The following is a 110,752-nucleotide window of genomic DNA, read 5'->3' as shown; positions in this document are numbered from 1 at the left end:
CCAGATGCCGCGCGATCTCGGCCGGGGTGGTGTCGTCGGGTGTCCCCGTCTCCCAGTCGTGAAAGGCTGTCGAGTAGCGCACGACCGCCCCGCTGGATGGCAGCTCGAGCAGCCCGCCCTCGGCAAAGAACACCAGACCGTCGCCCATCTCCTCGCCGATGAGGATCAGCCTGCGGCCCAGGCGATGCCTGAGGATGGCGACAAACACGATCGCCGCGGAAAAGGTGAACTTGTCGACCAGCACCGCCACGCGGCCGCGGCCGCTGTCACAGATGGCGTCGATCAGGGGCAGCGATCTGGAGAAGTTGCCGCCGGTGTTTCCGCGCAGGTCGAGCACGAGATTCCGGTCCGGGCAGCTCCGCAGATGCGCCGCGGCGCCAGCGATGGCGTCCGACAGCGCCCTTTCGCCGGGGTCGAAGAAACTGGGCAGGGCGAGTGACAGCCCGAGCCCCGGCCAATCCCCGACCGCTACGAAAGCCTCCGGTTTCCAGGCCGGGTCCGCCTTGCCATGCTCGTTTCTGGGATAGAGCAGCGAGGCCGGAACAATCCGTTCGTTCTCCAATGCCAGATCGGTTATTTGCCCGTTCGCGTCTTTCACGCGATACACGGTCCTGTCCGGGTCTGACGAAAACCCGAGGTGAGCCAAGGCATGGGGCCAGACGAGGAGAAGTGAGCCGATGACCCGTTTCCTCTGGCGCGTCCCCGCCAGGTACTTATCGGCGGCGGCGTCAATCCGGGCCAGGGGCGTGCCGTTGACGGCGATCAGCTCGCCTTTGGGCGCGGGTGTTGCCAGCGCCGAGGCCGTTACCTGCACCGTCGCCCCGATACTCACCAATCTCAACGGGAGGACCGAGATGGAATCGTTCGGGATCAGCCGTGTGTGGCCGTTGCCGGGAAGCGCGAGCAGGCGCATCGCGGAGAGCAGAAACGCGTCCTTCGAGCCCTCCAGCGCGGCGTGTCGCGCCTCTCGAAGGCAGCGGTCGATCATGGCCGGGTCGATCCGCCGGAAGCTGGGATCGATGGGCAGGATTCTTTCCAGAATTCGATCGAGGTCTTGGGTCAGGGACATGAGCCATGATGCGCAGGGAGGCGCGTCGAAGTCCAGATCGGGGGTCTTGTCCCGCGTCTGGTCTGGCGTCCGTCCGGCAAACCCCGTCGTGGCCTTCGGCCTCTGCCTGCTGTTCCTGCTGCCCGCGCCCGCCCGGGCCGAGCTGATCTGCCTGCTGGTCGCGGATGCGGAAACCGGCACGATCCTGCTGGAGGAGGGCGATTGCGACCGCCGTGTCACCCCTGCCTCGACCTTCAAGCTGGCGCTGGCGGTGATCGGCCATGACGCGGGCCTGCTGGAGGATGCCGAGCATCCGGTGATGATGTGGCAGCCGGGCGATCCCGATTGGGGGGGCGACAGCTGGCGCGGTGCCGTCTCGCCGCATGACTGGATGCGCGATTCCGTGGTCTGGTATTCCCAGCGGCTGACCCGGGCGCTGGGGGCGGAGCGCTTCGCCAATGCGGTGCGGGCGCTGGGCTATGGCAATGCCGATGTCACGGGCGATCCGGGGTTCGGCAACGGGCTGGAACGGTCCTGGATCGCCTCGTCCCTGACGATCAGCGGGCGGGAACAGGCCGAGTTCCTGCACCGGCTGCTGACCCGGACCCTGCCGGTGTCGCCCGCCTCCATGGCCTTTGCCGAAGGCCTCGCCACCGGGCACGAGGTCTCGGGCTGGCGTTTTCACGGCAAGACCGGCGGCGCCTATCCCCGCCGCACCGACCGCAGTTTCAACTATGCGCGGGGCTGGGGCTGGTACGCGGGCTGGGCGGAACGGGACGGACGGCGGGTGATCGTCGTGCGGCTGGCGCAGGATGAGGAACGCCACCCGGGTTCGCCCGGGCTGCGCAGCCGCGACCAGCTTTTCGCCGACTGGCCGGGGATCACCGCCCGGGCGGGGCTCTGACCCCGTAGGGTGCGTGCTCGCACGCACCATCCGGCCCCCTTCCCCCCGGTCGCGCCCGGGCCTAGGTTCGGTCCATGACCCGTCCCCTGCACCCCACCGCACTCGTCACCGGCGCCAATCGCGGCATCGGCCATGCCATCGCCGCCGGGCTCATCGCCCGCGGCTGCCGCGTCACCCTCGGCGCCCGTGACCCCGAAGAGGGTCAGCGCGCCGCCGCGGCGCTGGGCGCCCGCTTCGCCCGCATCGACCTGCAGGATCCCGAAAGCTATTTCGCGGCCGTCACCGCCGCGGGGGGCTTCGACATCCTGGTCAACAATGCCGGGATCCTCGGCCACCATTCCCTGCTGTCGCCTGACTCGGAGTTCGACACGGCGATGGAGGTGATGGTTCAGGCACCCCTGGACCTGATCCGCCTCAACGCGCCGCATTGGCGGGAAACCGGCTGGGGGCGGATCGTCAACCTGTCCTCGGGCTGGGGCGCGCATGCCGAGGGGCTGGAGGGCCCGGGCGCTTACGGCGTGGCCAAGGCGGCGCTGAACGCGCTGACCCGGGCGCTGCCCCGCGATCTGCCCGAGGGCGTCAAGATCAACGCCTGCTGCCCGGGCTGGGTGGCGACGGCGATGGGCGGGCCCGAGGCCCCGCTCAGCCCCGAGGAGGGCGCCGATACCCCGGTCTGGCTGGCGCTTCTGCCCGATGACGGGCCGACCGGCGGCTTTTTCCGCAGCCGCCAGCCGATCCCCTGGTGAGTCCCTGATCTCGCCGACACCGACCCGCGCCCCGGCGCGGGTTTTTTCTTGCCCGAAAGGGCTTTCCCGATACATTTCGCTTGCAAGGCTTAGTTATATTAGGCTAAGAAAAACTTAGGCAAGAAAATATCAAGCAAATGGCCGCCCAGCCCCCGCGCCCGAAACTGCCGCCGCTCACAGCGTTGCGCGCCTTCGAAGCCGCCGGGAGGCTGGGCGGTTTTACTCCTGCCGCCCGCGAGCTGGGGGTCACCCCTGCCGCTGTCACCGCCCATCTGAAAACCCTGGAACAATCGCTGGGCGCCGCTTTGTTCGAGCGTCATCCGCGGGGCGTCGCGCTGACCGATCTCGGCGCCCGGGTGCTGCCCGATTTCACCCGCGCCTTCCGCCAGCTGGATGCGGCCGTGCAGCGGCTGGAAGGCGAGGCCGCGCCGGGTCTGGTGCGGATCGCGACGACCGCCGATCTGGCGCAGCTCTGGCTCTCGCCCCGCCTGCCCCGGCTGCGCCGCGCGGGCTTTCAGGTGGTGCCGGTCCCGGTCGAGACTCCCGAGGCGGCGCGAGGGCTGGCCGATCTGGGTCTTTTCCTGCTGCCGGGCGCGGGACCAGAGGCGCCGCTGATCGCCGTTTCCGCCCCCGACGCCGCGCCCCCGCTCGCCAGGTTGGACCCGGTCCTGACCCTCAGACTGGCCGGACCCGCGGGTGACTGGACGCTCTGGGCCGAGGCGGCGGGCATTCCCGCCTTCCGCCCGCGCGGGCCGGTGCATGGCTCGGCGGCGCTGGCGCTGGAGGAGGCGGCGAATGGCGCCGGGCTGCTAGTCATCGCCCGCCCCCTGGCCGAGGCGGCGCTGGCACAGGGGCGGCTCAGCGATCCCTATGGCATCGCCGCGCCCAGTGGTCTGTCGCTGATGCTGTGGCCGCTCAGGGATCTGGCGCCGGACTCGGCCCCCGCGCAGGTGCTGGCGGCGCTGGGCTAGGCGATCAGCCGCGGCCAGAGCACCGCGTTGCGGCTGTGGAAGGCCTGGATATGGCCGATGGCGGCAAGGCCCGCGTCGCCCGGCCGGATCAGCCGATAGTCGATCTCGGCCCCCGGGTGCCAGGCCCGCATCCGCTCGACCGAGGCGGGCGGCAGCATCGTGTCATCTGACAACGCGATCATGGTCAGCGGGCCGGTGATCCCGGGCCGCCTGAGGCCGCCCAGCGACGGGTCGGCGGGCGGCCCGCCCCGGTCCAGCAGCCAGCGCCGCCATTGCCAGAAGACGCCCTTCGGCAGGTCCAGCCCCAGCCCCAGCCAGCGCGCGGGCAGATAGCCCAGCGCGGCGGTGCTCACCGGCCCCAGCAGATACCACAGCAGCGAGGCCCGGATGCGCATCGCGGGCGGGTGGTCGCTGATATGGCCATGCCCGGCGGCGACGGTGATGACCCGGGCCAGATCGCCGATGTCGTCCTGAAACCCCGCCGCGATGCCGCCCAGCGAATGACCGATCAGCCAGAGCGGCAGGCCCGGAAACCGCGCCCTGAGCGCCTCGCGCATTGTCACCGGGTCGTGCAGCACCCAATCCGTCATGCAGGCGGTCGAGCGGTAGGGCGCACCCGAGCCGCCGAAGTCCCGGTAATCCCAGGTCAGGACGGCGGCGTTGCGTTCCGCCGCCAGCCAGCGGGCGAAGGGCTGGTAGAAGCGCGCGGGCACCCCGGTCGCGCCGTTGATCGTGACCACCAGCGCGGGCTCGGGCGGCAGGGCCAGAAGCCCGCGCAACAAGGCCCCGGGCGGGCCCGGGGCGAAAGGTTCCTCACGGATCGCGGCCGGGCTCACCGCGCCCTGTCTCAGGAAAAGGCCGCGCCGAGCGCGATCTCGATCATCTCGCCGAACGAGCTTTGCCGGTCCGAGGCGGGCAGCGCCTCATGCGTGATCAGATGGTCCGAGATGGTCAGCACCGCCAGCCCCCGCACCCCGTGCCGGGCGCAGAGGTTGTAAAGCTCGGCCGCTTCCATCTCGACGCAGAGCACGCCGTGGCGCGCCATGATCTCGTTGAGGTCGGGGCGTTCGTCATAGAACACGTCCGAGGAATAGATATTGCCGACATGCGTGGCGATGCCCTTGGCCGTCGCCACCCGATGCGCCGCCGCCAACAGGCCGAAATCGGCCGAGGGGGCGAAGTTGATCTCGCGGAAGATCCCGCGCGAGGGGGTCGACAGCGTGGTCGCCGTCTGCGCCAGCACCACGTCGCGGATCTTGACCCGCTCCTGCATCGCCCCGGCCGAACCCACGCGGATCAGCGTCTGCGCGCCATAGTCGCGGATCAGCTCGTTGGCGTAGATCGAGATCGACGGCATCCCCATGCCCGAGCCATGGATCGTCACCGGATGGCCCTGCCAGGTGCCGGTATAGCCCAGCATGCCGCGCACCTCGTTCACCAGCCGCGGGTTCTCCAGGAACGTCTCGGCCGCCCAGCGCGCGCGATAGGGATCGCCCGGCAGCAGAACGGTCGGGGCGATGTCTCCGGCTTTGGCGCCGATATGCACGGTCATGGGCAACTCCTGTCCTTGATGAACGCCGACGCTAGCAGCAACGCCGGGCCGGCAAAAGCGTCCCGTCGCGTCGCGCGCCCGCCCTGACAGGAGGCGCTTTTCCTTTCCCGCCCCAGCCCCTAGGCTCGGGCCGACCAAGGAGGCACCATGCAGGTTTTCGACGGACATAACGATGTGCTCAGCCGCCTGTGGTGCGCGGGCGGCGACCCGGTGCAGCGATTCGCGCGGGACGAGGGGCATATCTCGGCCCCCGCCGCGAGGGCAGGGGGCTTCGCGGGCGGGCTTTTCGCGCTCTATTCGCCGCAGGCGCGCCGGGCCTTCGATTTCCGGGGCTTCCGGGGCGGCACCATGCCGCTGTCGAACCCCATGGAGCAGAACGCCGCGCTGCAATCGGTGATGGCCGAGGTCGGGATCGCCCGCCGCCTGCAGGCGGCGGGGCTGATCCGGCTCTGCACCGATGTGGCCGGGATCGAGGCGGCGATGGCAACGGGCGACATCGCCGCGGTCCTGCATCTGGAAGGTGCCGAATGCATCGACCCGGAACTGCTGGTGCTGGACGCGCTGCACGGGATGGGGTTGCGCTCGCTGGGCCCCGTCTGGTCGCGGCCGACGATCTGGGGCGAGGGCGTGCCCTTCGGCTATGACCGCGACGGCGACACCGGCCCGGGCCTGACCGCGGACGGCCGCCGCCTGATCGCCCGCTGCGCCGAGCTTGGGATCGTGGTCGACACCAGCCACCTGACGATGAAGGGCTTCTGGGAGATCGGCGACATGGGCCTGCCGCTGGTCGCCACCCATTCCAACGCCTGGGATCTCTGCCCCGCGACCCGCAACCTGACCGCGCCGCAGCTGCGCGCGATCGGCGCGACGGGCGGCATGGCGGGGCTCAACTACGCCACCGTGTTCCTGTCGCCCGAGGGCTGGAAGACCGGCCGCGCCCGGCTCGACGATTGCCTGCGCCAGCTGGAGGCGATGATCGAGGGGGCGGGCGAGGATCACGTGGGCCTCGGCTCGGATTTCGACGGCGCCCCCTTGCCCGAGGGGATGGCCAGCTGCGCCGACCTGCCCGCCCTGATCGCCGCGATGGAGCGCGCGGGCTTCGGCGCCGCGCTGATCGAGAAGCTCTGCCACGGCAACTGGCTGGCCTTCCTGCGCCGTGTCTGGGGCGCCTGACGCCCTCTTGCACCCATGGGGCGAAGCGGCTAAAGCAGGGGGGCCTCGGGCAACGGCGGGTTGGCGGAGAGGTTACGCAGCGGATTGCAAATCCGTGAAGACCGGTTCGATTCCGGTACCCGCCTCCAGGCTCTCCCTCTTTTCCTGTCCGATCCGTGCCTTACCCGCCACGCGCCCGCTGCAAGTCGGCCAGCAGGGCCTCGCCTGACCAGCGGTCGGGCGTGGTTGTGGCGTCTTCCACCAGTCGGCTCAGGCGGGCGTTGACCGGGGCCGTTCGGTTCAGGCGTGCGGCCAGCCTTGCCACCTCGCCGTTGAGGGCGTCCAGTTCCGGCGGGCGAGCTGACGCGAGGTCGTCGGCCATCGAGGACCGCGCCAGCGGGTCGATCTTCAGCATGTTGCCGGCGATCAGGCGGAACAGGGGATCGGGCAGGCGCAGCACCTTCGGCAGGAAGGCCGCAGGCAGGGGCGTCAGGCGGGCGAGCGGCTGCCCGGCCTCGGCGCAGAGCGCCAGCAATTCCTCCTGCGCCAGAGCCAGGCAGCGGCGGAAATCGCGGGTCGCCAGCTCCTCACGCAGCGGCAGACCGGACAGCGCATTGACCGCATTGTTGAGGTTCATCAAGAGCTTGGACCAGAGGACCGGCGCCATGTCCGCATGCAGGGTCAGGGGCAGCCCGGCCCGGGCGAACAGATCCAGCGGCAGGCGCGGATCCACACCCATATGCAACCCGCCCTGCGAGCCCTGATGGAAATGCCCCGGCCCCTGGTCGGCGACGTTGAAGCCGACCATGCCGGGCAGGACCGGGCGGCCCAGCCCCTCGGCCAGCACGGCGGCATTGCCAATGCCGTTCTGCAGGCTGACCACCAGCGCGCCCGGGGCCAGATGCGGGCCAAGCTCGCGGGCGACCGCGGCGCTGGCCCGCGACTTCACGCAGATGAGCACCAGACCCGCGCCCGCCGCGCCCTCCGACCCCTCGGCAAAGGGCAGGGGGAGGGTGGTGATCCGCGCGCCCGTGTAATCGGTCAGCGTGAGCCCGCCCGCCAGCGCCGCGCGGCTCCGGGCCCGGCCGATCAGCACCACATCGCCCCCCGCCGCCGCCAGTCGCCCGCCGACATAGGCCCCGATCAGCCCCGCCCCGTAGATCGCGATCCGCATTCCCGTGCTCCCACTGGAAGGGGCAGAGGTTTTCGCCTATATGCCCGCGCATGACACCCTCGGCCGAACCCCTCACCTTCCGCAAGATGCACGGAGCCGGAAACGACTTCGTGGTCATCGATTCGCGCGGCCGGTCCCGGGTGACGACACCGGCGCTGGCCAAGGGGCTGGGCGACCGGCACCGGGGCGTCGGCTTCGACCAGCTGGCCGAGCTGCACGACGATCCCGAGGCCGATTTCGCGCTGGACTTCTGGAACGCGGACGGCACGACCGCCGGCGCCTGCGGCAATGCCACGCGCTGCGTCGCCTGGCTGGTGATGCGCGAGACCGGGCGCGACCGGCTGACCCTCCGTACCGAGCGCGGGCTTCTGGAAGCGGTGCTGCGCAACGGCCGGGTCTGGGTCAACATGGGCGCACCGCTGACCGACTGGCGGGAGATCCCGCTGTCGGGGCCGCAGGACACGCTGCATCTGCCGCTGCCGGGCGATCCCGTGGGCGTCGGCATGGGCAACCCGCATTGCGTCTTCCTGACCCATGACGCCGAGGGCGTGGCGCTGGAGGAGCAGGGGCGCGCGGTCGAACATGACCCGCTGTTCCCCGAACGCACCAATGTCGAATTCATCAGCCTGCTGGGCAAGGATCACCTGCGCATGCGGGTCTGGGAACGCGGCGCGGGCGTGACGCTGGCCTGCGGCTCGGGCGCCTGCGCGGCGGCGGTGGCCGCGGCGCTCAGGGGGCTGACCGGGCGGCAGGTGGTGCTGGATCTGGACGGCGGGCGGCTCGAGGTCGATTGGCAGGACAACGGCGTCTGGCTGACCGGCCCGGTGGCCGAGGTCTTCACCGCCACAATCACCGCCGATTTCCTGGCCACGCTGTGAGCGCGCCCGTTTTCACCACGCTCGGCTGCCGCCTCAACGCCTATGAGACGGAGGCGATGAAGGATCTGGCGCAGCAGGCCGGGGTGGCGAATGCGCATGTGGTCAACACCTGCGCCGTGACGGCGGAAGCCGTGCGCAAGGCCCGGCAGGAGATCCGCCGCATCGCCCGTGAAAACCCGGGCGCCACGATCATCGTCACCGGCTGCGCCGCCCAGACCGAGCCCGAGACCTTCGCCGAGATGCCCGAAGTCACCCGCGTCATCGGCAATCACGAGAAGATGCAGGCCGAGACCTGGAAGGGCCTCGCCCCGGATCTGATCGGCGAGACCGAGCGGGTGCAGGTCGACGACATCCTGTCGGTGAAGGAAACCGCGGGTCATCTGATCGACGGTTTCGGCACCCGCGCGCGGGCCTATGTGCAGGTCCAGAACGGCTGCGACCACCGCTGCACCTTCTGCATCATCCCTTACGGGCGCGGCAATTCCCGCTCCGTCCCCGCCGGTGTGGTGGTCGAGCAGATCAAGCGGCTGGTCGGCGCCGGGTATAACGAGGTGGTGCTGACCGGGGTTGATCTGACCTCGTGGGGTGCCGACCTGCCGGCCGAGCCGAAGCTGGGCGATCTGGTGCGCCGGATCCTCAAGCTGGTGCCGGACCTGCCGCGGCTGCGCATCTCCTCCATCGATTCGGTCGAGGCTGATCCGGCGTTGATCGAGGCGATTGCCGCCGAACCCCGGCTGATGCCCCACCTGCATCTGAGCCTTCAGGCGGGCGACGACATGATCCTGAAACGGATGAAGCGCCGGCACCTGAGGGACGACGCGATCCGCTTCTGCGAGGACATGCGCAGGGCGCGCCCCGACCTGATCTACGGCGCCGACATCATCGCCGGTTTCCCGACCGAGACCGAGGAGATGTTCGCCAACACGCTGGCCATGGTGAAGGAATGCGGCCTGACCTGGCTGCATGTCTTCCCCTATTCCCCCCGCAAGGGCACCCCCGCCGCCCGCATGCCGCAGGTGGCGAAACCCCTGATCAAGGAACGCGCCGCAAGGCTGCGGTCCCTGGGCGAGGAACTGGCGGTGGCGCATCTGGCGGCGCAGATCGGCCGCCAGCATCAGGTGCTGATGGAAAACCCCCGCATGGGCCGGACCGAGCAATTCACCGAGGTGAATTTCCCGCAGGACCAGACCGTGGGCGCCATCGTTCCCGCCCGGATTTCCGGGCATGACGGGGCACAGCTGACCGCCGCCTGAGGGGCGGCCAGCGTCAGGCCTGGCTCAGATCTTGTCCCACTGCACGGCGAATTCGCCCAGCACTTCGGTCAGCTTCGCCTGATCGACGCCCTCACCGGTGCGGATCTTGGCCACCAGCCCGCGCTTCTTGTCCTCGATCACCTCGGCGACCGAGGCGTCGAGCTTGGCCTCGGCCAGCGTCTCGTCGAAGACCCGGGTGATGGCCATGCGGCGCAGGTCGGGCTTGAACACCTTGCCGACCGCGGTCTTCGGCAGCTCGGCCAGGATCTCCACATGTTTCGGCACGGCGGCGCGCTCGGGGATGCGGTTCGCGGCATGCTCGGCCAGTTCGCGCGGGGTGACGGTCTTGCCCGCCACCAGCTCGACATAGGCGCAGGGCAGTTCGCCCGCCTTGGCATCGGGCTGGCCGATGGCCCCGGCGAAGCCGACCGCCGGATGGCTGAGCAGCGCCTCCTCGATCATCGCCGGGTCGATGTTGTGCCCGCCGCGGATGATGAGGTCCTTGGCCCGGCCGGTGATCCACAGATAGCCGTCCGCATCGATCCGCCCCAGATCGCCGGTCCGCAACCATTTCCCGTCGGCGTAGAGGCCGTTGTTCTTGGCCGTCTCGGTATAGGTCGAACCGGGGATGACGCCGGGGTTCGAGATGCAGATCTCCCCCACCTCATCCGTCGCGCATTCCTTGGAGACGGTGCCATCGGCGCCGTGATGCAGGATGCGGCAGTTCGTGTAGGGGAAGGGGATCCCGACCGAACCCACCTTCTTCTGCCCGTCGACCGGGTTGCAGGACACGAGGCAGGTGGCCTCGGTCAGGCCGTATCCCTCGACGATGGCGACGCCGGTCGCTTCCTCGAAACGGCGATAAAGTTCTATCGGCAGCGGGGCCGAGCCGGAAAAACCGCTCTTCAAGGTGGAAATATTGGCATTGACCGGCCGCTGCATCAGCGCCGAAAGCGCGGTCGGCACGGTGATGATGAAGGTCACCTGCCAGCGCTCGACCAGCTTCCAGAAATTGTCGAAAACGCCGTCGCCGCGATAACCGGCCGGGGTCGGCATGACCATATGGGCGCCGGCCGTCACCACCGACATCAGGATCGGATAGGCGGCGAAGACGTGGAAAAGCGGCAGCGGGCAGAGCACGACGTCCTCTTCCGACATCAACAGACTCGCGCCCAGCCAGCCGTTGTAGATCACGCCCGAATGGCGGTGCTGCGCCACCTTGGGCAGACCCGTCGTGCCGCCGGTGTGGAAATAGGCGCAGACCGCATCGCCGGTGGCCTGCGGAAAGGTCAGCCGGTCGGCGGGCTGCTTCTGCATCTCGCGGTAGAAGCTGAGGACCCGGGCGTTGTGATGCACCGGGTTCTTCGGCCGCACCAGCGGCACGATCAGCTTCTTCACCCCGCTGAGGTAATGCAGCAGATCGACCTCCAGCACGGTCTTGACGTTGGGCGCGTGGCGCAGGGCCTCGGCCACTTTCTGGGCCACGTCGGATTTGGGAAAGGCGCGCAGGGTGACAACGATCTTGGCATTGGTCTCGCGCAGGATGCCCGCGATCTTCTCGGCCTCGAGCAGCGGGTTGATCGGGTTGACGATCCCCGCAGTCATCGCGCCCAGCAGCGTGACCGCGGTCTCGTTCACCGTCGGCAGGATATAGGCGATGGTCTCGCCCTCCTTGACGCCGAGACTGCGGAACAGGTTGGCGGCGCGCGTCACCTGGGCGTGGAACTCGTTCCAGGTCAGGGTCTCGGCCTTGGCGCCGTCTTCCGAGAACATCTGGAAGCTGATCGCCTTGCGCGTGCCATGGGCGCGGGCGGTGCGGGTCAGCTGGTCGTAGACGGTCGCCGGGACGTCACGCGCCTCCCAGGGCTGTTCAGCTTCGATGGCGTCGCGGTCCGCGGCGTTGGCGAATTGACGGGTCATTGGTGTCCTCCCTGCGCGTTTCGGCGCGATTTGTCGAGGAGTGTGACGCCTTTGCGGTTTCTATGCAATCGGGGGCAGAGGGGTGTCGTCGCGTCGCGCCCCGCGGCGGGAGGCACGCTCCCACCCGCCCACCCCGCGCGCCTCCCGCCGCGGAGAGGGCAGCGATTGTGGCAGCCCCGGGGGCCTTCTGCCCCCGGACCCCCGAGGATATTTAAGGAACGAAGATGGCGGATTAGCGCCTTCTTAACTCACATCTTCGTTCTTCAAATATCCTCGGGGGGTGAATTGGCCGCAGGCCAAGAGGGGGGCAGACGGCCCCCCTTCTTCGGCGCCGCGGAACGCGGCGCCGCTGGTCGCCCGAGGCGCCCGCGACAGCGGGCAACGAGGGCGAAACACCTCTCTGCCTGGTGCATCTCCGCCAGTGCATTCCCGGAGGCCGGACGTCCGGTCACTCCGGCACCACCTCGCCGTTGCTCAGGCGCTCGGTGCCGGTCAGGCCCAGCGGCAGGCTGTCGATATAGGCGTTGGGGGTGCGGCCGTCGTAGGGGATGCCGTCCAGCAGGGTGACCGGGTCGCGGTAGCCGTCGCTGCCGAAGGGGAAGTCCGTGGCCGCGGCGAGCCCCTCGTCGATCAGGCTTTGTGCGGCGTCGAGGTAGATGTCGGGCCGGTACACGCGCGCGGCGACCTCGTGGTACCAGGTGTCGTCGCGCTCTTCGGCGATCTGGCCCCAGCGACGCATCTGGGTCAGGTACCAGATGGCGTCCGAGTAATAGGGATAGGTCGCGTTGTACCGGAAGAAGACGTTGAAATCGGGCACTGCGCGCACATCGCCCGGCTCGTATTCGAAGGTCCCGGTCATCGAGGCGGATATGATCGCGGCATCGGCGCCGACATAGGCCGGGCGGCTGAGGATCTCGGCCGCTTCGGTGCGGTTGGCGTTGTCGTCGGCGTCCAGCCACATGGCGGCGCGGATCAGGGCGCGGACGATGGCGCGGGTGGTGTTGGGATAGGCTTCGACGAAATCGGCGCGCAGGGCGAAGACCTTTTCGGGATTGTTCGGCCAGATCTCGTAATCGGTGATGACCGCGACGCCGATGCCGCGTTGCACCGCCGCCTGGTTCCAGGGCTCGCCGACGCAATAGCCGTGGATCGCGCCTGCGGCCATTGTCGCGGGCATCTGCGGCGGCGGGGTGACCGAGAGGAACACATCGGCGCCGATCTGCCCGCTGGGATCCTCGGGCGCATAGAGGCCCGGGTGCAGCCCGCCCGCCGCCAGCCAGTAGCGCAGTTCGTAATTATGGGTCGAGAAGGGATAGACCATGCCCATCTCGAAGCGGCGGCCCTGGGCGCGGAATGCCTGCACCACCGGGGCCAGCGCCCGGGCGCTGATCGGGTGTTGCGGCCGGCCATCGGGCAGGGAGGGGACATGCGGGCGCATCCGTTCCCAGACCTCGGTCGAGACGGTGATGCCATTGCCGTTGAGGTCCATGGAAAAGGGCGTGACGATCGGCGCATCGCTGTCATAGCCGAGCGCCGCGGCGAGCGGCTGGCCGGCCAGCATCTGCGCGCCCTGCAGCGTGCCCGAGAGCACGCCGTCGCCCAGCACGCGCCAATTCGCTTGCGCCTCGAGCGTGACCTCCAGTCCTTCCTCGGCGAAATAGCCGCGTTCCAGCGCGATGGCGAGCGGGGCCATGTCGGTGAGTTTGATGAAGCCGAAGGTCAGCTCGGCCAGTTCGGGTTCCTGGGCAGCGGCCGGAGCGCTCAGCACCAGGGCGAGGAGGGCGGCGAATCGGCGGGGCATGGCGGGTCCTTTCCGGGCATCGGGCCAGGAGAGACTCGCGCGAAACGGTGGAGAAAGGAAAAACAGCCGCTGACGGGTCCTGCGGGAGGAGCTGACCTGTCAGCGGCTGTGCAAGGTTTCCCAAACGGCGGGAAGAGGTTCGTTCGAAGGTGTTCTCACCTCCACAAGCCCAGTGTCGCGCCTCGGGGCGGCGGCGGCAATCCCGGGCTTGCCGCAACTGCATCCTGATCGCTGCAATGCAGCGAGGGGCGGGGCGGATGCGCGATTTTCGGGCAATCGCAGAAAGGGCGATCAAGAAAGCAGCCCCCGGCAAAGAATGTCCGGGCTCCCCCGCGATTCGCCCCCGCGCCGGTCTGCCGTGGCCCGGTGCTTGCCAGGAACCGGCGCGGCTGGCATGCAGGGGTATGCCTGCAGATCCCCTCCCCACCCGTTTGCGCCTGCGTCTGCTCTTCGGCACCGATGCCATGCTGGGCCCGGGCAAGGCCGATCTTCTGCAGCAGATCCGCGAAACCGGCTCGATCTCGGCCGCCGGGCGGGCCATGGGCATGAGCTACAAGCGCGCCTGGTCGCTGGTCGAGGAGATGAACGCGGCCTTCCGCGAGCCTCTGGTCCAGTCGGCGCGGGGCGGGGCCAGCGGCGGCGGGGCGCAGCTGACGGCGATGGGCGAGGCGGTGCTGGTGGGGTATCGCCGGATCGAGGAGATCGCCGCCGAGGCCGCCGGGGCCGAGATCGCGGCACTGGCCGGTTTTCTACGCGATATGCCTGGCGGGAAATAACGCTTGCGGCGGCGGGCCCTGCTTGCGATATGTTTCGCCGAACATATTGCTTGAGGGAACCCCGATGATTCGCCACCTCTCCGTCCTGATTCTGGGCGCCGTTCTGGCCACGCCCGCCGTTGCCACCGATTTCAACGTCTTCGCGGCGGCCAGCCTGTCGGACGCGCTGGGCGAGGCGGCGCAGGTCTACGAGGGCGCGACTGGCGACCGCGCGGTGCTGGTCTTCGCCGGATCCTCGGCGCTGGCCCGGCAGATCCAGGCGGGGGCGCCGGCGGATCTGTTCATCTCGGCCTCGACCGACTGGATGGAGACACTGGCGGGTGAGGATCTGATCGACGGCGCGACGCGGGTCGACCTGCTGGGCAACAGTCTGGTGCTGGTCGCGCATGGTGCGGCCGCGCCTGTGGAGGGTACGCCCGACATCGCCGCGCTGCTGGGCGAGGGGCGGCTGGCCATGGCGCTGGTCGATGCGGTGCCGGCGGGCGTCTATGGCAAGGCGGCGCTCGGCTTCCTCGGCCAATGGGCGGCGGTCGAGCCGCAGGTGGCGCAGGCCGACAACGTGCGCGCGGCGCTGGCGTTGGTGGCCACGGGCGAGGCGCCCTATGGCATCGTCTATGCCACCGACGCCGCGGCCGAGGAGGGGGCGAGCGTGGTCTATACCTTCCCGGCCGAAAGCCATGCGCCGATCCTGTATCCCGCGGCGGTGACCGCCGCTGCGGCCGAGGCGCCGACCGCCGCCGCCTTCCTCGACTGGTTGCAAAGTGACGAGGCGCAGGCGATCTTCGCGCGGCATGGTTTCACCACCCCGTAAGAACGATCGGACCCTGACGGCATGGACTGGCTCGGCCCCGCGGAATGGCAGGCGATCATCCTGTCGCTGAAAGTCGCCTTCTGGGCCACGCTGGTCTCTCTGCCCTTCGGCATCGCCGTGGCGCATCTGCTGGCGCGGCGGGCCTTTCCCGGCAAGGCGCTGGTCAACGGGCTGGTGCATCTGCCGCTGATCCTGCCGCCGGTGGTCACGGGCTATCTGCTGCTTATCACCTTCGGCGTGCGGGGGCCGGTGGGGGGGCTGTTGCAGCCCCTTGGCATCGTCTTTGCCTTCCGCTGGACCGGGGCGGCACTGGCGGCGGCGGTGATGGGGTTCCCGCTGATGGTGCGGGCGATCCGCCTCTCGTTCGAGGCGGTCGATCCGAAGCTGGAAGAGGCCGCCTCAACCCTCGGCGCCTCGCGGGTCTGGGTCTTCTTGACGGTGACGCTGCCGCTGATCCTGCCCGGGGTGCTGGCGGGGGCGGTGCTGGCCTTCGCCAAGGCGCTGGGCGAGTTCGGGGCCACGATCACCTTCGTCTCCAACATCCCCGGCCAGACGCAGACCCTGGCCTCGGCCATCTACACCTTCCTGCAGGTGCCGGGGGGCGAGGGACCGGCCCTGCGGCTGGTGGCGGTCTCGGTCGTGCTGGCCATGGGGGCGCTGCTGGCCTCGGAACTGCTGGCGCGGCGGGTGCAGAAACGGGTGGGCGGGGCATGAGCGTTTCGGTCCGCGTGAGCCATCGGCAGGGGGATTTCCTGCTGGACGCCGCCTTCGAGGCGCCGCCGGGGATCACGGTCCTTTTCGGGCGCTCGGGCAGCGGCAAGACCACGCTGGTCAACGCCGTGGCCGGGCTGCTGCGGCCGCAGGCGGGGCGGATCGCGGTGGGCGATCAGGTGCTGTTCGACAGCGCGGCGGGGGTCTTCCTGCCGACCCATCGCCGCCGGCTGGGCTATGTGTTTCAGGAGGGGCGGCTCTTTCCGCACCTCTCCGTCCGCCAGAACCTGCTCTATGGCCGCTGGTTCGCGCCGAAGGGCGCGCGGCGCGAGGATCTGGGCCGGGTGGCCGAGATGCTGGGGATCGGCCCGCTGCTGGAGCGGCGGCCGGGGGATTTGTCGGGGGGGGAAAAGCAGCGCGTGGCCATCGGCCGGGCGCTGCTGGCCTCGCCGGGGCTGATCCTGGCGGATGAGCCGCTGGCGGCGCTGGACGAGGCGCGCAAGGCCGAAATCCTGCCCTATTTCGAGCGGCTCAGGGCCGAGGTGCCGATCCTCTATGTCAGCCATTCCGCCGCCGAGGTGGCGCGGCTTGCCACCACGGTCGTGGTGCTGGAGAAGGGGCGCGTGGTGCGGCAGGGCCCGGCGGCCGAGGTTCTGGCCGATCCCGCGGTGACGCCGGTCGGCGCCCGGGCGGCGGGCGCGATCCTTGAGGCGGTGGTGGTGCGCCACCACGCGGACGGGTTGAGCGAGTTGCAGGCCGGGGGGCATCCCCTTTTCCTGCCGCAGGTCGGGCAGGCCCCGGGCAGCCGCCTGCGGGTCCGCATCGCCGCGCATGACGTGATCCTGTCGCGGGGCCGGCCCGACGGCCTGTCGGCGCTGAACATCCTGCCGGGCGTGGTGCACGAGGTCCGGGGCGGCGAGGGGCCGGGCGCCATCGTCTCGGTCGATACCGGGGCGGGGCGGCTTCTGGCCCGGGTCACCCGCCGCTCGGCCGAGGCGCTGGGGCTGGGGCCGGGGGTCGCCTGCCATGCCGTCATCAAATCGGTGGCCGTCGCGCCCGAGGATGTCGGCGGGCGCTAGGCTGGGGCCGTCCCTCAGAAGAGTTGCGTAGCCACGAACAGCCCGCCCATCAGCACCGGCTGATGCAATAGATAGATCACCAGCGAATGCCGCCCGGCCCAGGCCAGCGCCCGGCCCAGCGGTCCGCCGTCACCACCCGGCCGCCGCCCGACCAGCGCCAGTTTCGCAAAGGCCATGCCCAGCAGGAAGGGCCCGAACCAGGGGAAGATCGGCTCCAGATCCATGCTGACCGGCTGCAGCTCGGCAAAGCCGATCCAGGCCAGCCAGCGGCTGTCGAAGGCCGGGAATTGCACCAGATAGGGCAGCGCCCAGACCAGCGCCCCCAGCACCGCCAGCGCCCGGACCGGCAGGCGCAGCGCCGGCAGGCCCAGCACCCGGCTGACGGCGATGACATGCAGGATGCCGAAAAAGACCCAGGCCTCGCCCAAAGCGAAATAGGTCACCACGCTGACCAGCACCGCCGCCGCCGCCACCTTGCCGGTATCGCGCCAGAAGGCCGGCCAGCGCATCCCGCCCCGTGCCGCCAGCACCAGGCTGACCCCCGCCAGAAAGACGAAACTGCCGGCCACCAGCCGGGCGAAGGTCCGCCAGGGCAGCGAAACGATGGTCCCCGGCTCGATCAGGCCGAAGAATTCCAGATCGAAGGTGAAATGGAACACCGCCATGCCGATCAGCGCCACGCCGCGGGCGATGTCGATCAGCGGCAGGCGGGAGGGGCGGGTCGGATCGGTCATGCAAAGCCTCGGCCGGAACGGACACCGAGAAGGCGCGGAGCGCGCGGCGAAGTCAACCCCGGGCCGGGGGCGGGGTCTCAGGGCCGCGGCTTAAGCGCGGCCTCCTGCGCCGCGAATTCCGCGCGGCCCTCGCCGCCGCCGCCGGTGAAGGCTGCCACCGTCACCGGCGCCGGAAGCTCGGGGAAATGATAGACCGCCGCCAAGCTGAACGGTCCGCCGCCGCTGTGGCCCAGAACCCGCCCGGCCGCTCCGAACCGGCCGCACATCAGCCCCAGCCCATAGCCGCATTCCGTCCACGGCCGGCCCGGCAGCGCGCCGCCCAGCGGGCGGGCGGCTATCATCTGGGTCCGTGACTCGGGCTTCAGGATCTTGCCCGTGAACAGCGCGTGCATCAGCCTCGCGGCATCCTCAGCGCTGCCGATCAGGCAGCCGTGATAGACCCAGCCCGGGTGATAGCGCTGCGTACCCGGGAAGGGCAGGTCGCGGAAATCCCGCCGCCCCGTCGCCAGCCGGAGGCTGCGCAGACCGAGGGGCGCGCAGATCTGCTCCTGCACCACCGCGTCCAGCGGCAGGCCCGCCGCCTCCTCGATCACGCGTCGGGCCAGCAGATAGCCGACGTTGGAATAGGCCCAGCCCTCGCCCGGCGCGAAAAGCCGCCCCTGCGCCAGCGCTGCCCGCAGCAGATCGTCCGCCGGCCAGGGCTCGTCATCGCGGGCGACGGAATCGCGATAGGCGGGCAGGGTGACGTAATCCGGCAGGCCCGCGGTATGGTCCAGCAGCTGGCGCAGGGTGGCGCCGATATCCGCCAGCGGCGCATCCAGATCGAGCCGTTGCGCCTCGGCCAGCCGCAGGGCGCAGAGGGCGATCACCGTCTTGGTGACGCTCCAATAGGGCACGAGCGGGGCATCGGGCGCGGGCTCTGGCCCGGGGATGCGGTGCAGGAAAAGGGGCGCGTCGGGCGTCATCGGGCGAGCCTACAACAATCCCGCGCGCCCGCCAGACGGATCGCTCACCCGCGCAGGCCCCGGCCCAGCCCGCGCCATCCGGCCAGCGTCACGATCATCACGCCCGCCGAGGCCACCCAGAAGGGCGCGGTCAGCGCCTGCTCGCGGTCGAGGACCAGCTCGGCCGCCCGCACCACCAGTCCCGACAGCAGCAGGCCCAGCGGCATCATCCCCCAGGCCAGCAGGCGGTAGAGGCTGTTGACCCGGCCCAGCAGCGCGTCGGGGATCATCCGCTGGCGGGTCGAGACCGAGACCGTGTTCCAGACCAGCCCGCAGAATTCGAAAAGCGCGAGGACCAGCGCCAGCGTCATGAGGTTGGGCGCCAGGGCGATGGCGGCGAAGGCGGGGACCGAGGCCAGCAGCGTCCATTGCGCCGCCGCACCCTTGCCGATCCGCCGCACGATCCGCTCGCCGCAAAGGCCGCCCAGGATGCCGCCGACCGCCCCCGCCGCCAGCACCAGCCCGTAGCCGGTCGAGGTGAGGCCCAGATTCTCCTGCACATGCAGGACCAGCGCGATCATCACCATCTGGAAGAACAGGTTCCAAAAGCCGGTCAGCCAGGCGAGGAGCCGCAGGAGGGGCGCGCCCTGCAGGAAGGCAAAGCCCTCGGCCAGTTCGCCGCGCCAGTCCCGGCGTTGCGCCCCCCGGGGGCGGAATTGTCCGGCGATGCTGGCCACGATCAGCCCGGCGAGCGCGTAGAAAAGCGCGTTGGCGGCGAAGGCCAGCGGCAGGAACAGCGCGATCAGGAAGGCGCCCAGCGGCGGGCCGACCAGCGCATTGCCGGTCAGCTCCAGGCTCCAGAGCCGCCCGTTGGCGGCCTCGAGCCGGTCATGGGGCACCAGCGCGGGCAGCATGGTCTGGGCGGCGTTGTCGCGAAACACCTCGGCCCCGCCGACCACCAGCGCGGCCAGAAGCAGCGTGATGAAGACCGGGATCGACGAGACCCCGCTCTCGGACGGCGGATCAAGCGGCAGGGCGAGCCAAAGCGCGACGGCGGCCGCGCCGAAGGCCAGCGCCCGTACCAGATCCATGGCGAGGATCAGGCGGCGGCGGTCGACCCGGTCGGTGACGATGCCCGCGGGCAGGGCCAGCAGGGCCCAGGGCAGGCGCAGCGCCACCGCCACCACGGCGACAAGCAGCGGGTCGCGGGTGATGAGCGAGGCGACCCAGGCCCAGGCGATGGTGGCAATCCCGTCGCCGAGATTGGCCAGCCCGCTGGCACCGATGAAGCGCAGGACCAGGGCGCCGCCTGGTCGGGCCTTGGGTGGCAAGCTGTTGTCGCGCATCGTGAGTCCGGCCCCCCGTTTTCCCGCAGGCTAATTCCTCAAGCATACTTGAGGTCAAGCACGATGTTTCGGGACGGGGCCGTCCGCCCGGAGGGAGCCGCGCAGGCAAAAGCCATCGCTTTCCCCCCAAAGGGGAGTGCGCTTCGTCGGTGATGGGGGGAAATGGCGGACCCGGAGCGATTCGAACGCCCGACCCCCAGATTCGTAGTCTGGTGCTCTATCCAGCTGAGCTACGGGTCCGCTGTGGGGCGTCATGTATCGCCCGCTGTCGGGCAGCGCAAGAGGGTTTCGGCGCTTTTCTGATCGGGCGGCAAAAGACTTTCCGCGGGCCCGGCGCAGGTGCCTGTCAGGCCCCGTGCGGCAGCCAGATGCGGAACTCGGTGCCTTCCTCATCGCTGCGCACCAGCTCCAGCTTGCCGCCATGGCCGCGGATCAGCTCGGCGGCGATGACCAGCCCCAGCCCGGTGCCGCCCTTGCGCGCGCCGCCCTGGAAGGCCGCGAAAAGATTGTCTTTCGCGCGCTGCGGCAGGCCCGGCCCGGTGTCGATGACCCGAATCGCCGTGCCGTCCTCCTTGTCGCGGGCCGTCACCTCGATCGAGCCCTGCTGGCCGGTCGCCTCGATCGCCTGGCGGGCATTGCGCACCAGATTGGTGATGACGCGGAACAGCTGCTCAGGATCGGCGCGCAGCATCATCGTGGCCGGCACGTCGATCAGGAATTCGACGGCGCAACTGGCCTCGCCCGCCGCCATCTTTTCGCCGTCGACCAGATCCTCGACCATCGGCCGCAGCGCGAATTGCGTGAGCCGCGGCGGCGGTTCCTCGGCCTTGCCGAAGGCCAGCGTGCTCTCGCACAGGCTGATGGCGCGCGAGAGCGCGTTCAGCAGTTTCGGCGCCGACCGCACCACGGCCGGGTCGGTCGAGCCCTCGATCCGGTCGGCCAGCAGCGAGGCGGTGGACAGGATGTTGCGCAGATCGTGGCTGATCCGGGCCACGGCGCCGCCCAGCTGCGCCAGCCGTTCCTTCTGCCTCAGCGCCGCGGTCAGATCCTCCTGCAGATGCTGCAGGGCCTCTTCGGCCGCGCGCAGTTCGGTCACCCGCGAATCGGGCTCGATGATCGAGCGCGCATCCTCGGGCGCCTTGGCATAGGTCGCCATCGAGGCGATGACCCGCTGGATCGGCGTCACGATCAGCGTCTGCACCGAGAGGAACAGCAGCGCCGCGGTGGCCAGCGTGATGACCAGCGACAGGAACAGGATCCGCAGCGCGTAATCCCTGAGCGTCTCGCGCAGGGGATCGGCGTTCATGGTGACCTCGATCAGCAGCCCCGCCTCCTGCACCGGGTCGCCGATCAGCCGGATCACGGTATTCTCGGGCGTGAACATCGCCGCCAGCCCGTCGCGCATCAACAGCCAGATCGAGCTTTCGCGCAGGTCATAGGTCGCCCGCACCGGCCCCGGCACCGGCGAGGACAGCACCAGTTCGCGCACCGCGTCGCGCCTCAGGACGACGTTGTAGACCCCGGCGGTGGCCAGCAATTCCTCGGCCAGCTTGTCCGAGATCTGCCCGTCCGAGGCCAGCAGCGCCAGCGAGGCGATCTGCGCCCGTTCGACGCGCGTCAGCAGATAGTCTTCGCGGAACCGGGCGACGTAGGGCACGAAGATCAGCACCTCGGCCAGAAGGACGAAGAGCAGGGTCAACAGCAGGAATCGGCCCGAGAGCGAACGAAAGAACATCAGTATCCCGCGTACCGGGCGGTCAGGGCACCCAACGCTGGACAGCCCGAACAACCCGCTTGATCAAGGCATTATCAAACAGCTTGGGGCTAAAATAGGTGCCAGCGGCGCGTTTGGAAAGTTCCGCCATGGTCGGATAGGGCAGAACCGTCGCGGCAAGGGCGTTCAGTTTCATCCGATTGGCCAGAATGAGCGACCAGAGGGCGATCTGTTCCCCGGCCCCGGTGCCGCAGATCGTGGCGCCGACCGGACGGGCGCCAACGCTCATGACCTTGAGGAAGCCCAGCGTCTCGGCCTCGGCCTGGGCGCGGTCGGCGGCGGCGAAATCGTGGCGCAGCACGGTCAGCCGGGCGCCGTATTGACCGCGCGCCTCGGCCTCGGTCAGGCCGACCTGGGCCAGTTCGGGGGCGGTATAGGTCACGCGGGGGATATGGTCGGTCCGCACCTTCGCCCTGAGGCCCAGGACGGCGGAGCGCACGACGAGCCCGGCATGATAGCCCGCCAGATGGGTGAACTGCCCGCGCCCGGCGGCGTCGCCGATGGCATAGACCCGCCGGTTCGAGCTGCGCAGCCCCTCGTCGGTGGCGATGCCCCGCGCGTCGTGGCGGATCCCGGCCGCGTCGAGGTTTAACCGCTCCAGCGCCGGGGCGCGCCCGGTGGCGACCAGCAGATGCGTGCCGACCAGGATCGTGCCGCCCGCGACCTCGATCTCGATGGCGCCCGCGCGGCCGCCGACGCGGCGGACCGTGACGCCCTCCAGGATCTCGACCCCCTCGGATTTCAGCCGGGCGATGACCAGCGCCGCCGCTTCGGGGTCTTCATGCCCCAGCGCCCGCGCGCCCTCGATCACCGTGACCATGGCGCCGAGGCGGCGGTGGGCCTGCGCCATCTCCAGCCCGATGGGGCCGCCGCCGATGATAAGCAGATGCCCGGGCGGCTTCTTCTGGGCGAAGATCGTCTCGTTGGTCAGGTAGGGCGTCTCGGCGAGGCCCGGGATCGGCGGAATCAGCGGGCGCGAGCCGGTGGCGATGACGAAGCGGCGGGCGCGGATGCGCTGGCCCCCGGCCTCGACCTCGTTCGGTCCGGTGAACCGTGCCCAGTCGCGGATCACCTGCACGCCGAACCCCTCGAACCGCTCCTGCGAATCGTGGGGGGCAATGGCGGCGATGACCCGCGCCACGTGGTCCTTGGCGGCGGAGAAATCCACCTCGGGCTGGTCGGCGGCGACGCCCGGGAAGGGGCGGCGATGCGCGGCGGCGGCCTTGGCGGCGGCCAGCAGCGCCTTCGAGGGCACGCAGCCGTAGTTCAGGCAATCGCCGCCCATCTCGTGGCCTTCGATCAGCACGGTGCGCGCGCCCATCTGCGCCGCGCCCGCTGCCACCGACAGCCCGCCCGAGCCCGCGCCGATCACGCAGATATCCGTCTCGATCATGCGCCACTCCTCCGGCGTATCAGAAGGGGCAGCAGCGACAGCGCCGCCAGCCCCAGGATCGGGCCCAGGATATAGGGCTGGAAGATGACAGTCAGGTCGGGCCTTTCGCCGCGGGCAAAGACCTCGCCCAGCCCGGCGCCGACCCAGGTGTAGACCAGCGCGCCGGGGATGATGCCCAGGAACGTGGTCCAGGTGAAGCGGGCGGCGCGGACGCCCAGGAAGGCGGGGATCAGATTGGCGACGAAGAAGGGCACGGCCGGGATCAGGCGCATGGACAGCAGGACCGGCACCTCATTGGCGCGGATCCCCTCGCTGAGCCGCCGCACCGCCCCGTCCGAGGCGTCGATCCGGGCGCGCAGGCTCTCGCCCAGCCCGGCGCGGACGGCGAGGAAGAGCGCGAGCGCGCCCAGCGTGGCGCCCGTCACGTTGTAAAGGACGCCGGGGAAGAGGCCGAACAGGAACCCGCCGGTCAGCGTCGCCCAGATCGCCCCGGGGATCGAGAAGGCGACGATCAGCGCATAGGCGGCAACGAAGAGGGCGGGCGTCAGCAGCGGATGGGCGTCGCGGTAAGCCAGCAGGGCCTCGCGGTGGCGGGCGAGCGCCTCGAAACTCAGCTGGTCACGCAGGAAGACGGCGCCGAGGATCGCGCCGGTCAGGACCAGAAGCAGGGGCAACCAGCGCCGCATCAGCCGAGCACGCTCAGCCGCAGCCGCCGCCAGCCATAGAGCGCCAGCGCCGCGGTGCCGAGCGCGGCGGCGACATAGGGCAGGCGCAGGGCCATGTCGCGGCCGAAGGGCTCTTCGGCCAGCGAAACGACCCAGCCGCCCGCCAGCGCGCCCACCGGCATCATCCCCCAGCCGAAGAAGCGGTAGAGGCTGTTCACCCGGCCCAGCAGCGCATCGGGAATGAGCCGCTGGCGATAGCTCACCGTCACCAGGTTCCAGACCACCCCCGCCCCCATGCCGACGAACAGCGCGATCCCGACCATGGCGGGCTGATCGCTGACGGCGATCACCAGCCAGGGCAGGGGGAAGAGGGCCAGCGCCAGCCGCACGCTGCGGTCCGGCCCGAGCCGCGCCACCAGCGCCGGACCCAAGAGGCCGCCGGTGACGGCCCCCGCAGCCTCGACCGTCAGCAGGATGCCGTAAGCGGCGGGGCCGAGGCCCAGCCGGTCCTGCGACACCAGAACCAGCACGGTCAGCGCCATCAGGGTGAAGGCGTTGAGGATCCCCAGCATGATCGCCAGCCGCAGCACCACCGGATGGGCCCGCATCCAGCGCCAGGCCTCGGCCGCCTCGGTCAGCGGGTGGCGGCGGGCGGGCCGGGCGCGGGGCGGCAGGGCGATGGCCCAGACGAACCAGGCGGCGAGGGCAAAGCCGATGGCTTCGGCGCCGAAGGGCACGGGCAGGGCCAGCGCGATCAGCAGGCCCGCCAGCGGCGGGCCGATGAAGGAGCCCGCGATATTCTCGACGCTCCAGATCTGGCCATTGGCGCGTTCCAGATCGGCGGGGGCGACGATGGACGGCAGCACGGTCTGCGCGGCGTTGTCGCGCACCACCTCGGCGCAGCCCAGGAGGAAGGCCAGGGCCGACAGCGAGAGAATCGCCGCCAGCTCGCCCCCCGGCGCCGTGCCGTCCTTCAGCCCGATGGCCAGCGCCACGGCCCCCACCGCCAGCAGCGCGCGGAAGGCGTCGGCCCTGAGCATCAATTGCCGCCGGTCGTGGCGGTCGGTCAGCACGCCCGCCGGGATCGCCAGCAGGAACCACGGCAGCCGCGTGGCAAAGGCCACCAGCGCGATCAGCAGCGGCTCGCGGGTGATGAGCGTCGCCAGCCAGGGAAAGGCCAGCGCGCCGATCCCGTCGCCGAGATTGGCCAGCGCGGCCGAGGACAGAAGCAGCCGGAATGGCCGGTTTCGAGCGATCAGGGTCATGGCCCCATGGGGCGGTGCCGCCGGGGGCGTGTCAAGCGCGCCTTTTTCTGCGAAAACCCGCTGCGGCTTTGTTGACTTGCGCGGCTGGCCCGGCTATTGCCCGGCCCTCGGAACATGACGCCCTCGAATCCCTTTCCCGGATTCGGGCATGACAGAAGGACCGTTGCGATGAAACGCACCTACCAGCCGTCGAACCTGGTTCGCAAGAAGCGCCACGGCTTCCGCTCGCGCATGGCGACCAAAAGCGGCCAGAAGATCCTGAACGCGCGCCGCGCCCGCGGCCGCAAGAAGCTGTCGGCCTGAGGCCTTCCGCTTCGGCACGGATATGACGCCGCCGGACGCGCCCCAAGGCAGCCCCGACACGGGGATGCAGGCGGCCCCGGCGGTTTCCTCATGCCTGATCGTCCTGAAGAAACGGGCCGAGTTCCTGCTCGCTGCCCGCGCCCGCCGCGCTCCCGTGGCGGGTTTCCTGTTGCAGGCGCGCGAGCGTGCCGCGACCGAGGCCGCGCAGGGCATCCGCGTGGGCTTCACCTGTTCCAAGAAGGTCGGCAACGCGGTGGCCCGCAACCGCGCCAAGCGGCGGCTGCGGGCGCTCGCGCGTGAGATCCTGCCCGAAATGGGCCGCCCCGGCTGGGATTATGTGCTGGTCGGCAAGCCCGAGGCGACCATCGGCCGTGACTTTGCGGATCTGCAGGCCGATCTCAGGCGGGCGATGGAGCGGGTCCACGGCTGAGACGCCAAGGATGCCTTGATCCGGGGGCGGTGCTGGGGCATGACCGACGGGTCACTCCTGAAAGACCGACGCATGAGCCGCATCTGCCACATCGACATCGACGATTCCGGCCTTCCCGCCCCCACGCCCGAGATGGAGCAGGAGCGCAAGGTGGCAGTCTTCGACCTGCTCGAGGATAATTCCTTCCTGCTGCCCGACCGCGACGACCGCCCGGTGCCCCCCGGCCCCTACCGGCTGGGTCTGGCGATCCGCGAGCGGCGGCTGGTGGTGGAGATCGCGCAGGAAGACGGCGCAAGGGTGGGCGAGCTGCATCTGGCGCTGGGTCCGTTCCGGCAGGTGGTGAAGGATTACGACCAGATCTGCGCCTCCTATTTCGACGCGGTGAAGCGCCTGCCGCCCAGCCAGATCGAAGCCATCGACATGGCCCGCCGCGGCATCCACAACGAGGGGGCGCGGGTCCTGCAGGAGCGGCTTGAGGGCAAGGCCGAGATCGACCTCGATACGGCGCGGCGCCTGTTCACCCTCATCAGCGTCCTGAACCGCGGGGCGTGATCTTGGGTTCAGGCTTTCCCAGTTCCGTCCTGTTCTGCTGCGATCATAACGCAGTCCGGTCGCCGATGGCCGAAGGCTTCATGAAACAGCTCTATGGCCAGCGCGCCTATGTGCAGTCGGCCGGGGTACACAACGACCTCGACATCGACGGTTTCGCCATCGCCGTCAGCGCCGAGAAGGGGGTGGAACTGTCGCGCCACCGCTCGCGCAGTTTCGAGGAAATGATGGATTGGGGGGACGACCTGTCCGGCTTCGACCTGATCGTCGCCCTCTCGCCCGCCAGTCAGCGCGCGGCGCTGGAACTCACCCGCTACGCCCATACCGATGTCGAATACTGGCCGATCATGGACCCGACCGGCCTGGGCGAAACCCGCGAGACCAAGCTGCAGGCTTACCGCCAGACCCGCGACCAGATCCTCAAGCGGATGCAGGAACGCTTCGGTCCGCCGGAGCGCTGAGAGCGGCCTGCGCCTCGGCGATGGCGGGGAAATTGGCCTCGATCCAGCTGGCCAGCGCCACCAGATGCACCGCCGCGCCCTCGCCCAGCGGCGTCAGCGAGTAATCGACCCGGGGCGGCACCTCGCCATAATCGCGCCGCAGGACGAAGCCGTCGCCCTCCAGCTGTTGCAGGGTCTGGGCCAGCATCCGCTCGCTGACCCCGCCGATGCGGCGCCGCAATTCCGAGAAACGATGCGTGCCGGTCGCCAGCGCCGCCATCACCAGCACGCCCCAGCGGCTGGTCAGGTGTTGCAAGACGGGACGCGACGGGCAGTCGGCCGCCATCACATCGGCCCGGGCATAGGCATCGAGCATTTCCTTGGCGCGGTCGGCCGTCGGGTCGAAAATCTCCATGTTCGGCTCCTCGGTATACTAACATTTATGTAGGTACTTACATTTCGTAAGTAAAGGTCTAGATGGGACATCACCAACCCGGAATGCCCTGAAAGGACCACCCCATGACCCAGACCATCGCCATCACCGGCGCCACCGGCCACCTCGGCCGTCTGGCCGTTGCCGCCCTGAAACGTCGCGCGCCCGGCGCCCATCTGGTTGCGCTGGTGCGCGATCCCGCCAAGGCCGCCGATCTGGGGGTCGAGGCGCGCGCCTTCGACTATGCCGCCCCCGCCACGCTGGAGGCGCCGCTCAAGGGCGTCGATGTGCTGGTCCTGATCTCCTCCAGCGATTTCAACGACCGCGCCGGCCAGCACCGCAACGTCATCGCCGCCGCCAAGGCCGCGGGGGTCGGGCGGGTGATCTATACCTCGATCCTGAAAGGCACCGACTCGCCGATGATCCTGGCCGAGGACCACAAGGCGACCGAGATCGCGCTCGCCGCCTCGGGCCTGCCGACGACGGTGCTCAGGAACGGCTGGTACACCGAGAATTACACCGGCAACCTGGCAGGGTCGCTGGCGGCGGGCGCCATCGTCGGCGTCAATGCCTCGGGCAAGGTCTCGCCCGCCACCCGCGCCGATTTCGCCGAGGCGATCGCCGTGGTGGCCAGCGAGGACGGGCATACCGGCACTGTCTATGAACTGGCTGGCGACGAGTCCTTCACCATGACCGACTTCGCCGCCGAGGTCTCGCGCCAGGCGGGCAAAGAGGTGCCCTATGCGCCGATGCCGCAGGCCGCCTATGCCGATCTGCTGAAAAGCTTCGGCCTGCCCGAGGGTTTCGCCCAGATCCTCGCCGACAGCGACGCGCGCTCGGCCGAGGGGGCGCTTCAGGACGACAGCCGCACGCTGTCGCGGCTGATCGGGCGCCCGACGACCCCGCTGTCGGTGGCGGTCGCCGCCGCGCTGGCCTGACACTCTCGGGGCGGGTCGCATCACGGCCCGCCCCTGACGTTTTTCGGTCTTCAATCTGCGCCCGGTGGCGTTATGTTTCCTGAAAAGAAACAGGAGACCAGTGTGAATCCAGCAGACACCGCCCGCGCCACGATCCAGACCTATTACGATTCCTTCAACCGGGGCGACATTCCCGGGATGCTGGACTGCCTGCACGCGGATTTCGCCCATCACGTCAACGAAGGCACGGCCCGTCTGGGCAAACAGGCTTTCGCCGAGTTCTGCGCCCATATGAGCGAGACCTACCGCGAGACCCTGACCGAGATGGTGGTCTATGGCTCGGAGGACGGCACGCGCGGCGCGGCCGAGTTCATCGTGAACGGCACGTACCTCAAGACCGATCCGGGCCTGCCCGAGGCGCATGGCCAGACCTATGTCCTGCCCGCGGGCGGGTTCTTCAGCCTCAAGGATGGCAAGATTACCCGCGTCACCACCTATTACAATCTGCAGGAATGGTTGCGGCAGGTCGGCGGATGAGGGTCGAGGCGCTTTCCGGCCCGGCGCTGGACGCGGCGCTGGACGGCGTGGCGCGGCTCCGCATCGCGGTGTTTCGCGACTGGCCCTATCTCTATGACGGCTCGCTGGACTACGAGCGCGAATACCTTGCGCCCTACCGCGACAACCCGCGGGCGGTGGTGGCGGGGGCCTTTGACGGCGAGGCGCTGGTCGGCGCCGCCACCGGCACGCCGATGGAAGACCACGCCGAGGATTTCGCCCAGGCCTTCGCCTCCTCGGGGCTGGCGCTGTCTGACATTTTCTATTGTGCCGAATCGGTGCTGCTGCCGGAATACCGCGGCCGGGGCGTCGGACATCGGTTCTTTGACATCCGCGAGGCGAAAGCGGCCACGTTGGGCCGTCGCCATGTCGCATTCTGCCGGGTCGAGCGGCCTGCGGATCACCCGGCGCATCCCGCCGGTTACCGTCCCTTGGACGGGTTCTGGCGGGCGCGGGGCTATGCGCCCCTGCCCGGCGCCATCGCCACCTTCCGCTGGAAGGATCTGGGCGATAGCCTCGAAACACCGAAACCCCTGCAATTCTGGATCCGTGAGCTGCCATGACCGACGCCCAGACCGAGGTCACCATCGCTGTCGCCGCCTATCCGCTGGACTGGTTTGACAGTTTCGCCGAATACGAGGCCAAGATCGCGGGCTGGGTCGGCAATGCCGCTGGGGCCCGGGCGGAACTGCTGGTCTTTCCCGAATACGGGGCGATGGAACTGGCCAGCCTCGGCGGGGCCGAGGTCGCGGCGGATCTGGAACGCGCGCTGCACGAGGTCGCCCGCCACCGCCCGGCCATGGACGCGCTGTTCTGCGCGCTGGCGGCGCGGCACGGGGTGCATATCCTCGGCCCCTCCGGCCCCGTCTTCACCGGTGAGCGGCCGGTGAACCGCGCCACGCTCTATGGGCCGGGCGGGGTGATTGGCCATCAGGACAAGCAGATCATGACCCGCTTCGAGCGCGAGGAATGGAACGTCGTGCCGGGGACGGAGGGGCTGACCGTCTTCGACACGGCCTTGGGCCGGATCGGCGTGGCGATCTGCTATGACAGCGAATTCCCCCTGCTGGCCCGCAAGCTGGCCGAGGAGGGGGTGGACATCCTGCTGGTCCCGTCCTGCACCGAAACGCGCGCGGGCTATTGGCGGGTCCGCATCGGCGCGCAGGCGAGGGCGTTGGAAAACCAGTGCGTCGCCGCGCATTCCTGCCTGGTCGGCAAGGCGCCCTGGTGCGCGGGCGTCGAGGAGAATACCGGCGCCTCGGCCCTCTATGGCCCGCCGGATCAGGGCTGGCCCGAGGACGGACTTTTGGTGATGAGCGGCATGGACGAGGCCTGCTGGATGATGGACCGCGTGTCGCGCGATCTGATCGCCTGGACGCGCGCCAATGGCGGGGTGCTCAATTTCCGGCACTGGGAAGAACAGGAGGCGCGGCTGGCCAAGGGAACCCTGCGGCGCGGTGCAAGTTAATCCTTGAAAACCCGCCCTTGAAGGCGCATATGGCTGGCGCCTGCTTCATGCGGGCGGATACCCATTTGGAGAGACCATGGCCAAGGAAGAACTGCTCGAATTTCCCGGCGTCGTGAAGGAACTCCTGCCGAACGCGACGTTCAAGGTCGAGCTGGACAACGGCCATGTGATCATCGCGCATACGGCAGGCAAGATGCGGAAGAACCGCATCCGTGTCCTCGCAGGCGACCGGGTTCAGGTCGAGATGACGCCCTACGATCTGACCAAGGGCCGGATCAACTATCGCTTCAAGTGATGAAGCTTGTTCTGGGTTCGGCCAGCCCCCGGCGGCTGGACCTGCTGGCGACCATCGGCATCGTCCCGGATGCCGTGCGCCCCGCCGATATCGACGAAACGCCCCGTCCCCGCGAATTGCCGCGCCCCTATTGCGCGCGCATGGCGGCTGAAAAGGCGGCGGCCGTTCAGGCCGCCGGGGATGAGATCGTGCTCTGCGCCGATACCACCGTGGCCCTGGGCCGCCGCATTCTGGGCAAGCCCGAAAGCGCGGCCGAGGCGGCGAAGTTCCTGACCGACATGGCCGGGCGGCGGCATACCGTGATTACCGCCGTGGCGGTGAAGCGCGGCGCGCAGGTCTGGGAGAGGGTGGTGGAAACCGCGGTGAAGATGAAGCGCCTGTCCGACGATGAGCTGAATTCCTACCTCGCCAGCGGCGAATGGCAGGGCAAGGCCGGCGGCTACGGCATTCAGGGCCGGGCCGGGGCCTTCATCCCGTGGATTCAGGGCTCGTTCAGCGCGGTTGTCGGCCTGCCGCTGGCCGAGACCGCCACGCTCCTCAACGCCGCGGGGTATCAGGCATGAAGGGCAGCGTGATCGCCCTAGGCCATATCGGCGCGCGCGAAGTTGCGGCGCTGATGGTGGACGGACAACTGACCGACCTCGCACTCGACGAGGACGGGATCGCCCCGGGCGCCATCCTGCGCGGCGTTGTCGGGCGGCCGGTCAAGGGGCTGGGCGGGGTCTTCGTCGATCTGCCCGATGGCCTGTCCGGCTTTTTGCGCGCGCCCAAGGGGCTGGCGCCGGGGCAGAAGATTCTGGTGCAGGTTGCCGGTGCCTCCGAGCCGGGCAAGGCCCTGCCGCTGACGCAACGCCTGCTCTTCAAGTCCCGCTATGCCATCGTCACGCCCGAGGCGCCGGGCCTCAACATCTCGCGCGCCATCCGGGACGAGGGGCTCCGGGCCGACCTCGCCGCGCTGGCCACCGAGGGGATGCAGGGCGCGGACGAGAGTCTGGGCCTGATCCTGCGCTCGGCCTGCGAGGCGGCTTCGGACGAGGAAATCACCACCGATATCGCCCAGATGCGGGTCCTGGCCGAAGCGGTTCTGGCGGACCTCACGGGCGGGCCGGAACTGTTGGTCGACGCGCCCGGGCCGCATGAACTGGCGTGGCGCGACTGGGGCGATGTCGATGAGGTCGATGACGGCCCCGACGCGCTGGAACATTCCGGCGCGCTCGATCAGATCGCCGCGCTGCTCACGCCCGAGGTGCGGCTGGAAGGCGGCGCCTCGATGCATATCCAGGCGACGCGGGCTTTCGTCGCGGTCGATGTGAACACCGGCGCCGATACCTCGCCCGCGGCGGGGCTGAAGGCCTCGATCGCCGCGGCGCGCGACCTGCCGCGGCAACTCAGGCTGCGCGGGCTTGGCGGGATGGTGATCGTCGATTTCGCCCCCTGTCCCAAGCGTGACCGGCATGTGCTGGAACAGGTGATCAGCAAGGCGTTGCGCGCGGACGCTGGCGAGGCCTCGGTCGCGGGCTGGACGCCCTTGGGCAATTTCGAACTGACGCGGCGCCGGGATCGTGCGCCCCTGCCGGACTGGCTGACATGAGCGGCAAATGCCCGCAATGCGGCAAGCCGATGGTCGAAGCCTACCGGCCCTTCTGCTCGAAACGCTGCGCCGATGTCGATCTGGCCCGCTGGTTCCGCGAGGATTACCGGATCCCCACCGCCGAACCGCCGGTCCCGGACGACGAGGAAGACTGAACCGCCGCGCCCCCGCAAGGGCGCGGCGTTTCCGGTCTCAGAGGCAGGCCTCGAACAGGGCGCGGGTATTTGCGGCATTCATCTCGATGGGGTTGCCGCCGCAGGAGGGGTCCTCCAGCGCCATCTCGGTCAGGGTGGCGAGGTCGGGGTTGGTCACGCCCAGCGCGGTCAGGGTCTCGGGGATCGAGAGGGTCTTGCGCAGGTCCATGACGGCGGCGCGGAACCCCTCGAACCCGCCCGCGATGCCGATATAGGCGGCGGCGCGGGTCAGGCGGTCCTCGATGGCCGGGCGGTTGAAATCCAGCACCATCGGCATGACCACGGCGTTCGTCGTGCCGTGGTGGGTGTTGTAGACCGCGCCGATCGGATGGCTCAGCGAATGGATGGCGCCGAGGCCCTTCTGGAAGGCGACGGCCCCCATGGCCGCGGCCGACATCATATGCGCGCGGGCCTCCAGATCGCCGGGATTGGCGTAGACCTTGGGCAGGTTCTCGAACACCAGCCGCATGCCTTCCAACGCGATGCCCTGCGACATCGGGTGGTAGAAGGGGCTGCAATAGGCCTCGAGGCAATGCGCGAGCGCATCCATGCCGGTGCCGGCCGTGATGAAACGCGGCATCCCCACGGTCAGCGCCGGATCGCAGATCGTCACCTTCGGCATCAGCGCCGGGTGGAAGATGATCTTCTTCTTGTGGGTCGTGGCGTTGGTCAGCACCCCCGCGCGGCCCACTTCCGAGCCGGTGCCGGCGGTCGTGGGCACGGCGATGATCGGTGCGATCTTCGACGCATCCGCGCGGGTCCACCAGTCGCCGATATCCTCCAGATCCCAGACGCTGAGCGTGGCCGGCTGCCCGGCCATCAGCGCGATCATCTTGCCCAGATCCAGGGCCGAGCCGCCGCCGAAGCAGATCACCCCGTCATGCCCGCCCGCCTTGTAGACGGCGATGCCCGCGGCCATGTTCGCCTCGGTCGGGTTGGCGTCGACCTCGGAGAAGAGGGCCTTGCCGAGCCCGCCCGCCTCCAGCACCGAAAGCGCCTCGGCGGTGATCGGCAGGGCGGCCAGCGCCTTGTCGGTGACCAGCAGCGGCGCCTTCATGCCGACCGCCTTGGCGTGATCGGCCAGTTCCTTGATGCGCCCCACGCCGAATTTCACGGCCGTAGGGTAGGACCAGTTCATGGTGGGGACGTTCATTTCGTGACCTTCTTCAGATGGTAGGATTTCGGCCGCGTGACCGATTGATAACCCAGCGCCGACAGCGCGGCGCCCCGGCCGGTATCCTTGCAGCCGGTCCAGCACAAGGCCGGGTCGAGATAGTCGCAGCGGTTCATGAACACGGTCCCCGTCTCGATCCGCGCGCCGATTGCGGCCGCGGCCTCGGTGTCGGCGGTCCAGATCGAGGCGGTGAGCCCGTAGTGGCAGTCGTTCATCAGGGCGATGGCTTCCTCGTCACCCGAGACCTTCATGATGCCGACCACCGGGCCGAAGCTTTCCTCGGTCATGACCCGCATGGAATGATCCACGTTGACCAGAATCTGCGGCGCCAGATAGGCGCCGCCGTCATCGGCCGGAAACAGCGCGGGGTCGATCAGGGGCGTGGCACCGGCGGCCACGGCCTCGGCCACCTGCTCGCGGACGATGCGGGCGAAACGGGCATGGGCCATCGGGCCGAGGGTGGTTTCCGGCTCGAACGGGTTGCCGAGTTTCAGGGCCTTCACCCAGGCCACGGATTTCTCGACGAAGGCGTCATAGAGCGATTCGTGGACATAGATCCGCTCGATCCCGCAGCAGCACTGACCGGCGTTGAACATGGCGCCGTCCATCAGGCTGTCCACCGCCGCGTCAAGGTCTGCATCGGCCCGGACATAGCCCGGGTCCTTGCCGCCCAGTTCCAGCCCGACGCCGGTGAAAGTGCCCGCCGCCGCCTTCTCGATGGCGACACCGCCGCCCACCGAGCCGGTGAAATTCACGAAGCCAAAGGCCCGGGCACCGATCAGCGCCTCGGTCGTGGCGTGGTCCAGCACGACGTTCTGGAAGACATCCGCGGGCACCCCCGCCTCGGCCATCGCCATCGCGATCCGCTCGCCCACCAGCAGGGTCTGCGAGGCGTGTTTCAGCATGACGCTGTTCCCGGCGATCAGCGCGGGAACAATCGTGTTCATCGCCGTCATGTAGGGATAGTTCCAGGGCGCGATGACCAGCACCACGCCCACCGCCTCCCGCGCGATATAGCGGCGGAAGGTGGTGCCATCCTCGACCATCGTCGGGGCCAGCGCCGTCTCGGCGATGCTGGCCATGTAGCGCGAACGTTCGTTCATGCCGCCGAATTCGCCGCCATAGCGGGTGGGGCGGCCCATCTGCCAGGCCAGTTCCTCGACCACCGGCGCTTTCATCGCGTTCAGCGCCTCGACCCCGGCCATCACCAGCGCGATGCGCTCGGCCAGCGGGCGCGCGGCCCAGGCCTTTTGCGCTACCTTGGCGCGGGCAGCGGCGGCCTGGGCCTCGGCCAAGGGCAGGGCGGGCCGCTCGGCATAGATCCGCCCGTCGACGGGCGAGAGGCATTTGATGGTGGTCATTCTGGCTCCTTGGTCAGCGCGGGGGCAGGGCGCTTCGGCCCGCCCCCGCCGGTGTTCGTCTAGGGATTGGTCCGCCGGATCGGCCCGCAGAGGCCCCGGGCCCGCTGCGCGCCGCAATCAATGCGGAAATTGGCGTCCAGGTCGCCCTGATCGACGGTGCGGAACCGCCCGTCGACCTGACCGGCGCAGCCGTTGTCGCCGTCGATCCCGTAGCGCACCAGCACATGCACCACGTCGAAGCGGTCGGTCGGGCAGCAGGCCTCGACCCGCACCCGGTCCAGAAGGCTGTTCTGGCCATGCGGCAGATGCGGATAGATGCCCACCCAGCGCGTCCAGTTCATGCGGTTGTTGCCCCCGACCGAGGCCAGGCAGGCCGCCGGGATGGCATGGCTGCGCCGCTCGTTCCACAGCGCCCCGATACAGGCCCTCAGCGCGCCATGGGCATTGACCCGGCACTGGTTCGGCCGCCCGTTCGAACAGGTGCCCGAGGCGTCCATCTCGATCAGCGGCTGGAGATTGTTGTAAATGTTCGGCCCCATGACGGCGATGCTGGCGCTGCACCCGCGCGAGATGGTGGCAGCGGCGGGGGCGGCAAGAAGCAGGGCAATCCCGGCCACGGCCAGGGCGGAAAAACGTCTTTTCATGTCAAACCTCATGGCAGGCCGCCACGGCCCGGACCGGACCGGGGCGGGTTTCAATGAGGCGAAGACTATCATTTTTCGCCGCTCCGGCCCAGACACGGGGCCGCGACCGCGCCTGCCCGGGACGCGCGGGGCGGCGCGCCGCGCGCCGCAGGGCGGGGGCGGGGCTGTCCGTTCAAGGGGGTGCCGGGGCTGCGCCATGCTGCATCGGGTCCCGGGGCTCAGGCCTGTTCCAGGCCCCGCTTCAGCTCCCAGTCGGTGACGACCCGGTCGGCCTCGGCGATTTCCCAGCGGGCGGCGTGAACGTAATGCTCGACCACCGCCGCGCCCAATGCGCCGCGCAGCCAGGACGAACCCTCGGCCAGATCTGCCGCCTCGCGCAGGGTCTTGGGGATCTCGCGCGCGCCTTCGGCCGCGTACATGTCGCCCTTCAGTTCCGGCTCCAGTGCCAGCTTCTGCTCGATCCCGTCCAGCCCCGCCGCGAGCAGCGCCGCGCAGGCGGTATAGGGGTTGAGGTCGGCGCCGCCGATCCGGCATTCGACCCGCACCGCCTTGGTCCCGGCGCCGCAGACCCGGAAGCCCGCGGTGCGGTTGTCGGCGGACCAGACCGCCTTGGTCGGCGCGAAGAGCCCGACGCAGAAGCGCTTGTAGCTGTTCACATAGGGCGCGAGGAACAGGGTGATCTCGCGCGCATGGGCCAGCTGACCGGCCAGAAAATGCTTCATCAGCGCGGACATGCCATTCTCGTCCGCCTTGTCGGCGAAGGCGGCGCTGCCATCCGTCCCCCACAGCGACTGGTGGACATGCGAGGACGAGCCCGCCTTGTCATGATGATACTTGGCCATGAAGGTCACGGACTTGCCCATCGCATGGGCGATCTCGCGCGTTGCCGCCTTGGTGATCGTGTGATGGTCGGCCGTGGTCAGGGCATCGGCATAGCGGATGTTGACCTCCGCCTGGCCCGCCTCGGCCTCGCCCTTGGTATTCTCGACCGGGATGCCCGCGCCATAAAGCCCGTTGCGCAGGGCCCGCATCAGGGGCTCTTCCTTGGTGGTCTGGAAGATGTGGTAATCCTCGTTATAGCCCGAGATCGGCACCAGATTCTGGAATCCCGTGTCGCGGAACTGCTCATAGCTGTTCTCGAAGACGAAGAATTCCAGCTCCGTCGCCATCATCGCGTCATAGCCCAGCGCCTTGGCCCGGGCGATCTGCCGCTTGAGGATCGCGCGCGGGCTGACGGCGATTTCCTCATGCGTGTGATGGTCGAGCAGATCGCAGAGCACCAGCGCCGTGCCCTCGAGCCAGGGCACCCGGCGCAGCGTCGCCAGATCGGGCTTCATCAGGTAATCGCCATAGCCCTGCGCCCAGCTCGCCGCCTCGTAACCCGGGACCGGGTTCATCGCCATGTCGACGGTCAGCAGGTAATTGCAGCAATGCGTCTCTTCCCAGCCGTGGCTGAGGAAATGCGCCGCATGAAAGCGCTTGCCCATCAGCCGCCCCTGCATGTCGACACCCGCCACCACCACGGTGTCGATCTCGCCCGCCTCGAAGGCCGCGCCCAGGGTCTCCAGCGTCAGATATCCGCTCATCTCGTCCTCACCGGGCGCACCCTGCGCCCCATCATCTTGTCTGAAATACGCACGGGGTTCCCCAAGGGGCCCGTGGGCCCCTTGGGCGAGGGGGCGCGGGGGGCGAGCAGCCCCCCGCACTTTTTCGTTTCATGGGGGGCGAGCAGCCCCCCGCGTCCCGGTCACGAATAGCGGTAGGGCCGCCCGGCGCGGTCCATGGCCGAATTGTAATCCTTGAAGATCTGCACGACCCGCGCCTTGGTCTCGCTTTCGGCGCCGATCTCGTCCCAGAAGGTCCGTGCCGCGGTCTCGACGGTGGCCCATTCGGCATCGGGGATCGCCGTCAGTTCCAGCTTGGTGCCTTCCGTCCGGTAGCGCGCCTCGCCCGCCCAGTACCAGTGCTGGCGGTAGTAATGCGACTGCTCGAAGCAGGTCGCGACCAGATTCTGCAGCTTCGGCGACAGCTCGTTCCAGCGGTCCATGTTCGAGAAGAAATGCCCGATCCAGGCGCCCGAGATGTTGTTGGTCAGGAAATGGCTGGTGACATCGGCCCAGCCGACCGTATAGGCCTCGGTCGCGCCGCACCAGGCCACGCCGTCGATCTCGCGCGTCTGCAGCGCGATCTCCACATCCTCCCACGGCACGGTGACCGGGACGACGCCGAACTGCGACAGGAAGCGCCCGGCGGTGGGGAAGGTGAAGACCCGCTTGCCCTGCAGATCGGCCAGCGAGGTGATCGGCGAGGAGGTGATGAAATGGCACGGATCCCACGACCCGGCCGAGATGTGCTTCACGCCCACGGCGGCATAGGCCTCGCCCCAGATCTCGTTCAGGCCCCAGTCGTTGAACAGCGCGGGCACATCCAGCGAATAGCGGCTGGCCAGCGGGAAATAGCCGCCGAACACCGTCACTTCGGTGGGCGAGGCCATGGAATCGTCATCCGATTGCACGCAGTCGATGGTCCCGCGCTGCAGGGCCTGGAACAATTCGCCCGTCGGTACGATCTGGTCGGCGTAATAGAGGTCGATCTGCATCTCGTCGCCGGCGATGGCGTTGAACATGTCGACCGCCGGTTTCACCACGAATTCGCCCAGCGCGGCGCCCGCATAGGTCTGCATCCGCCAGCGGATCGTCGATTGCGCGTGAACCGCCGGAGCCGCCAGGGCCGCTGCGCCGCCGAGGGCGCTGGTGGTCAGGAACTTCCGTCTCGTCGTCGTCATTTCCGTATCTCCTTCTGTTGGACTTGGGGCGGGCCTTCGGGCCTTCTGGGGTTCAGGGATTATACAGCGTCTGCGGCAGCCAGAGCGCGATCTGCGGGAAGATCATGATGAGCGCGAGGCCCAGAATCATCACCCCCACGAAAGGCACGATGGAGCGGTAGATATCGGCCAGCGACACGCTCGACGGTGCCATGGCGCGCATCAGGAACAGGTTATAGCCGAAGGGCGGCGTCATATAGGCGATCTGGCAGGTGATCGTGTAGAGGACACCATACCACACCAGATCGAATTCCAGCGCCCGGACGATCGGCACATAGAGCGGCGCCACGATCACCAGCATGGCGGTGTCGTCCAGGAACGTCCCCATCAGGATGAAGCTGAGCTGCATCAGGATCAGGATCTGCCAGCGGTTGAGGCCCAGATCGGTGATGAAGAACTCGCGGACGAATTCAACCGCGCGCAGCCCGTCGAAGATCGCCCCGAAGGCCAGCGCCGCCAGGATGATCCACAGGAACATGCAGCTGACCGAGAGGGTCTGCACCAGGCACGTCTCCCAGACCTGCCGCGTCATGCGCTTCTTGTAGACCGAGGCGGCGACGGCGGCGAGCGCACCGATGACCGAGCTTTCAACCAGCCGCGTATAGCCCAGGATGAAGGGCACCATCATCACCAGGAAGATGCCCAGCGGCAGGACGCCCGCCAGCAGCAGCCGGTATTTCTCGGATGTCGAGATCGCCGCGCGTTCCTCGGCCGACAGCACCGGGCCCAGCGCCGGGTTGATGCGGCAGCGCAGCCAGATATAGGCGATGAAGAGCGAGGCCATCAGCAGCCCCGGCAGGATCCCCGCCAGCCACAGCTGCGCCACCGGCTGCCGGGCGATCATCGCGTAAAGCACCATGACGACCGAGGGCGGGATCAGGATGCCCAGCGATGACCCGGCCTGAATGACCCCTGTGACCATCCGCTTGTCGTAGTTTCGTTTCAGGAGTTCCGGCAGCGCGATGGTCGAGCCGATGGCCATCCCCGCCACCGACAGCCCGTTCATCGCCGAAATCAGCACCATCAGCACGATGGTCCCGATGGCGAGGCCCCCGGGCACCGGCCCGAACCAGACGTGGAACATGCGGTAAAGGTCATCGGCCAGCCGCGATTCCGACAGCACATAGCCCATGAAGATGAACATCGGCAGCGTGATGAGCGGGAACCAGTTCATCAGCTTGAAGGCCTGCGAGAAGGCGATGTCATGCCCGCCCCGGTCGCCCCAGAGGAACAGCGCGGCCACCACGGCGACAAAGCCGATCACGCCGAACATGCGCTGTCCGGTCAGCATCAGCAGCAGAAGGCTGCCGAACATCAGCGCGGCGATCATCTCGGTGGGCATCAGATCTCCTCGCCTTTCAGGCGCGCGATGTCGCGGATGGTGAAGGCCAGGACCTGCAGGATCATCATCAGGATGCCCAGCACCATGATCGCCTTGACCGGCGCCATGTAGGGCCGCCAGGTGCCGCGGCGCCGTTCGCCGTATTCCAGCGCGTATTGCAGGCTCTCCCACCCGCCCCAGAGCAGGACGCAGAGGTAGAAGAGCAGCGAGCCCACGGTCAGGATGTCGACCAGCGCCCGCGTCTTGTCGGACCAGCGGGAATAGAGCAGGTCCATCCGCACGGCCGAGCCCAGTTGCAGCGCATAGGCGCCGCCGATCATGAAATAGCCCATCAGCAGGAACTGGGCCATCTCGTCGGTCCAGATCGGCGGGTTGCCGACGGCCCGGGCCAGCGCGCCGTAGAGCATGACGCCCATCAGGGCCAAGAGCGCATACATGGCGATCCGGCCGAAGAGCCAGTTGAACCTTTCGACCCAGCGGACATAGGTGACCAGGACGCGGGGCATCAGACGGCCCCCGTCGCGGTCAGCGCCGCGGCCAGCACCGGGGCCAGCCGGTCGGCCATGGCCTCCTGCGCCGGGGCGTCGGCGATCAGGTCGTTGCGGATCTCCAGCATGGTGTTCGGCAGCCTGAGCGGCACGGCATGCAGGCGGATCGTATGGGTCACGTCGCCCGCCGCCGAATAGGGCTCGTTCAGGCGGGTATCGAGGCCGCAGCCCTTGGCCGCCTCGATCACCGCATGGGTGAGGGTCTGGTCGTCGTCATGGATCACCCCGAATTCGACGGCGCGTTTCATGCCGAAATAGACCGGGGTGAAGGAATGGACAGCGATCAGCGCCGGGCGGCGGCCGCGGGCGACCAGACGCGCAATCTCGGTCGCGAGGGTGGCGTGGAAGGGCAGGCAGATCGCCTCGGTCCGGGCCAGCCGGTCGGCGGCGGTCAGGTCGCGGTTGCCGGGGACTTCGTGGACCTCGGACATCGGCGGCATGGCGGCGGGATGGTCAGGCGCGCGGTTGAGGTCATAGGCCAGCCGCGACAATGGCGCCGAGACCAGCACCGTGCCCCCCGTGACCGGTGCCAGCCGGGCCGCCAGCCCCCGCGCCAAACCCAGCGCGCCGATGTCCCAGGCCGCGTGCGAGACCTGCGCCTCGGCCGACAATCCCAGATCGCCGCCCAGCGCCGGCCAGTCCAGCGGCAGCACGTTCGAGGCATGGTCGCAGATCAGCACCAGCCCCGCCGGCCCCTCGCCCGGACCGGGCGCGCCCGCGGCATCCCAGTGCTCCACCAGCCCCTCGAAATGCGGCAGAAGGGCGTCGGCGGCACGCGCGGCGGAGAGGGGCATGGGCAGGGACTCCGGGTATCGGTGGGTGAAGCCTCGGCCATCGCGGGCAATTCTGTCAAGTTCTTTTCGGAAGGGAAATTTCTGTTACAAATCGCACAAACGGCGCTAGGCTGTTTTCTGAGCACCAGGCCGGGACCCCGATGAACGACACGCCAGCGGATACTCCAGAGGCGCGCCTGCGCGCCGCCATGCCGGACCTGACCCGGGCCGAACGGCAGCTGGCCGCCCATATGCTGGGCAATTACCCGGTGGCGGTGCTGGGCTCGGTCGCCTCGGTCGCGCGGGGGGCGGGGGTCAGCGGGCCGACGGTGGTGCGGCTGGTGCAGAAGCTGGGCTATTCCGGCTATCCCGAGTTTCAGGCCCAGCTGCGCGAGGAGGTGGGCGAAAAGCTGGCCTCCCCCATCGCCAAGCGCGAGAAATGGGCGGGGGCGGGCGCGCGCGACCATGTGCTCGACGCTTTCGCGGCCAAGGTGGTGGAGAATGTGACCGCCACGCTGGGCCAGATCGACCACGCAGGCTTCGATGCGGTGACAGCGCTGCTGGCGGATCGCGAGCGGCGGATCGCCATGCTGGGCGGGCGCCTGACGCATCCGGTGGCGGAATATTTCGCAACCACCCTGCGCGTGACGCGGGGCGAGGTGAGCCTCTGGTCCAACCTGCCCAATTCCTGGCCGCCCGCGCTGCTGGACATGCGGCCGGGCGATGTGCTGGTGGCCTTCGACATCCGCCGCTACGAGGCCTCGGTCCTGCATATCGTCGAGATGGCACGCGCGCAGGGGGCGGAGGTGGTGCTGATAACCGACCGCTGGGTCTCGCCCGCCGCGGCCCATGCCCAGCATATCCTGCCCTGCCATATCGAAGCGCCTTCTGCCTGGGATTCGATCACCGCGCTGGTCATGCTGGTCGAGGCGCTGCTCGCGGGCGTGCAGAACCGCAGTTGGGACGAGACGGCGGACCGGTTGCGGCGTATGGAAGCGCTTTATGCCCGGGCGCAGCTTTTCCGCCGGGCGCGATAGGGGCGCGCGATGCATCCGATCCTGATCCTCATCAACCTGGCGGCGGCGGTGATGCTGCTGCTCTATGCCGTGCGCATGGTCCGCACCGGGATCGAGCGCGCGCATGGCGCGGCCTTGCGCGACCGCTTGCAGGGCGCCTCGGGCAACCGGGTGACGGCGGCGCTGGGCGGGATGGTGCTGGCGATGCTGTTGCAGAGCGCGACGGCGGTGGGCGTGCTGGCGGCGGGTTTCGCCGCCTCGGGCATCGTCACCGTGGCGACGGGGCTGGCGGCGCTGCTGGGGGCGGATCTGGGCTCGGCGCTGGTGGTGCGGCTGCTGGCGCTCGACCTTTCCGAACTGGTGCCGATCCTGATCCTGACCGGCTGCGTGCTGTTCCTGAAGGTCGAGGCGCGGCGCGCCAAGCAATACGGCCGCATCGTGCTGGGCGTGGGCTTCGTGCTGCTGTCCTTGCAGATGATCGGCGCGGCGACCCTGCCGATGCGGGAATCGGCGGCGCTGCCGGTCATCATGGATTACCTCGGCCGCGACGCGCTCATGTCCTTCCTGGTGGCGGCGCTGCTGGCCTGGCTGGTGCATTCCTCGGTCGCCACGGTGCTGCTGCTGGCGGCGCTGGCGCAGGGCGGCGGGCTGCCGATGACCGCGGCGCTGCCGATGCTGCTGGGCGCCAATGTCGGCGGGGCGGTGATCGCCGTCTGGCTGACGCGGGGCATGGACCCGGTCTCGCGCCGCATCCCTCTGGGCAACCTGATCCTGCGCGGCGCGGCGGCGCTGGTCCTGCTGTGGCTGGGCTGGATGAGTGGCGCAGGCCTGCCCGCCTGGCTGGGCGAGGGGGCCTCGGTCCGCATCGTCAACGCGCATGTGGTCTTCAACGCGGTGATCGCCGTCTGCGCCCTGCCGCTGATCCGGCCCGCCCTCTGGCTGGCCGAACGGCTGGCGCCCGAGCAGCCGCAGCCGGTCATCGCCGGGCAGCGGCGCAAGACGGCGCTGGATCGGGCGACACTGGCCCTGCCGCAGCTGGCGCTGGCCTCGGCCAAGCGGGAACTGCTGCTGATGGGCGCCGCGCTGGAGGAAATGCTGCGCCCGGCGCCGCAGCTACTGGACGGGGCGCCGCCTGACCTGCTGGCCGCGACCAGCGCGCTGGACGAGGAGATGAACCGCCGCCACGCCGATGTGAAACTGTTCCTCGCCGCGCTGAACGAGGGGGGCCTCACCCCCGACGAGGCGCGGGAATCCCTGCATCTGACGGGGGTTGCGATCAACCTCGAATATGCGGGCGATATCGTCGCCAAATCGCTGCTGCCGGTGGCGCAGAAGAAGACGGCGAGCGGGCGCAGCTTCTCGGCCAAGGGGCGGGACGAACTCAGGGCGATGCATGCGCGGGTGCTGACCAACCTGCAACTGGCGATGAACGTGCTGATCTCGGGCGACCCGGACGCCGCCCGGCAATTGATGCGCGAGAAAGAGGTCATGCGGGCGCTGGAGAGGGACAGCCATCAGGCCCATCTGGGGCGGCTGAGCGCCGGCAATGCCGAAAGCCTCGCCACCAGCCATTGGCATCTGGAGGCGCTGAGGGCCTACAAGGAGATCAACTCGCTCTTGGTCTCGGTGGCGCTGCCCATTCTGGAGGAACGCGGCGAGGTGCTGCGCTCGCGTTTGGCGCCGGGTCAGTAGGCCTCAGTAGGGCACGAAGACCGCGACCAGCGCCGCCGCCAGCGCCAGCGCCGCGCCGAAGGGCACGCGGCCCAGCCGCCGGAGGCTGCGGCCCTTCACCAGCGCCCGGATCACCGCCAGCGACAGCGCCGCCAGCGCGGCCAGCAGCACCACCGTGGGCAGGCGCGGGATGCCCAGCGCGAGGCCCAGCGCGGCGGCCAGCAGCACGTCGCCCAGCCCCATGCCCGCCCGACCCGCGAACCGGGCATAGGCCGCGCGGATCAGCCAGAAGGCGCCGCCCCCCGCCGCCGCCCCGGCAAGGGCGATGGTCAGCCGGTCCCCGGGCAGGGGCCAGCCCAGCCCGTCGCCCGCCATCGCCATCCCGAAGCCCAGCGCCGCGTTGAGCGCCAACAGCGGCAAGGGCAGGCGGAACCAGCGCAGATCGGCCACGGCCAGCGCCAAGAGGCTCCACATCCAGCCCGCCATCAAGAGGCCCCGCCATGGATCCCAGGCCAGCGCCCCCGCCGCCACGCCCATCAGCATGCCGGTGATCTCGGCCTGCCACAGCACCGGCGGGATCGGCGCCCGACAATGGCGACAGCGCCCCCCGAGCAGCGGATAGGACAGCAGCGGCACCAGCTCGGCCGCGCCCAGCGCCGTGCCGCAGGACCGGCAACGCGACCGCGCGGCCACGAAGCCCTCGCCCCGCACCAGCCTCTCGGCCAGGAGCGCCGCGAACGAGCCCATCGCCGCGCCCAGAAGCCCGAGGAGGAGCGCAAGGGTCACAGCGCAGCCTCTGCGCCCGGTTGTGGGGGAGGGGAAGCGGCGCTAGGGTCGGAAACGAGCATCTCGAACGGATCTGGTTGAACGATGGCAGGCTACAGTAAAGCGGATTTCCCCGGGACGCGCGCGCAGAAAAAGCGCGCCCTGAGACGGGATGCGGGGCTCACGCTGATCGAACTCATGGTGGTGGTGGTGATCCTGGCCCTGCTGGCGGTGGTCATCGTGCCGCGGGTGATCGACCGGCCCGATCAGGCGCGCGCCGCCCGGGCGCAGGCCGATATCGCGGCGATCACCGCGGCGCTGAACCTCTACCGGCTGGATACCGGCAGCCTGCCGACCACGGATCAGGGGCTGGCAGCGCTGGCGACCCGGCCCACCGCCGCGCCGGTGCCGCAGAACTGGGCGCAGGGCGGCTATCTGGAACGGGTGCCGGACGATCCCTGGGGGCGGCCCTATCTCTATCTCTCGCCCGGCGTGCACGGGGATTTCGACATCGTGAGCTACGGGGCTGACGGGCGCAGCGGGGGCAGCGGCGCGGATGCCGATATCACCAGTTGGCAAGGGCGATAGCCGCCTCCCCGCGCGGGGCTTCACGCTGATCGAATTGCTGGTGGTGGTGGCGATCATCGCCATCCTGTCGCTGGGCGTCGGCCTCTCGGCCGGGGGTATTTTTGCGCGACCCGGGGCGGTGTCGGCGGCCGAGAGGCTGGTGCAGGCCGACCAGCGGGCGCGCGACCGGGCCCTGTTGGGCCGCGGGACGCTGGGCCTTGTTCCGGGCGACGGCGGCTGGGCCGTCGCGCGCCGCACCGGCACGGCATGGCAGGCCGAGGGTCCGGCGCTGACCCTCGGCGCCTCGCGTCTGACATGGGAGGTCGCCGGCCGCCCCTATCTGCCCGGCCTCAACGGCCCAAGGGAAGAGGTGCCGCCGGTCCAGATCGCCCCCGATGGCGGCAGCACGCCCTATGCGGTGACGATCCTCACCGGCAGCCAGCGGCGGATCTGCCGGGCCCCGGCCGGGGGGCCGCTGGCATGCGAGTGAGGGGCTTCACCCTGATCGAACTGGCGGTGGCGGTGGCGATCCTGGCCATCGGCTCGGTCGCGGCCTATCGCAGCCTCGATCAGGCGCAACGCGGCGTCGGTGGGCAGGTCGACCGGGCGCTGGCCGCCGAAGTGGCGCTGAACCGGGCGGCCGAACTCAGGCTTGGCGGCATGCAGGCCGGGCGCCGCCTGCCCGATCGGGTCACCCAGGGCCCTGTCGACTGGCGCGTCACGGTCGAGGAGGCGGCGACCGCCTCGGGGATGATCGAGGCGACGATCCTCGTGTCCGCGCCGGGCCGCCCCGGTGCGCGCTTCGTCACCATCGTCCCGCGAGAGCGGCGCTGATGCGGCGCGGCTTCACCCTGATCGAGCTGTTGGCAGCCATGGCGATCCTGGCCGTCGTCTCGATCATGGGCGTTCAGGCGCTGGGGGGCGTATTCCAGCAGCGTGCGGTCCTGAGCCGGGTCGATGACCGTTCGGCCGCGCTGATCCGCACGCTGTCAGCGTTGCGGCAGGATCTGGAGGCCGCGCTGCCCGTGGCCACGACCGGCACGCTCGGCGACACCGTGACCGCCGGGATCGAGGTCGAGCCGGGCCGGCTGCGCTGGCTGCGGGCCGGGCTGGCCGATCTGCCGGGCGATCCCGCGCGCGGCGCGGGCCGCGTCCTGTGGTCGGTCACCGAGGGGCGGCTCAGCCGTCAGGCGGCCCGGGCGCTGCCGGGCACCGGCGGCCCCGCCCGGGTGATGCTGGAGGGCGTGACCGCCCTGACCCTCGTGCCGCTGGGCCTGCCCGAGGGCGACGCGCCCGACCCGCGCCTGCTGGCGCCGGGCTATGAGGTGACGCTGGAAACGGCGGCCTGGGGGCGCCTCAGGCTGGTGGTGGCGCGATGAGCCGCAGCCGGGGCATGGCGCTGATCCAGGCATTGCTGATCGTCGCCGCCATTGCCGCGGTGGCCGCGGCTCTGCTGTTGCGGGCCGAGACGGCGCGCGCCCGGCTGGAATGGCGGTTCGCCGGGGACCAGGCGGCACTCTACCTCGATGCCGGGGTCGAGGAGGTGCGCCGCCTGCTGCCCGTGCGGGGCGAGGTCAACCGGCGTCAGGATTGGGCACGGCCGCGCGACGGCGTGCCGCTCGACCGTGGCAGCCTGTCCTGGCGGGTCTCCGACCTTCAGGGGCGGTTCAACCTGAACCTGCTGCGCGGCGATCCCGACCAGAGCTATCAGGCCGCGTTCCGGCGCCTTGCCGCGGCGCAGGGCCTGTCAGAGGCGGCGCAGACCCGGGTCCTGACCGAGATCGCCGCCGCCACCGAGGACCTGCTGCCCAGCGCGCCGCTGATGCTGGGGGCGCTGGCCGACGAGCCCGAGAGCTGGCAGGCACTGGCGCAGCTGATCGCCGCCTGGCCGGGCGGCGAGGCGATGAACGTCAACACCCTTCCGCCGCCGGTGCTGGCCGCGCTGCTGCCCGATCTGGGGGGCTCGAGCCTTGACCTGCTGGTCCGGCGGCTGGAGAGCGAGCCGGTCCCGAGCCCCGAGGTTCTGGCGGTCTGGCTGCGCCAGCGGCTGGGAGAGCCCGCCGCCACGGCATTGGAGGCGCTGCGCCTGGGCGCTGCGTCGCGGCGCTTCGTGCTGGAGGTCGAGGCGCGACTTGACACCTTGGTGCTGCGCCGGTCTGTTGTGGTGGACACGGGCGGGGCCGAGGGCCGCAGCGCCGTGATAATGTCTGTGCCAAGGCCTTGAGAATGCGTGACTCCGTCTCTGCCCGCCGACGCGCGCCCGCGCCTGCGACCTGGCGGATCGGCGACGGGTCGCCGCCCGCCGGTCCCTTCGTCGCGCTGGTCCCGGGGGCCGAGGCGCCGCTTATCGCGCTGAGCCTGCCCGCAGCGCTGAAAGGCGTCGCGCGCGAGGATGTGGCGCGGCGGCAAGCTCTGGACCGGATGGGGCCGGGACTGGACGTGCGCCCCGCGCGGCTGGACGGGGCCGAGGATTGGTTCCGCGTCGCCGTCGCCGAGAGGATGCAGGTGCTGCGCTGGCGCGGTGCGCTGGGCCCGGCGGCGGCGCGCTGCCGGGGGCTGGTGCCGGATTACCTGGCCCTGCCCACGGCACCCGGCCTCTGGGTGATCGAGGCGGATCGCGACGGGGTGGTGGCGCGGCTGGGACCGGCCGATGGCTTCGCCGCCGAACACGCGCTGGCGGTGCGGATGCTGACGCTTGCGCTGGCCGAGGCCCGGGCCGGCAGCGCGCCGCCCCGCGCGGTCCTGCTGACCGGCGAGACGGCCTCGGCCTTTGCCGGGCTTTTCGAGGGGGTGAGTCTGGTCTCGCAGGCCGGGGACCTGCCGGCTGCGCTGACCCCCGGTGTCATGGCGCTGGGCGAGGCTGCGGTCGATTTCGCCCGCGATCCCCGCGCCGATGCCGAGGGGGTCGAGGCCCGGATCCGGCGGCTGGTCTGGCCGGTGCTGCTGATCGTGCTGGGGGCGCTGGGCTGGGCCGGGGCGCAGGGTCTGGGGATCGCCCGCGACCGGACGCAGGCGGCCTCGGTGCAGGCAGAGACGCTGGCGGCGGTGCGTCGGGACCTGCTGCCTTCGGGCCCCATTCTGGACCTCGAGGTGCAGGTCATGCGCGAGATCGAGCGCCGCCGCGCCGCCGCCCAGCCTGAGGTCGCCGCCCTGGGACCGCTGGACCTGTTGCGGCAGGCCTCGCCGCTGCTGAGCGGGGCTGACGTGCAGGCGGTCACGCTGGGTGCCGACGGGCTTTCGGTCGAGGTGAAGCTCGCCGATTTCCAGGCGCTCGACGCGTTGGTGGCGTCGCTGGGCGCGGTGGGTCTGGCCGCGCGCACCAGCCGTTCGGCCATCGACCCCGACGGCGGCGTCGGCGCCACGCTGACGCTGGAGGCGCAGCCATGATCGCAACGCTTGCCCGCCAGCTCGCCCGCCGCAGCCCGCGCGAAAGGCTGCTGCTGGCGCTGCTGCTCCTTGGGGCGCTGCCGCTTGCCTTCGTGGTGCTGCTGGCGCTGCCGCTGCTCGAGTCGCGCGCCGCCGCCGGTGCCGATCTGGCTGCGGCGCGGGCCACGCAGGCCTGGTACAGCGCCCGTCAGGCCGAGATCGCGGCGCTGCCCGACCCCCGCGCGGCCCCGTCCGACGCCGGGCGCGTCGTCCCTGTGGGGCTGGGCGGGATCGAGGCGCGGCTCATCGCGGCGGGGTTGCGGCCTGCGGTGACGCTGCTCGCCAATGCCCCGAACGGGCGGGTGGCACTGAGCCTGCAATCGGTCGCCTTCGCCGATCTGATGCCCTGGATCGACGGCATCGGCGCTGCGGGCTACGGGGTGGCGGCCCTGATGATCGAGCGCAGCGCGCCGGGTGTTGTGGACGCCGAGTTGCAACTGGAGCCGCTGCGATGATCCGCGCTTTCGCCGTCTTTCTCGGTCTCTGGCTGGGTCTCTGTCTGGCGCTGGTGTTCGGGGGCACGCTGGGTCATCTGCGGATGGTCAGCGAGCGGACCGGCTGGGCGCTGCCCGGCTGGGTCGCGGGGCTGGAGGATGACAGCGGCTTCACGCAGGGGCAGGGGGATCTGGCGGGCGCGGCCTTCGACTGGCGGCTGGCGGGCTGGGACGGGTTCGACCTCAGCCTGAGCGGCCCTGACTGGCAGGCGACCGCCCGGGCCGAGCCCGAGGGCGCGGCAGTCAGGATCGGCGCGCTGAGCGGCAGCCTGGCGCTCGACTGGCTGGGGGCAGGGCCGGGCCTGCTGGCGCTGGAGGGGGGCGATCTGCTGGTCGGCCTCGACGGGCAGCTTCGCGAGGGCCGGATTGACGCTCAGGCGGAGGGCGGCCCGGTAACGCTGCTGTGGGAGGGGGGCGGCTGGCGGATCGCTAGCCGCTGACCAGCGCCTGCATGTCGAAGATCGGCAGCAGGATGGCCAGCACGATGGTCAGCACCATGCCGCCGACGATCACCATGCTGGCCGGTTCGATGATGACCGAGACGCGCTTGCGTTCGGTCCTGAGCCAGCTTTCCGCCAGCACCGCCGCCCGTTCCGTCATCGGCCCCAGCCGGGCCGAAGCCTCGCCCGCCTGCACCAATTGCCGGGCGACCGGGTGCAGGAACGGGAGCCGCGCCAGTGCCTGGCTCAGGCTCTCGCCGCGTTTCAGCGCCTCGCCCGCCTCCTCGGCCGTGGCGCGGTAACGGGCGATATCGAGGACACCGGCCGAAAAGCGCAGCGCCTCGGTCAGCGGCAGGCGCGAGTTGATGACCACGGCCAGCGTGCGCAGATACTGCGCGGCAGCGGCCATCCTGAGGAACCGCCCGATCAGCGGCAGGCGCAGGAACACGCCGTCCCGCCGGTCCCTGAGCGTGGGTGTGCGGGCGATCAGGACCCACAGGAAGACCAGCGCCGCCGCGCCCAGCAACAGCATGGGCCACTGGCCCCGCACCCAGTCGACCAGCCCCATGACCGCGATGGTCAGGGGCGGCAGCGGGCGGCCGGAATCCTCGAACATCGCCACGATCTCGGGCGCGACGGTGGTCATCAGGATGGCGCAGACGACGACCGCCACCACGGTGACGAAGGCCGGATAGACCAGCGCCGAGGTGATCGCCGCGCGGTCCCCGGCCGAGGTTTCCAGATGCTCGGCCAGAGTGTTGAAGACCGCGCCCAGATCGCCCGACCGCTCCCCGGCCCGCACCGCCGCCGCGTACCATGGCGGCAGCGCACCGCCCGCGCGGCTGAGGGCATCGGCCATGGATTCGCCCTCCAGAAGCCCCGCCCGGGCCTCGGCCGCCAGCCGCTCGATCCGTGCCGCCCCGGCCGACCCCTGCACCGCCTCCAATGCCGCATCGGCCGCCAGCCCCGCGCCCAGCAGCACCGCCATCTGCCGGGTGAAGACGCTGAGCAGATCGCGGTCGATCCGCCGCTCGCGACGCCGGGTGCGGGTGACGGCCTTGCCCTGCGCCTCGAGCGTCGAGGGCATGAGCCCCAGCGCCGCCACCCGTTGCGAGGCGTCGCCCTCGTCCTCGGCCACCACCATGCCGCGCTTGCGTTTGCCGTCGGGCGTATAGGCGGTGTAGGCGAAGGTCTTCACGGGGTTTCACCCAGCACGCGGCGCACTTCGGCGAGGGATGTCTTGCCCTCGGCCACCAGCGCCAGCGCCGATTGCATCAGCGTCGGGCGGGGACCTGCGGCCTCGCGAAGGCGGACCTCGGAGGCGTCGCTGTCGATGGCCGCGCGCAGGTCCTCGGTGATGTCGAGGATGTCGAAGACGCCGACCCGGCCGGAAAAGCCCGTCTCGTCGCAGGAGTCACAGCCCCGGGCATGGGGCAGGGTGTCGGGGACCGCGACGCCCTGGGCGCGGAACTGGGCGGCCTCGGCCTCGGTCGGGGGGGCGTGCCGGGCGCAGGCGGGGCACAGGCGCCGGACCAGCCGCTGCGCCATCACGCCCCGCAGCGTGGCGGCGATCAGATAGCCCTCGACGCCCAGCTCCCGCAGCCGGACCACGGCCGAGAGGGCGGAATTGGCGTGCAGCGAGGAAAAGACCAGATGCCCGGTCAGCGCCGCCTCGCAGGCCACCTGCGCCGTCTCGCCGTCGCGGATCTCGCCCACCAGGATCACATCGGGATCCTGCCTGAGGATCGAGCGCAGGCCGCGGGCGAAGGTCAGCCCGATCTCGGGGTTGACCGGCGTCTGGCTGATGCCGGGCAGGTCGTATTCGACCGGATCCTCGACCGTGAGGATCGTGCGCTCCCGCCGGTCGGCGAGCCTGAGCAGCGAATAGAGCGTGGTGGTCTTGCCGGACCCGGTCGGACCGGTCGCCAGGATGATCCCGTTGGGCAGCGCCGCCAGCCGGTTCAGCCGCGCCGCGTTTTCCTCGGACAGGCCCAGCCGGTCCAGCCCCATCAACCCGCCGGATCGGTCGAGAAGCCGCATCACCACCCGTTCGCCATGATGGCCGGGCAGGGTGGAGAGGCGCACGTCGATGGCCCGCCCGCCCAGCCGGAGGGCGATCCGCCCGTCCTGCGGCAGCCGCGTCTCGGCGATGTCGAGCCCGGCCATGACCTTCAGCCGTGACACGACGCGCCTGGCGGGCACGTCGCGGCGGTCGAAGACGTTCTGCATGGTGCCGTCGATCCGCATCCGGGCCCGCAACCCGTCCTCGTGCGGCTCCAGATGCAGGTCCGAGGCCGCGCCCCTGACCGCCTGCCTGAGCAGCTGGTTGACCAGCCGGATGACCGGCGCATCCTCGGGATCCTCAAGAATATCGCGGGCGGCGCGCTGGGGATTGTCCTCCAGATCGAAGGCGACCTCGCCGCCCTCTTCCTTGCCGGTGTCGTAAAGCCGCGACAGGCGGGCCTGGAACGCGTCGAGGTCCAGCGCCTCGGGATCGACCGGGCGCCCGGCGGCACGGCGCGCCGCGCGCAACCCGTTCATCGTCGCCTCAGGCCCGGTCAGCAGCGTCGTTTCGTCCAGCGCCACCTGATTGTCGCGGGCGAAGGCAAAGGGCAGCCGTGTGCCGCTCATGGCCCGCTCATTGGCCGGAGCCGACGTTCAGGCGCGGCGGCAGCGGCGGGAACAGCCGCTCGCGCACCGCCTGGTCGACATAGGTCTCGTCGAAGGGCTGGTTCAGGTCCACGCCGTCGAAGGGAAAGCCGGTGCGGCGGACCTGGGGATAGAGGCTGTCATTGTTGCGCGGCGCGATCTGGCGGCTGAGCGTCTCGCTCTGGCGGGCGATCTCCCGCGTGATGCGGGTGGCGTCGCGCTCGCTGCTGACGATGCGGGGACGCAGCATCACGAGGAGCACGCGCTGCCCCTCCTGTACCGAGCGGCCGCGGAACAGGTTGCCCAGCAGCGGGATGTTGCTCAGGCCCGGGACGCGCTGGTTCTGCGCGGTCGAGCTGTCCTCGATCAGGCCGCCGAGGATGATGACCTCACCGTCGCCCACCAGCGCATTGGTCGACAGCCGACGCCGGGCGGTGATCTCGCCCCCCGCCGCCGCGGTCGAGCCGGTCAGGTTCGAGACCTCCTGCGCGATGGCCATCCGGACGGTGCCGTCATCGGTGATCTGTGGCGTCACGGTCAGGGTCAGGCCCACATCCTGCCGCTCGATGGTCTGGAACGGGTCCTGCGCCGAGCCGCCCTGGGTCGAGGAATAGGAGCCGGTGACGAAGGGCACGTTCTGCGCCACGACGATTTCGGCCTCCTGATTGTTCAGCGTCAGCACCGCGGGCGTGCTCAGCAGCCGGGTGGTGCGTTCGCGGGCGATGGCGGTGATGAGCGCCGCGAAGTTCCCGTCCGAGGCGCCGATGAACCCGCCGTTGCCGGGGTTGGGCGTGGTCGTGCCGCCCGCCATGGCCTGCGAGATCAGCGTGATGAGCGACGAGCGCCCGTCCATGGCAAACGAGGTGCCGCCGCCGATGGCCTCGTTCAGAAGGCCCCCGAACTGCACCGAGAGATCCGAGAAATTCTCGGCCGAAATCTCGAAGATCACCGCCTCGATCAGCACCTGTGCCGGGCGGATGTCCAGCGAATGGACGGCCTGGGCGATGGCGTCGACCCGGTCGCGGGGGGCGGTCACCAGAATGGAATTGGTCTGCGGCTCGGCGACGATGGTGATCGCGGCCTCGCCCTCGCCGCCCGCGCCGATCGACTGGCGCAGCACCTCGGCGAGGTCGGTCGCCTGGGCATAGCTCAGCCGCACCACGCGCGAGGTCGGGCGTTGCTGCGGCTGGTCCAGCTGGTTGACCACGTTGCGCACCCGGTTGCGGAATTCGGCCGGGCCGGCCACCACGATGGCATTGGCGCCGGTATCGGCGGCGATGGTGCCCGCGCCGCCGGTGGCGGGCAGGGCCGCCTGCAGGACCGCGATCATCTCGCCCGCGCGGGCATAGTTCAGCGGGATCGTCTCGACCGAGCGGGTGCTGGCCTGACCCAGCCGGGCGACCAGCGCCTCGATCCGGCCGATGTTCTCGCTGCGGTCGGACAGGATCAGCAGCCCGGCCGAGGGCACCGGGGTCAGCACCGCCTCGGGCGCGATCAGGGGCTCCACCACGTCATAGACTTCGGTCAGATCGCCGCCCGGCACCGGGATCACGCGCGTCTCATAGGCGCCCGGCCGCGGCACCCGGCCCGCCCCCGAGGCAAGGCTTGCGGCCGCGTTCATCGGCACGATGCGGTCGACGCCCTCGCCCTCGACAATGGTCAGGTTGTTGATCTCCAGCACGTTGAGGAAGATCTCGTACATCGCGGCGGGCGTCACCGGCACCGGCGCGAAGACCGACACGGTCCCCTGCACATCGGGATCGACCAGAAAGTTGCGCCCGGTCTGTTCGCCCACCAGCTGGATGTAATTGCGCAGATCGACGTCGCGCAGATCCAGCCTGAGCTGGGCTGCGGCAGGATGCCCGACGCCAAGAGCGAGGTACAGGCACAGAAGGAACAGGGCAATCAGGCGGCTCATGGGGCAATTGTTTCCGAAAAGGAGGCAGCGTCAACGGGCATCGACACGCGGGGTGCCATGACCGGCGCTGCCGACAGGGGGCGGCGGTTCATCGGCTCAGGCCGAACATGTCGCGTCCGAAGCTGCCCGAAGGGCCGGAGGCGGGAAAGCCGGGGCGGCGCGAGCCGCTGCCGGGCGGCAGGTCGAAGCTGTCGAGCGGTGAGGCCTCGAAGGTGCCTTCACGCTCGGGCGGGAGGCCGTCGGCGCGGTCCGCGGGCGCTTCGCTGCGGCCGCGCAGATCGGCGTCATGGAACGCGCCATCGACCGATTGCCGGTCTTCCTGAAAGCCGATCACCACGTCCTCGCCGAAGACGTCGATGACGATGCCTTCGGCCGTGATCTCGAGGATTTCGTGGCCCTCGGGTAGAACCGAGCCCCGGCGGAGCACCAGGGCGCCATCGGGCGTCTCGATCAGGGCGAAACCCTCGGAGGCGTCGGTGGCGACGGCAAGGCCGCGCAGGACATAGAGGTCGGGGTCGAAATCGTCGGCCGGGTCATAGGCGGGCTCTGGCGGGGGTGCGGGCGGGGCCTGTGGCAGGGCGGGGGGCACGGCGGCGGGCGGGCGGCCGAAAAGCGCGGCCCAGTCGCGCCCGGCCTCGGGCACCGCCGGCGCCGAGCCGGCCTCGATCCCGCGGGCAGTGACCGGGGGCAGGGGGGACACGCGCGGGACAGGGGCAAGGGCGGCGAGGGCGGCCAGTCCCAGGCCCAGGCCGCAGACCGCCGCCGCCGGAAACAGCCACAGCGCCGGGGCCCGCCCCGCCGCTTGCGCGTGCGAGGGCGCGGTCGTCACGCGGGCGGGCGTGGCAAGGGTCATGCGCGATCAGCCTCTGGGTGTTTTTCTGGACATTATCCGCCTCTCGGCCTAGGATGAAAAGAAAAATCAGGGTGAGAGCAGTGATCGAGTTTCGCGGGTTCCGGGGCGGTGTTGCTGCGTTGTGCGTGGCGACGGCGCTGGCCTCGTGCGAGAACGCCGGAACCCTGCCCGGTGGCGGCGCGGAATCCGAGTATCTGGTCGCCCGGCAAGCGCTTGAGACCGGCAATTACGACATCGCGATCCGCACCTATGCCCGGCTGATGGGCAGGGTCGATGCCAGCGCCGCCTCCCGGTTGCAGCTGGAATATGCCCATGCGCTGCTGCGCGGCAACCGCTTCGACGAGGCGGTCGCCGCCACCGATCCGCTGATCGCGCGGCACGACGGGGCGATCCGCCTCTCGGCGCTGGCGGTGCGCGGCACCGCGCGGCACGAGGAAGCCCGCCGCCAGATCGACGCGGGCCGGGGCACGGCCGCCACGCGGACGCTGCTGATGGCGGCGCAGGCGGATCTCACCGCCACGCTGCAGGCCCCCGAACCGCTGGATGCCACGGGTTCGATGCGGGCGCGGCTGGACCTGATCGCCGCCGATCTGGCCCGGCTGCGCTGAGTCGGGATCGCGACCCGTCCTGCGACGGGCGCGCGCGTTTTCCGGGTGTTTTCTCAATGAAATCAACCCAAGGTAGAAATCGCGCAAAAACACCCGCGAAAATCCCTACCAAATCGTTAACGACAATAAATCAGACCTGAAATGCCCCATTCCCGCCCGGTTCCGCCAGCAGCGTCTGCGCATCGTAGTGCTGGTAAGGAGACGGGACATGACCGGAGCGATTGCTCGAACCTGGGGGAAGAGCCGGGCCAGGATGGCCGCATTGACCCTGTTGGCGCTGGGCGCGACGTCCCCGGCGGCCGGAGCAGAGACCGAGTTTCTGGGGGGCGGGTTTCTGGTGGTCAGGAACGACAGCTGCGCCGAATACGGCTGGACGGGGACGCATCAGGTTCTGGCGCGGCTGGCACCGCAGGGAGCACCCGGCAATCCCGATGACCAGACGCAGGTCGCGCTGCTGCTGTCGACCGGGACCATCGCCTTCCGCTTCAACAGCGTGCGCAACTATCGCTACACGCAGGTCATCGACCAGGCGACCTATGTCTGGAACGGCCCCTGGTCGCCCGAGGAGCCGACGATGAATTTCTATTATCATTACGTCGGCAACATCCCTTCGCCGACGGATACCGCGCTCGATAATCTGGTGCTTGTCTTCAACAATTTCAACGAGCACCCCGGGTGCCGGGTCGACGCCTATCTGGCGTTGCGCCGCAATTGAGAGGGGCTGTCATGACCATTTTCCACAAATGCCTGACGGCGCTGCGGCCGCTGGCCCTGTCCCTGCCGCTGGCGCTGATGGCGGCGCTGCCGGCCAAGGCCGAATACATGGGCGGCGGCTATCTGAGCGATGCCTATGGCTGCGAGGCCTCCGGCTGGCCGGTCGGCACCGAAATGGTGCGGGCGCGGCTCAATGCGCGCCAGCTTGGCGGCTGGACCAGCGAACTGGTGCTGAATTTCGCCGTCGGCGGGTCGAACACCTACCGGTTCCGCGGCGATGTCGCCCGGGCGCCGCGCTGGCACCGGGTCGAGGGCGCGGTGGTCTGGGGGCGGCTCTACGATCTGGGCAGCAGGACGCAGATCCGCATCCTCAGCGTCGATCTGGCGCCCTACATGGGCGGCACGATCTCGGAACATTCGCCGACAATCCGCCTGCGCGCCCGGATCCGCAATTTCAACGGCATCCAGGGCTGCGCGGTGACCGCGACCCTGATGCTGAACGCCTGGGATCAGCCGGGCAGCTGAGCCCAGGCCGTCCCAGCGTGCGCGCCCGCGGCCGTCAGGCCGCGGCGGCGGGGCGCCGGATCAGCGGCGCGGCTTCCAGGACCAGCGGCGCGAAACCGTCGCCGCCCGCGTCGAGCAGGTCGAAGAACTGGCGACGCATCCGCGGCTCCCAGAAATCGTTGATATGCGCGGCAAGACCCGCGACGCCCTCGTCATGCGGCTTCGAGGTCATGAAGGCGGCGATCTGGTTCGCCATGCGGGTGATCTTGTCAGCGGACATGGGATTGCTCCGTCTCGATGCGGTCGGTGTGGGTAAAGGCCTCGAACCTCTCGGGGCGGGCCTGGGCGATGAGGGTAAGGCCGAGCTGGTCGGCAAGATCCACGGCATCGGCGGTGGGGGACGAAACGGCGATCAGCACCGGCGCCCCCAGCGCCGCCACCTTCTGCACGAGGTCGATGGACACGCGCGAGGTCAGCACCACGGCGCCCTTCGCAGGATGGGCAATATTGCCCATCCTACCCGAGACCAGCGCCCCGACCAGCTTGTCCAGCGCGTTGTGCCGCCCGACATCCTCGCGCGCGGCAACCATCCGCGTCCCGTCCCAGAACCCCGCGCAATGCGCCGAGCGGGTCAGGTCATGCAGCGCCTGCTGTCCGGGCAGGGCGGCGACGGCGGCCATGATCTGCGTCGGCGTCAGCCGGTAGCCGCCATGGGGCAGCGGTGCCATCTCGCGCATCGCCTGTTCCAGGCTGTCGATCCCGCACAGCCCGCAGCCCACCGGCCCGGCCATGACCCGGCGGCGTTCCTTGAGCCGGGCCTCGGCGGCCTCGGCCACCCAGAGCTGCACGTCGAGGCCCTTCGGGGTCTCGACCACCTCCAGGCTCTCGATCTCGTCGGGCCGCGCCAGCCCTTCGGTCAGCGCGAAGCCATAGGCGAAATCCTCGAGGTCATCGGGTGTCGCCATCATCACCGCCTGGGTCGAGCCGTTGAAGGTCAGCGCGACGGCGACCTCCTCGGGCAGGACGCGCTCGCCCGGCACGATCCCCCCCTGGGGGGAGGTGCCGAACGCCAGGCGTGGACGGGGGCGGGCACCCAGCATGGCCTTACTCGGCGGCCGGCAGGATGCGGCGGGCCATTTCGGCCTGGGCCGCGTAGTCTTCCTGCCATTGCGAGGGCCCGTTCGAGGGCGAGACCTGCACCGCCGTCACCTTGTATTCCGGGCAGTTGGTGGCCCAGTCCGAGAAATCGGTGGTGACGACGTTGGCCTGCGTGTCCGGGTGGTGGAAGGTGGTGTAGACCACCCCGGGCGAGACCTTGTCGGTGATCGTCGCGCGCAGCGTGGTTTCCCCCGAGCGCGAGGCGAGCCGCACGTAATCCCCGTCCCGGATGCCGCGGTTCTCGGCGTCGTGGGGGTGGATCTCCAGCACGTCCTGATCGTGCCAGACGACGTTCGCGGTGCGCCTTGTCTGGGCGCCGACGTTGTACTGGCTGAGGATCCGGCCGGTGGTCAGCAACAGCGGGAAGCGCGGGCCGGTCTTCTCATCCGTCGCCACGTATTCGGTGCGGATGAACTTGCCCTTGCCGCGCACGAAGCCGTCGACGTGCATGGTCGGCGTGCCCTCGGGCGCCTTCTCGTTGCAGGGCCATTGCACCGAGTTCTTGGCCTCGAGCATGTCGTAATTCACCCCGGCGAACGAGGGGGTGAGCAGCGCGATCTCGTCCATGATCTGGCTGGGATGGGCGTAGTTCCAGTTGGCGCCCATCGCGTTGGCCAGCATCTGGGTGACTTCCCAATCCTCGTAGCCGTTCTTCGGCGCCATCACCTTGCGCACCAGGTTGATGCGGCGCTCGGCGTTGGTGAAGGTCCCGTTCTTTTCGAGGAAGGTCGAGCCCGGCAGGAAGACATGCGCGTAATTCGCCGTCTCGTTCAGGAAGAGGTCATGCACGATGACGCAATCCATCGCCGCGAGGCCCGCCGCGACATGCTTGGTGTCGGGATCGGATTGCAGGATGTCCTCGCCCTGGCAATAGAGGCCCTTGAAGCTGCCCTCGACCGCCGCGTCCAGCATGTTGGGGATGCGCAGGCCCGGCTCGTTGTCGATGTCGACGCCCCAGGCCCCTTTGAACAGCGCGCGCACGTCGTCGTTCTTGACGTGACGATAGCCCGGCAGTTCATGCGGGAACGACCCCATGTCGCACGAGCCCTGCACGTTGTTCTGGCCTCGCAGCGGGTTCACGCCGACGCCCGGACGGCCGATGTTGCCGGTCAGCATGGCGAGGTTGGCGATGCCGATGACGGTGGTCGAGCCCTGGCTGTGCTCGGTCACGCCCAGCCCGTAATAGATCGCGCCGTTGCCGCCGGTGGCATAGAGCCGCGCCGCCTCGCGCACCGTCTCGGCCGGGACGCCGGTCAGCGATTCGACCGCTTCGGGCGCATGATGCGGCTGGCTGACGAATTCGGCGTAGTCCTGGAATTCGTCCCAGTCGCAGCGCTCGCGGATGAAGGCCTCGTTCATCAGGCCCTCGGTCACGATCACATGCGCCAGCGCCGTGACCACGGCCACGTTGGTGCCCGGGCGCAGCGGCAGGTGATGGGTCGCATTGGCATGCGCCGCCTCGACCGTTTCGGTGCGGCGCGGATCGACCACGATCAGCTTGGCGCCCTGGCGGATGCGTTTCTTCATCCGGCTGGCGAAGACCGGGTGCGCGGCGCTGGGGTTGGCGCCGATCACCATGATGACGTCGGAATGCTCGACACTGTCGAAGTTCTGCGTCCCGGCCGAGGTGCCATAGGTCTGGCCCAGGCCGTAGCCGGTCGGCGAGTGGCAGACGCGGGCGCAGGTATCGGTGTTGTTGTTCAGGAACACCGCGCGGGTCAGCTTCTGCACGAGGTAGGTTTCCTCGTTGGTGCAGCGGCTCGAGGTGATGACACCGACCGACTGCCGACCGTGTTCGGCGATGATGCCCTTCATGCGGTTGGCGGCGAAGCCCAGCGCCTCGTCCCAGCTGACTTCGCGCCAGGGATCAGTGATCTTGTCGCGGATCATCGGGTTGAGGATGCGTTCCTTGTGGGTGGCATAGCCCCAGGCGAAGCGGCCCTTGACGCAGCTGTGGCCGCGGTTGGCCTTGCCGTCCTTGTGGGGGACCATGCGCACCAGCTCATCGCCGCGCAGTTCCGCCTTGAACGAGCAGCCGACGCCGCAATAGGCGCAAGTGGTGATGACCGAGCGTTCGGGCGTGCCGATTTCCACGACCGACTTTTCCACCAGCGTGGCGGTGGGGCAGGCCTGCACGCAGGCGCCGCAGGACACGCAGTCCGACGACAGGAAGGTGTCGCCCGACATGCCCGCCGAGACGCGGCTGTCAAAGCCCCGGCCCTGGATGGTCAGCGCGAAGGTGCCCTGCACCTCTTCGCAGGCCCGCACGCAGCGCGAGCAGACGATGCATTTGGACGGGTCATAGTCGAAATAGGGGTTCGACGTGTCCTTGGCCATGTATTGCGGGTTGGCATGGCCGTTATGGCGCGGGCGGAAATGGGTGTCGACCGCGTCATAGCGCACGTCGCGCAGGCCCACGGCCCCGGCCATGTCCTGCAATTCGCAATCGCCGTTGGCGGCGCAGGTCAGGCAGTCCAGCGGGTGGTCCGAGATGTAGAGCTCCATCACCCCCTTGCGCAGCCGCTTCAGCGTCTCGTTCTGGGTGTGGACGGTCAGCCCCTCGGCCACCGGCGTGGTGCAGGAGGCGGGGGTGCCGTTGCGGCCGTCGATCTGCACCAGACACAGGCGGCACGAGCCGAAAGCCTCGACGCTGTCGGTGGCGCAGAGCTTGGGGATCTGGATCCCGGCCAGCGAGGCGGCGCGCATGATCGAGGTGCCTTCGGGCACCGTCACCTCGAAGCCATCAATGGTCAGCGTGACCTGCTTTTCAGACCGCGAGGCAGGGGTGCCGTAGTCGCGATCGTCCCAGGGAATGATGAAATCCTTCATGGCGTGGTCTCCCCTTGGGGTTTGGCTTTTGGCTTGGGGCAGCGGGCGATCAGCTCGCCACGCAGGAGGGTCAGAAGGTCTTTGGGGTCGGGAGGGGTCATTGGCTGCCCTCCTTTTGCGCCTTGGCATGGGCGACGATGGCATTGGCATGGCCGTGGCCCAGCCCGTGCTTGGCCTTGAGCGCACCGACCACCGCCATATGCGGCTGGTCCTTCAACCCCTCGCGGGCGATGGCCAGCCAATGGTCGACGGGCTTGCCATAGGTCTTTTCGATCGAGGGGAAATAGGACGCGGGGCCCTTGACCGTGTCGCTCATGACCAGCCCTCCGACGCGCCTTGCCGGACGGGTTTCATTCCGCGGCCGCCTTGGCGGTGGCGAAATCGTCGGGGAAATGCGTCAGCGCCGACATCACCGGATAGGGGGTGAAGCCGCCCAGCGCGCAGAGCGAGCCCGATTTCATCGTGTTGCACAGATCCGCCACCAGCGGCAGGGCCGAGGGATCGCCCGCCGCCACCCGGTCCAGCGTCTCGACCCCGCGCACCGCGCCGATCCGGCAGGGGGTGCATTTGCCGCAGCTCTCGATGGCGCAGAATTCCATGGCGAAACGGGCCATCTTCAGCATGTCGGTGCTGTCGTCGGCGATGGTCAGACCGGCGTGGCCGATGAGACCGTCCTTGGCCGCGAAATCCTCGTAGGTGAAGGGCGTGTCAAACAGCGAGGTCGGGAACCAGGCGCCCAAGGGCCCGCCCACCTGCACCGCCTTGACCGGACGGCCCGAGGCGGTGCCGCCAGCAATCTCGTTGACGATCTCGCCCAGCGAGAGGCCGAAAGCGGTTTCGAACAGGCCGCCGAATTTCACGTTCCCGGCGATCTGCAGCGCCATGGTGCCATGCGAGCGGCCCATGCCGAAATTCTTGTAGAAGGCGGCGCCGCGATCCATGATGACCGGCACCGAGGCCAGCGAGATGACGTTGTTCACCACGGTGGGCTTGCCCATGAAGCCCTGCAGCGCGGGCAGCGGGGGCTTCGCGCGCACCACGCCGCGCTTGCCTTCCAGGGAGTTCAGCAGCGAAGTCTCCTCGCCGCAGACATAGGCGCCCGCGCCGACGCGGACCTCCATGTCGAAAGCGTGATCCGAGCCCAGCACGCGGGGGCCGAGGATCCCGGCCGCGCGGGCGACCTCGATGGCCTTCTGCATCTGGGTGATGGCAATCGGATATTCCGAGCGGGTGTAGATATAGCCCTTGGTCGCGCCGACCGCGATCCCGGCGATGGCCATGCCCTCGATCAGGGTGAAGGGGTCGCCTTCCATCAGCATCCGGTCGGCGAAAGTGGCGCTGTCGCCCTCGTCGGCGTTGCAGACGATGTATTTCTGGCTGGCCCTGGCGTCGTGGACGGTCTTCCACTTGATGCCGGTCGGGAAGCCCGCGCCGCCCCGGCCGCGCAGGCCGGAATCGGTCACTTCCTGCACGATGGCGGCGGGCGTCATGCCCAGCGCGCGCTTCAGGCCCTTGAGGCCGTGGTGCAGTTCGTAATCATGCAGGCTGGTCGGATCGACGACGCCGCAACGGGCGAAGGTCAGGCGGGTCTGGCGCTTCATCCAGTCCAGCTCTTCCGTCAGGCCCAGCGCCTTGGGATGGGCGGCCAGATCGTCGAACAGCGCCGGCACGTCCTCAGGCGTCATCGGCCCGAAGGCCAGGCGCCCGTCCTCGGTCGCGACCTCGGCCATCGGCTCAAGCCAGACCATCCCGCGCGAACCGTTGCGAATGAGCGTGATCGCCACGCCGCGCTTTTGCGCTTCGGCGGTGATCGCCTCGGCGATGTCGTCGGCGCCCAGTGCCACGGCGGCCGAATCGAGGGGGAGGTAGATCTTCATCAGCGCGCCCCTTCCAGAATGCGGTCCAGTTTCGCCACGTCGGCCCGACCGACCAGCTTGCCGTTGACCATCGCCGCCGGGCCGCAGGCACAAAGCCCGAGGCAGAAGATCGGCTCCAGCGTCACGGCGCCGTCGGCGGTGGTCTCGTGCCAGTCGATGCCCAGCTTGCCGCGGGCGTGATCGGCCAGCGCATCGGCGCCGACCGATTGGCAGGCCTCGGCCCGGCAGAGCTTCAGCACGGTGCGACCGGCCGGATTCTCGCGGAAATCATGGTAGAAGCTCATCACGCCATGCGCTTCGGCGCGGGTGATGTTCAGGTCCTTGGCGATGACCGGCAGCGCCTCTTGCGGGACATGGCCAAAGGCCTCCTGCACCGCGTGAAGGATCGGCAGCAACGCGCCTTCCATGCCGCGGTGGGCGTTCAGGATCTCGTGCAGGGTCTCAAGACCCGCATCGCCGAATTCTGGTGTGGCTGACATTGGCTTCTCCGGTCGGTTCATCACGGGATACCGGCGAGTCGATTGCCAATCAAATTGTAAATTCCGTGGTTTGATAGAGTGTATCTATCAAACCTCCTGAGCGATGCTCTCGATGAAGGCATCCAGCAGCAGCGTGCGCCGGCCCAATGGCGGCAGCAGCAGCGCCACATCGGCGATGCCCGAGACGCCGCCGGTCAGCGGGATGCAGACCAGATCGCGGCCCGTGGCATAGAAGACAGCGGTGCGCGAGGGCAGGATCGTGGCGCTGTGATGTTCGGTGACGTGGCTGACCAGCCCGATGATCGAATTCGATTCAAGCCGCGGCGTGACCGCGACGCCCGCGCGCTTGAGGTTGCGGTCGATGATCCGGCGGTTCTGCATGTCGGGGGTCAAAAGCCCCAGCTCGTAGCCCGCGACATCGGCCCAGGCCATGCTGGCGGGCAGGTCGGGATGCTTGCGGGTGACCAGCGCGTAGCTTTCCTCGTACAGCGGCATGGTGGTGTAGCCGGGCAGCCGGTCGGCGGGCTGGTCGGCGCTGGCATAGCTGAGGCCTGCGTCGATCTCGAACTCGGTCAGCTTTTCCACGATCAGATGGCTGTTGAGCGACAGGATCCTCAGCCGCACCCCCGGGTGACTGTCCAGAAAGGGGCGCGTCAGGTCATGGACCGAGGCCAGCGCGGTCGGGATCACCCCCAGCCGCAGCGTGCCCGACAGACCCTCGCGCGCCACCGCCACGTCGGATTTCAGCGCCCGCGCCTCGGCCACGATGGATTTGGCCCGGGCCAGCACCCGCTCGCCCTCGGGCGTGAGGCCGATGAACCGCGCGCCGCGCTGGACCAGCTGCACGCCCAGCTGGTCCTCCAGCGACTTGATCGCCGAGGACAGCGTCGGCTGCGTCACATGGCAGGTCTCGGCCGCGCGGCCGAAGTGACGTTCACGCGCCAGCGCGATCAGCATTTCGAGTTTGTCGATCATCCGGGCATCCTGCGCCAAAGCGGCGTCGGCGGAAAGGTGTCGATAGCGCCGGTTTGGGCTTCCCGAGCGGATATGTCGTATTACACTCACTTCCCGGAAGGATCGGAGGGCAGAATGCGGATCGAACCGTTCGGGGTCGAAATCTGGATGAATGAATGGGAGACGCGCTGCGAGTGGAACCTCGCCGAAACCTGCGTCGAAAGCCTGACCATCCGCGAGCTGCTGCGCCTCGCCGGTCGCAATGACGAGGATCTCTCGGCGCTGCTGCCGATGCAGATGACCTATGGCGCCATCGAAGGGTCGGACCGGCTGCGGCAGGCGATTGCCGCGCTCTACCGCCGTCAGACGCCCGGGAACATCATCGTCACCCATGGCACGATCGGCGCCAATATGCTGGTTCACAAGGCCCTGGTGGAGCGGGGCGACCGTGTGGTCGCGGTGGTGCCGACCTATCAGCAGCATTACTCGATCCCCGCCAGCATCGGCGCCGATGTCCAGCCGCTGCATTTGCGGGCCGAGGATGGCTGGCTGCCGGACCTCGACCGGTTGCGGGCGCTGGCGGTGCCGGGCACCAGGCTGATCGCGCTGACCAATCCCAACAATCCGACCGGCGCCCTGATCCCCGAAGCGATGCTGCGCGAGATCGCGGGCATTGCCCGGGCGGTGGGGGCCTGGGTCCTCTGCGACGAGGTCTACCGCGGCACCGATCAGGAGGGGAGCGGGCGCACCGCCTCGATGGCCGACCTCTATGAAAAGGGGATCTCCACCGCGGGCATGTCCAAGGCGTTTTCGCTGGCGGGGCTCAGGCTGGGCTGGATCGCCGGGCCCGAGGCGCTGCTGCGCGCCGTCTCGATCCACCGCGACTATGACACGATCAGCGTCGGCCGGATCGACGATCATTTCGCCACGCTGGCGCTGGAGGCGGCCGAGGCGGTGCTGGAGCGTTCGCGCGCCATCACCCGGGGCAATCTGGCGATCCTGTCGGACTGGATCGACAGCCAGCCGCTGCTGAGCTGGGTGCGCCCGGGCTCGGGCACCACGGCCTTCGTGCGCTATGACGCGCCGATGACCTCGCGCGAGTTCTGCGTGGATCTCCTGCAGGCGACCGGGGTGCTGTTCACCCCCGGCTCGGCGCTGGGGGTCGAGGGGCATCTGCGCATCGGCTATGCCAATGCGCCCGGGATCCTGCGGGAAGGCCTCAGGCGGACGGGCGATTTCCTCGCCCGCCTGCCCGCGCCCGGGGTGCTTTACACCCTGTGACGGATCACGAGGCCAGCGCCTCGCGCCGCGGCACCGACAGCACCGCGGCCAGCCAGGCCAGCACCCCGCAAAGCGCGATCGCAGCGGTCATGCTGGCGGCGGAATTGTCCAGCAGCAGGCCGGTCACGACGATCATCACCCCGCCGGTCAGCATCTGGATCGTGCCGCCCAGCGACGAGGCGAGCCCGGCGATATCGGGGTGGGGGTCCATGGCCATGACCATCGCCGTGGGGATCACGAGGCCGAGGAAGGCGTTGGCGATCAGCAGCCCCGCCACCACCACCACCAGCGAGGCCAGCCCCGCCCAGCCAAGGATCGCCAGCAGCACCGTCGAAGCGCCGAAACCGGCGACCGCCACGGCGATCACCCGCTGCATCCCGTACCGCGCCGACAGCCGCCCCGCCAGTTGCGAGGCGCCGAAGAAGCCCACCGCATTGATCGCGAAGGCGATGGAGAAGCCGGTCGGCGACAGGCCGAATTCGCGCGTATAGACGAAAGCCCCGGTGGCGAGGAAGACGAAGAACGACGCCATGCCGAAGCCGCCGATCATGGTCAGCCCCATGAAGCGCCGGTCACCCAGCAGCCGCTTCGCCCCGGCCAGCAGCGCGCTGACGCGGACCGGGCGGCGGTCCTCGGGTTGCAGGGTCTCGGGCAGGACCAGCGTGATCAGCAGCAGGCTGACGACCGAAGCCGCGGCAAGCACGCCGAAGATCTCGCGCCAGGTGCCGAAGGCCAGCACCAGCGAGCCGGTGATCGGCGCCAGCATCGGCGAGACCGAGATGACGATCATGATCGCCGCCATCATGCGCGCGGCCTCGGGCCCCGAGGCCATGTCGCGGATCACCGCGCGCGGCACCGCCATCAGCGTCGCGGCGCCCAGCGCCTGCAGGGCGCGGGCGGCGATCAGCGTGCCGAGGTCGGGCGCCAGCGCCGCCAGCACCGAGGCAGCGAGGAAGATCGCCACGCCGATCAGCAGCGGTTTGCGGCGGCCGATGGCATCGGCCATCGGGCCCCAGATCATCTGCGCCACGCCGAAGGTCAGGAAATAGGCGGTCAGCGTCAGGCCGGCCCCGGCCTCGGTCGTGCCGAGGTCCTGGGCGACCTGCGGCAGCGCCGGCAGGTACATGTCGATGGCGAAGGGCCCGACAGCGGAGAGAAGGCCCAGAACGAGGGCCATGCGGAACAGGGGATCGCGCATCGGGAAACCTATGAAGCGAATTGGGAATTGTGCCGCAGGCCCCGGGCGGGGCGGCGACAGCCGAAGGGAAATCGCCTTTTCCGGGCCGGGGTCAAGGGGCGCCGGCGGAAAAACGCCCCGCAGGTGGGCGGCGGCGGTGCTTCGTCGCCTCTGCCGCTGGGCGGACAGCCGCGCATTTCCCCCTTGCACCCCGCCGCCCGGGCGGGTCACTTGGGGCCGCGCGAAACGGTGGCCGGGAGGAGCCTGCATGCGACCCATGCCGAGAACGGCGGCCCCCGGTGCCGCACCGACCCTGCGGGTCCCGGGCCGCGCTGAGCCATTCCCATACGACGAGGCAGTAGCATGACGACCGACGGTGACATTCTGTGGCAGGCCGGGGCGGACCGGCTTGAGGGGGCGATTGCGACGCGGTTCCTGCGGTTTCTGGCCGCGCGGGGATTGTCGTTCGACGGCTATCCCGCGCTGCACGCCTGGTCGGTCGAGGATCCCGCCGCCTTCTGGCTGGCGCTGCGCGATTTCTTCGGGATCGAGATGGACGGCACGCTCGATCAGGTGATGACCGATGCGCCGATGCCCCGGACGCGCTGGTTCACCGGCACGCGGCTGAACTACGCCGAGCAGGTGCTGCGCCATGAGGGCACCGGCGATCCGTCTCGCCCGATGCTGCACCATTGCTCGGAAACCCGGCCCGAGATCGCCTCGATGTCCTGGGCCGAGGTCGGCGGCGCGGTGCGCAAGCTCGCCACCAAGCTGCGGGCGCTGGGCGTGACGAAGGGCGACCGCATCGTCGCCTATATGCCGAACATCCCGGAAACCGTGATCGCCATGCTGGCCTCGACCGCCATCGGCGCCACCTGGGCCACCGCGGCGCCCGAGTTCGGGCCGCAGACGGTGATCGACCGGTTCAGCCAGATCGAGCCCACGCTGGTCTTCGCCGTCAACGGCTACCGCTATGGCGGCAAGGATTTTGACCGCACCGGCGATCTGGCCAAGATCCTGCCGAACCTGCCCAGCGCCAAAACGCTGGTGATGCTCGACTACCTGCCAGGCGCGGCCAAGGCCCCGGCCTTCCACGGCGAGACGCTGAACTGGGACGACCTCTTTACCGGCGCCGATGTCCCGCGCGAGGCCTTTGCCTACGAGCGCGTGGCCTCGGATCACCCGCTCTGGACGCTCTTCTCCTCGGGCACCACGGGGCTGCCGAAGCCCATCGTGCAGGGCCATCATGGCATCGTGCTGGAGCATCTGAAGAACGGCGGCTTCGCCATCGACATGGGCGAGGGCGATACGTATTTCTGCTATTCCACCACCGGCTGGATGGTCTGGAACACGCTGATGACCGGGCCGCTGCTGAACGGCAAGGTCACGCTCTATGACGGGCACCCGACCTGGCCGGATGCGGGCGCGCTGTGGCGGATCATCGAGGCGACCAAGGTCAGCCATTTCGGCGTCTCGCCCACCTTCATGACCATGGTCCGGCAGGAGGGCATCGTCCCGGGCCGCGATTACGATCTGTCGGCGATGCGCTCGATGCTGCTGACCGGCTCGCCCGCCACGCCGGAAATCCTGGCCTGGGTGCATGAGGCGGTGAAGGAAGACCTCTTCTCGACCACGCAATCGGGCGGGACGGAGTTGTGCTCGGGGATCCTCGTGGGGTCGGTGCTGATGCCGGTCCGGGCGGGCGAGATCCAGGCGCCCGCGCTGGGCTGCGACGCGGCGGCCTTCGACGAGGACGGCAAGCCGGTGATCGGCGAGGTGGGCGAGCTGGTGATCCGCAAGCCGATGCCCTCGATGCCGCTCTTCTTCTGGGGCGACAGTGATTACGCGCGCTACCTCGACAGCTATTTCGACATGTATCCGGGGATCTGGCGCCACGGCGACCGGGTCCAGTTCAACGACCACGGCGGCAGCGTGGTGCTGGGCCGCTCGGACGCGACGCTCAACCGCTTCGGCGTGCGCATCGGCTCGGCCGAGATCTACCGCACCATGGAGGGGATCGAGGGCATCGCCGACAGCCTGATCGTCTGTATCGAGGACGGCAAGGGCGGCTATTACATGCCGCTCTTCGTGCAGATGCAGGCGGGCGCGACCTTTGACGAGGCCAAGCGGGCCGAGATCGTCAAGCGCCTGCGCACCGAACGCAGCCCGCGCCATGTCCCTGACGAGATCGTGCCGGTGCCCGAGATCCCGACCACGCTGACCGGCAAGAAGATGGAAGTGCCGATCCGCAAGCTGCTCTTGGGTGCGCCGCTGGAAAAGGTCGCCAGCCGCGACGCGACCAAGAACCCGGCGGCGCTGGACTGGTTCGCGGATTTCGCCCGCCAGCGGGGCTGAATGTCGGAAATGTGAAAGGCGGGGCGCCCCGCCTTTCGCTCATCAGCGGGGCAGAGAGGGCCGGTGCGGCCCTGCTTCCCCGCTTTGCACGTCGTGCAGGCAGTCACGATTTTTCTGCCCGCTTTTCAGTCGCCTGACCGGCGCGCTGCCGGTTCCCCGGGCCGAAGGCGATATTCCGCTGCGCGGGTTTCTGCCGTGCAGCATCCCCCTTGCCTTTTCTTTCGCAAAAGCAAAAGCATCATCGCCCTGAGAGGCCCGATTCTCTCTTGGAGCTGCCATTTGAAGACCCTGTCGCGCCCTGCGCCCCGCGTTCCTGTTTCGTCGTCCCTGACCCGTCGCCGCCTGTTTGCCGCTTTGGCAGGCAGCGTTGCGGCGGCTGCGCTGTTGCCTGCCTCGCGCCTGAGGGCCGAGGAGGCGGTCGAGCAGCCTGCCGAACCGGCGGCCGAGGCCTTTTCCTTCGATCTGCTGACCGAGCGGATGCGCCAGGCCGCAGCCAGCGCCGCCCCCGATCCCGAACAGGTCGAGGGTTTTCTGGCCGCGCTGGATTACGATGGCTATCAGCGGATCCAGTTCCGCACCGACCGCACCCGCTGGCAGGACCCGGGGATGCAGCTGCGTCTTCAGGCCTTCCATCTGGGCTGGCTGTTCGGCGAGCCGGTGCATGTCTACGAGGTCGTGGACGGCAACGCCCGGCCGATGACCTTCTCGACCGCGGATTTCGAATACCGCGGCGGGCTGGCCGATCAGGTCCCGGCCGATGCGCCGATGCCGGGGGTCGCGGGCTTCCGGCTGCTGACGCCGCTGAACCGTGCCGATCTTTTCGACGAACTGGTCGCCTTCCTCGGCGCCAGCTATTTCCGGGCGCTGGGGCGTGGCACGCTCTATGGCCTCAGCGCGCGGGGGCTGGCGGTCAATACCGCGCTCTCGGGTGACGAGGAATTCCCGCGCTTCACCGCCTTCTGGCTGGAACGTCCCGCGCCGGGCGAACAGAGCGTCACGCTCTGCGCGGCGCTGGAAAGCCGGTCGGTGGCGGGGGCCTACCGCTTTGTCATCCATCCGGGCGAGAACACCGAGATGGAGGTGACCGCGCGGCTGTTCCTCAGGCGCGATGTCGAGCAGCTGGGCATCGCGCCCCTGACCTCGATGTTCATGTTCGGCGGCGCCGATCCCGATGCGACGGGCGATTTCCGCGTCTCGGTGCATGACAGCGAATATCTGGTGGTCAACACCCGCGGCGGCGAGACCCTGCTCAGGGCGCTGAACAACCCGCCGCGGCTGGCCTCGTCCTACCTGACGATGACCGCGCCGCAATCCTTCGGCCTGATCCAGCGCAGCCGCCGTTTCGACGATTACCTCGATGCCGAGGCGCATTACGAGCGCCGCCCCTCGCTGATGGTCGAACCGCTGGGCGATTGGGGGCAGGGCGTCGTCCGGCTGATCGAGATCCCCTCGACCTTCGAGGGCAACGACAACATCGTCGCCTATTGGGTGCCCTCGGCCCCGACCCGGGCTGGGGATGCGCTGGAAGTCGCCTACCGGTTGAGCTGGGGCTTGGAGCCCCGGGGCAGCGGGGGTACGGACGTGGCGCGCGTCGTGCGGACCCGGTCCGGCGTCGCCGGCGTGGCCGGGGCCGAGGTGGCGCCGGACAAGCGGAAATTCGTCATCGACTTCGCCGGTGGACTTTTGGGGGAACTGATCGACCCCGAAGAGGTTGACCCTGATGTCAGCGCGGTGAACGGGCAGGTGACCGAGATGGTCCTCAGCCGGGTCGGCGACAGCGAGACTTGGCGTCTGGTGATCGAGGTACAGGCCCCCGCGGGGGCGGTGGTGGAATTGCGGGCGCGGCTGTCCGGCTTTGGCCGGGCGCTGACGGAAACGTGGCTATACCAATGGGTTCGGCAATGAGCGCGCATGAAAACGTAACCGGTCAAGCAGGCATCGACGCGGTCGAGGCTCCGTTCTGGGCACCGCCCGAGGCGCCCCTCGACATGCCGCATCAGGTGCTGGAACGGGCACGCCCGGTGCCGTTCCTCGACCGGCTTCTGTCGCTCGTGATCCCCCGGGCCCGGGCCTGAGACCCTTGCCATGGCAAAGCCCCTTCCCCCTGACTGGCGCACTGTCGCCACCCGTACCCTTGCGCTGACGCTGTCGCTGGTCGCGGCGCTGGCGGCGACGGTCCTGTTGATCGAGGCGGCGGTTCAGGACGGGCGCGATCTGTGGGATGTGGTGCGGTCGAGCCTGATCTTCGTCTCGACCGCCTGGCTGGCCTGGGGCGCGGCGCTGGCCTTCACCGGCCTCGCCCCGGCGCGTCCGGTCGCGGCCCCCGACCTCGCCGCCGGGCCTGCGCCCCGCACCGTGGTTCTGGTGCCGATCTGCAACGAGGATCCCGTCACCACCTTCGCCCGCATCGCCGCCATGGATCAGTCGATCCGTGCGGCCGGGGTCGAGGCCGATATCGCCATCCTGTCGGACACCCGCGATGCGGGCGGCGCCTTGCGCGAGCGGCACGCCTATGTCCGGCTCCTGCAGATCACCGGCGGGACCGGCCGCATCTTCTACCGGCGGCGCAACGACAACCGCGGCCGCAAGGCGGGCAATGTCGAGGATTTCATCCGCCGCTCGGGCGGGGCCTACGACTATGCCGTGATCCTCGATGCCGACAGCCTGATGGAGGGCGGCGCCATCCGCACCATGATCGCGCGGATGCAGGCCGACCCGAAACTGGGCCTGTTGCAGACCCTGCCGCGGATCATCGGCGCGCAATCGCTCTTCGGTCGCGCGGTGCAATTCGCGGCGGCGTTCCATGGTCCGGTCTTCACCCGGGGGCTGGCGCGGATGCAGGGGCAGACCGGGCCCTTCTGGGGCCACAACGCCATCGTCCGCCTGCGTGCCTTCGCCGAAAGCTGCGCGCTGCCGGAACTCTCGGGCAAGCCGCCCTTCGGCGGGCATATCCTCAGCCACGATTACGTCGAGGCGGCGCTGCTGGCCCGGGCGGGCTGGGCGGTGCGGGTCGATCCCGCCATCGAGGGCTCGTTCGAGGAAGGGCCCGAGAACATCCTCGCCTTCGCCCGCCGCGACCGCCGCTGGGCCCAGGGCAACCTGCAGCATATCCGCCTGCTGCTGGCCCCCGGCCTGCCGATGTGGAGCCGCTTCGTCTTTCTGCAAGGCATCTTCGCCTATCTGGTCTCGGTCCTCTGGGGGGCGTTCATGATCGCCTCCATCGTCGCCACCATCAAGGCGCCGCCCCCCGATTACTTCCCCGAACCGCATCTGCTGTTCCCGGTCTTCCCCTCGGACCGCACCAAGGAAATCACCACGCTGGTCTTCGGCATCGCCGGTCTGCTGGTGCTGCCCAAGGTCGCGATCCTGACCGGCGCGATCCTGTCGGGCCGGGCGCGGGGCTTCGGCGGCGGGCTGAAGGCCGGGCTTTCGGTGCTGGTCGAGATCGCGCTGACCTCGATCATCGCGCCCCTGATGCTGATGTATCAAAGCCGCGCCGTGATGCAGGTCTTTGCCGGGCGCGACGGCGGCTGGCCCGCCAACCAGCGCGGCGAGGGTTCGCTGACGCTGGGGCAGGGGGTGCAGGCGGGGCTCTGGATCTCGGCCGTCGGCGTGGCGGCGCTGGTGCTGGTGGCGCAGGTCGCGCCGGAGCTGACGCTCTGGTTGACGCCGGTCTGCCTGCCGATGGTGGTGGCGCCGCTGATCATCGCCCTGACCTCGCGCGCCATCGGCCGCAGCGTCTTTGCCGTCCCCGACGAGGCCGCGCCCGCGCCGGTCGTGCGCCGCTATCACGCGATCCTCGCCGACTGGGGCGGGACCGCGCCCGCCACGCCCGAGCCGCCGATCCGCGAGGCTGGTCATGCCCCGGTCTGACGCCCCCCGCCTGCCGCGGGCCCGCGATCCCCGCCTCGACGCCTTTCGCGGCGCAGCGCTTGTCATGATCTTCATCGACCATGTGCCCGGCAATCCCTACGAGCGCTTCACCCTGCGCAACTGGGGCTTTTCCGACGCGGCCGAGGCGTTCTTCGTCATCTCGGGCGTGGCGGTGGGGCTGGCCTATGCCGGGCGCTTTTCCGGCGAGGAACGGGCCGAGCACGGTCTCTGGCCGGCGGTGCAGCCGGTCTGGCGGCGGGCCTGGACCCTCTATCAGGCGCAGATCCTGCTGACCTTCTGGGCCATCGCCATCTTCGCCGGGGGCTCGCTGATCTTCAACCTGCCGGAGTTGCTGACCACGATCAACCTGCGGCAGGTGTTCGAGAATACCGAGGCCGCGCTTCTGGGCATCCCGCTGCTGACGCACCAGCTGGGCTACGTGAACATCCTGCCCGCCTATGCGGTGCTGATGCTGGCGGCGCCCTTCGCCATCCTGATCGGCCTGCGCAGCCCGCGGCTGCTGCTGGCGCTGTCGCTGGCTTTGTGGCTGGCGGCGGGGATCTGGTATCTGAACCTGCCCAATTACCCCAATCCGGGCGGCTGGTTCTTCAACCCCCTGTCCTGGCAGCTGATCTTCATGGTCGGCCTCGCCACCGGGCTTGCCATGCGCAAGGGCGAGCGGCTGGTGCCGCGTCACCCGGCGCTGATCGCGCTGGCGGCGGGGTTCCTGCTTCTCGTGCTGGCCTGGCGCTATCTGCCGGGGCTGGGCGAGGTGCTGAACCACCAGATGGCCCGCGCGCAGCGGCTGGGGGCGCCGCCCCTCTTCACCGCGCATGACAAGACCTATGTCTCGCTGCCCCGGCTGCTGCATATCCTGGCGCTGGTCTATGTGATGGCGAGCCTCGCCTCGGTGCGGGTGCTCTGCGGGCAGGCCTGGGCTGCGCCCCTGCGGCTGATGGGGCGCCACGGGCTTCTGGTCTTCGCCGCGGGGACGGTGCTGTCGCTGGTCTTTCAGGTGCTGATGGCGGGCTATGACAATCCCGCCTGGATGGCCTGGCTGCTGCCACCCCTCGGCATCGCGCTGAGCATCGCCATCGCCGCGCTGGCCGAGCGGCAGAAGGCGCAAAAGCGCCGTCCGACCGCGCCCGCGCCGGTTGCCGCCCCGGTTACTGCGCCTGCGCCCCTCCTCGCCAAGGCGCCGGTCCCGGCCAATGGCCCGGGCTGGTCGCCGCTGCCGCATCCGGCCGAATAGGCGCCGAACGGCCAGCGTTTGTCGCCCCCGGCTTGCACCCCGATCCGCGCATGCCTAGCGTGGCGCGATGTCGCAGCGCGGGGGGCATGATGGGCAAACTGACACGGCGGGGACTGCTGCTGGGCGGCGGGGCGGTGGCGGGCTATTGGGCCGGTCGCGGCTGGGCGCCGGGACTGGCACCCCGCAACGGGATCGCCACCCTGGGCGGCGAGGCGGCCGGACCGACGCTGCTGAACGACGCGAGCCTGCTCTCGGCCACGCCGATCCATTCCCACATCCGCCCCGCCGCCCGGGGCGAGGCGCTGGTCGGGGTCTTCCGCGCCGAACTGGCCGCCGCCCGCGCCGCCGGGCGCCCGGTCAACGTGGGCGCCGCCCGGCATTCCATGGGCGGGCAGGCGATCCCGCGGGACGGGCACGCCATCACCGTGGATGACGCCTGGATCGACCCCGACCCTGTCACGCAGACCTACCGTGTCAACGGCGGCGCGCGCTGGTCGCAGGTCATCGCGGCGCTGGACGCCATCGGCTTTTCCCCCGCCGTCATGCAGTCGAACCACGATTTCGGCGTCGCCGCGACGTTTTCGGTGAATGCCCATGGCTGGCCGGTGCCTTACGGGCCGATGGGCGCGACCGTGCGCTCGCTGCGGATGGTGCTGCCCGATGGCAGCCTCGTCACCGCGTCCCGGACCGAGAATGCCGACTTATTCCGGCTGGCGATGGGCGGCTACGGGCTGATCGGGCTCATTGTCGACATGGAGCTGGACATGGTGCCGAACCAGCGCCTGGCTCCCTCCTTTGCGGTGATGCCCGCCGCGGATTTCCCGGCCGCCTTCCTGCAGGCGGTGAACGATCCCGGTATCCCCATGGCCTATGGCCGCCTCAATGTCGCGCGCGGCTCGCTGTTTCAGGAGGCGATGCTGGTGACCTACAGCCCCACCGCCGACCAGTCCGACCTGCCGGCCGCCACCGGATCGGGGCTGACGGCGCATCTGGCCTCGTATATCTACCGCGCGCAGGTCGGGCGCGAGGCGCTGAAGGACCTGCGCTGGTGGGTGGAAAGCGGGCTCTATCCGAGGCTGGCGGGCGAGAGCACGCGCAACTCGCTGATGAACGAGCCGGTGGTGACGCTGGATGACCGCAACCCGTCCCGGGTCGACATCCTGCACGAATATTTCGTCCCGCCCGCGGCCTTCGACGGCTTCCTAGAGGTCTGCCGCGAGGTGATCCCCGACGCCTTTGTCGAATTCCTGAACGTGACCCTGCGCTATGTCGGCGCCGATCCCGACAGCGTGCTGGCCCATTCGCCGAGCCCCCGCATCGCCGCCGTCATGTCCTTCACGCAAGAGATGACCCGGCGGGCCGAGGCCGATCATCGCCGCATGACGCAGGCCTTGATTGAACGGATCGTGGCGCTGGGCGGGACATACTATCTGCCCTACCGCCCGCATGCGACCGAGGCGCAATTCCGCGCCGCCTATCCGCGGGCCGGGGAATTCGCTGCGGCCAAGCGGGCGCTGGACCCGGCGCTGACGCTGCGCAACAACCTTTGGGACACGTATCTGGAGCGCTCATGACCCCCGCCCGCCTTCTTTGCCTTGTCTATGCGGTGATCCTGCTGGGCGCCGCCGCGATCAACTACATTCCCGGGCTGACCGACGATCAGGGGCTGGCCTTCGGCATCTTCGCGCTGGACCCGTTCGATGACGCGCTGCACCTCGTCTCGGCGCTTTGGGCGCTGTTCGCCGGGCTCAGGTCGCAGCGGGCGGCGCAGACCTTCCTCATCCTCTTCGGGGCGGCCTATCTGGGCGATGGCGTCGCGGGGCTGCTGACCGGCTGGGGTTACCTCGATTTCGGCATCTTCACCAACGACAGCCTCGGCCCCGATTTCGGCTGGCTGAGGATCGCTGCCAACCTGCCGCATATCGGGCTGGGCGCGGTGGCGCTGGTCGCCGGTCTGGTCTCGGTCCGCAAATGAGGCTGATCCTGAAGATCGTCGCCTGGCTGGCCGGGGCGCTGGCGCTGGTGATCGTCGCGCTGGCCGCGCCGGTCCTCTGGGTCGAGACGATGTGCCGGGGCGAGGCCGCGCCGGTCGCGCACACCCCGCTGTCCTCGGAAACCCGGCCCGCGATCCGCACGCTCTTGACCTATCCCGAATGGCACATCGTCCATGCCTATGACGATTACGCCGAGGTGATCCGCACCGGCGATCCCCATGACTACGGCTTCCTGCGCGGGATCGCCGGGTTCTGGTCCTCGGCCTGCACCCTGACCCGCGAAAGCGCCGCGCTGGGCGAGATCGACGGCGAGACCAAGACCACGATCTATGTCATCGGCGTGTCCTTCACGCTGGAGATGGCGATGAAGGCCGCTTACGAGGAGACGCTGGGCCGGATCGCCACCCTGATCCGCGGCCCGGAACCGGCGCCGCTGGACCGGCTCTCGGCCGAGCAGGCGGCGGGTTATGCGCGCTTCCTGCAGCAGGTGCCGTGGTATCGCTATGATTTCCGCGCCGATGCCGCGGCGCTGGATGCGGCGAATACAGGGGTCTTCCGCGACCGCGAGCGGGCTTTCGCGCTGGGCCTCGAACACCGGACCCGGGCGCTTTATGCCGGGGCCATCGCCGGGGCGGTGGCGGCGACGGGGCAGGACGATCTGACCTTGCAGATGGTAGTCGGGGGGCTGACGCCCGAACAACTGGCCGCAACGCCCGGCGTCACGGTGCTGCGCCCGGTCGGCGAGGGGTATGAGGTCGAGACGCCGCGCTACCGCGAACTGACCGGCATTCTGGCCGATTGGGCGGGGCAGGGGGCGCGCTTCGTCGATATGGCGGGCAATGACCGGATCCTTTTTACCGCGCTCTCGGACCGGGAGCAGGAGGAGGGCGCGATGCTCGACCTGCCGCGGCAGGGCTACGGCGACACGCGGCATCTGTTCCTCGTGCCGGTGGCGGATCTGGCCGAGACGCTGCGGGGCCTCGACGCAAGGGGGCTGCGGCTGGAGCATATCCATGATTACTGAGGCGGGCCGATGATCCGGCGCCTGCTGCTGGCGCTGCCGATCCTGTTTCTGGGCTGGATCGCCACGCTGGCGCTGGTCATGCGGCTGGGGGGCGAAGCGCCCGCCGCCTTCGTGCCCTTCCCGCCCGCCAGCCTGCTGGCCGCCCTGCCCGGCGATGTCGCGGTCACCGGGCGCTCGCCCGTATCCCTGACCCTGCGGTCCGAGGGGCCGGACCTGACCGCGCGGCTTTATGCCGCCGGGGCCTGGCTGGTGCTGCCCGCGGGGCTCGAAGCCTGCATTCCCGGCTTCCTGCGCCAGCCGGTCCCGCAGGGCTGAGCCCCTACCGGCCCCCGGTCCATTGATCGTAAAGCCAGGGACAATCCACCAGAGGCGGCGCCCGGACCCCGCGCCGTGCGGCCTCCATCCGCATTTCGCGCATCTTTCCCCGCGGCCCCTCGGGCAGGTAGAGCCGTTCGTGCCCCCAGAAGCTGGGCCCGTCATGGGTCTCAAGCGGCTCCCATGTCGCGGGGTCGATCTGCCGCCCGCCCCAGCCGCTTTCGACAAAGAACCCGGACGGGGTCTTGGCGTAGAAGGAGGTCATGTAATCATTGGTGTGCCGCCCCAGCGTATAGGCGATGCGCCCGGGGTCGAGCCCTGCGATGTCATAGCCCTGACCCACATCGTCAAGGTTCCGATATTCCACCATGAAATGGTGAAACCCCGCCCCGCCTGACCCGACCATGGCGAAGCTGTGGTGCCGGGGGTTGAGGTGGAAGAAATAGAGCGGATAGGGCGTGAGCCCGTAATCCGAGACGTGAAAGCCCAGCAGGTCGCGGTAAAACGGCAGCATCACCACGACGTCCTTCACATGCAGGACGGCATGGCCCATGCCGAGGGGGCCGGTCTTGAAGCCCTCGATCGGGCGGCCGGGGGTGAAGGGCTCGGGCGTCTGGCGCGGCGCATGGACCAGCTCGATCCGGTTGCCCATCGGGTCGAAGAACCACACGAGCGCGCCGACCTGCCGTCGGTCGGCCAGCGCTGCATCGCCCGGATGGACCGGGGTGCCCGCCGCATCGAGCCGCGCGGCAAGGAGGTCGAGGTCGGCCTTCGCCGCGACCTCGAAGCCGATGAAGGCCAGCGTGTCACCGGCCTCGTCGCTGACCAGAAGGCGTTGCTGCTGGCTGTCCATGCGGAAGGCGAGGGTCCGGCCGCCCCGGTCGATCCGCTGCATGCCCAGAAGCCCGCTGGCGAAATCGCCCCAATCCTCCAGCCGTTCCGAGCGGATGCCCAGATAGGCCAATGCCGTCAGTGCCATGCGCCGCCCTCCCGCTGCCCAAGGCAGGATAGAGGGATTCGGGCGCCTGTCCATGCGGGCGGTGTCAGAGGCCCAGATAGGCCTCGCGGATCCGCGGGTTCTCGATCAGCCCGGCGGCGGGGCCGGAAAGCGCCACATGCCCCGTCTCCAGCACATAGCCCCGGTCGGCGATGCGGAGCGCGCCATAGGCGTTCTGCTCGACCAGCAGGACGGTGACGCCCAGCGCCTTCATCTGCCGTACCACGTCGAAAATCTGGTCCACCAGAATCGGCGCCAGCCCCATCGAGGGCTCGTCCAGCAGCAGGCAGGACGGTCGCCCCATCAGCGCCCGGGCAATCGCCAGCATCTGCTGCTGCCCGCCCGACAGGCCCCCCGCCGCCTGCGCCCGCTTCTGCTTCAGCACCGGGAACAGGGTGAAGGCGTGATCCATGTCCGTCTGCACCCGGTCATCGGCATGCAGCCATGCGCCGAGGCGCAGGTTCTCCTCGACCGTAAGATTGGTGAAGATCTGCCGCCCCTCGGGGCTTTGCGCCAGACCCCGGGCCAGACGGCGATGGGCGGGCAGGGGGCGCAGATCCTCGCCGCGGAAGGTGATTTTCCCCGCCGCGATGGGCTGCACGCCCGACAGGCAGCGCAGAAGCGTGGTCTTGCCCGCCCCGTTCGCGCCCAGCACGCAGACGATCTCGCCCGAGGCGATCTCCAGGTCGATGCCGTGCAGCACCTCGATCCGCCCGTAGCGGGCGCGCAGCCCCTCAACCTTCAGCATGAAGCACCTGTTCCTGTCCGTGCTGGCCCAGATAGGCGGCGATCACCTGCGGGTCGCGGGCGACCTCGGCGGGCGCGCCCTCGGCGATCTTGCGGCCGTGGTCGAGGACCACGAGATGGGCGGAAATCTTCATCACCAGCTTCATGTCATGCTCGACCAGCAGGATCGCCACGCCCGCGCGGGCGATCTCGGCGATCAGGCGGTCGATTTCCTCGGTCTCGACGGCGTTGCAACCGGCGGCGGGTTCATCCAGCAGCAGGATCTTCGGCGCCAAAGCCAGCGCCCGGGCGATCTCCAGCCGTTTGAGCGCGCCATAGGACATGGTGCGCGCGGCGCGGTAGGCGGCTTTCTCCAGCCCGACGCGGGCCAACAAAGCCAGCGCGCTCTCGGCCGAGGCGCGGGTCTTCTGGCGCGAGGCGGGCAGGCCGAGGAGGTCGGACAACACCCCGGCCTTTTCACGCAGGTGATGGCCGACCATGACGTTTTCCAAGAGCGTCATCTCGCCGAAGACCTGCAGGTTCTGAAAGGTCCGCGACAGCCCGCGCCGGGCCAGCAGATGCGGCTCCATGGCGGTGATCTCGGCGCCCTCCAGCCGGACCTTGCCCTGCGACGGCCGGTAAAGGCCCGAAATCATGTTGAACAGCGTGGTCTTGCCCGCGCCATTCGGCCCGATGACCGAGACGATCTCGCCCGCGCGCACGGCGAAGGACACGTCATCCACCGCCGTGATCCCGCCAAAGGCGATGCCCAGCCCGTCGATTTCCAGAAGTGCGCTCATTCGCCATCCCTCCCGCGCAGGCGTTTCATCAGGCTGGGCAGCAGGCCGTCGGGCAGGAAGATCATCACCAGGATCATCACCAGCCCCAGCACCATGTGCTCGTATTGGTGAAAGACGGTCAGCAGCTGCGGCAGCGCGGTCAGGATCGTGGCGCCGAAGATTGCCCCCAGCACCGAGCCGACGCCGCCCAGAACCGCCATGGTCACCATCTGCACCGAATGCATGAAGCCCGCGACATCGGGGGTGATAAGCCGGTTCATCAGCGCCAGCAGCGAGCCCGAGACCGAGGCATAGACGGCCGAGACGACGAAGGCGTGCAGCTTGTGGCGGGCCACGTCGATGCCCATGGTCCGCGCCGCCACCTCGGAGCCATGCAGCGCCCTGAGCGCGCGGCCGGTCGGGCTGTCGAAGAGGTTGAGCGCGAGCCAGGCGCCGAGGATCATCACCGTCCCCGCCAGCCCGTACCACAACTCCCCCGCGCCGATGCGCCAGCCGAGGTCGCGCAACAGCCCCCGGAGCCCGAGGTCCGGCACGGCGATACCATCGGGGCCGCCGGTCCATTGCGCCTCGTTCGACAGAACCATGGAGATGAGGATGCCGAGCCCCAGCGTGGCAACGCCGAGGTAATAGCCGTGCAGCCGGAGGATCGGCTTCCCGACCAGCCAGGCCAGCGCGGCGGACAGGGCCGTGCCTAGGAGGATCGCGGCGACCGGGGGCAGGCCCAGATGCTCGGGCGCCAGCGCGCAGGCATAGGCGCCGATTCCGGCGAAACCGGCGTGGCCGAGGCTGATCTGCCCGGCGTAACCGATGAGGATGACCAGCCCGGTCACGGCGATGGCGTTGATGAAGATCAGCGCCCCGATCCGGTAGTAAAAGCCCGAGGGGAAGAAGAAGGGCGCCGCGACGACCAGCAGGGTCAGGACCAGCAGCGACAGGTGTTTGGGTTTCATCCGCATTTCCCTAGACCCGATCCGTCGTCTTGCGGCCCAGCAGGCCCTGCGGCATCAGCGCCAGTACCAGGATGATGAGGATGAAGGACACCGCATCCTTGTATTGCGAGCTGACATAGCCCGCGGTCAGCGCCTCCAGCACGCCCAGCAGCAGGCCGCCCGCCAGCGCGCCCAAGGGGTTGCCCAGACCCCCCAGCATGGCGGCCGCGAAGCCCGAGAGGGCCAGCGCCACGCCGGTGTTGTAGGCGGTCATGGTGATCGGCGTGACCAGCACGCCCGCCACCGCGCCGATGGCCGCCGACAGGCCGAAGGACAGCGCCATGATCGCCTTGGTGTTGATCCCGACCAGCGAGGCGGCCAGCGGGTTGTTGGCCGTGGCCAGCACCGCCTTGCCGGTCAGCGTACGGGTGAAGAAGAGCCAGAGCGCGGCAAAGGTCAGCGCGGCGCCCGCCATGACCCACAGGCTCTGCGGCAGCAGCGTCGCGCCCGCCAGCCGCAGCGGCGCCTCGCCGGAAAAGCCCGGGTAGCGGTGGATCTGTTTGTCGAACAGCAGCCCCGCCGCGCCTTGCAGGAAGATCGCCGCGCCGATGGTGATGATGATGAGCGAGACGACCGGCGCGCCGCGGGCGGGGGCGATGGCCAGCCGGTTCAGCGCCACCCCCACCGCCGCGGTGCCCAGGATCGCCAGCAGCGCCGCCAGCGGCACCGGCAGGCCCGCGGCGATGGCAAAGGCGGTGCCCATGCCGCCCAGCATGACGAATTCGCCCTGGGCGAAGTTCACCACGCCCGAGGCGTTGAAGATGATGGTGAATCCGAGCGCCAGCAGCGCGTAGACCGCGCCGACCGTGAGCCCGGACATCAGGAATTGCAGAAGATCGGCCATGGGGTTCCGCGCTGGTTGGGGGAGGGGCCGGGCGGCGGCCCGCTTGCAAGGGCGCCGCCCGGTCTGGCGTTACTGGACCGGTGTCCAGCCGCCGTTGCGGATCTCCAGCAGCCGGAAGGCCGAGAGGTCGAGGCCGAGGTGATCCTCGGCCGAGAAGCTGTAGATCCCGGTGGTGCCGACGAGGCCCGAGGTCGCCTCGATCGCCTCGCGCAGGTCCACTGGGTCGGGATCGGCCTCGCCATTGCGGGTGAGGGCGTCGACCAGGATCGCCAGCGCGTCATGGGCATAGCCGCCGAAGGTCGAGACCGGCTCGTTGTAGCGCCCGACATAGGCGTCGCGGTAGGCCACGACCGCCTCGCGCTGGGCGTCATCCCCGGCCAGCTGGTCGGCGATCAACAGCGCGGTGCCCGGCAGGCGCACGCCCTCGGCATTCTCGGCGCCCGAGAGGTCGATAAAGGCCTGACCCGCCACGCCATGCGACTGATAGAGCGGCAGGTCGATCCCCAACTGGCGGTAGTTGCGGGTGACGATGGCCGGACCCGCGCCGAAGCCCGGGTTCAGGACCGCCTGCAACCCTTCGGTGTTGCGGATGTTGGTCAGCTGCGGGACCATGTCGGCGTCGCCCGGCGCATAGCTTTCATCCGCCGCCACGGTGATCCCGTAGGCTTCGGCGACCGAGAGGCATTGGGTGCGCATCGAGGCCCCGAACCCGTCGGTGCCCGAGATCATGCCGATCCGGGCGATCCCCTGCGCCTGCATGTCCTCGAAGATCTTCTCGCAGGCCATGCGGTCGGTATGCGGGGTCTTGAAGGTGAAGGGCTGCACCGGGTCGATGATCTCGATCCCGCCGGCGAGCGAGATGAAGGGGATTTCCTCTTCCTCGGCGACCGAGCGGATGGCGAGCGAGGTGCCGGTGGTGGTCCCGCCGATGATCGCGACGACCTCGTCATGCTCGACAAGCCGGGTGGCGAAGGTGCGGGCGTTGTTCGGGTCGCCGCCATCGTCATAGAGCACCAGTTCCAGCGGCTCGCCCAGCACGCCGCCCGCGGCGTTGATCTGCTCGACCAGCAGGCGGAGCGTCCTGGCCTCCGGGTCGCCCAGCGCGCCGGCGGGGCCGGTCTCGGCCAGCGTGGCGCCGATGCGGATCTGCGCCAGCGCCGCCGGGGCGCCAAGCGCCGCCAGCAGTGCCGCGAGGGCAAGGGTCTTGTGCGTGTTCATCGGGTCCTCCCTGACCGTGTGTTCGGGCGATCTGGCGGGCGTTTCGCCGAATAATCGTCAGATCGTTCGGTCAATTTATACGAAGGGTGGCCAGCAATCAATCCGACATTTCGGATGGCGGTTTTTGCCGGGAAGCGGCGGATGTTTCAGGAAAAAGAGCGTATTTGTGGCAGAATGAAGTGGGTGGGGCGGCGCCTCGCCGGATGGCGGGCGGCGCGGAATCCTCTTGACACCGGGCGCCCGATTCTCAAAAACAGAACGAACGTTCGGATAATTGATCCGGCGATTCCCGACGAGCGAGAGAGCCCGCCATGACCGAGACATCAACCCTTCCGCGGATCGATTCCCTGATCGAACCCGCGCGCGTTCACAGCCGGCTCTATACCGACCGGGAGATCTTCGAGGAGGAGATGCGCCGGATCTGGCACCGCACCTGGGTCTATATCGGCCATGAGAGCGAGGTGCCGAACGCCAACGATTACGTCACCAAGTCGATCGGCCCGACCCCGGTGCTGATGGTGCGCGACCGGCAGGGCGAGATCCGGCTGCTGCTGAACAAATGCCCGCATCGGGGCAACCAGCTTTGCGCCTACAAGCAGGGCAACCGCGCGACCTTCACCTGCCCCTACCATTCCTGGACCTTCGCCAATACCGGCGAGCTGATGGGCTACGCCCTGCCCGACGGCTATGAGGGGGTGTCGAAGGCCGGCGTGGGTCTGGGCAAGGTGGCGCGGATCGGCATCTATCGCGGCTTCGTCTTCGGCTCGATGGCGGCGGAGGGGCCAACGCTGATGGAGCATCTGGGGGGCGCGAAAGCGGCGCTCGATCAGCTGTGCGACAATTCCCCGACCGGCGAGCTGGAGCTGACCGCGGGTTTCCTGCAGCATCGCACCCGGGCCAACTGGAAGTTCATGCTGGAGAACGAGACCGACGGCTATCACCCCGGTTTCGTCCATGCCTCGATCTTTCAGGTGACGAAGAGCGGGATCGCCAATCTCTATGGCAAGGATTCCACCGCGCTGACCCGCGACTATGGCAACGGGCACACGGAATTCGACCTGCGGCCGGAGTGGCGCCGCCTCGATACGCCGCTGAAATGGTTCGGCACCTCGGAGGAGCGGCTGCCCGAGTACACGGCGGCGATGAAAGCGGCCTATGGCGACGACCGGGCGCGGCAGATCATGATCGACGGCTCGCCGCATACCATGATCTTCCCGAACCTGTTCATCGCCGAGATCCAGCTTTTCGTCCTGCAGCCGATGGCGGTGGACGAGACGATCCAGCATGTCACCGCCGTCCAGTTCAAGGGCGCGCCGGACATCAACCGGCGGCTGCGGCAGCAGACCATGGGCTCGGTGGGCCCCGCCGGGCTGCTGCTGGCCGACGATACCGAGATGTACGAGCGCAACCACCGCGGGGCGCTGATCCATGACCCCGAGTGGCTGGTCCTGTCGCGCGGCCTGCACCGCGAACGCCGCGACGAGAACGGTTTCCGCGTCGCCCATTCGACCGACGAAGTGCCCCAGCGCGGGATCTGGCGGCATTACCTCAGCCTGATGCAGGAGTGACTGCGATGGACCCGATGCTTGCCGAAAAACCCGTGGATCTGGCGGCGCTGAGCCCCGTCGATCTGCACCACCGCGTGGCGCAATTCCTCTATCTGGAGGCCCGGTTGCAGGACACCCATGCCTATGACGCCTGGGAACAGCTTTGGGAGGACGACGCGATCTATTGGGTCCCCGCCAATGGCCATGACACCGACCCCGAGCGGCAGATGTCGATCCTGTACGACAACCGCTCGCGCATCAAGGTGCGGGTCGAGCAGCTGAAGACCGGCCGCCGACACACCCAGACCCCGCGCTCGGAACTGGCGCGGCTCATCTCGAATATCGAGGTGGTCGCGGTCGAGGGGGCCGAAGTCTCGGTTCGTGCCAATGTCCTGATCTACGAGGACAATCTGCGCGGCGAAACCCTCTGGGCGGCGCGCAACGAGTACCGGCTGCGGCTGGTCGATGGCGCCTTCCGGCTGGTGCGCAAGAAAATCGGGCTGGTGAACAACGCCCGCCCCGTCTTTACCCTTTCCTTCCTGGTGTGAGCATGACCGACTGGATTGCCGAAGGCCCCGTGCTGCTGTCCTGTGACGCAGGCGTGGCCACGATCACCCTGAATCGGCCCGAGGCCGCCAATGGCATGAACATCGCCCTGATGCAGGCGCTGCATGCTGCCGTGATGCGCTGTCATCGCGAGCCGGGGGTGCGGGTCGTGCATCTGCGCGGCGCCGGGCGGAATTTCTGCGCGGGCGGCGATGTCCGCGAATTCGCCGCGATGGGCGAGGGGCTGGGCGATTTCCTGCGCGAGGTCACGGCCTGGCTGCAGATGGCCATCGGCGCGCTGATCCGGCTGGATGCGGTGGTGGTGACCGAGGTGCAGGGCTTCGCGGCGGGCGGGGGCGGGCTGGGCCTCGTCTGCGCCTCGGATATCGTCATCGCGGGCGCTGGGGCGAAGTTCATGGCGGGCGCCACCCGGGTCGGCATGGCGCCCGATGGCGGCGCCTCGGTGATCCTGCCGCATCTGGTGGGCTTCCGCCGGGCGGCCGAGATCGTGCTGTCCAATCGCGTGGTCGAGGCGGCGGAGGCCGAGCGCATCGGCCTCATCACCCGGATGGTCGCGGACGCGGATCTGGCGGCCGACGCCCGGGCCACCGCCGCGCTTTACGCCCAGGGTGCGCCGTTGGCGCAATCGGCAGCCAAGCGGCTGTTGTGGAACGCGCTGGATGTGGAGCGCTGCCTGCCGGAGGAGGCGCGGACCGTCGCCGGGCTCTCCGCCACCGCCGACAGCCGAGAAGGCCTGGCCGCGGTGATCGAAAAGCGCACGCCGCGCTTCACGGGCCATTGATGCGCCGCGCGCTGGTGACCGGCGGGGCGGCGGGGATCGGGGCCGCGGCGGTGCGGCGGCTGGTCCGCGACGGCTGCGCGGTGGCTTTCGTCGACCGCGACGCGGTGGCGGGCGAGGCTCTGGCGGCCGAGACCGGCGCGCGCTTCGTGGCGCTGGACGGGACCGACACAGCGGCGGTCGCCGGGTTTCTGGCGGGCGAGGGTTTCGACATCCTCGTCAACAACATAGGCGCCGATCAGCACGCCTTCTTCACCGCGACCGGCCCCGCCGACTGGCAGCGTCTGCTGGCCGTGAACCTGGAGAGCGCCTTCGCCTTCTGCCACGGGGTCCTGCCCGGCATGCAGGCCCGGGGCTGGGGGCGGATCGTGCTGGTTTCCTCCGAAGCCGGGCGGTTGGGCTCCAGGGGCGGCGCGGTCTATGCGGCCGCGAAGGCCGGGCTTCTGGGCTTCGGCCGGTCGCTGGCCCGGGAAAACGCGCGCTATGCTATCACGGTGAATGCGGTCCTTCCCGGCCCGGTCGAGACGCCGATGGTCGACCGCGCGGTGGCCGAGGTCGGCCCCCGGATCCGCGAGGACATGGCCCGGCTGACCCTGCTGCGGCGCCTCGGCCAGCCCGGGGAAATCGCCGCCGCCATCGCCTTTTTCTGTTCCGAGGACGCGGGCTTCATCACCGGCGAGGCGCTGGGCGTCTCGGGCGGGATGGGCTGCGGCGCCTGATCCATCGCGGAGTTTCCCATGATCGAGATCCATTTCGTCGCCCCGGGCGGCGCCACGCAGGTTGTCGCGGCCGAGCCCGGCCTCAGCGTGATGGAGGCCGCGCGGCGGGCCGATGTGGCGGGCATCCTCGCCGAATGCGGCGGGGCATGCTCGTGCGCGACCTGCCATGTGCATGTGGCCCCGGACTGGCTGGCGCGGGTCGGCGGCCCCGGAACCCTCGAACAGGACATGCTGGATTTCGCCGAGAACGTGGGCGGGGCCTCGCGCCTCGCGTGCCAGATCCCGGTGACCGAAGCGCTGGACGGTCTGGTCCTGCATCTGCCGGGCTGAGGCCGGGCCCCTGCGAGTCGCGCCCGCCGGATCGCCCCGCGCCACCAGGCCTAGGGCGATCTGCCGTTCCCGCGGGGAATATCGCAGGAAATCAGCGGTCTGGCTCGATATGCGGTCTGTCCCGTCCCGCCCCGAGAATCCGGCCAGAAAGCCCTTGTTCTCCGGCATCCGGGCCAATATACGGGGCGGTGGAGACGTGGCCGAGTGGTCGAAGGCACACCCCTGCTAAGGGTGCAGACGGGAAACCGTCTCGAGGGTTCGAATCCCTTCGTCTCCGCCACTTGCCCCTCGCGTGATCGCCCATCAAGAACGTTGCCGATACCTGCGGCGGCGGTGCTTGCAGTCGTCATGACCCTGTTGTGGCCCGATTTTTCGCCCCATTGAGCCGCTCAAACGCATGGACGGCGGGGGCTCTGCCCATTACCTCTGGCGCCGGGGCCCCATCAGGTGCGGTGGTCCCGGTGATGCAAGGGTGAATGACAGTGACGCTTCCTCAATCCGGCGCCAGCCTGTCCATCGGTCGCGTGAAATGGTTCGGCGGCGAGAACCACAAGACCGGCCGGGAGAATGATTTCGGCTTCATCACGAGTATCGACGGCGACGATATCTTCGTTCACCGCAGCCAGATTGCCGGGCCCGCACCCGACGAAGGCGATTTCGCGGTCTTCGCCGTGCAGGTGGAAAACGGCAAGAAACGCGCGCAGGGCGTCAGCCTCTGCCGCGATATCGAGACATTCGAGACGGCGGCTCTGGCGACATACCTGCGCGGGCCGCAGGCGCTGGAGCGGATGCTGGCCGATTTTACCTATCGCGACCTGCTCCTCTCGCTGATCAATCGGCGCGACAACGATTGGGTGATGCCTCTTCTGACTGCCCTCCTGCCAGGGTCCGCGGCGGCGAGACGCGTGGTCGGCATGCTCAGGGATCAGGCCCGGCAGATACGGTTGCTCGATGGTATCGGACTGGCCGGGCTGGCGGCCCTGGATGACGGCTTTCGTCATGTGCCCGCCTCGTATTTCGACGCAAGACATGGCGAATGGATCGCCTGGCTCAAGGCCGGATCGACGGCCGACCGCACGCGGTTCTTCGCCAGCAAGATCGGTGAGTTGCCGTTCAGCTTCGTGCTGGCCTGCGTGTTCGAGGGGGTGATCGATCGCCCCGAGACACTCGGTCCGCAGCGGGAGCGTCTCGCGCTTTTCGCCAAACAGGCGGTTCAGAAACGGCTGGAAGGTCGGGCCCCGGCCGAGGCCGGGGACGAGCCCCTGGACTACGTTCGCGCCATCTATCGCCGCCGGTTCCGCGGGTTTGACGATTTCACCGCCAACCCGGCGCTGGCGCCCTTTTTCGAGAAGCTGAGGGTCAAGCAGAAGATCGCGAACAGGGACCGCAGCTTCGTCGACGACGTGGCGCAGTCGGCCTGGCTGCGCCATGATCCGGAGTGCTTTGTCCTCAGCAGATTTCTGCCGCTGGTCTGGGATGGCAACAGCGACCCCAGTCTCGAAGCGGTCTTCTTTCACCAGCTGTGGGAGGCCCTGCTGGCGGGGTCGCTGTCGCTGGACGACCCGGGCTTCAAGGCGGTCTTTCCCAGTTGCCGCACGCTGGGGCCCGCGCTTTCCTGCGAGGCGAGATATTGGGAGAAGGGGGGCAAGCATTATTGCCGGGGCCGCGAGTGCAAGGATCCGCAGAATATCCCCGATCTGGAGAAATCACCGTTCGACTACACGCTCTATGATTGGCTGAGCTATTTCGGCCGCGATTATGCGCAGGCGCCGCAGCCGGAACGGCGGGACTTCCCGGTCAAGCTTGCAGGGTATCTCAATCGGCTGATCGAAGTGAGTGCCCGACTGGCCTGCCGCTGCTGCGGCAAGATCATGAAGCCGGATTTCCGATATTCCCGCGTCGAGGTGAGGGTTCATGACCCTGAGACGGACAGGATCGTGACGCGCCCATTCAGTGCCGCCTATCGCTGCACGGTCTTCTATTGCGCGATGCCCGGCTGTGCCGAGGTCGGCAGGAAACACTATCTGAACCATTGCCTGGGCAAGGATTGCGGCGCGATCGTCGACAGCCGCGACCTGAGCCAATGCAGCAACGGATATTACCGATGCACCTGCGGCAGTTGTTGCCCCGAGCACGCAGTCGAAGCCGAGCAGCGGCGGGCGGCCATGGTGCAGAAAGCCGGAGCCCGGTCGCAACGGCGGCGCTGACGCATCGGCCCGCGTGCAGGCCCTTGGCTGTCACCCCTCGCCGCGCAGGAGGGCGGTCAGGCGGATCGGGGTGCTTTGGCCGGACAGCAGCGCGCGGTAGATGATGACCGATTCGGTGACGCGCATCACGTAGTTGCGGGTCTCGCTGAAGGGGATCATCTCGACCCAGTCGACCGGGTCCACGTCCGGGTCGCGCGGGTCGCCGTACTCCTGGGCCCAGCGGCGGGGGCGGCCGGGGCCGGCGTTGTAGGCGGCGCTGACCATCGACAGGGTGCCGCCGAACAGCTCGGACATTTCCTGCAGATAGCCCGCGCCCAGCCTTGCGTTATAGGCCGGGTCCGAGGTCAGCCACCCTTCTTCGAAAGGCAGTCCCAGCCGCCGCGCCGTATGCCGTCCGGTCGCGGGCATGACCTGCATCAGGCCCCGCGCATCGGCATGGCTGGTGACACGCGGGTCGAATTCGCTTTCCCGCCGGGCGATGGCCAGCGTCAGATCGGCGGGCACCAGCAGGTCGGCCTGCGCCAGCTCGGTCACCGGGAAATAGGCGTTGGGCAGCAGAATGCCGCGGCCGATGGCCTCCTTGGCGATGCGCAGGGCGAAGTTCGGCTCGCCCCGGTCGAGCCAGAGCTGCGCCAGCGCGCCGAGCTGGGCCTCGTCGGTCAGGGTCGAGGCCAGCTGCAGGGTGAAGCGCCGCGCCTCATGCCATTGACCCGCGTCATGCAGGAGGAGCGCGGCCTGCAGCAGGTCCGAGGAGGCCAGCGGCGTGTCGTGCCAGTCGGGATAGCCGGGCGCCGCGATCAGGGCCGGATCAAGGTCCATCCCCAGCCGTTCCGCCGCCAGCTGGCCGTAGAACGCCGTCTGATATTGCGCGCCGAAGGCGAAGGCCTCGCGCGCCGCCTCGGCATTGCCCAGAGCCTCCTGCGCGCGTCCCTCCCAATAGCCGGCGCGGCCCAGCGTGATCGGGCTGACCGAGCGGTTCCTCAGCGTCTGGAAATGCGCCAGCGCCTCGGCGGGCCGGTCGAGAAAGCGCAGCGCCACGTAACCCGCCAGCCATTCGAGGTCGGCCATGCTGGTGCCGTTGTCGGTAAGACCATGCCGCGCGGCGAGGGCCAAGGCGGTTTCGTATTCGCCCGCCTCCATCGCCCGCCGGGCGAGGCGCGCGCGCTGGGCGGCCCATTTCTCGGGCCGGCCAAGGTTGTCGGGCGAGACGGAGAGCATCAGCTCGGCCGCCTCGTCCTGAAGCCCCCGGTTCAGGCGCCAGTAGAACCGGTCATAGGCCAGCCCCGGGTCATTGGCACGCGCCGCGGGCACCGCGTCGATCAGCGCGTTGACCCCGTCGGCCCGGGCCTGCAATGCCAGCCGCGCGCGGGCCAGTGCCGCATCGGCGGCCCCGACGAGGGGGATCATCCGCTCGGAGGCCGCGCGCTCGCCCTCCCAGAGCATCGCATCCAGCCTCTCGGCGGCGAGCGGGCGCAGCTGGTCGCCGAAGCGGGTCAGCAGATCCGTCTCGATCGCCTCGGTCAGCGGATAGCCCAGCCAGAGCGCGCGCAGCGTCCCGGCCGGGTCGCGCCCCAGCGCCACCTCGGCCCTGAGCCGGGCGAGATAGCCCTCCGAGGTGCGGGGCGGATGCAGGCTGAGCCAGCTCAGCACCGCCTCGGGCGGCTCGCCGGCCAGCCGGGCCTCGGCCCGGGTATAGAGCAGGTCCATCCCCGGCCAGTCCTGGTGATGGGTGGCGAAGGCGGCATAGGTCGAAAGATCCCCGGCGATCCCCTCGCGCAGGATCCGCCAGGTGGCGATGCGCACGCCGATCGGCCCCGCCGCCTCGCGCAGGATCTGGAAGCGGTCGACGTCGCCCAGCCGCACGGCGCTGACCAGCGCGCCGATGGCGCCCGCGGCACGGGGCGGCGGCGCGCCCTCCCAGGCCAGGGTGGGCCGGGCAAGGGGGACTTGGGCCGCGACGAGGGTTGCGGCGGTCATCAGGGTCTTCAGCAGGCGCATGGATGCTCTTGAAAAGGGGCGTTCAAGAGTCTAGTCGCACAGGATGCCTGCGCAACACACAAAGGGGTCAGGAGACTGGCACCGGCGGCAGGCTGCCAAGAGGAGCAAGACATGATCCGGGGTTCGCTTCCCGCGCTGGTCACGCCGTTCAGGAACGGTGCGGTCGATTACGAGGCGCTCGAATCGTTGGTCGAATGGCAGATCGCCGAGGGTTCGCACGGGCTGGTTCCCGTGGGCACCACCGGCGAAAGCCCGACGCTGACGCATGACGAGCATGAAGAGGTCGTGGCCTTCGTCGTCAAGGTTGCCAAGGGCCGCGTGCCCGTGGTGGCCGGTGCCGGCTCGAACAACACGGCCGAGGCGATCCGTCTGCTCAAACACGCCGAAGCGGTCGGCGCCGATGCGGCTCTGGTCGTGACGCCCTATTACAACCGGCCGACCCAGGCCGGGCTGATCGCGCATTTCACCGCGCTCGCCCAGGCCTCGGCGCTGCCGATCATCATCTACAACATCCCCGGGCGGTCGGTCGTCGACATGCTGCCCGAGACGATGGGCGAGCTGGCCAAGCTGCCCTCGATCATCGGCGTCAAGGACGCGACCGGCAAGATCGAGCGCGTCTCGATGCAGCGTGCCAGCTGCGGGGCGGATTTCGTCCAGGTCTCGGGCGAGGATGCGACGGCGCTGGGCTTCAACGCCCATGGCGGCGTCGGCTGCATTTCCGTGACCGCGAATGTCGCGCCGAAGCTCTGCGCCGAATTCCAGGAAGCGACGCTGGCCGGCGATTACGCCCGCGCGCTTGAGTATCAGGACCGGCTGATGCCGCTGCACACGGCGATCTTTCTGGAGCCGGGGCTGGCGGGGGCGAAATACGGCCTGTCGCGGCTGGGCCGCTGCTCGACCGAGGTGCGGCTGCCGCTTCTGGGCGTGACCGAGAAGACCGCCGAGGCGATCGACGCGGCGATGCGCCACGCGGGCATCCTGAACTGAGTTTCCCCGTCGCGGGTCGGGCAGGGGCGGCTTCGGCCGCCCTTTTCTGTTGTGCCCCATCCGGGGCTTCGGTGCCCGTGGCACCCCCGGGAGGGTTTTCCACCCTCCCGGACCCACCCGGAGGATATTTGCAGAACAAAGAAGGGCGCGGTAACAGGGCATTAAGGTTAATTCGGAGTTCCGGGCCTGCGGGCGGCGGCCTGCCGGGCCTCCTGATGCAGCAGTGGCACGCGGCGTCGCGGCGATGCCCTGATGGCGGGGGCAGGGCCGCGGCCTGACGGTCGGGAGAAGCCGTGCTGAGGCAAAAGCCGCGCGCGTGGAGACTGTTGGGGTCTGAGGCGCCGCGCCCCCGCAATGGGACCCTGCCGGAGCGGTGGTTGGCGCATCAGACTGGTGCGAACAGATCCCGGGCAGGGGCGCGCGGCACATGTCCGCGAAGCCTCCGATCGGCGCCCCGCCAGTCTCTCCCTCTCGGGCGGCTGGCTCGGCGGGCCAGAGGAACGTCGCGTGTCTGCGCCCCATGGCGAGCTTGCCTGCCGAGCCGTCCCCAATCCCCATCAGTCAACGCGGCGCGTTTTCGGTATCCAGACCGCCTGCCATCTTTGTTCTGCAAATATCCTCGGGGGATCCAAGGGGGTGGAAAACCCCCTTGGCCCCGGCTGCCTCGGGGGCAGGGCCGCACAGGGGGCGACCCGATCCCCGCCTGCAGGTCCGGGATCGCCCGCGCCTCGTCAAGCGTGGCGATGTCGTGCCCTGGATCCCCGATGATCCGCCGGACCTTGACGACCTGCTGTGCGTTTGAACCCGCCAGCCCCCGCGCAAGACGAAGAGACTGTCTTCCAGCCCGGTCCGAACAGGGCCGCCCCTCTGCCGGGCCGTCACCGTCCGCGGGATCCGTGGCGCCCCGCCGCCAGCACCGGCCAGCGGTACCGATTGCCGAGCAGCTGGCGCCGGGGCGCCTGAGGCGCGCGAAATTCTCGCCATCCGCGCCGATCCCGCCCGGAATCACCCGCTTGCGGGCCATGGCGGGTGCCTCCGGTCGGGCGAATCACAGGGAGTTGACGTCGGGCGCGGGTCGGCAGGCAGGGCGCTTGCGCGCGCCCGCGGGAAAGCTGTCCCTGCGGGCCAATTCGCCCCTTGATTTCCCCCGCCCGGTGCCGTAACCCCCGGCGCAGGATAGGGGTATAGCTCAGCCGGTAGAGCGACGGTCTCCAAAACCGTAGGTCGCGGGTTCGAACCCTGCTGCCCCTGCCACCTCCCTCCCGCCATCGCTGTGTTGCAGAAACGTCAACATCGGCGGCTTCGTGCCCGCGGAATGGGCGCCAGCGGCCCCGGTGGGTTGAAAGGCGCGCCCCTCCGGCGTATCTCGGCGCCAACCGCCGCGTCGCTGCCCCGCGCGGCCCTTCGATCCCGCAAAGGTGTGACCATGGCCCGGACCAATCCGTTGACCTTCCTCCAGCAGGTGCGTTCGGAAACCGCCAAGGTCTCGTGGCCGACCCGCCGCGAAGTCGGCGTGAGCACCGTCATGGTGCTGGCGCTGACCGGCCTGACGGCGGTGTTCTTCTTCCTCGTCGACCTCCTGATCCGCACCGGTCTCGGCGCGCTTCTGGGGCTGGTGAGCTGAGGCCGCGCAGGACGCGAAATCCGGCCCGGGCCCTTGAAACTTGCGGCCGGGAACGATAAAGGCACCAGCAATACCCGGCACGATGGCGCGCACCGATTCGGTGCGCACATTTTTTGTCTGCCGGAGTTTTGCGATCTGGTCGGGCGCAAGCCTTTGACATGAAACGGAAATACGCGCCGGCTGAAGGCTGGGGCAGACGGGGAAATGGCATGGCCAAGCGGTGGTATTCGGTGAGCGTCCTCTCGAACTTCGAGAAGAAGGTCGCCGAAGCAATTCGCCAGGCTGCCGCCGAGGCGGGGCTTGAGGACGAGGTCGAAGAGGTGCTCGTGCCGACCGAGGAGGTCATCGAGGTCCGTCGCGGCAAAAAGGTGACGTCCGAGCGGCGCTTCATGCCCGGCTATGTGCTGGTGCGCATGGAGATGTCGAACCGGACCTATCACCTGGTCACCTCGATCAACCGGGTCACCGGCTTTCTGGGTCAGCCCGGCAAGCCCAGCCCGATGCGCGACGATGAGGTCAACCTGATTCTCAACCGCGTCGAGGAAGGCCAGGAAGCGCCGCGCAACCTGATCCGCTTCGAGATCGGCGAGCAGGTGAAAGTGTCCGACGGGCCCTTCGACGGCTTCTCGGGCATGGTCGAGGAAGTGGACGACGACAATGGCCGCCTGAAGGTCATGGTCTCGATCTTCGGCCGGCCAACGCCGGTCGAACTGGAATTCACTCAGGTCACCAAAGGGGCCTGAGTGTTCGCGTGGGAGGCGGGGCCAAGGTCCCAGCCGAACCACTAAGCAGGTCCCGGTCCGGGGCCGTGTGAGAGAAGGAGCGGCCAGATGGCCAAGAAGATTATCGGGCAGCTGAAGCTGCAAGTGAAGGCGGGTCAAGCCAACCCGTCCCCGCCCGTCGGCCCGGCCCTGGGTCAGCGCGGCATCAACATCATGCAGTTCTGCAAGGACTTCAACGCGCGGACTGCGGACATGGAGCCCGGCTCGCCGGTTCCGGTCGTGATCACCTATTACCAGGACAAGTCGTTCAGCCTGGAGCTGAAGACCCCGCCTGCGTCGTGGTTCCTGAAGAAGGCCGCCGGCCTGAAGCCCGTCGGCAAGCGCAACCGCGCCAAGGGCTCGACGAAGCCCGGCCGCGAGGTCGCCGGCTCCGTGACCGTCAAGCAGGTCCGCGAGATCGCCGAAGCGAAGATGAAGGATCTCAACGCCACCGACATCGAAGGCGCGATGCAGATCATCCTCGGCTCGGCCAAGAGCTGCGGTATCGAGGTGAAGGGGTAAGTCATGGCCAAGATCGGTAAACGGACGGCCAAGGCTCGCGAAGCCTTCGGGACCCAGACCAGCCTCTCGGTCGAAGATGCGGTGACCCTGGTCAAGGGCGCGGCCTCGGCCAAATTCGACGAGACCGTCGAAGTGGCGATCAACCTCGGCGTCGACCCGCGCCACGCCGACCAGATGGTCCGCGGCGTCGTGTCGCTGCCCAACGGCACCGGCAAGACGGTGCGCGTGGCGGTTTTCGCCCGGGGCGCCAAGGCTGAAGAAGCCCAGGCCGCCGGTGCGGATATCGTCGGCGCCGAAGAGCTGATGCAGTCCATCCAGGGCGGCACCATCGACTTCGACCGCTGCATCGCCACCCCGGACATGATGCCGCTGGTCGGCCGTCTGGGCAAGATCCTCGGCCCGCGCAACCTGATGCCGAACCCGAAAGTGGGCACGGTGACCATGGATGTCGCGCAGGCGGTCAAGGACGCCAAGGGCGGTCAGGTCCAGTTCAAGGTCGAGAAGGCGGGGATCATCCACGCCGGCGTCGGCAAGGTGTCGTTCGCGCCCGAGAAGCTGGCCGAGAACGTCCGCGCCATCGTCGACGCGGTGTCGAAGGCGAAGCCTTCGGGCGCCAAGGGTGCCTACCTGAAGAAAGTGTCGCTCAGCTCGACCATGGGCCCGGGCGTCAGCGTCGACCTGGCTTCGGCCACGGCGCAGTGAGTGCCTGTAGGATGGGCAATATTGCCCATCCTACGATGAATTCCCCGGGTTTCGGCCCGTGGGATGGCGGGGCGGTGACGCCCTGTCCTGTCCGAGACGGTGGGTGCCTTGCATCGGACCCGAAAGGGTTTAGGTAAGGCTTAATCTCCTGCCTGAGATGGGAACGAGACGCATTTCTACCGGGGGTCCCTTCGGGCATTCCTCGGGCGGTTTTGGCCTCGGTTCCTTTCGGACCCGACGCCCGGCCTTAGGGAGCGATCCCGCCGGTCCGGGCAGACTTGAGCCGGGGGGCAACCCCCAAACTTGGAGCATACCTGTGGATAGAGCCCAAAAAGAAGCGTTGGTCGAGGAACTCGGCCAGATCTTCGAAAGCTCTGGCGTGGTCGTGGTTGCACACTACGCGGGTCTGACGGTTGCCGAGATGCAGGATCTGCGGGCGCGCATGCGTGCCGCCGGCGGTTCCGTGCGCGTTGCCAAGAACAAGCTCGCCAAGATCGCCCTTGAAGGAAAGCCCTGCGCAAGCATCGGTGACCTTCTGACGGGCATGACCGTGCTTTCCTATTCCGAAGACCCCGTCGCTGCGGCGAAGGTGGCGATCGGCTACGCCAAGGATAACAAGAAATTCGAGATCCTTGGCGGCTCGATGGGTGGCACGGCGCTCAATCCGGATGGTGTCAAGGCCGTCTCCGAACTGCCGTCGCGCGAGGAGCTCATCGCTTCCGTCGTGGCGTGCATCGGGGCCCCGGCTTCCAGCATCGCCGGTGCGATTGGCGCGCCTGCTTCGAACATCGCGGGCATCCTCTCCACCCTGGAGGAGCGGGAAGCCGCTTGAGCAATCCTTGGCCCGCGTGGCGGTTAACCCCCTCATGTCGGCAAACCCCTGTTAGAATGGAACCTGAAAATGGCTGATCTGAAAGCTCTCGCCGAGCAAATCGTGAACCTGACCCTGCTGCAGGCTCAGGAACTGAAGCAAATCCTGAAGGACGAGTACGGCATCGAGCCCGCCGCTGGCGGCGCTGTGATGATGGCTGCCGGTCCGGCCGCGGCTGCTGAAGCCGTGGAAGAAAAGACCGAGTTCGACGTGATCCTCGTCGACGCCGGCGCCAACAAGATCAACGTGATCAAGGAAGTGCGCGGCATCACCGGTCTGGGCCTGAAAGAAGCCAAAGACCTGGTCGAAGCCGGCGGCAAAGCCGTGAAAGAGCAAGCTTCGAAGTCGGAAGCCGAAGAGCTGAAGAAGAAGCTCGAAGCGGCTGGCGCCAAGGTCGAGCTGAAGTAATCCGGTGGGGTGCCCCGCACCCTGACGGCACGAACAGGCTGGGTCCGGCATCGTCCGGGCCCGGCCCAAGCTGTTTCTGAGGCAGCTTCCGGCAGCGGGTTTCGCGAAACCCCCTTCCCGAAGCAGCCGAGGCTCGGGAGCGGTCCTTTGGGACGGACCGCAGGAATGGAGCCTCCGCTTCTGATTCGCATGGGGTGCAGCCCGGCCGAGGCCCGACGGCAGGCGCATCCGCGAACGAATGAAAGGTGATACCGAGCATGGCTCAGTCCTACGTTGGCCAGAAGCGCATCCGCCGGATGTTCGGCAAGATCCGTGAAGTCCTGGAGATGCCGAACCTGATCGAGGTGCAGAAGTCGTCCTACGACCTGTTCCTGCGCTCGGGTGACAGCGACAAGCCGCTGGATGGCGAAGGCCTGATGGGCACGTTCCAGTCCGTCTTCCCGATCAAGGACTTCAACGAGACCGCGGTTCTGGAATTCGTCAAGTACGAGCTGGAAAAGCCGAAGTACGACATCGACGAATGCCAGCAGCGCGACATGACCTATTCGGCGCCGCTGAAGGTCACGCTGCGCCTGATCGTGTTCGATGTGGATCCCGATACCGGCGCGCGTTCGGTCAAGGACATCAAGGAACAGGAAGTCTTCATGGGCGACATGCCCCTGATGACGCCGGTCGGCACCTTCATCGTCAACGGCACCGAGCGCGTGGTCGTGTCGCAGATGCACCGTAGCCCGGGCGTCTTCTTCGACCACGACAAGGGCAAGACCCACAGCTCGGGCAAGCTGCTGTTCCAGTGCCGCATCATTCCCTACCGCGGTTCGTGGCTGGACTTCGAATTCGACCCCAAGGATCTGGTCTTCGCCCGGATCGACCGTCGCCGCAAACTGCCGGTGACGACGCTGCTCTATGCGCTGGGGCTCGATCAGGACGGCATCATGGATGCCTATTACGACAAGGTCTCGTACCGTCTGGAAAAGAACCGCGGCTGGGTCACCCGCTTCTTCCCCGAGCGCGTGCGCGGCACCCGTCCGACCATGGATCTGGTGGACGCCGCCACCGGCGAGGTGATCCTCAAGGCCGGTGACAAGGCGACCCCGCGTCTGGTCAAGAAGTGGATCGACGAGGGCAAGATCACCGAGCTGCTGGTGCCCTTCGAGCATATCCTCGGCCGTTTCGCGGCGCAGGACGTGGTCGATGACGAGACCGGCGCGATCTGGATCGAGGCCGGCGACGAGCTGACCTGGGAAACCGACAAGGACGGCGACGTCAAGGGCGGCTCGCTGAAGACGCTGCTGGATCAGGGCATCACCGAGATCTCGGTGCTCGACATCGACAACGTCAACGTGGGTGCCTACATCCGCAACACGATGGCCGCGGACAAGAACATGAACCGCGATCAGGCGCTCATGGACATCTACCGGGTCATGCGCCCGGGCGAGCCGCCGACCGTCGATGCCGCCGTGACGCTGTTCGACACGCTGTTCTTCGATAGCGAGCGCTACGATCTTTCGGCCGTGGGCCGGGTGAAGATGAACATGCGCCTCGATCTGGACGCGCCGGACACCCAGCGCACGCTGCGCCGCGAAGACATCATCGCCTGCATCAAGGCGCTGGTGGAACTGCGCGACGGCAAAGGCGAGATCGACGACATCGACCACCTCGGCAACCGCCGGGTGCGCTCGGTCGGCGAGCTGATGGAGAACCAGTACCGTCTGGGCCTGCTGCGCATGGAACGCGCGATCCGCGAGCGCATGTCCTCCGTGGACATCGACACGGTGATGCCGCAGGACCTCATCAACGCCAAGCCTGCCGCGGCCGCGGTGCGCGAGTTCTTCGGCTCGTCGCAGCTGTCGCAGTTCATGGACCAGACCAACCCGCTGTCGGAAGTCACCCACAAGCGCCGTCTCTCGGCGCTTGGCCCGGGCGGTCTGACCCGCGAACGCGCGGGCTTCGAGGTCCGCGACGTTCACCCGACCCATTACGGCCGGATGTGCCCGATCGAGACGCCGGAAGGTCAGAACATCGGTCTGATCAACTCGCTGGCCACCTATGCCCGCGTGAACAAATACGGCTTCATCGAGACCCCGTACCGCAAGGTCATCGACGGCAAGGTGACGGACGAGGTCCAGTACCTCTCGGCCACCGAGGAGCAGCGCCACGTCATCGCCCAGGCGAACGCGACGCTGACCGAGGACGGCGAATTCGTGAACGACCTGGTGTCCACCCGCAAGGGCGGCGACTTCATGCTGAACCCGCGCGACGTGATCGACATGATCGACGTGTCGCCGAAACAGCTGGTGTCGGTCGCGGCCTCGCTCATTCCGTTCCTGGAAAATGACGACGCCAACCGCGCGCTGATGGGCTCGAACATGATGCGGCAGGCCGTGCCGCTGCTGCAATCGGACGCGCCGCTGGTCGGCACCGGGATCGAGGGCATCGTTGCCCGCGACTCGGGTGCTGCGATCATGGCGCGCCGGGCGGGCGTGGTGGACCAGGTCGACGCGCAGCGGATCGTTATCCGCGCGACCGAGATGCTGGAAGCCGGTGAGCCGGGCGTGGACATCTACCGTCTGCGCAAGTTCAAGCGTTCGAACCAATCGTCCTGCATCAATCAGCGTCCGCTGGTGAAGGTGGGCGACGTGGTGGACCGCAACGCGGTCGTGGCCGACGGTCCCTGCACCGACATGGGCGAACTGGCCGTGGGCCGGAACGTCGTCGTCGCGTTCATGCCGTGGAACGGGTACAACTACGAGGACTCGATCCTGATCTCCGAGCGCATCCTGAAGGATGACGTCTATACCTCGATCCACATCGAGGAATACGAGGTCGCCGCGCGGGACACCAAGCTCGGCCCGGAAGAGATCACCCGCGACATCCCGAACGTCGGCGAGGAAGCCCTGCGCAACCTCGACGAAGCCGGTATCGTCTATATCGGGGCCGAAGTTCAGGCCGGCGACATCCTGGTCGGCAAGATCACCCCGAAAGGCGAAAGCCCGATGACGCCCGAGGAGAAACTCCTCCGCGCCATCTTCGGCGAGAAAGCCTCGGACGTGCGCGACACCTCGCTGCGTCTGCCCCCGGGTGCTTACGGCACGGTGGTGGAAGTCCGCGTCTTCAACCGTCACGGTGTCGACAAGGACGAGCGCGCGCTGCAGATCGAGCGCGAAGAGATCGAACGCCTGTCGCGCGACCGCGACGACGAGCAGGCGATCCTGGAGCGCAACATCTACTCGCGTCTGAAGCAGCTGATCCTCGGCAAGGTCGCGGTGAAGGGGCCCAAAGGCGTGCGCCCGAACTCGGAGATCACCGAGGAGCTGCTGGACTCGCTGTCGCGTGGCCAGTGGTGGCAGCTGGCGCTGGCGGAAGAGGCCGAGGCTCAGGAAGTCGAGGCGCTCAACGCCCTCTTCGACCAGCAGAAGCGCCAGCTCACGCACCGCTTCGACGACAAGGTCGAGAAGGTGCGCCGCGGCGACGACCTGCCTCCGGGCGTGATGAAGATGGTCAAGGTCTTCCTGGCGGTGAAGCGCAAGCTGCAGCCCGGGGACAAGATGGCCGGTCGTCACGGCAACAAGGGCGTGGTGTCCAAGGTGGTGCCCGAGGAGGATATGCCCTTCCTCGCCGATGGCACGACCGTGGACCTGGTGCTGAACCCGCTGGGCGTGCCCTCGCGGATGAACGTCGGTCAGATCCTGGAGACGCATATGGGCTGGGCCCTGCGCGGCCTGGGGATCCAGATCGACGAGGCGCTGCAGGAATACCGCCGGTCGGGCGACCTGACCCCGGTGCGCGAGGCGCTGGTGCATGGCTATGGCCAGCAGGTCTATGACGACGCCTTCTCCGGCATGGAGGAAGAGGCGCTGGTCGAGGCCGCGGGCTCGGTGACCAAGGGCGTGCCGATCGGCACCCCGGTGTTCAACGGCGCCAAGGAAGCGGATGTGAACGACGCGCTGATGCGGGCGGGCTTCGACAAGTCCGGCCAGTCGGTGGTCTATGACGGGCGGTCGGGCGAGAAATTCGCGCGTCCCGTCACGGTCGGCGTCAAGTACATGCTGAAGCTGCACCACCTGGTCGACGACAAGCTGCACGCGCGTTCCACGGGTCCGTACTCGCTGGTCACGCAGCAGCCGCTGGGCGGCAAGGCCCAGTTCGGCGGTCAGCGTCTGGGGGAGATGGAGGTCTGGGCCCTCGAGGCTTACGGCGCCGCCTATACCCTGCAGGAGATGCTGACGGTGAAGTCGGACGACGTCGCGGGCCGGACCAAGGTCTACGAGAGCATCGTCAAGGGCGAGGACAATTTCGAGGCCGGTGTGCCCGAATCCTTCAACGTTCTGGTGAAGGAAGTCCGCGGCCTCGGCCTGAACATGGAACTCCTGGATTCGGAGGAGGAGGAGTGAGGCAGCTCGCTCCGTAGGATGGGCAATATTGCCCATCCTACCCTTCCCGTACCCCCTTCAAGGACGTTGAGATGAACCAGGAACTCACCACCAATCCGTTCAACCCGCTGACCCCGGCCAAGCAGTTCGACGAGATCAAGATCTCGCTGGCCTCGCCCGAGCGGATCCTCTCGTGGTCCTACGGCGAGATCAAGAAGCCCGAGACGATCAACTACCGGACGTTCAAGCCCGAGCGCGACGGCCTGTTCTGCGCCCGCATCTTCGGGCCGATCAAGGATTACGAATGCCTGTGCGGCAAGTACAAGCGGATGAAGTATCGCGGCGTCGTCTGCGAGAAATGCGGCGTGGAAGTCACGCTGCAGAAGGTCCGTCGCGAGCGCATGGGCCATATCGAGCTGGCCTCGCCCGTCGCCCATATCTGGTTCCTGAAGTCGCTGCCCTCGCGCATCGGCCTCATGCTGGACGTGACGCTGCGTGACCTCGAGCGCATCCTCTATTTCGAAAACTACGTCGTCATCGAGCCCGGCCTGACCGAGCTGTCCTACGGCCAGCTGCTGACCGAGGAAGAATACCTCGACGCGCAGGACAATTTCGGCTCGGACAGCTTCACCGCCGGCATCGGCGCCGAGGCGATCCGCGAGATGCTGTCGAACATCGACCTGCAGGCCGAGGCCGACAAGCTGCGCGAGGAGCTGAAGGAAGCCACCGGCGAGCTGAAGCCGAAGAAGATCATCAAGCGGCTGAAGGTCGTGGAATCCTTCCTCGAGTCGGGCAACCGGCCCGAGTGGATGATCCTGACCGTCCTGCCGGTGATCCCGCCGGAACTGCGCCCGCTGGTGCCGCTGGACGGTGGCCGCTTCGCGACCTCGGACCTCAACGACCTCTATCGCCGGGTCATCAACCGCAACAACCGCCTGAAGCGCCTGATCGAGCTTCGTGCGCCCGATATCATCGTGCGCAACGAAAAGCGGATGCTGCAGGAATCGGTCGATGCGCTCTTTGACAACGGCCGTCGCGGCCGGGTCATCACCGGCAACAACAAGCGCCCGCTGAAATCGCTCTCGGACATGCTGAAGGGCAAGCAGGGCCGCTTCCGCCAGAACCTTCTGGGCAAGCGGGTCGACTTCTCGGGCCGTTCGGTCATCGTGACCGGGCCCGAGCTGAAGCTGCACCAGTGCGGTCTGCCGAAGAAGATGGCGCTCGAACTCTTCAAGCCCTTCATCTACTCGCGCCTTGAAGCCAAGGGTCTGTCGAGCACGGTGAAACAGGCGAAGAAGCTGGTCGAGAAAGAGCGTCCCGAGGTCTGGGATATCCTCGACGAGGTGATCCGCGAGCATCCGGTGCTGCTGAACCGCGCGCCGACGCTGCACCGTCTGGGCATCCAGGCCTTCGAGCCGATGCTGATCGAGGGCAAGGCGATCCAGCTGCACCCGCTGGTCTGCTCGGCCTTCAACGCCGACTTCGACGGCGACCAGATGGCCGTGCACGTCCCCCTCTCGCTGGAAGCCCAGCTTGAGGCCCGCGTGCTGATGATGTCGACCAACAACGTGCTGTCGCCCGCCAACGGCGCGCCGATCATCGTGCCGTCGCAGGACATGGTGCTGGGTCTCTACTACACGACCATGGCGCGCGACGGGATGAAGGGCGAGGGCATGGTCTTCGCCGATATCGAGGAAGTCGAGCATGCGCTCGCCTCGGGCGAGGTGCATCTGCACGCCAAGGTGCAGGGCCGCATCCTGCAGATCGACGAGAACGGCAACGAGGTCGTCAAGCGCTACGAGACCACCCCGGGCCGTCTGCGTCTGGGTGGCCTGCTGCCGCTCAACGCCAAGGCGCCGTTCGAGCTGGTCAACCGCCTGCTGCGCAAGAAGGACGTGCAGAACGTCATCGACACCGTCTACCGCTATTGCGGCCAGAAGGAATCGGTCATCTTCTGCGACCAGATCATGGGTCTGGGCTTCCGCGAAGCCTTCAAGGCCGGGATCTCGTTCGGCAAGGACGACATGCTGATCCCCGAGACCAAGTGGGAGCTGGTCAACCAGACCCGCGATCAGGTCAAGGAATTCGAGCAGCAGTACCTCGACGGCCTGATTACCCAGGGCGAGAAGTACAACAAGGTCGTCGACGCCTGGTCGAAGGCCTCGGACGCGGTGGCGGCGGCCATGATGGCGGAAATCTCGGCCGTGCGCCGGGACGATGCCGGCCGCGAGCTGGAGCCGAACTCGGTCTACATGATGTCCCACTCGGGCGCCCGGGGTTCGCCCGCGCAGATGAAGCAGCTCGGCGGGATGCGCGGCCTCATGGCCAAGCCGTCGGGCGAGATCATCGAGACGCCGATCATCTCGAACTTCAAGGAAGGTCTGACCGTTCTTGAATACTTCAACTCGACCCACGGCGCCCGGAAGGGTCTGGCCGATACCGCGCTGAAGACGGCGAACTCGGGCTATCTGACCCGCCGTCTGGTCGACGTGGCGCAGGATTGCATCGTGCGCTCGGACGATTGCGGCACCGAACGCTTCATCACCGCCTCGGCGGCGATCAACGACGGTGAGATCGTGGCCTCGCTGGCCGAGCGCGTGCTGGGCCGTGTCGCGGCCGAGGACGTGGTGCATCCGGCGACGGGCGAGGTTCTGGTGGTCAAGAACCACCTGATCGACGAACGCGACGCCGACCTGATCGAGACCGGCGGTCTTGCCACCGTCAAGATCCGCTCGCCGCTGACCTGCGACGCGGAAGAGGGCGTCTGCTCGAAGTGCTACGGGCGCGACCTTGCGCGCGGTACGCTGGTCAACAAGGGCGAAGCGGTGGGCATCATCGCCGCCCAGTCGATCGGTGAGCCGGGCACGCAGCTGACGATGCGGACCTTCCACATCGGCGGCATCGCGCAGGGCGGTTCGCAATCGTTCCAGGAATCGGGCTCGGCCGGTAAGGTCGAATTCCGCAACACCAACGTGCTCGAGAATGCCTCGGCCGAACTGGTGGTCCTGGGCCGGAACATGCAGATCGCCATCATCGACGAGAACGGCATCGAACGGGCGGCGCACAAGCTGACCTATGGTGCGAAACTCTTCGTGCGCGACGGTCAGGATGTGAAGCGGGGCGACAAGCTCTACGAATGGGACCCCTACACGCTGCCGATCATCGCCGAGCGTGCGGGTACCGCGAAGTTCGTGGACCTGGTCGCCGGTCTCTCGGTGCGCGAGGACACGGACGATGCGACGGGCATGTCGCAGAAGATCGTGACCGACTGGCGTTCGGTTCCGCGCGGTGGCGATCTCAAGCCCGAGATCATCATCATGAACAAGGAAACCGGCGAGCCGATGCGCAACGACGCGGGCAATCCGATCACCTATCAGATGTCGGTGGATGCCATTCTGTCGATCGAAGATGGGCAGGATGTGCGGCAGGGTGACGTCGTCGCCCGGATCCCGCGCGAGGGTGCCAAGACCAAGGACATCACCGGGGGTCTGCCCCGCGTGGCGGAATTGTTCGAGGCCCGTCGTCCGAAGGATCACGCGATCATCTGCGAGATCGACGGCTATGTGCGCTTCGCCAAGGACTACAAGAACAAGCGCCGCATCACCATCGAGCCCGTGGACGAGAATGTCGACGCGGTGGAATATCTGGTGCCGAAGGGCAAGCACATCCCCGTGCAGGAGGGCGATTTCGTCCAGCGCGGCGACTACATCATGGATGGCAACCCCGCGCCGCATGACATCCTGCGGATCCTCGGCATCGAGGCGCTGGCGAACTACCTGATCGACGAAGTGCAGGACGTCTACCGCCTGCAGGGCGTGAAGATCAACGACAAGCACATCGAGGTCATCGTCCGTCAGATGCTGCAGAAGCTGGAGATCCTCGACAGCGGGGATACCACGCTGCTGAAGGGCGAGACGGTCGACAAGTTCGAGTTCGACGAGGCCAACGACAAGGTTACCGCCATGGGCCTGCGCCCGGCGCGGGGCGAGCCGATCCTTCTGGGGATCACCAAGGCCTCGCTGCAGACCCGGTCGTTCATCTCGGCCGCCTCGTTCCAGGAGACCACGCGCGTGCTGACCGAAGCCTCGGTCATCGGCAAGCGCGACAAGCTGGTCGGCCTGAAGGAGAATGTCATCGTCGGCCGGCTGATCCCGGCCGGTACCGGCGGCGTGGCCACAGCGACCCGCAAGATCGCCACGGATCGCGACGATGTGGTCATCGAACAGCGCCGCGCCGAGGCCGAAGCGGTCCTGGTGGCGCCGGAAATGGAACCGGTGTTCCGCGACATGCCGGCGGACGACGACGACCGCTGAGGCCTGTGGCCTGACAGACATGACCCCCCGCAACCCCGGTTGCGGGGGTTTTTTCGTTGCCCTGTTCGTTGTCCTGTTCGTTGCCGGGGCGGGGGAGGGGTTTCGCCCTCGTTGCCCGCTGTCGCGGGCGCCTCGGGCGACGGAAGCGGGGGGCCAGCCCCCCGCACCCCCCGGGATATTTGCAGAACGAAGAGGCGGGGGCGGTGCCCTCCGGCAGGGCCTTCCCCGTTCACCTGTTAAATGATACCGGCGGAGGGGGCGGGTGCCGGAGGAGGGTCCGGTCCCGGGGCGGAGGGGTGAGATGCTGACCGACAATGCGCGCGGCGCGCTTCTGATGGTGGCGGGCATGGCCTCGTTCACCCTGTCCGATGCGATCATGAAGCTGCTGTCGTCGCAGCTGCCGATGTTCCAGACGCTGGTCTGGCGCGGGCTGGGGGTGAGTCTGGTGCTGGTGGTGCTGGCCTGGCGGAAGGGGGCGTTCCGCGTCGCCATCGCCCGGGGCGATCGCTGGCTGGTGCTGGTGCGCACCCTGGCCGACACCGGCGCCACCTGGTTCTTCCTGCAGGCGCTCTATCACACGCCGATCGCCAACCTGACCGCCATCATGCAGGCGCTGCCGCTGACCGTGACGCTGGGGGCCGCGCTGTTTCTGGGCGAGACGGTCGGCTGGCGGCGGATGACGGCGATCGCGGTGGGCTTCCTGGGCGTGCTGCTGATCGTGCGGCCCGAGGCGGGGGGCTTTGACCGCTATGCCGTCTATGCGCTGGTCTGCATCGGCTTCGTCACCACGCGGGATCTGCTGACCCGGCGCATGTCGCGCTCGGTCCCCTCGCTGACCATCGCGCTGGCCAATGCGGTGGGGGTGATGCTGTTCGGCCTGGCGGGCAGCGCGACCGAGAGTTTCGTCCTGCCCTCGGGCACCGCGGCGCTGCTGCTGCTGGGGACCTCGGCCTTCATCGTCGGCGGCTATGTCCTGACGGTCAGCGCGGTCCGCACCGGGGAACTGGGCTTCGTCACGCCCTTCCGCTATACCGGGCTGATCTGGGCGCTGGTGCTGGGCTTCGCGCTTTTCGCCGAATGGCCGGATACGCTGACCCAGCTGGGCGCGGGGCTGGTGGTGGGGACCGGGCTTTTCACCTTCTACCGCGAGCGGGCTAGCGCCCGGCGCGCGCGCGCACCCATTCCGCATTGACGCCGAAGGCGCGCTGGAACCGATCCTCCTGCTCGCGGGTCAGGAGCTTCATGTTCTCGCCCAGCCGGTCGCCGGAATCGTTGAAGCTGTTCACCCCGCGGATGAACATGTCGTTGTCGACGCGGCTGATGGTCGGCATGTGCTGCCAGACCTGGTGATGGGCGAAGTTCATCACCGTCAGGTCGACATCGGGGCGGAAGACGATGGCCAGCGCGGCGGTCGGGTAATGGGCCTTGGCGGGTTCGGCCAGGATCCCGTCGGGCGTGCCGGTCGCGTGCCAGCCGCGGGTGAAGCTCAGCGCCACATGGCGCGAGCCCTCGAACAGCGGGAAATGCTGGAACAGCATATTGCGCAGCTTGTGGATATAGCCCACGCCCATGGCGTCGTCGTCGTCCAGCCGGAACTGGATCGAATACTTGCCCTTCTCGCGCACCGAATTGATGGCCCGGGCCATCACCTCGCGGTGGGGGCCGGGGGCATGGGCCTGGATGACGATCTGCGGAATGTCGGCGGTCAGGGCGCGCAGCTGTTCCTCGCGCTCGGGCGGGAAATCCTCGCCGATGACGATGACGAAGGTGAAATCGTCGTTGGTCTGGCTGCGGATCGAGGGCAGGGTGAAGATCTCGAACAGGCGAAACCGCTCGTCCAGACGCTCGGGCGCATAGAGGAAGCGGGCGCGTTCCCCGGGGCTGTCGTGCTCGGTCTTGAAGCCACCGATGGCCGGGTAGGAAAAGCGGCATAGGCCGATCACCTGGGCATTCTGCGCCACCCGGCGCCGGGAAAAATAGCCTGGGAGACGCATGCCTCTGCCCCTTCATTTTTGCGCCAGCCTAGCAGCGCGGGGCAGGGCGGGCAACGCGGCGCGACGCCGGGGTAAGGGCCCGGCGAGCCATGTTGACAAGGCCCGCGACTCCCCCTATACGGCGGCCACCCGGGGTCGGCATGCGCTGCTTCTGGGGCTTAGAACACAGTTGTGGTCATGATCCGGGCGGTGCAAGCCCCGATCCTCTGAAATTCCACCGCGATGCCAACCCTCGGAATGGGCGCATCGGCGGTTTTGTGCTTTGCGGACGCGCAGGGTGCGAGACGAAGAACTGCCCCCGGATACCTCGCTGACGAGCGGTGGTTGAACGGGCCGCAAGATAAGGCGATGTGAATGCCTACGATCCAACAGCTGATCCGCAAGCCGCGGCAGCCGAAAGTCCAGAAGTCCAAGTCCCAGCACCTGGAGCAATGCCCGCAGAAGCGTGGCGTCTGCACCCGCGTCTACACCACGACCCCGAAGAAGCCGAACTCGGCGATGCGGAAGGTGGCCAAGGTCCGCCTGACCAACGGTTTCGAGGTGATCAGCTACATCCCCGGCGAAAAGCACAACCTGCAAGAGCACTCGGTGGTGCTGATCCGCGGCGGCCGGGTGAAGGACCTTCCGGGCGTCCGTTACCACATCCTGCGCGGCGTGCTCGATACGCAAGGCGTCAAAGACCGTCGTCAGCGCCGCTCGAAATACGGCGCGAAGCGTCCGAAGTAAGGAGAGACCCCCATGTCGCGTCGTCACGCTGCTGAAAAGCGCGCTGTCCTGCCGGACGCCAAGTTTGGCGATACCGTGCTGACGAAATTCATGAACAACCTGATGGTCGACGGCAAGAAGTCGGTGGCCGAATCGATCGTCTACAACGCGCTCGACCGCGTTGAGAAGCGCCTCAAGCGCGCCCCGATCGAGGTGTTCCACGAAGCCCTCGACAACATCAAGCCGTCGGTCGAAGTGCGCTCGCGCCGCGTCGGCGGTGCGACCTATCAGGTCCCCGTCGAAGTCCGCACCGAGCGTCGTGAGGCCCTGGCGATCCGCTGGCTGATCACCGCCGCCCGCAAGCGCAACGAGAACACCATGGAAGAGCGCCTCGCCGGCGAGCTTTCGGACGCGGTCAACAACCGCGGCACCGCGGTGAAGAAGCGCGAAGACACCCACAAAATGGCCGACGCGAACAAAGCGTTCAGCCATTATCGCTGGTAAGGAATTCCGATCATGGCCCGCGTATATCCGCTCAAGCGATACCGCAACTTCGGCATCATGGCCCACATCGATGCCGGCAAGACCACCACGACCGAGCGTATCCTCTACTACACCGGCAAGTCCCACAAACTCGGCGAAGTCCACGACGGCGCCGCGACCATGGACTGGATGGAGCAGGAACAGGAACGCGGGATCACCATCACCTCGGCCGCGACGACCACTTTCTGGCAGCGCCAGGAAGATCCGACCGCTGATGGCACCTCGGATACCAAATACCGCTTCAACATCATCGACACCCCCGGCCACGTCGACTTCACCATCGAAGTCGAGCGTTCGCTGGCCGTGCTCGACGGGGCTGTCTGCCTGCTCGACGCCAACGCCGGTGTCGAACCGCAGACCGAAACCGTCTGGCGTCAGGCTGACCGCTACAAGGTTCCGCGGATCGTGTTCGTCAACAAGATGGACAAGATCGGCGCCGACTATTTCAAGTGCGTCGAGATGATCAAGGACCGTACCGGCGGGACCCCCTGCCCGGTCTGCCTGCCGATCGGTGCCGAAGACAAGCTCGAAGGCCAGATCGACCTGATCAAGATGGAAGAATGGGTCTGGAAGGGCGAAGACCTCGGCGCGAGCTGGGTCCGTCAACCGATCCGTGACGAGCTCAAGGAGCTGGCCGACGAATGGCGCGCCAAGCTGATCGAGCTTGCCGTCGAGCAGGACGACGACGCGATGATGGCCTACCTCGAGGGTGAAGAGCCCGACGAGGAAACCCTGCGCAAGCTGGTCCGCAAGGGCACGCTGGCCATGGCCTTCTTCCCGGTCTTCGCCGGTTCGGCCTTCAAGAACAAGGGCGTGCAGCCGCTGCTGAACGCGGTGATCGACTTCCTGCCGGGTCCGCTGGACGTTCCGGCCTATGTCGGCTTCGCCCCGGGCGACGATACGGAAACCCGTAACATCGAGCGTCATGCCAATGACGACGAGCCCTTCTCGGCTCTGGCGTTCAAGATCATGAACGACCCCTTCGTGGGTTCGCTGACCTTCACCCGGATCTATTCGGGCGTCCTGAAAAAGGGCGACTCGATGCTGAACTCGACGAAGGGCAAGCGCGAGCGCGTCGGCCGGATGATGATGATGCACGCCATCAACCGCGAAGAGATCGACGAAGCCTATGCGGGCGACATCATCGCGCTGGCGGGTCTGAAGGAAACCACCACCGGGGACACGCTCTGCGATCCGTCCAAACCGGTCGTGCTGGAAACCATGACCTTCCCCGAGCCGGTGATCGAGATCGCCGTGGAACCGAAGTCGAAAGCCGACCAGGAGAAGATGGGCCTCGCCCTCGCTCGCCTCGCGGCCGAAGACCCCTCGTTCCGCGTCGAGACGAACTTCGAATCGGGCCAGACGATCATGAAGGGGATGGGCGAACTCCACCTCGACATCCTCGTCGACCGCATGAAGCGCGAGTTCAAGGTCGAGGCCAACATCGGTGCCCCGCAGGTGGCGTATCGTGAGACCATCAGCCACAAGGCCGAGGTCGACTATACCCACAAGAAGCAGACCGGCGGCACCGGCCAGTTCGCCCGCATCAAGCTGGTGATCGAACCGACCCAACCGGGCGAGGGCTATTCGTTCTCGAACCAGATCGTCGGCGGCGTGGTTCCGAAGGAATACGTGCCGGGCGTCGAGAAGGGCATCAAGTCGGTGATGGATTCGGGTCCGCTCGCGGGCTTCCCGGTGATCGACTTCAAGGTGTCGCTGATCGACGGTGCTTACCATGACGTCGACTCCTCGGTTCTCGCGTTCGAGATCGCGGCCCGTGCCGGCATGCGCGAAGGCCTGAAGAAGGCCGGCGCCAAGCTGCTCGAGCCGATCATGAAGGTCGAGGTCGTCACGCCGGAAGAATACACCGGTTCGATCATCGGGGACCTGACCAGCCGTCGTGGCATGGTTCAGGGCCAGGACAGCCGCGGCAACGCGAACGTCATCAACGCGATGGTCCCGCTGGCGAACATGTTCGGCTACATCAACAACCTGCGCTCGATGTCCTCGGGCCGCGCGGTGTTCACGATGCAGTTCGACCATTACGACGCCGTGCCGCAGAACATCTCGGACGAGATCCAGAAGAAATACGCTTGACGGTGTGGCGGGGATAACCCCGCCCTACCACCCCCGTAGGGCGGGGCCATCCCCGCCGCCCGTAACACCGACTTAGGAGAAGCCATCATGGCGAAGGCAAAGTTTGAACGGACGAAACCGCACGTTAACATCGGCACGATCGGCCACGTTGACCACGGCAAGACCACGCTGACCGCGGCGATCACGAAATACTTCGGCGAT

At 68.6% G+C, this 110,752-nt stretch carries 108 protein-coding genes and 4 tRNA genes (1 of these 112 cut by a window edge); 68 read left to right on the top strand and 44 right to left on the bottom strand.

Annotated features, from left to right (window positions below):
• Positions 1–1,069, bottom strand: the 5' portion of a protein-coding gene (locus DDE23_RS16800) for a S41 family peptidase (RefSeq protein ID WP_107753205.1). It extends 107 nt beyond the left edge of the window; the window shows 1,069 of its 1,176 coding nt (coding positions 1–1,069); it begins with the start codon at positions 1,067–1,069; its stop codon lies beyond the left edge, outside the window.
• Between the two features lie 88 nt (positions 1,070–1,157).
• On the opposite strand from DDE23_RS16800, the gene blaOXA reads away from it, so the two are divergent.
• The 3 genes from blaOXA to DDE23_RS16785 all read left to right on the top strand — a co-directional run bounded on the left by blaOXA (position 1,158) and on the right by DDE23_RS16785 (position 3,669).
• Positions 1,158–1,952 carry a class D beta-lactamase gene (gene blaOXA / locus DDE23_RS16795; protein WP_238150028.1) on the top strand — a complete coding sequence of 265 codons (795 nt, stop codon included), beginning with the start codon at positions 1,158–1,160 and terminating at the stop codon, positions 1,950–1,952.
• A 74-nt stretch (positions 1,953–2,026) separates the two neighbouring features.
• Positions 2,027–2,698, top strand: a complete 672-nt coding sequence (locus DDE23_RS16790) for an SDR family NAD(P)-dependent oxidoreductase (protein WP_107753202.1) — start codon at positions 2,027–2,029, stop codon at positions 2,696–2,698.
• Between the two features lie 137 nt (positions 2,699–2,835).
• Entirely contained in the window at positions 2,836–3,669 is an 834-nt protein-coding gene (locus tag DDE23_RS16785; protein WP_107753200.1) for a LysR family transcriptional regulator, read from the top strand.
• On the opposite strand, the gene DDE23_RS25335 is transcribed toward DDE23_RS16785, so the two are convergent.
• Complete coding sequence (locus tag DDE23_RS25335) at positions 3,666–4,505, bottom strand: alpha/beta hydrolase family protein (RefSeq protein ID WP_107753198.1); 840 nt, start codon at positions 4,503–4,505, stop codon at positions 3,666–3,668. The genes DDE23_RS16785 and DDE23_RS25335 overlap by 4 nt on opposite strands.
• Before the next feature lie 11 nt (positions 4,506–4,516).
• The gene (gene deoD, locus DDE23_RS16775) at positions 4,517–5,221 is read right to left on the bottom strand and encodes a purine-nucleoside phosphorylase (RefSeq protein ID WP_107753196.1); all 705 of its coding nucleotides are present in this window, start codon (positions 5,219–5,221) and stop codon (positions 4,517–4,519) included.
• Between the two features lie 147 nt (positions 5,222–5,368).
• Between deoD and DDE23_RS16770 the strand changes: the two genes are divergently transcribed.
• Together DDE23_RS16770 and DDE23_RS16765 are read left to right on the top strand one after the other, a co-directional pair.
• Complete coding sequence (locus tag DDE23_RS16770) at positions 5,369–6,394, top strand: dipeptidase (protein ID WP_107753194.1); 1,026 nt, start codon at positions 5,369–5,371, stop codon at positions 6,392–6,394.
• A 54-nt stretch (positions 6,395–6,448) separates the two neighbouring features.
• Positions 6,449–6,522 (top strand) — tRNA-Cys (locus tag DDE23_RS16765).
• Positions 6,523–6,554: 32 nt separating this feature from the next.
• Here the strand turns inward: DDE23_RS16765 and DDE23_RS16760 are convergent.
• Complete coding sequence (locus DDE23_RS16760; RefSeq protein WP_107753192.1) at positions 6,555–7,547, bottom strand: 2-dehydropantoate 2-reductase; 993 nt, start codon at positions 7,545–7,547, stop codon at positions 6,555–6,557.
• Between the two features lie 50 nt (positions 7,548–7,597).
• Here DDE23_RS16760 and dapF point away from each other — a divergent pair, with 50 nt between their 5' ends.
• Both dapF and mtaB read left to right on the top strand, forming a co-directional pair.
• Positions 7,598–8,425 carry a diaminopimelate epimerase gene (gene dapF, locus DDE23_RS16755; RefSeq protein WP_107753190.1) on the top strand — a complete coding sequence of 276 codons (828 nt, stop codon included), beginning with the start codon at positions 7,598–7,600 and terminating at the stop codon, positions 8,423–8,425.
• Positions 8,422–9,678: a tRNA (N(6)-L-threonylcarbamoyladenosine(37)-C(2))-methylthiotransferase MtaB gene (mtaB, locus tag DDE23_RS16750; RefSeq protein WP_107753188.1), complete on the top strand. Its 1,257-nt coding sequence runs from the start codon at positions 8,422–8,424 to the stop codon at positions 9,676–9,678. Before dapF ends, mtaB begins: the two co-directional genes overlap by 4 nt.
• Before the next feature lie 24 nt (positions 9,679–9,702).
• On the opposite strand, the gene DDE23_RS16745 is transcribed toward mtaB, so the two are convergent.
• Complete coding sequence (locus DDE23_RS16745; RefSeq protein ID WP_107753186.1) at positions 9,703–11,598, bottom strand: acyl-CoA synthetase; 1,896 nt, start codon at positions 11,596–11,598, stop codon at positions 9,703–9,705.
• A 448-nt stretch (positions 11,599–12,046) separates the two neighbouring features.
• Entirely contained in the window at positions 12,047–13,399 is a 1,353-nt protein-coding gene (locus tag DDE23_RS16740; protein ID WP_107753184.1) for a CmpA/NrtA family ABC transporter substrate-binding protein, read from the bottom strand.
• Between the two features lie 404 nt (positions 13,400–13,803).
• Between DDE23_RS16740 and DDE23_RS16735 the strand changes: the two genes are divergently transcribed.
• From DDE23_RS16735 to modC, 4 genes are all read left to right on the top strand, one after another.
• Positions 13,804–14,175, top strand: coding sequence for a winged helix-turn-helix domain-containing protein (locus DDE23_RS16735; protein ID WP_238150026.1), 372 nt, complete (start codon positions 13,804–13,806; stop codon positions 14,173–14,175).
• Positions 14,176–14,239: 64 nt separating this feature from the next.
• Positions 14,240–14,986: a molybdate ABC transporter substrate-binding protein gene (modA, locus tag DDE23_RS16730; protein WP_107753182.1), complete on the top strand. Its 747-nt coding sequence runs from the start codon at positions 14,240–14,242 to the stop codon at positions 14,984–14,986.
• A gap of 21 nt (positions 14,987–15,007) precedes the next feature.
• A complete protein-coding gene (gene modB, locus DDE23_RS16725; RefSeq protein ID WP_107753180.1) occupies positions 15,008–15,700 on the top strand; it encodes a molybdate ABC transporter permease subunit in 693 nt (230 codons plus the stop codon).
• Positions 15,697–16,776, top strand: a complete 1,080-nt coding sequence (gene modC, locus DDE23_RS16720; protein WP_107753178.1) for a molybdenum ABC transporter ATP-binding protein — start codon at positions 15,697–15,699, stop codon at positions 16,774–16,776. Before modB ends, modC begins: the two co-directional genes overlap by 4 nt.
• 14 nt (positions 16,777–16,790) lie before the next feature.
• Here modC and DDE23_RS16715 read toward each other — a convergent pair whose 3' ends face one another.
• The 8 genes from DDE23_RS16715 to DDE23_RS16680 all read right to left on the bottom strand — a co-directional run bounded on the left by DDE23_RS16715 (position 16,791) and on the right by DDE23_RS16680 (position 24,897).
• A complete protein-coding gene (locus tag DDE23_RS16715; protein WP_107753176.1) occupies positions 16,791–17,510 on the bottom strand; it encodes an acetyltransferase domain-containing protein in 720 nt (239 codons plus the stop codon).
• Positions 17,511–17,587: 77 nt separating this feature from the next.
• Positions 17,588–18,475, bottom strand: coding sequence for a serine hydrolase domain-containing protein (locus tag DDE23_RS16710; protein ID WP_107753174.1), 888 nt, complete (start codon positions 18,473–18,475; stop codon positions 17,588–17,590).
• 44 nt (positions 18,476–18,519) lie between these two features.
• A complete protein-coding gene (locus DDE23_RS16705) occupies positions 18,520–19,800 on the bottom strand; it encodes an MFS transporter (RefSeq protein WP_107753172.1) in 1,281 nt (426 codons plus the stop codon).
• A gap of 163 nt (positions 19,801–19,963) precedes the next feature.
• A tRNA-Arg gene (locus tag DDE23_RS16700) sits at positions 19,964–20,040 on the bottom strand.
• Positions 20,041–20,146: 106 nt separating this feature from the next.
• Positions 20,147–21,535 (bottom strand): sensor histidine kinase, encoded by a 1,389-nt coding sequence (locus DDE23_RS16695; RefSeq protein ID WP_107753170.1) that lies wholly within the window; start codon positions 21,533–21,535, stop codon positions 20,147–20,149.
• A 22-nt stretch (positions 21,536–21,557) separates the two neighbouring features.
• A complete protein-coding gene (locus DDE23_RS16690; RefSeq protein ID WP_107753168.1) occupies positions 21,558–22,967 on the bottom strand; it encodes a dihydrolipoyl dehydrogenase family protein in 1,410 nt (469 codons plus the stop codon).
• Positions 22,964–23,653: a TVP38/TMEM64 family protein gene (locus DDE23_RS16685; protein ID WP_107753166.1), complete on the bottom strand. Its 690-nt coding sequence runs from the start codon at positions 23,651–23,653 to the stop codon at positions 22,964–22,966. Before DDE23_RS16685 ends, DDE23_RS16690 begins: the two co-directional genes overlap by 4 nt.
• Positions 23,653–24,897 (bottom strand): MFS transporter, encoded by a 1,245-nt coding sequence (locus DDE23_RS16680; protein WP_107753165.1) that lies wholly within the window; start codon positions 24,895–24,897, stop codon positions 23,653–23,655. Before DDE23_RS16680 ends, DDE23_RS16685 begins: the two co-directional genes overlap by 1 nt.
• 168 nt (positions 24,898–25,065) lie before the next feature.
• Between DDE23_RS16680 and rpmH the strand changes: the two genes are divergently transcribed.
• From rpmH to DDE23_RS16660, 4 genes are all read left to right on the top strand, one after another.
• Positions 25,066–25,200 carry a 50S ribosomal protein L34 gene (rpmH, locus tag DDE23_RS16675; protein WP_107753163.1) on the top strand — a complete coding sequence of 45 codons (135 nt, stop codon included), beginning with the start codon at positions 25,066–25,068 and terminating at the stop codon, positions 25,198–25,200.
• A gap of 22 nt (positions 25,201–25,222) precedes the next feature.
• On the top strand, positions 25,223–25,630 hold the full coding sequence (gene rnpA / locus DDE23_RS16670; protein ID WP_107753161.1) for a ribonuclease P protein component: 408 nt from the start codon (positions 25,223–25,225) through the stop codon (positions 25,628–25,630).
• 72 nt (positions 25,631–25,702) lie between these two features.
• Complete coding sequence (locus DDE23_RS16665) at positions 25,703–26,182, top strand: UPF0262 family protein (RefSeq protein WP_107753159.1); 480 nt, start codon at positions 25,703–25,705, stop codon at positions 26,180–26,182.
• Positions 26,183–26,247: 65 nt separating this feature from the next.
• Positions 26,248–26,640, top strand: a complete 393-nt coding sequence (locus DDE23_RS16660; RefSeq protein ID WP_107753157.1) for an arsenate-mycothiol transferase ArsC — start codon at positions 26,248–26,250, stop codon at positions 26,638–26,640.
• Here the strand turns inward: DDE23_RS16660 and DDE23_RS16655 are convergent.
• Positions 26,600–27,034 (bottom strand): winged helix-turn-helix transcriptional regulator, encoded by a 435-nt coding sequence (locus DDE23_RS16655; RefSeq protein ID WP_170121880.1) that lies wholly within the window; start codon positions 27,032–27,034, stop codon positions 26,600–26,602. The two genes, DDE23_RS16660 and DDE23_RS16655, sit on opposite strands and share 41 nt — an antisense overlap.
• Positions 27,035–27,138: 104 nt before the next feature.
• Between DDE23_RS16655 and DDE23_RS16650 the strand changes: the two genes are divergently transcribed.
• The 8 genes from DDE23_RS16650 to DDE23_RS16615 all read left to right on the top strand — a co-directional run bounded on the left by DDE23_RS16650 (position 27,139) and on the right by DDE23_RS16615 (position 32,033).
• Positions 27,139–27,990: an SDR family oxidoreductase gene (locus DDE23_RS16650; protein WP_107753155.1), complete on the top strand. Its 852-nt coding sequence runs from the start codon at positions 27,139–27,141 to the stop codon at positions 27,988–27,990.
• A 102-nt stretch (positions 27,991–28,092) separates the two neighbouring features.
• Positions 28,093–28,506 carry a ketosteroid isomerase-related protein gene (locus DDE23_RS16645; protein ID WP_272947887.1) on the top strand — a complete coding sequence of 138 codons (414 nt, stop codon included), beginning with the start codon at positions 28,093–28,095 and terminating at the stop codon, positions 28,504–28,506.
• Entirely contained in the window at positions 28,503–29,087 is a 585-nt protein-coding gene (locus tag DDE23_RS16640) for a GNAT family N-acetyltransferase (protein ID WP_107753151.1), read from the top strand. Before DDE23_RS16645 ends, DDE23_RS16640 begins: the two co-directional genes overlap by 4 nt.
• Positions 29,084–29,992, top strand: a complete 909-nt coding sequence (locus DDE23_RS16635) for a carbon-nitrogen hydrolase family protein (RefSeq protein WP_107753149.1) — start codon at positions 29,084–29,086, stop codon at positions 29,990–29,992. Before DDE23_RS16640 ends, DDE23_RS16635 begins: the two co-directional genes overlap by 4 nt.
• A 76-nt stretch (positions 29,993–30,068) precedes the next feature.
• Entirely contained in the window at positions 30,069–30,287 is a 219-nt protein-coding gene (gene infA / locus DDE23_RS16630) for a translation initiation factor IF-1 (protein WP_107753147.1), read from the top strand.
• Positions 30,287–30,850: a Maf family protein gene (locus DDE23_RS16625; protein ID WP_107753145.1), complete on the top strand. Its 564-nt coding sequence runs from the start codon at positions 30,287–30,289 to the stop codon at positions 30,848–30,850. Before infA ends, DDE23_RS16625 begins: the two co-directional genes overlap by 1 nt.
• A complete protein-coding gene (locus DDE23_RS16620; protein WP_107753143.1) occupies positions 30,847–31,878 on the top strand; it encodes a ribonuclease E/G in 1,032 nt (343 codons plus the stop codon). The genes DDE23_RS16625 and DDE23_RS16620 overlap by 4 nt, the downstream gene beginning before the upstream one ends.
• A complete protein-coding gene (locus DDE23_RS16615; RefSeq protein WP_107753141.1) occupies positions 31,875–32,033 on the top strand; it encodes a DNA gyrase inhibitor YacG in 159 nt (52 codons plus the stop codon). The genes DDE23_RS16620 and DDE23_RS16615 overlap by 4 nt, the downstream gene beginning before the upstream one ends.
• A gap of 37 nt (positions 32,034–32,070) precedes the next feature.
• On the opposite strand, the gene DDE23_RS16610 is transcribed toward DDE23_RS16615, so the two are convergent.
• The 8 genes from DDE23_RS16610 to DDE23_RS16575 form a co-directional block, all read right to left on the bottom strand.
• Positions 32,071–33,225: an iron-containing alcohol dehydrogenase gene (locus DDE23_RS16610; protein ID WP_170121879.1), complete on the bottom strand. Its 1,155-nt coding sequence runs from the start codon at positions 33,223–33,225 to the stop codon at positions 32,071–32,073.
• On the bottom strand, positions 33,222–34,607 hold the full coding sequence (locus DDE23_RS16605) for an aldehyde dehydrogenase family protein (RefSeq protein ID WP_107753139.1): 1,386 nt from the start codon (positions 34,605–34,607) through the stop codon (positions 33,222–33,224). The genes DDE23_RS16610 and DDE23_RS16605 overlap by 4 nt, the downstream gene beginning before the upstream one ends.
• Before the next feature lie 59 nt (positions 34,608–34,666).
• A complete protein-coding gene (locus DDE23_RS16600) occupies positions 34,667–35,251 on the bottom strand; it encodes a hypothetical protein (RefSeq protein WP_107753137.1) in 585 nt (194 codons plus the stop codon).
• A gap of 218 nt (positions 35,252–35,469) precedes the next feature.
• On the bottom strand, positions 35,470–36,837 hold the full coding sequence (locus DDE23_RS16595) for a glutamine synthetase family protein (protein ID WP_107753135.1): 1,368 nt from the start codon (positions 36,835–36,837) through the stop codon (positions 35,470–35,472).
• Positions 36,838–36,998: 161 nt separating this feature from the next.
• Entirely contained in the window at positions 36,999–38,036 is a 1,038-nt protein-coding gene (locus DDE23_RS16590; RefSeq protein ID WP_107753133.1) for a TRAP transporter substrate-binding protein, read from the bottom strand.
• A gap of 52 nt (positions 38,037–38,088) precedes the next feature.
• Complete coding sequence (locus DDE23_RS16585) at positions 38,089–39,417, bottom strand: TRAP transporter large permease (RefSeq protein WP_107753131.1); 1,329 nt, start codon at positions 39,415–39,417, stop codon at positions 38,089–38,091.
• Positions 39,417–39,923 carry a TRAP transporter small permease subunit gene (locus tag DDE23_RS16580; RefSeq protein WP_107753129.1) on the bottom strand — a complete coding sequence of 169 codons (507 nt, stop codon included), beginning with the start codon at positions 39,921–39,923 and terminating at the stop codon, positions 39,417–39,419. The genes DDE23_RS16585 and DDE23_RS16580 overlap by 1 nt, the downstream gene beginning before the upstream one ends.
• Complete coding sequence (locus tag DDE23_RS16575) at positions 39,923–40,759, bottom strand: N-formylglutamate amidohydrolase (RefSeq protein ID WP_107753127.1); 837 nt, start codon at positions 40,757–40,759, stop codon at positions 39,923–39,925. Before DDE23_RS16575 ends, DDE23_RS16580 begins: the two co-directional genes overlap by 1 nt.
• A 140-nt stretch (positions 40,760–40,899) precedes the next feature.
• Here DDE23_RS16575 and DDE23_RS16570 point away from each other — a divergent pair, with 140 nt between their 5' ends.
• Both DDE23_RS16570 and DDE23_RS16565 read left to right on the top strand, forming a co-directional pair.
• On the top strand, positions 40,900–41,775 hold the full coding sequence (locus DDE23_RS16570) for a MurR/RpiR family transcriptional regulator (RefSeq protein ID WP_107753125.1): 876 nt from the start codon (positions 40,900–40,902) through the stop codon (positions 41,773–41,775).
• 9 nt (positions 41,776–41,784) lie between these two features.
• Positions 41,785–43,446 carry a Na/Pi cotransporter family protein gene (locus DDE23_RS16565; protein WP_107753123.1) on the top strand — a complete coding sequence of 554 codons (1,662 nt, stop codon included), beginning with the start codon at positions 41,785–41,787 and terminating at the stop codon, positions 43,444–43,446.
• Between the two features lie 3 nt (positions 43,447–43,449).
• Here the strand turns inward: DDE23_RS16565 and DDE23_RS16560 are convergent, their stop codons facing one another.
• Positions 43,450–44,211, bottom strand: a complete 762-nt coding sequence (locus DDE23_RS16560) for a prepilin peptidase (protein ID WP_107753121.1) — start codon at positions 44,209–44,211, stop codon at positions 43,450–43,452.
• Positions 44,212–44,295: 84 nt separating this feature from the next.
• Here DDE23_RS16560 and gspG point away from each other — a divergent pair, with 84 nt between their 5' ends.
• From gspG to DDE23_RS16520, 8 genes are read left to right on the top strand one after another with little or no spacing between them, the layout of a single operon-like run.
• Positions 44,296–44,778, top strand: a complete 483-nt coding sequence (gene gspG / locus DDE23_RS16555) for a type II secretion system major pseudopilin GspG (RefSeq protein ID WP_107753119.1) — start codon at positions 44,296–44,298, stop codon at positions 44,776–44,778.
• Positions 44,747–45,247 carry a GspH/FimT family pseudopilin gene (locus tag DDE23_RS16550; protein WP_107753117.1) on the top strand — a complete coding sequence of 167 codons (501 nt, stop codon included), beginning with the start codon at positions 44,747–44,749 and terminating at the stop codon, positions 45,245–45,247. Before gspG ends, DDE23_RS16550 begins: the two co-directional genes overlap by 32 nt.
• Positions 45,238–45,591 (top strand): prepilin-type N-terminal cleavage/methylation domain-containing protein, encoded by a 354-nt coding sequence (locus DDE23_RS25440; protein WP_202863280.1) that lies wholly within the window; start codon positions 45,238–45,240, stop codon positions 45,589–45,591. The genes DDE23_RS16550 and DDE23_RS25440 overlap by 10 nt, the downstream gene beginning before the upstream one ends.
• Positions 45,591–46,136, top strand: a complete 546-nt coding sequence (locus DDE23_RS25170) for a PulJ/GspJ family protein (RefSeq protein WP_157958053.1) — start codon at positions 45,591–45,593, stop codon at positions 46,134–46,136. The genes DDE23_RS25440 and DDE23_RS25170 overlap by 1 nt, the downstream gene beginning before the upstream one ends.
• Positions 46,133–46,981, top strand: coding sequence for a type II secretion system minor pseudopilin (locus DDE23_RS16535; RefSeq protein ID WP_107753115.1), 849 nt, complete (start codon positions 46,133–46,135; stop codon positions 46,979–46,981). The genes DDE23_RS25170 and DDE23_RS16535 overlap by 4 nt, the downstream gene beginning before the upstream one ends.
• A gap of 2 nt (positions 46,982–46,983) precedes the next feature.
• Positions 46,984–48,144 carry a type II secretion system protein L gene (locus DDE23_RS16530; protein ID WP_107753113.1) on the top strand — a complete coding sequence of 387 codons (1,161 nt, stop codon included), beginning with the start codon at positions 46,984–46,986 and terminating at the stop codon, positions 48,142–48,144.
• Positions 48,141–48,638 carry a type II secretion system protein GspM gene (gene gspM, locus DDE23_RS16525; protein WP_107753111.1) on the top strand — a complete coding sequence of 166 codons (498 nt, stop codon included), beginning with the start codon at positions 48,141–48,143 and terminating at the stop codon, positions 48,636–48,638. Before DDE23_RS16530 ends, gspM begins: the two co-directional genes overlap by 4 nt.
• Positions 48,635–49,117 (top strand): hypothetical protein, encoded by a 483-nt coding sequence (locus tag DDE23_RS16520; RefSeq protein WP_107753109.1) that lies wholly within the window; start codon positions 48,635–48,637, stop codon positions 49,115–49,117. Before gspM ends, DDE23_RS16520 begins: the two co-directional genes overlap by 4 nt.
• On the opposite strand, the gene DDE23_RS16515 is transcribed toward DDE23_RS16520, so the two are convergent.
• The 4 genes from DDE23_RS16515 to DDE23_RS16500 form a co-directional block, all read right to left on the bottom strand.
• A complete protein-coding gene (locus DDE23_RS16515) occupies positions 49,107–50,315 on the bottom strand; it encodes a type II secretion system F family protein (protein ID WP_238150025.1) in 1,209 nt (402 codons plus the stop codon). The two genes, DDE23_RS16520 and DDE23_RS16515, sit on opposite strands and share 11 nt — an antisense overlap.
• A complete protein-coding gene (locus DDE23_RS16510; protein ID WP_107753107.1) occupies positions 50,312–51,748 on the bottom strand; it encodes a GspE/PulE family protein in 1,437 nt (478 codons plus the stop codon). Before DDE23_RS16510 ends, DDE23_RS16515 begins: the two co-directional genes overlap by 4 nt.
• Positions 51,749–51,755: 7 nt before the next feature.
• Positions 51,756–53,684, bottom strand: a complete 1,929-nt coding sequence (locus DDE23_RS16505) for a secretin N-terminal domain-containing protein (RefSeq protein WP_107753105.1) — start codon at positions 53,682–53,684, stop codon at positions 51,756–51,758.
• A gap of 88 nt (positions 53,685–53,772) precedes the next feature.
• Positions 53,773–54,537 carry a hypothetical protein gene (locus DDE23_RS16500; protein WP_107753104.1) on the bottom strand — a complete coding sequence of 255 codons (765 nt, stop codon included), beginning with the start codon at positions 54,535–54,537 and terminating at the stop codon, positions 53,773–53,775.
• Between the two features lie 71 nt (positions 54,538–54,608).
• Here DDE23_RS16500 and DDE23_RS16495 point away from each other — a divergent pair, with 71 nt between their 5' ends.
• The 3 genes from DDE23_RS16495 (at position 54,609) to DDE23_RS16485 (ending at position 56,384) form a co-directional block, all read left to right on the top strand.
• Positions 54,609–55,145, top strand: coding sequence for an outer membrane protein assembly factor BamD (locus tag DDE23_RS16495; RefSeq protein ID WP_133239583.1), 537 nt, complete (start codon positions 54,609–54,611; stop codon positions 55,143–55,145).
• Positions 55,146–55,398: 253 nt separating this feature from the next.
• Positions 55,399–55,860, top strand: coding sequence for a hypothetical protein (locus tag DDE23_RS16490; RefSeq protein WP_133239582.1), 462 nt, complete (start codon positions 55,399–55,401; stop codon positions 55,858–55,860).
• An 11-nt stretch (positions 55,861–55,871) separates the two neighbouring features.
• The gene (locus DDE23_RS16485; protein ID WP_107753098.1) at positions 55,872–56,384 is read left to right on the top strand and encodes a hypothetical protein; all 513 of its coding nucleotides are present in this window, start codon (positions 55,872–55,874) and stop codon (positions 56,382–56,384) included.
• Positions 56,385–56,418: 34 nt separating this feature from the next.
• On the opposite strand, the gene DDE23_RS16480 is transcribed toward DDE23_RS16485, so the two are convergent.
• From DDE23_RS16480 to DDE23_RS16450, 7 genes are all read right to left on the bottom strand, one after another.
• Positions 56,419–56,643 carry a formate dehydrogenase subunit delta gene (locus DDE23_RS16480; protein ID WP_107753096.1) on the bottom strand — a complete coding sequence of 75 codons (225 nt, stop codon included), beginning with the start codon at positions 56,641–56,643 and terminating at the stop codon, positions 56,419–56,421.
• On the bottom strand, positions 56,633–57,463 hold the full coding sequence (gene fdhD, locus DDE23_RS16475; protein WP_107753094.1) for a formate dehydrogenase accessory sulfurtransferase FdhD: 831 nt from the start codon (positions 57,461–57,463) through the stop codon (positions 56,633–56,635). The genes DDE23_RS16480 and fdhD overlap by 11 nt, the downstream gene beginning before the upstream one ends.
• A gap of 4 nt (positions 57,464–57,467) precedes the next feature.
• Entirely contained in the window at positions 57,468–60,350 is a 2,883-nt protein-coding gene (gene fdhF, locus DDE23_RS16470; RefSeq protein ID WP_107753091.1) for a formate dehydrogenase subunit alpha, read from the bottom strand.
• Between the two features lie 97 nt (positions 60,351–60,447).
• Complete coding sequence (locus tag DDE23_RS16465; RefSeq protein ID WP_107753090.1) at positions 60,448–60,666, bottom strand: DUF4287 domain-containing protein; 219 nt, start codon at positions 60,664–60,666, stop codon at positions 60,448–60,450.
• A 34-nt stretch (positions 60,667–60,700) separates the two neighbouring features.
• A complete protein-coding gene (locus tag DDE23_RS16460) occupies positions 60,701–62,227 on the bottom strand; it encodes a formate dehydrogenase beta subunit (RefSeq protein ID WP_107753088.1) in 1,527 nt (508 codons plus the stop codon).
• Positions 62,227–62,706, bottom strand: coding sequence for a formate dehydrogenase subunit gamma (locus DDE23_RS16455; protein WP_107753086.1), 480 nt, complete (start codon positions 62,704–62,706; stop codon positions 62,227–62,229). Before DDE23_RS16455 ends, DDE23_RS16460 begins: the two co-directional genes overlap by 1 nt.
• An 87-nt stretch (positions 62,707–62,793) precedes the next feature.
• Positions 62,794–63,681, bottom strand: coding sequence for a LysR family transcriptional regulator (locus DDE23_RS16450; RefSeq protein WP_107753084.1), 888 nt, complete (start codon positions 63,679–63,681; stop codon positions 62,794–62,796).
• 114 nt (positions 63,682–63,795) lie between these two features.
• Here DDE23_RS16450 and DDE23_RS16445 point away from each other — a divergent pair, with 114 nt between their 5' ends.
• Entirely contained in the window at positions 63,796–64,941 is a 1,146-nt protein-coding gene (locus tag DDE23_RS16445) for an aminotransferase (protein ID WP_107753082.1), read from the top strand.
• Between the two features lie 4 nt (positions 64,942–64,945).
• Here DDE23_RS16445 and DDE23_RS16440 read toward each other — a convergent pair whose 3' ends face one another.
• A complete protein-coding gene (locus DDE23_RS16440) occupies positions 64,946–66,139 on the bottom strand; it encodes a multidrug effflux MFS transporter (protein ID WP_107753080.1) in 1,194 nt (397 codons plus the stop codon).
• A 342-nt stretch (positions 66,140–66,481) separates the two neighbouring features.
• Between DDE23_RS16440 and DDE23_RS16435 the strand changes: the two genes are divergently transcribed.
• The 9 genes from DDE23_RS16435 to DDE23_RS16400 all read left to right on the top strand — a co-directional run bounded on the left by DDE23_RS16435 (position 66,482) and on the right by DDE23_RS16400 (position 76,931).
• Positions 66,482–68,473, top strand: coding sequence for an acetoacetate--CoA ligase (locus DDE23_RS16435; RefSeq protein WP_107753078.1), 1,992 nt, complete (start codon positions 66,482–66,484; stop codon positions 68,471–68,473).
• Between the two features lie 288 nt (positions 68,474–68,761).
• Complete coding sequence (locus tag DDE23_RS16430) at positions 68,762–70,378, top strand: OpgD/OpgG family glucan biosynthesis protein (RefSeq protein ID WP_107753479.1); 1,617 nt, start codon at positions 68,762–68,764, stop codon at positions 70,376–70,378.
• On the top strand, positions 70,375–70,548 hold the full coding sequence (locus DDE23_RS25165; RefSeq protein WP_157958052.1) for a hypothetical protein: 174 nt from the start codon (positions 70,375–70,377) through the stop codon (positions 70,546–70,548). The genes DDE23_RS16430 and DDE23_RS25165 overlap by 4 nt, the downstream gene beginning before the upstream one ends.
• 10 nt (positions 70,549–70,558) lie before the next feature.
• Positions 70,559–72,346, top strand: coding sequence for a glucans biosynthesis glucosyltransferase MdoH (mdoH, locus tag DDE23_RS16425; protein ID WP_107753076.1), 1,788 nt, complete (start codon positions 70,559–70,561; stop codon positions 72,344–72,346).
• A complete protein-coding gene (locus tag DDE23_RS16420; protein WP_107753074.1) occupies positions 72,333–73,598 on the top strand; it encodes an OpgC family protein in 1,266 nt (421 codons plus the stop codon). The genes mdoH and DDE23_RS16420 overlap by 14 nt, the downstream gene beginning before the upstream one ends.
• An 89-nt stretch (positions 73,599–73,687) precedes the next feature.
• Positions 73,688–75,172 (top strand): FAD-binding oxidoreductase, encoded by a 1,485-nt coding sequence (locus DDE23_RS16415; RefSeq protein ID WP_107753072.1) that lies wholly within the window; start codon positions 73,688–73,690, stop codon positions 75,170–75,172.
• Entirely contained in the window at positions 75,169–75,573 is a 405-nt protein-coding gene (locus tag DDE23_RS16410; protein ID WP_107753070.1) for a DUF4383 domain-containing protein, read from the top strand. The genes DDE23_RS16415 and DDE23_RS16410 overlap by 4 nt, the downstream gene beginning before the upstream one ends.
• A complete protein-coding gene (locus DDE23_RS16405) occupies positions 75,570–76,616 on the top strand; it encodes a hypothetical protein (protein WP_107753068.1) in 1,047 nt (348 codons plus the stop codon). The genes DDE23_RS16410 and DDE23_RS16405 overlap by 4 nt, the downstream gene beginning before the upstream one ends.
• A 9-nt stretch (positions 76,617–76,625) precedes the next feature.
• The gene (locus tag DDE23_RS16400) at positions 76,626–76,931 is read left to right on the top strand and encodes a hypothetical protein (RefSeq protein ID WP_107753066.1); all 306 of its coding nucleotides are present in this window, start codon (positions 76,626–76,628) and stop codon (positions 76,929–76,931) included.
• A 4-nt stretch (positions 76,932–76,935) separates the two neighbouring features.
• Here DDE23_RS16400 and DDE23_RS16395 read toward each other — a convergent pair whose 3' ends face one another.
• The 6 genes from DDE23_RS16395 to DDE23_RS16370 form a co-directional block, all read right to left on the bottom strand.
• Positions 76,936–77,910, bottom strand: a complete 975-nt coding sequence (locus DDE23_RS16395; RefSeq protein WP_107753064.1) for a VOC family protein — start codon at positions 77,908–77,910, stop codon at positions 76,936–76,938.
• Positions 77,911–77,974: 64 nt separating this feature from the next.
• Positions 77,975–78,676 (bottom strand): ABC transporter ATP-binding protein, encoded by a 702-nt coding sequence (locus DDE23_RS16390; protein ID WP_107753062.1) that lies wholly within the window; start codon positions 78,674–78,676, stop codon positions 77,975–77,977.
• On the bottom strand, positions 78,663–79,454 hold the full coding sequence (locus tag DDE23_RS16385) for an ABC transporter ATP-binding protein (protein ID WP_107753060.1): 792 nt from the start codon (positions 79,452–79,454) through the stop codon (positions 78,663–78,665). Before DDE23_RS16385 ends, DDE23_RS16390 begins: the two co-directional genes overlap by 14 nt.
• Positions 79,451–80,410 carry a branched-chain amino acid ABC transporter permease gene (locus tag DDE23_RS16380; RefSeq protein ID WP_107753058.1) on the bottom strand — a complete coding sequence of 320 codons (960 nt, stop codon included), beginning with the start codon at positions 80,408–80,410 and terminating at the stop codon, positions 79,451–79,453. Before DDE23_RS16380 ends, DDE23_RS16385 begins: the two co-directional genes overlap by 4 nt.
• Before the next feature lie 4 nt (positions 80,411–80,414).
• Complete coding sequence (locus DDE23_RS16375) at positions 80,415–81,287, bottom strand: branched-chain amino acid ABC transporter permease (protein ID WP_107753056.1); 873 nt, start codon at positions 81,285–81,287, stop codon at positions 80,415–80,417.
• A 69-nt stretch (positions 81,288–81,356) separates the two neighbouring features.
• Positions 81,357–82,505 (bottom strand): ABC transporter substrate-binding protein, encoded by a 1,149-nt coding sequence (locus DDE23_RS16370; RefSeq protein WP_107753054.1) that lies wholly within the window; start codon positions 82,503–82,505, stop codon positions 81,357–81,359.
• 311 nt (positions 82,506–82,816) lie between these two features.
• Between DDE23_RS16370 and DDE23_RS16365 the strand changes: the two genes are divergently transcribed.
• The 7 genes from DDE23_RS16365 (at position 82,817) to DDE23_RS16335 (ending at position 88,653) form a co-directional block, all read left to right on the top strand.
• Positions 82,817–84,073, top strand: a complete 1,257-nt coding sequence (locus DDE23_RS16365) for an aromatic ring-hydroxylating oxygenase subunit alpha (RefSeq protein ID WP_107753052.1) — start codon at positions 82,817–82,819, stop codon at positions 84,071–84,073.
• Between the two features lie 5 nt (positions 84,074–84,078).
• Positions 84,079–84,600, top strand: a complete 522-nt coding sequence (locus DDE23_RS16360; protein WP_107753050.1) for an aromatic-ring-hydroxylating dioxygenase subunit beta — start codon at positions 84,079–84,081, stop codon at positions 84,598–84,600.
• A gap of 2 nt (positions 84,601–84,602) precedes the next feature.
• Positions 84,603–85,400 carry an enoyl-CoA hydratase/isomerase family protein gene (locus DDE23_RS16355; RefSeq protein ID WP_107753048.1) on the top strand — a complete coding sequence of 266 codons (798 nt, stop codon included), beginning with the start codon at positions 84,603–84,605 and terminating at the stop codon, positions 85,398–85,400.
• Positions 85,400–86,116 carry an SDR family NAD(P)-dependent oxidoreductase gene (locus DDE23_RS16350; protein ID WP_202863278.1) on the top strand — a complete coding sequence of 239 codons (717 nt, stop codon included), beginning with the start codon at positions 85,400–85,402 and terminating at the stop codon, positions 86,114–86,116. The genes DDE23_RS16355 and DDE23_RS16350 overlap by 1 nt, the downstream gene beginning before the upstream one ends.
• 18 nt (positions 86,117–86,134) lie before the next feature.
• The gene (locus DDE23_RS16345) at positions 86,135–86,446 is read left to right on the top strand and encodes a 2Fe-2S iron-sulfur cluster-binding protein (protein ID WP_107753044.1); all 312 of its coding nucleotides are present in this window, start codon (positions 86,135–86,137) and stop codon (positions 86,444–86,446) included.
• 190 nt (positions 86,447–86,636) lie between these two features.
• Positions 86,637–86,726: transfer RNA gene (locus tag DDE23_RS16340), tRNA-Ser, on the top strand.
• 196 nt (positions 86,727–86,922) lie between these two features.
• Positions 86,923–88,653 (top strand): cold-shock protein, encoded by a 1,731-nt coding sequence (locus DDE23_RS16335; RefSeq protein ID WP_107753042.1) that lies wholly within the window; start codon positions 86,923–86,925, stop codon positions 88,651–88,653.
• 30 nt (positions 88,654–88,683) lie between these two features.
• Here DDE23_RS16335 and DDE23_RS16330 read toward each other — a convergent pair whose 3' ends face one another.
• Positions 88,684–90,651, bottom strand: coding sequence for a lytic transglycosylase domain-containing protein (locus DDE23_RS16330; RefSeq protein WP_107753040.1), 1,968 nt, complete (start codon positions 90,649–90,651; stop codon positions 88,684–88,686).
• Positions 90,652–90,762: 111 nt separating this feature from the next.
• On the opposite strand from DDE23_RS16330, the gene dapA reads away from it, so the two are divergent.
• The 11 genes from dapA (at position 90,763) to DDE23_RS16275 (ending at position 106,404) form a co-directional block, all read left to right on the top strand.
• Positions 90,763–91,638: a 4-hydroxy-tetrahydrodipicolinate synthase gene (gene dapA / locus DDE23_RS16325; RefSeq protein ID WP_107753039.1), complete on the top strand. Its 876-nt coding sequence runs from the start codon at positions 90,763–90,765 to the stop codon at positions 91,636–91,638.
• Positions 91,639–92,816: 1,178 nt separating this feature from the next.
• Positions 92,817–92,892 (top strand) — tRNA-Trp (locus DDE23_RS16320).
• A gap of 172 nt (positions 92,893–93,064) precedes the next feature.
• Positions 93,065–93,262: a preprotein translocase subunit SecE gene (gene secE / locus DDE23_RS25160; RefSeq protein WP_157958050.1), complete on the top strand. Its 198-nt coding sequence runs from the start codon at positions 93,065–93,067 to the stop codon at positions 93,260–93,262.
• Between the two features lie 209 nt (positions 93,263–93,471).
• On the top strand, positions 93,472–94,005 hold the full coding sequence (gene nusG, locus DDE23_RS16310) for a transcription termination/antitermination protein NusG (protein WP_107753035.1): 534 nt from the start codon (positions 93,472–93,474) through the stop codon (positions 94,003–94,005).
• Between the two features lie 87 nt (positions 94,006–94,092).
• The gene (gene rplK, locus DDE23_RS16305; RefSeq protein ID WP_107753033.1) at positions 94,093–94,545 is read left to right on the top strand and encodes a 50S ribosomal protein L11; all 453 of its coding nucleotides are present in this window, start codon (positions 94,093–94,095) and stop codon (positions 94,543–94,545) included.
• Between the two features lie 3 nt (positions 94,546–94,548).
• On the top strand, positions 94,549–95,247 hold the full coding sequence (gene rplA, locus DDE23_RS16300) for a 50S ribosomal protein L1 (protein ID WP_107753031.1): 699 nt from the start codon (positions 94,549–94,551) through the stop codon (positions 95,245–95,247).
• Between the two features lie 316 nt (positions 95,248–95,563).
• The gene (gene rplJ, locus DDE23_RS16295; RefSeq protein ID WP_107753029.1) at positions 95,564–96,079 is read left to right on the top strand and encodes a 50S ribosomal protein L10; all 516 of its coding nucleotides are present in this window, start codon (positions 95,564–95,566) and stop codon (positions 96,077–96,079) included.
• 69 nt (positions 96,080–96,148) lie between these two features.
• Positions 96,149–96,526 carry a 50S ribosomal protein L7/L12 gene (gene rplL, locus DDE23_RS16290; protein WP_107753027.1) on the top strand — a complete coding sequence of 126 codons (378 nt, stop codon included), beginning with the start codon at positions 96,149–96,151 and terminating at the stop codon, positions 96,524–96,526.
• A 257-nt stretch (positions 96,527–96,783) separates the two neighbouring features.
• Positions 96,784–100,920, top strand: a complete 4,137-nt coding sequence (gene rpoB / locus DDE23_RS16285) for a DNA-directed RNA polymerase subunit beta (protein ID WP_107753025.1) — start codon at positions 96,784–96,786, stop codon at positions 100,918–100,920.
• 71 nt (positions 100,921–100,991) lie between these two features.
• Positions 100,992–105,212 (top strand): DNA-directed RNA polymerase subunit beta', encoded by a 4,221-nt coding sequence (rpoC, locus tag DDE23_RS16280; protein WP_107753023.1) that lies wholly within the window; start codon positions 100,992–100,994, stop codon positions 105,210–105,212.
• A gap of 301 nt (positions 105,213–105,513) precedes the next feature.
• Positions 105,514–106,404: a DMT family transporter gene (locus DDE23_RS16275; protein WP_107753021.1), complete on the top strand. Its 891-nt coding sequence runs from the start codon at positions 105,514–105,516 to the stop codon at positions 106,402–106,404.
• Here DDE23_RS16275 and DDE23_RS16270 read toward each other — a convergent pair.
• A complete protein-coding gene (locus DDE23_RS16270) occupies positions 106,367–107,206 on the bottom strand; it encodes a glycosyltransferase (protein ID WP_107753019.1) in 840 nt (279 codons plus the stop codon). The two genes, DDE23_RS16275 and DDE23_RS16270, sit on opposite strands and share 38 nt — an antisense overlap.
• A gap of 354 nt (positions 107,207–107,560) precedes the next feature.
• On the opposite strand from DDE23_RS16270, the gene rpsL reads away from it, so the two are divergent.
• From rpsL to DDE23_RS16250, 4 genes are all read left to right on the top strand, one after another.
• Positions 107,561–107,932, top strand: coding sequence for a 30S ribosomal protein S12 (gene rpsL, locus DDE23_RS16265; RefSeq protein WP_107753017.1), 372 nt, complete (start codon positions 107,561–107,563; stop codon positions 107,930–107,932).
• 12 nt (positions 107,933–107,944) lie between these two features.
• The gene (gene rpsG, locus DDE23_RS16260) at positions 107,945–108,415 is read left to right on the top strand and encodes a 30S ribosomal protein S7 (RefSeq protein ID WP_107753015.1); all 471 of its coding nucleotides are present in this window, start codon (positions 107,945–107,947) and stop codon (positions 108,413–108,415) included.
• A gap of 12 nt (positions 108,416–108,427) precedes the next feature.
• Positions 108,428–110,551 (top strand): elongation factor G, encoded by a 2,124-nt coding sequence (fusA, locus tag DDE23_RS16255; RefSeq protein ID WP_107753013.1) that lies wholly within the window; start codon positions 108,428–108,430, stop codon positions 110,549–110,551.
• An 87-nt stretch (positions 110,552–110,638) separates the two neighbouring features.
• On the top strand, positions 110,639–110,752 hold a 114-nt coding region (locus tag DDE23_RS16250; RefSeq protein ID WP_157958049.1), incomplete at its 3' end, for a GTP-binding protein.

Source organism: Pararhodobacter aggregans (assembly GCF_003075525.1).
Taxonomy (GTDB): Bacteria; Pseudomonadota; Alphaproteobacteria; order Rhodobacterales; family Rhodobacteraceae; genus Pararhodobacter; species Pararhodobacter aggregans.
This window is presented reverse-complemented; position numbering and strand designations above follow the sequence as displayed.

Excerpts from the sequence above, each read along its gene's own strand:
- DDE23_RS16385 (WP_107753060.1), bottom strand. The coding sequence starts at position 79,454 with ATGAGCGCACTTCTGGAAATCGACGGGCTGGGCATCGCCTTTGGCGGG.
- DDE23_RS25165 (WP_157958052.1), top strand. The coding sequence starts at position 70,375 with ATGAGCGCGCATGAAAACGTAACCGGTCAAGCAGGCATCGACGCGGTC.
- DDE23_RS16655 (WP_170121880.1), bottom strand. The coding sequence starts at position 27,034 with ATGGAGATTTTCGACCCGACGGCCGACCGCGCCAAGGAAATGCTCGAT.
- DDE23_RS16505 (WP_107753105.1), bottom strand. The coding sequence starts at position 53,684 with ATGAGCCGCCTGATTGCCCTGTTCCTTCTGTGCCTGTACCTCGCTCTT.
- DDE23_RS16460 (WP_107753088.1), bottom strand. The coding sequence starts at position 62,227 with ATGAAGATCTACCTCCCCCTCGATTCGGCCGCCGTGGCACTGGGCGCC.
- DDE23_RS16485 (WP_107753098.1), top strand. The coding sequence starts at position 55,872 with ATGACCATTTTCCACAAATGCCTGACGGCGCTGCGGCCGCTGGCCCTG.
- DDE23_RS16395 (WP_107753064.1), bottom strand. The coding sequence starts at position 77,910 with ATGGCACTGACGGCATTGGCCTATCTGGGCATCCGCTCGGAACGGCTG.
- DDE23_RS16375 (WP_107753056.1), bottom strand. The coding sequence starts at position 81,287 with ATGGCCGATCTTCTGCAATTCCTGATGTCCGGGCTCACGGTCGGCGCG.
- DDE23_RS16580 (WP_107753129.1), bottom strand. The coding sequence starts at position 39,923 with ATGCCCCGCGTCCTGGTCACCTATGTCCGCTGGGTCGAAAGGTTCAAC.
- DDE23_RS25440 (WP_202863280.1), top strand. The coding sequence starts at position 45,238 with ATGCGAGTGAGGGGCTTCACCCTGATCGAACTGGCGGTGGCGGTGGCG.
- modB (WP_107753180.1), top strand. The coding sequence starts at position 15,008 with ATGGACTGGCTCGGCCCCGCGGAATGGCAGGCGATCATCCTGTCGCTG.
- DDE23_RS16380 (WP_107753058.1), bottom strand. The coding sequence starts at position 80,410 with ATGCGGATGAAACCCAAACACCTGTCGCTGCTGGTCCTGACCCTGCTG.
- DDE23_RS16330 (WP_107753040.1), bottom strand. The coding sequence starts at position 90,651 with ATGCGCCTGCTGAAGACCCTGATGACCGCCGCAACCCTCGTCGCGGCC.
- rpoB (WP_107753025.1), top strand. The coding sequence starts at position 96,784 with ATGGCTCAGTCCTACGTTGGCCAGAAGCGCATCCGCCGGATGTTCGGC.
- DDE23_RS16745 (WP_107753186.1), bottom strand. The coding sequence starts at position 11,598 with ATGACCCGTCAATTCGCCAACGCCGCGGACCGCGACGCCATCGAAGCT.
- rpmH (WP_107753163.1), top strand. The coding sequence starts at position 25,066 with ATGAAACGCACCTACCAGCCGTCGAACCTGGTTCGCAAGAAGCGCCAC.
- DDE23_RS16710 (WP_107753174.1), bottom strand. The coding sequence starts at position 18,475 with ATGACGCCCGACGCGCCCCTTTTCCTGCACCGCATCCCCGGGCCAGAG.
- rplK (WP_107753033.1), top strand. The coding sequence starts at position 94,093 with ATGGCCAAGAAGATTATCGGGCAGCTGAAGCTGCAAGTGAAGGCGGGT.
- DDE23_RS16695 (WP_107753170.1), bottom strand. The coding sequence starts at position 21,535 with ATGTTCTTTCGTTCGCTCTCGGGCCGATTCCTGCTGTTGACCCTGCTC.
- dapF (WP_107753190.1), top strand. The coding sequence starts at position 7,598 with ATGACACCCTCGGCCGAACCCCTCACCTTCCGCAAGATGCACGGAGCC.
- DDE23_RS16785 (WP_107753200.1), top strand. The coding sequence starts at position 2,836 with ATGGCCGCCCAGCCCCCGCGCCCGAAACTGCCGCCGCTCACAGCGTTG.
- DDE23_RS16360 (WP_107753050.1), top strand. The coding sequence starts at position 84,079 with ATGGACCCGATGCTTGCCGAAAAACCCGTGGATCTGGCGGCGCTGAGC.
- DDE23_RS16620 (WP_107753143.1), top strand. The coding sequence starts at position 30,847 with ATGAAGGGCAGCGTGATCGCCCTAGGCCATATCGGCGCGCGCGAAGTT.
- DDE23_RS16275 (WP_107753021.1), top strand. The coding sequence starts at position 105,514 with ATGCTGACCGACAATGCGCGCGGCGCGCTTCTGATGGTGGCGGGCATG.
- DDE23_RS16410 (WP_107753070.1), top strand. The coding sequence starts at position 75,169 with ATGACCCCCGCCCGCCTTCTTTGCCTTGTCTATGCGGTGATCCTGCTG.
- gspG (WP_107753119.1), top strand. The coding sequence starts at position 44,296 with ATGGCAGGCTACAGTAAAGCGGATTTCCCCGGGACGCGCGCGCAGAAA.
- DDE23_RS16585 (WP_107753131.1), bottom strand. The coding sequence starts at position 39,417 with ATGCCCACCGAGATGATCGCCGCGCTGATGTTCGGCAGCCTTCTGCTG.
- DDE23_RS16530 (WP_107753113.1), top strand. The coding sequence starts at position 46,984 with ATGCGTGACTCCGTCTCTGCCCGCCGACGCGCGCCCGCGCCTGCGACC.
- DDE23_RS16735 (WP_238150026.1), top strand. The coding sequence starts at position 13,804 with ATGCCTGCAGATCCCCTCCCCACCCGTTTGCGCCTGCGTCTGCTCTTC.
- DDE23_RS16455 (WP_107753086.1), bottom strand. The coding sequence starts at position 62,706 with ATGTCAGCCACACCAGAATTCGGCGATGCGGGTCTTGAGACCCTGCAC.
- rplA (WP_107753031.1), top strand. The coding sequence starts at position 94,549 with ATGGCCAAGATCGGTAAACGGACGGCCAAGGCTCGCGAAGCCTTCGGG.
- rplL (WP_107753027.1), top strand. The coding sequence starts at position 96,149 with ATGGCTGATCTGAAAGCTCTCGCCGAGCAAATCGTGAACCTGACCCTG.
- DDE23_RS16355 (WP_107753048.1), top strand. The coding sequence starts at position 84,603 with ATGACCGACTGGATTGCCGAAGGCCCCGTGCTGCTGTCCTGTGACGCA.
- DDE23_RS16405 (WP_107753068.1), top strand. The coding sequence starts at position 75,570 with ATGAGGCTGATCCTGAAGATCGTCGCCTGGCTGGCCGGGGCGCTGGCG.
- DDE23_RS16680 (WP_107753165.1), bottom strand. The coding sequence starts at position 24,897 with ATGACCCTGATCGCTCGAAACCGGCCATTCCGGCTGCTTCTGTCCTCG.
- DDE23_RS16685 (WP_107753166.1), bottom strand. The coding sequence starts at position 23,653 with ATGCGGCGCTGGTTGCCCCTGCTTCTGGTCCTGACCGGCGCGATCCTC.
- DDE23_RS16490 (WP_133239582.1), top strand. The coding sequence starts at position 55,399 with ATGGCCGCATTGACCCTGTTGGCGCTGGGCGCGACGTCCCCGGCGGCC.
- DDE23_RS16420 (WP_107753074.1), top strand. The coding sequence starts at position 72,333 with ATGCCCCGGTCTGACGCCCCCCGCCTGCCGCGGGCCCGCGATCCCCGC.
- DDE23_RS16390 (WP_107753062.1), bottom strand. The coding sequence starts at position 78,676 with ATGCTGAAGGTTGAGGGGCTGCGCGCCCGCTACGGGCGGATCGAGGTG.
- fusA (WP_107753013.1), top strand. The coding sequence starts at position 108,428 with ATGGCCCGCGTATATCCGCTCAAGCGATACCGCAACTTCGGCATCATG.
- DDE23_RS16590 (WP_107753133.1), bottom strand. The coding sequence starts at position 38,036 with ATGACGACGACGAGACGGAAGTTCCTGACCACCAGCGCCCTCGGCGGC.
- rnpA (WP_107753161.1), top strand. The coding sequence starts at position 25,223 with ATGACGCCGCCGGACGCGCCCCAAGGCAGCCCCGACACGGGGATGCAG.
- modC (WP_107753178.1), top strand. The coding sequence starts at position 15,697 with ATGAGCGTTTCGGTCCGCGTGAGCCATCGGCAGGGGGATTTCCTGCTG.
- mdoH (WP_107753076.1), top strand. The coding sequence starts at position 70,559 with ATGGCAAAGCCCCTTCCCCCTGACTGGCGCACTGTCGCCACCCGTACC.
- fdhD (WP_107753094.1), bottom strand. The coding sequence starts at position 57,463 with ATGCTGGGTGCCCGCCCCCGTCCACGCCTGGCGTTCGGCACCTCCCCC.
- DDE23_RS16740 (WP_107753184.1), bottom strand. The coding sequence starts at position 13,399 with ATGCCCCGCCGATTCGCCGCCCTCCTCGCCCTGGTGCTGAGCGCTCCG.
- DDE23_RS16595 (WP_107753135.1), bottom strand. The coding sequence starts at position 36,837 with ATGAGCGGATATCTGACGCTGGAGACCCTGGGCGCGGCCTTCGAGGCG.
- DDE23_RS25170 (WP_157958053.1), top strand. The coding sequence starts at position 45,591 with ATGCGGCGCGGCTTCACCCTGATCGAGCTGTTGGCAGCCATGGCGATC.
- rpsL (WP_107753017.1), top strand. The coding sequence starts at position 107,561 with ATGCCTACGATCCAACAGCTGATCCGCAAGCCGCGGCAGCCGAAAGTC.
- DDE23_RS16370 (WP_107753054.1), bottom strand. The coding sequence starts at position 82,505 with ATGAACACGCACAAGACCCTTGCCCTCGCGGCACTGCTGGCGGCGCTT.
- DDE23_RS16570 (WP_107753125.1), top strand. The coding sequence starts at position 40,900 with ATGAACGACACGCCAGCGGATACTCCAGAGGCGCGCCTGCGCGCCGCC.
- DDE23_RS16440 (WP_107753080.1), bottom strand. The coding sequence starts at position 66,139 with ATGCGCGATCCCCTGTTCCGCATGGCCCTCGTTCTGGGCCTTCTCTCC.
- DDE23_RS16690 (WP_107753168.1), bottom strand. The coding sequence starts at position 22,967 with ATGATCGAGACGGATATCTGCGTGATCGGCGCGGGCTCGGGCGGGCTG.
- secE (WP_157958050.1), top strand. The coding sequence starts at position 93,065 with ATGGCCCGGACCAATCCGTTGACCTTCCTCCAGCAGGTGCGTTCGGAA.
- DDE23_RS16770 (WP_107753194.1), top strand. The coding sequence starts at position 5,369 with ATGCAGGTTTTCGACGGACATAACGATGTGCTCAGCCGCCTGTGGTGC.
- DDE23_RS16565 (WP_107753123.1), top strand. The coding sequence starts at position 41,785 with ATGCATCCGATCCTGATCCTCATCAACCTGGCGGCGGCGGTGATGCTG.
- DDE23_RS16635 (WP_107753149.1), top strand. The coding sequence starts at position 29,084 with ATGACCGACGCCCAGACCGAGGTCACCATCGCTGTCGCCGCCTATCCG.
- DDE23_RS16535 (WP_107753115.1), top strand. The coding sequence starts at position 46,133 with ATGAGCCGCAGCCGGGGCATGGCGCTGATCCAGGCATTGCTGATCGTC.
- DDE23_RS16465 (WP_107753090.1), bottom strand. The coding sequence starts at position 60,666 with ATGAGCGACACGGTCAAGGGCCCCGCGTCCTATTTCCCCTCGATCGAA.
- DDE23_RS16650 (WP_107753155.1), top strand. The coding sequence starts at position 27,139 with ATGACCCAGACCATCGCCATCACCGGCGCCACCGGCCACCTCGGCCGT.
- gspM (WP_107753111.1), top strand. The coding sequence starts at position 48,141 with ATGATCGCAACGCTTGCCCGCCAGCTCGCCCGCCGCAGCCCGCGCGAA.
- DDE23_RS16640 (WP_107753151.1), top strand. The coding sequence starts at position 28,503 with ATGAGGGTCGAGGCGCTTTCCGGCCCGGCGCTGGACGCGGCGCTGGAC.
- DDE23_RS16365 (WP_107753052.1), top strand. The coding sequence starts at position 82,817 with ATGACCGAGACATCAACCCTTCCGCGGATCGATTCCCTGATCGAACCC.
- fdhF (WP_107753091.1), bottom strand. The coding sequence starts at position 60,350 with ATGAAGGATTTCATCATTCCCTGGGACGATCGCGACTACGGCACCCCT.
- DDE23_RS16510 (WP_107753107.1), bottom strand. The coding sequence starts at position 51,748 with ATGAGCGGCACACGGCTGCCCTTTGCCTTCGCCCGCGACAATCAGGTG.
- DDE23_RS16270 (WP_107753019.1), bottom strand. The coding sequence starts at position 107,206 with ATGCGTCTCCCAGGCTATTTTTCCCGGCGCCGGGTGGCGCAGAATGCC.
- DDE23_RS16610 (WP_170121879.1), bottom strand. The coding sequence starts at position 33,225 with ATGAACGTCCCCACCATGAACTGGTCCTACCCTACGGCCGTGAAATTC.
- DDE23_RS16520 (WP_107753109.1), top strand. The coding sequence starts at position 48,635 with ATGATCCGCGCTTTCGCCGTCTTTCTCGGTCTCTGGCTGGGTCTCTGT.
- DDE23_RS16760 (WP_107753192.1), bottom strand. The coding sequence starts at position 7,547 with ATGCGGATCGCGATCTACGGGGCGGGGCTGATCGGGGCCTATGTCGGC.
- DDE23_RS16660 (WP_107753157.1), top strand. The coding sequence starts at position 26,248 with ATGGCCGAAGGCTTCATGAAACAGCTCTATGGCCAGCGCGCCTATGTG.
- DDE23_RS16605 (WP_107753139.1), bottom strand. The coding sequence starts at position 34,607 with ATGACCACCATCAAATGCCTCTCGCCCGTCGACGGGCGGATCTATGCC.
- DDE23_RS16790 (WP_107753202.1), top strand. The coding sequence starts at position 2,027 with ATGACCCGTCCCCTGCACCCCACCGCACTCGTCACCGGCGCCAATCGC.
- DDE23_RS16665 (WP_107753159.1), top strand. The coding sequence starts at position 25,703 with ATGAGCCGCATCTGCCACATCGACATCGACGATTCCGGCCTTCCCGCC.
- DDE23_RS16435 (WP_107753078.1), top strand. The coding sequence starts at position 66,482 with ATGACGACCGACGGTGACATTCTGTGGCAGGCCGGGGCGGACCGGCTT.
- DDE23_RS16715 (WP_107753176.1), bottom strand. The coding sequence starts at position 17,510 with ATGACCGATCCGACCCGCCCCTCCCGCCTGCCGCTGATCGACATCGCC.
- DDE23_RS16480 (WP_107753096.1), bottom strand. The coding sequence starts at position 56,643 with ATGTCCGCTGACAAGATCACCCGCATGGCGAACCAGATCGCCGCCTTC.
- modA (WP_107753182.1), top strand. The coding sequence starts at position 14,240 with ATGATTCGCCACCTCTCCGTCCTGATTCTGGGCGCCGTTCTGGCCACG.
- DDE23_RS16550 (WP_107753117.1), top strand. The coding sequence starts at position 44,747 with ATGCCGATATCACCAGTTGGCAAGGGCGATAGCCGCCTCCCCGCGCGG.
- DDE23_RS16400 (WP_107753066.1), top strand. The coding sequence starts at position 76,626 with ATGATCCGGCGCCTGCTGCTGGCGCTGCCGATCCTGTTTCTGGGCTGG.
- DDE23_RS16450 (WP_107753084.1), bottom strand. The coding sequence starts at position 63,681 with ATGATCGACAAACTCGAAATGCTGATCGCGCTGGCGCGTGAACGTCAC.
- deoD (WP_107753196.1), bottom strand. The coding sequence starts at position 5,221 with ATGACCGTGCATATCGGCGCCAAAGCCGGAGACATCGCCCCGACCGTT.
- DDE23_RS16705 (WP_107753172.1), bottom strand. The coding sequence starts at position 19,800 with ATGCGCGACAACAGCTTGCCACCCAAGGCCCGACCAGGCGGCGCCCTG.
- DDE23_RS16345 (WP_107753044.1), top strand. The coding sequence starts at position 86,135 with ATGATCGAGATCCATTTCGTCGCCCCGGGCGGCGCCACGCAGGTTGTC.
- DDE23_RS16575 (WP_107753127.1), bottom strand. The coding sequence starts at position 40,759 with ATGCCCCTCTCCGCCGCGCGTGCCGCCGACGCCCTTCTGCCGCATTTC.
- DDE23_RS16445 (WP_107753082.1), top strand. The coding sequence starts at position 63,796 with ATGCGGATCGAACCGTTCGGGGTCGAAATCTGGATGAATGAATGGGAG.
- DDE23_RS16625 (WP_107753145.1), top strand. The coding sequence starts at position 30,287 with ATGAAGCTTGTTCTGGGTTCGGCCAGCCCCCGGCGGCTGGACCTGCTG.
- DDE23_RS16500 (WP_107753104.1), bottom strand. The coding sequence starts at position 54,537 with ATGACCCTTGCCACGCCCGCCCGCGTGACGACCGCGCCCTCGCACGCG.
- dapA (WP_107753039.1), top strand. The coding sequence starts at position 90,763 with ATGATCCGGGGTTCGCTTCCCGCGCTGGTCACGCCGTTCAGGAACGGT.
- DDE23_RS16415 (WP_107753072.1), top strand. The coding sequence starts at position 73,688 with ATGGGCAAACTGACACGGCGGGGACTGCTGCTGGGCGGCGGGGCGGTG.
- DDE23_RS16600 (WP_107753137.1), bottom strand. The coding sequence starts at position 35,251 with ATGAAAAGACGTTTTTCCGCCCTGGCCGTGGCCGGGATTGCCCTGCTT.
- nusG (WP_107753035.1), top strand. The coding sequence starts at position 93,472 with ATGGCCAAGCGGTGGTATTCGGTGAGCGTCCTCTCGAACTTCGAGAAG.
- infA (WP_107753147.1), top strand. The coding sequence starts at position 30,069 with ATGGCCAAGGAAGAACTGCTCGAATTTCCCGGCGTCGTGAAGGAACTC.
- DDE23_RS16615 (WP_107753141.1), top strand. The coding sequence starts at position 31,875 with ATGAGCGGCAAATGCCCGCAATGCGGCAAGCCGATGGTCGAAGCCTAC.
- rpoC (WP_107753023.1), top strand. The coding sequence starts at position 100,992 with ATGAACCAGGAACTCACCACCAATCCGTTCAACCCGCTGACCCCGGCC.
- DDE23_RS16335 (WP_107753042.1), top strand. The coding sequence starts at position 86,923 with ATGACAGTGACGCTTCCTCAATCCGGCGCCAGCCTGTCCATCGGTCGC.
- rpsG (WP_107753015.1), top strand. The coding sequence starts at position 107,945 with ATGTCGCGTCGTCACGCTGCTGAAAAGCGCGCTGTCCTGCCGGACGCC.
- DDE23_RS16350 (WP_202863278.1), top strand. The coding sequence starts at position 85,400 with ATGCGCCGCGCGCTGGTGACCGGCGGGGCGGCGGGGATCGGGGCCGCG.